This is a genomic window from Perlabentimonas gracilis, from assembly GCF_011174675.1.
Lineage (GTDB): Bacteria > Bacteroidota > Bacteroidia > Bacteroidales > Tenuifilaceae > Perlabentimonas > Perlabentimonas gracilis.
This window is the reverse complement of sequence record NZ_JAANIG010000004.1, coordinates 1-115343: the sequence shown is the minus strand read 5'-3', so window position 1 is coordinate 115343 and position 115343 is coordinate 1. Positions and strand designations below refer to the sequence as shown.

General features: G+C 43.8%; 92 protein-coding genes and 2 tRNA genes (1 of these 94 running past the window's edge). 32 read left to right on the top strand and 62 right to left on the bottom strand.

Annotated features, from left to right (window positions below; translation table 11 throughout):
- Positions 1 to 937, top strand: the 3' portion of a protein-coding gene (purD, locus tag G8O23_RS03190; RefSeq protein WP_166361682.1) for a phosphoribosylamine--glycine ligase. It extends 335 nt beyond the left edge of the window; 937 of the gene's 1272 nt are visible here — the last part of the coding sequence; its start codon lies off the left edge, out of view; the stop codon is at positions 935 to 937.
- 23 nt (positions 938 to 960) lie between these two features.
- On the top strand, positions 961 to 1947 hold the full coding sequence (locus tag G8O23_RS03185) for a hypothetical protein (RefSeq protein ID WP_166361680.1): 987 nt from the start codon (positions 961 to 963) through the stop codon (positions 1945 to 1947).
- 47 nt (positions 1948 to 1994) lie between these two features.
- On the opposite strand, the gene queA is transcribed toward G8O23_RS03185, so the two are convergent.
- From queA to G8O23_RS03120, 13 genes are all read right to left on the bottom strand, one after another.
- Positions 1995 to 3044, bottom strand: a complete 1050-nt coding sequence (gene queA / locus G8O23_RS03180; protein ID WP_166361678.1) for a tRNA preQ1(34) S-adenosylmethionine ribosyltransferase-isomerase QueA — start codon at positions 3042 to 3044, stop codon at positions 1995 to 1997.
- A gap of 168 nt (positions 3045 to 3212) precedes the next feature.
- Complete coding sequence (gene truB, locus G8O23_RS03175; RefSeq protein ID WP_166361676.1) at positions 3213 to 3920, bottom strand: tRNA pseudouridine(55) synthase TruB; 708 nt, start codon at positions 3918 to 3920, stop codon at positions 3213 to 3215.
- 6 nt (positions 3921 to 3926) lie between these two features.
- Positions 3927 to 4718 carry an undecaprenyl-diphosphate phosphatase gene (locus G8O23_RS03170; protein ID WP_166361674.1) on the bottom strand — a complete coding sequence of 264 codons (792 nt, stop codon included), beginning with the start codon at positions 4716 to 4718 and terminating at the stop codon, positions 3927 to 3929.
- A gap of 19 nt (positions 4719 to 4737) precedes the next feature.
- Positions 4738 to 5004, bottom strand: a complete 267-nt coding sequence (locus G8O23_RS03165; protein WP_166361672.1) for a DUF3098 domain-containing protein — start codon at positions 5002 to 5004, stop codon at positions 4738 to 4740.
- A gap of 17 nt (positions 5005 to 5021) precedes the next feature.
- On the bottom strand, positions 5022 to 5897 hold the full coding sequence (locus G8O23_RS03160) for a cell division protein FtsX (protein WP_166361670.1): 876 nt from the start codon (positions 5895 to 5897) through the stop codon (positions 5022 to 5024).
- A gap of 52 nt (positions 5898 to 5949) precedes the next feature.
- On the bottom strand, positions 5950 to 8379 hold the full coding sequence (locus tag G8O23_RS03155; RefSeq protein ID WP_166361668.1) for a YfhO family protein: 2430 nt from the start codon (positions 8377 to 8379) through the stop codon (positions 5950 to 5952).
- A 163-nt stretch (positions 8380 to 8542) separates the two neighbouring features.
- Positions 8543 to 9157, bottom strand: a complete 615-nt coding sequence (locus G8O23_RS03150) for a deoxynucleoside kinase (protein ID WP_166361666.1) — start codon at positions 9155 to 9157, stop codon at positions 8543 to 8545.
- A gap of 77 nt (positions 9158 to 9234) precedes the next feature.
- A complete protein-coding gene (locus tag G8O23_RS03145; protein ID WP_166361664.1) occupies positions 9235 to 10011 on the bottom strand; it encodes a hypothetical protein in 777 nt (258 codons plus the stop codon).
- A 6-nt stretch (positions 10012 to 10017) separates the two neighbouring features.
- Positions 10018 to 11532 carry a GH3 auxin-responsive promoter family protein gene (locus tag G8O23_RS03140; RefSeq protein ID WP_166361662.1) on the bottom strand — a complete coding sequence of 505 codons (1515 nt, stop codon included), beginning with the start codon at positions 11530 to 11532 and terminating at the stop codon, positions 10018 to 10020.
- A 119-nt stretch (positions 11533 to 11651) separates the two neighbouring features.
- Complete coding sequence (locus G8O23_RS03135; RefSeq protein ID WP_166361660.1) at positions 11652 to 12989, bottom strand: deoxyguanosinetriphosphate triphosphohydrolase; 1338 nt, start codon at positions 12987 to 12989, stop codon at positions 11652 to 11654.
- 43 nt (positions 12990 to 13032) lie between these two features.
- Positions 13033 to 15342: a GAF domain-containing protein gene (locus G8O23_RS03130; RefSeq protein WP_166361658.1), complete on the bottom strand. Its 2310-nt coding sequence runs from the start codon at positions 15340 to 15342 to the stop codon at positions 13033 to 13035.
- 83 nt (positions 15343 to 15425) lie between these two features.
- A complete protein-coding gene (locus tag G8O23_RS03125; RefSeq protein ID WP_166361656.1) occupies positions 15426 to 16271 on the bottom strand; it encodes a universal stress protein in 846 nt (281 codons plus the stop codon).
- Positions 16272 to 16369: 98 nt separating this feature from the next.
- A complete protein-coding gene (locus tag G8O23_RS03120) occupies positions 16370 to 20044 on the bottom strand; it encodes an adenylate/guanylate cyclase domain-containing protein (protein WP_166361654.1) in 3675 nt (1224 codons plus the stop codon).
- 142 nt (positions 20045 to 20186) lie between these two features.
- Between G8O23_RS03120 and G8O23_RS03115 the strand changes: the two genes are divergently transcribed.
- The 5 genes from G8O23_RS03115 (at position 20187) to G8O23_RS03095 (ending at position 25978) form a co-directional block, all read left to right on the top strand.
- Positions 20187 to 20984 (top strand): universal stress protein, encoded by a 798-nt coding sequence (locus G8O23_RS03115; RefSeq protein WP_166361652.1) that lies wholly within the window; start codon positions 20187 to 20189, stop codon positions 20982 to 20984.
- Between the two features lie 12 nt (positions 20985 to 20996).
- A complete protein-coding gene (locus tag G8O23_RS03110) occupies positions 20997 to 21575 on the top strand; it encodes a non-canonical purine NTP diphosphatase (protein ID WP_166361650.1) in 579 nt (192 codons plus the stop codon).
- 79 nt (positions 21576 to 21654) lie between these two features.
- Entirely contained in the window at positions 21655 to 23952 is a 2298-nt protein-coding gene (gene porZ, locus G8O23_RS03105; RefSeq protein WP_166361648.1) for a type IX secretion system anionic LPS delivery protein PorZ, read from the top strand.
- Positions 23953 to 23971: 19 nt separating this feature from the next.
- Positions 23972 to 24703, top strand: coding sequence for a DNA repair protein RecO (recO, locus tag G8O23_RS03100; RefSeq protein ID WP_166361646.1), 732 nt, complete (start codon positions 23972 to 23974; stop codon positions 24701 to 24703).
- Positions 24704 to 24838: 135 nt separating this feature from the next.
- On the top strand, positions 24839 to 25978 hold the full coding sequence (locus G8O23_RS03095; RefSeq protein ID WP_166361644.1) for a methionine aminotransferase: 1140 nt from the start codon (positions 24839 to 24841) through the stop codon (positions 25976 to 25978).
- 118 nt (positions 25979 to 26096) lie between these two features.
- Here G8O23_RS03095 and G8O23_RS03090 read toward each other — a convergent pair whose 3' ends face one another.
- The 3 genes from G8O23_RS03090 to G8O23_RS03080 form a co-directional block, all read right to left on the bottom strand.
- Positions 26097 to 27644, bottom strand: a complete 1548-nt coding sequence (locus tag G8O23_RS03090; protein WP_166361642.1) for a RagB/SusD family nutrient uptake outer membrane protein — start codon at positions 27642 to 27644, stop codon at positions 26097 to 26099.
- A gap of 22 nt (positions 27645 to 27666) precedes the next feature.
- Positions 27667 to 30903: a SusC/RagA family TonB-linked outer membrane protein gene (locus G8O23_RS03085; protein ID WP_166361640.1), complete on the bottom strand. Its 3237-nt coding sequence runs from the start codon at positions 30901 to 30903 to the stop codon at positions 27667 to 27669.
- A 305-nt stretch (positions 30904 to 31208) separates the two neighbouring features.
- Complete coding sequence (locus G8O23_RS03080) at positions 31209 to 33047, bottom strand: tetratricopeptide repeat protein (RefSeq protein ID WP_166361638.1); 1839 nt, start codon at positions 33045 to 33047, stop codon at positions 31209 to 31211.
- 306 nt (positions 33048 to 33353) lie between these two features.
- On the opposite strand from G8O23_RS03080, the gene G8O23_RS03075 reads away from it, so the two are divergent.
- The 4 genes from G8O23_RS03075 to G8O23_RS03060 all read left to right on the top strand — a co-directional run bounded on the left by G8O23_RS03075 (position 33354) and on the right by G8O23_RS03060 (position 41201).
- Positions 33354 to 34580 (top strand): CapA family protein, encoded by a 1227-nt coding sequence (locus tag G8O23_RS03075; protein ID WP_166361636.1) that lies wholly within the window; start codon positions 33354 to 33356, stop codon positions 34578 to 34580.
- 73 nt (positions 34581 to 34653) lie between these two features.
- A complete protein-coding gene (locus G8O23_RS03070) occupies positions 34654 to 38736 on the top strand; it encodes a PEP/pyruvate-binding domain-containing protein (RefSeq protein ID WP_166361634.1) in 4083 nt (1360 codons plus the stop codon).
- 89 nt (positions 38737 to 38825) lie between these two features.
- Positions 38826 to 39836 carry a type I glyceraldehyde-3-phosphate dehydrogenase gene (gap, locus tag G8O23_RS03065; protein WP_166361632.1) on the top strand — a complete coding sequence of 337 codons (1011 nt, stop codon included), beginning with the start codon at positions 38826 to 38828 and terminating at the stop codon, positions 39834 to 39836.
- A gap of 111 nt (positions 39837 to 39947) precedes the next feature.
- The gene (locus G8O23_RS03060; RefSeq protein WP_166361630.1) at positions 39948 to 41201 is read left to right on the top strand and encodes a glyceraldehyde 3-phosphate dehydrogenase NAD-binding domain-containing protein; all 1254 of its coding nucleotides are present in this window, start codon (positions 39948 to 39950) and stop codon (positions 41199 to 41201) included.
- Between the two features lie 15 nt (positions 41202 to 41216).
- Here the strand turns inward: G8O23_RS03060 and G8O23_RS17520 are convergent, their stop codons facing one another.
- Positions 41217 to 41339: a hypothetical protein gene (locus tag G8O23_RS17520; RefSeq protein WP_262888051.1), complete on the bottom strand. Its 123-nt coding sequence runs from the start codon at positions 41337 to 41339 to the stop codon at positions 41217 to 41219.
- A gap of 281 nt (positions 41340 to 41620) precedes the next feature.
- On the opposite strand from G8O23_RS17520, the gene G8O23_RS03055 reads away from it, so the two are divergent.
- The 3 genes from G8O23_RS03055 (at position 41621) to wecB (ending at position 45824) form a co-directional block, all read left to right on the top strand.
- Positions 41621 to 43171 carry a glycine--tRNA ligase gene (locus G8O23_RS03055; RefSeq protein WP_166361628.1) on the top strand — a complete coding sequence of 517 codons (1551 nt, stop codon included), beginning with the start codon at positions 41621 to 41623 and terminating at the stop codon, positions 43169 to 43171.
- Between the two features lie 243 nt (positions 43172 to 43414).
- Positions 43415 to 44710: a glycosyltransferase family 4 protein gene (locus tag G8O23_RS03050; RefSeq protein WP_166361626.1), complete on the top strand. Its 1296-nt coding sequence runs from the start codon at positions 43415 to 43417 to the stop codon at positions 44708 to 44710.
- Between the two features lie 43 nt (positions 44711 to 44753).
- A complete protein-coding gene (gene wecB, locus G8O23_RS03045) occupies positions 44754 to 45824 on the top strand; it encodes a non-hydrolyzing UDP-N-acetylglucosamine 2-epimerase (protein ID WP_166361624.1) in 1071 nt (356 codons plus the stop codon).
- An 86-nt stretch (positions 45825 to 45910) separates the two neighbouring features.
- On the opposite strand, the gene kbl is transcribed toward wecB, so the two are convergent.
- Positions 45911 to 47095 carry a glycine C-acetyltransferase gene (gene kbl / locus G8O23_RS03040; RefSeq protein ID WP_166361622.1) on the bottom strand — a complete coding sequence of 395 codons (1185 nt, stop codon included), beginning with the start codon at positions 47093 to 47095 and terminating at the stop codon, positions 45911 to 45913.
- Positions 47096 to 47366: 271 nt separating this feature from the next.
- Here kbl and G8O23_RS03035 point away from each other — a divergent pair, with 271 nt between their 5' ends.
- A complete protein-coding gene (locus tag G8O23_RS03035) occupies positions 47367 to 48101 on the top strand; it encodes a hypothetical protein (RefSeq protein ID WP_166361620.1) in 735 nt (244 codons plus the stop codon).
- On the opposite strand, the gene G8O23_RS03030 is transcribed toward G8O23_RS03035, so the two are convergent.
- The 3 genes from G8O23_RS03030 to G8O23_RS03020 are packed head-to-tail and all read right to left on the bottom strand — an operon-like array spanning position 48052 to position 50487.
- A complete protein-coding gene (locus G8O23_RS03030; RefSeq protein WP_166361618.1) occupies positions 48052 to 49020 on the bottom strand; it encodes a CPBP family intramembrane glutamic endopeptidase in 969 nt (322 codons plus the stop codon). The genes G8O23_RS03035 and G8O23_RS03030 overlap by 50 nt on opposite strands.
- Positions 48992 to 49843 carry a hypothetical protein gene (locus G8O23_RS03025; protein WP_166361616.1) on the bottom strand — a complete coding sequence of 284 codons (852 nt, stop codon included), beginning with the start codon at positions 49841 to 49843 and terminating at the stop codon, positions 48992 to 48994. Before G8O23_RS03025 ends, G8O23_RS03030 begins: the two co-directional genes overlap by 29 nt.
- Positions 49844 to 49848: 5 nt before the next feature.
- Complete coding sequence (locus G8O23_RS03020; protein WP_166361614.1) at positions 49849 to 50487, bottom strand: hypothetical protein; 639 nt, start codon at positions 50485 to 50487, stop codon at positions 49849 to 49851.
- A 134-nt stretch (positions 50488 to 50621) separates the two neighbouring features.
- Here G8O23_RS03020 and dusB point away from each other — a divergent pair, with 134 nt between their 5' ends.
- The 12 genes from dusB to G8O23_RS02960 all read left to right on the top strand — a co-directional run bounded on the left by dusB (position 50622) and on the right by G8O23_RS02960 (position 65091).
- Positions 50622 to 51638, top strand: coding sequence for a tRNA dihydrouridine synthase DusB (dusB, locus tag G8O23_RS03015; protein WP_166361612.1), 1017 nt, complete (start codon positions 50622 to 50624; stop codon positions 51636 to 51638).
- Between the two features lie 103 nt (positions 51639 to 51741).
- Positions 51742 to 52653: a DMT family transporter gene (locus G8O23_RS03010; RefSeq protein ID WP_166361610.1), complete on the top strand. Its 912-nt coding sequence runs from the start codon at positions 51742 to 51744 to the stop codon at positions 52651 to 52653.
- An 832-nt stretch (positions 52654 to 53485) separates the two neighbouring features.
- Positions 53486 to 54487: a hypothetical protein gene (locus G8O23_RS03005; protein WP_166361608.1), complete on the top strand. Its 1002-nt coding sequence runs from the start codon at positions 53486 to 53488 to the stop codon at positions 54485 to 54487.
- 148 nt (positions 54488 to 54635) lie between these two features.
- Complete coding sequence (locus G8O23_RS03000) at positions 54636 to 55247, top strand: hypothetical protein (protein ID WP_166361606.1); 612 nt, start codon at positions 54636 to 54638, stop codon at positions 55245 to 55247.
- A 162-nt stretch (positions 55248 to 55409) separates the two neighbouring features.
- Positions 55410 to 55940, top strand: coding sequence for an outer membrane beta-barrel protein (locus tag G8O23_RS02995; protein ID WP_166361604.1), 531 nt, complete (start codon positions 55410 to 55412; stop codon positions 55938 to 55940).
- A gap of 10 nt (positions 55941 to 55950) precedes the next feature.
- A complete protein-coding gene (locus G8O23_RS02990; protein ID WP_166361602.1) occupies positions 55951 to 56871 on the top strand; it encodes a DUF4249 family protein in 921 nt (306 codons plus the stop codon).
- A 5-nt stretch (positions 56872 to 56876) separates the two neighbouring features.
- Positions 56877 to 59336 carry a TonB-dependent receptor gene (locus G8O23_RS02985; RefSeq protein WP_166361600.1) on the top strand — a complete coding sequence of 820 codons (2460 nt, stop codon included), beginning with the start codon at positions 56877 to 56879 and terminating at the stop codon, positions 59334 to 59336.
- 628 nt (positions 59337 to 59964) lie between these two features.
- Positions 59965 to 60996: a hypothetical protein gene (locus G8O23_RS02980; protein WP_166361598.1), complete on the top strand. Its 1032-nt coding sequence runs from the start codon at positions 59965 to 59967 to the stop codon at positions 60994 to 60996.
- A gap of 315 nt (positions 60997 to 61311) precedes the next feature.
- Entirely contained in the window at positions 61312 to 61779 is a 468-nt protein-coding gene (locus G8O23_RS02975) for a hypothetical protein (RefSeq protein ID WP_166361596.1), read from the top strand.
- 9 nt (positions 61780 to 61788) lie between these two features.
- A complete protein-coding gene (locus G8O23_RS02970) occupies positions 61789 to 62673 on the top strand; it encodes a DUF4249 domain-containing protein (RefSeq protein WP_166361594.1) in 885 nt (294 codons plus the stop codon).
- A 22-nt stretch (positions 62674 to 62695) separates the two neighbouring features.
- The gene (locus G8O23_RS02965; RefSeq protein WP_166361592.1) at positions 62696 to 64693 is read left to right on the top strand and encodes a TonB-dependent receptor; all 1998 of its coding nucleotides are present in this window, start codon (positions 62696 to 62698) and stop codon (positions 64691 to 64693) included.
- A 95-nt stretch (positions 64694 to 64788) separates the two neighbouring features.
- Positions 64789 to 65091, top strand: coding sequence for a hypothetical protein (locus G8O23_RS02960; RefSeq protein ID WP_166361590.1), 303 nt, complete (start codon positions 64789 to 64791; stop codon positions 65089 to 65091).
- 137 nt (positions 65092 to 65228) lie between these two features.
- Here G8O23_RS02960 and G8O23_RS02955 read toward each other — a convergent pair whose 3' ends face one another.
- The 11 genes from G8O23_RS02955 to dxs all read right to left on the bottom strand — a co-directional run bounded on the left by G8O23_RS02955 (position 65229) and on the right by dxs (position 77395).
- Positions 65229 to 66458 carry an L-lactate MFS transporter gene (locus G8O23_RS02955; RefSeq protein ID WP_166361588.1) on the bottom strand — a complete coding sequence of 410 codons (1230 nt, stop codon included), beginning with the start codon at positions 66456 to 66458 and terminating at the stop codon, positions 65229 to 65231.
- Positions 66459 to 66699: 241 nt separating this feature from the next.
- Positions 66700 to 67941, bottom strand: coding sequence for a tetratricopeptide repeat protein (locus tag G8O23_RS02950; protein WP_166361586.1), 1242 nt, complete (start codon positions 67939 to 67941; stop codon positions 66700 to 66702).
- Positions 67942 to 68070: 129 nt separating this feature from the next.
- Complete coding sequence (locus G8O23_RS02945; protein ID WP_166361584.1) at positions 68071 to 68814, bottom strand: succinate dehydrogenase/fumarate reductase iron-sulfur subunit; 744 nt, start codon at positions 68812 to 68814, stop codon at positions 68071 to 68073.
- 29 nt (positions 68815 to 68843) lie between these two features.
- Complete coding sequence (locus G8O23_RS02940; protein ID WP_166361582.1) at positions 68844 to 70763, bottom strand: fumarate reductase/succinate dehydrogenase flavoprotein subunit; 1920 nt, start codon at positions 70761 to 70763, stop codon at positions 68844 to 68846.
- 36 nt (positions 70764 to 70799) lie between these two features.
- Positions 70800 to 71477, bottom strand: a complete 678-nt coding sequence (locus G8O23_RS02935; RefSeq protein WP_166361580.1) for a succinate dehydrogenase cytochrome b subunit — start codon at positions 71475 to 71477, stop codon at positions 70800 to 70802.
- Positions 71478 to 71577: 100 nt separating this feature from the next.
- Positions 71578 to 72285 carry a hypothetical protein gene (locus G8O23_RS02930; protein ID WP_166361578.1) on the bottom strand — a complete coding sequence of 236 codons (708 nt, stop codon included), beginning with the start codon at positions 72283 to 72285 and terminating at the stop codon, positions 71578 to 71580.
- A gap of 154 nt (positions 72286 to 72439) precedes the next feature.
- On the bottom strand, positions 72440 to 74155 hold the full coding sequence (locus G8O23_RS02925) for a S41 family peptidase (RefSeq protein ID WP_166361576.1): 1716 nt from the start codon (positions 74153 to 74155) through the stop codon (positions 72440 to 72442).
- A gap of 58 nt (positions 74156 to 74213) precedes the next feature.
- Positions 74214 to 74663, bottom strand: coding sequence for a deoxycytidylate deaminase (locus tag G8O23_RS02920; protein WP_166361574.1), 450 nt, complete (start codon positions 74661 to 74663; stop codon positions 74214 to 74216).
- A 284-nt stretch (positions 74664 to 74947) separates the two neighbouring features.
- Positions 74948 to 75235, bottom strand: coding sequence for a GIY-YIG nuclease family protein (locus tag G8O23_RS02915; RefSeq protein WP_166361572.1), 288 nt, complete (start codon positions 75233 to 75235; stop codon positions 74948 to 74950).
- Between the two features lie 57 nt (positions 75236 to 75292).
- A tRNA-Leu gene (locus G8O23_RS02910) sits at positions 75293 to 75376 on the bottom strand.
- Positions 75377 to 75475: 99 nt separating this feature from the next.
- Positions 75476 to 77395, bottom strand: a complete 1920-nt coding sequence (dxs, locus tag G8O23_RS02905) for a 1-deoxy-D-xylulose-5-phosphate synthase (protein ID WP_219932381.1) — start codon at positions 77393 to 77395, stop codon at positions 75476 to 75478.
- Positions 77396 to 77615: 220 nt separating this feature from the next.
- On the opposite strand from dxs, the gene G8O23_RS02900 reads away from it, so the two are divergent.
- The 3 genes from G8O23_RS02900 to G8O23_RS02890 are packed head-to-tail and all read left to right on the top strand — an operon-like array spanning position 77616 to position 81042.
- Positions 77616 to 78647 (top strand): OmpA/MotB family protein, encoded by a 1032-nt coding sequence (locus G8O23_RS02900; protein WP_166361568.1) that lies wholly within the window; start codon positions 77616 to 77618, stop codon positions 78645 to 78647.
- Between the two features lie 40 nt (positions 78648 to 78687).
- Complete coding sequence (locus G8O23_RS02895; protein WP_166361566.1) at positions 78688 to 79848, top strand: serine hydrolase domain-containing protein; 1161 nt, start codon at positions 78688 to 78690, stop codon at positions 79846 to 79848.
- A 27-nt stretch (positions 79849 to 79875) separates the two neighbouring features.
- A complete protein-coding gene (locus G8O23_RS02890) occupies positions 79876 to 81042 on the top strand; it encodes a hypothetical protein (protein WP_166361564.1) in 1167 nt (388 codons plus the stop codon).
- 30 nt (positions 81043 to 81072) lie between these two features.
- On the opposite strand, the gene frr is transcribed toward G8O23_RS02890, so the two are convergent.
- From frr to rplM, 7 genes are all read right to left on the bottom strand, one after another.
- Positions 81073 to 81636, bottom strand: coding sequence for a ribosome recycling factor (gene frr, locus G8O23_RS02885; RefSeq protein WP_166361562.1), 564 nt, complete (start codon positions 81634 to 81636; stop codon positions 81073 to 81075).
- Positions 81637 to 81666: 30 nt separating this feature from the next.
- Entirely contained in the window at positions 81667 to 82377 is a 711-nt protein-coding gene (gene pyrH / locus G8O23_RS02880) for a UMP kinase (RefSeq protein ID WP_166361560.1), read from the bottom strand.
- Between the two features lie 51 nt (positions 82378 to 82428).
- Complete coding sequence (locus tag G8O23_RS02875) at positions 82429 to 85269, bottom strand: CHAT domain-containing protein (RefSeq protein WP_166361558.1); 2841 nt, start codon at positions 85267 to 85269, stop codon at positions 82429 to 82431.
- A 102-nt stretch (positions 85270 to 85371) separates the two neighbouring features.
- Positions 85372 to 86202, bottom strand: coding sequence for a translation elongation factor Ts (gene tsf / locus G8O23_RS02870; protein ID WP_166361556.1), 831 nt, complete (start codon positions 86200 to 86202; stop codon positions 85372 to 85374).
- Positions 86203 to 86232: 30 nt separating this feature from the next.
- Positions 86233 to 87081: a 30S ribosomal protein S2 gene (gene rpsB / locus G8O23_RS02865; protein ID WP_166361554.1), complete on the bottom strand. Its 849-nt coding sequence runs from the start codon at positions 87079 to 87081 to the stop codon at positions 86233 to 86235.
- 114 nt (positions 87082 to 87195) lie between these two features.
- On the bottom strand, positions 87196 to 87582 hold the full coding sequence (gene rpsI / locus G8O23_RS02860) for a 30S ribosomal protein S9 (protein WP_166361552.1): 387 nt from the start codon (positions 87580 to 87582) through the stop codon (positions 87196 to 87198).
- Positions 87583 to 87587: 5 nt separating this feature from the next.
- Positions 87588 to 88043, bottom strand: coding sequence for a 50S ribosomal protein L13 (gene rplM / locus G8O23_RS02855; RefSeq protein WP_166361550.1), 456 nt, complete (start codon positions 88041 to 88043; stop codon positions 87588 to 87590).
- Between the two features lie 195 nt (positions 88044 to 88238).
- Between rplM and G8O23_RS02850 the strand changes: the two genes are divergently transcribed.
- Positions 88239 to 88766 carry a DNA-3-methyladenine glycosylase gene (locus G8O23_RS02850; protein WP_317168989.1) on the top strand — a complete coding sequence of 176 codons (528 nt, stop codon included), beginning with the start codon at positions 88239 to 88241 and terminating at the stop codon, positions 88764 to 88766.
- A 3-nt stretch (positions 88767 to 88769) separates the two neighbouring features.
- Here G8O23_RS02850 and G8O23_RS02845 read toward each other — a convergent pair whose 3' ends face one another.
- Complete coding sequence (locus tag G8O23_RS02845; protein WP_166361776.1) at positions 88770 to 89765, bottom strand: adenosine kinase; 996 nt, start codon at positions 89763 to 89765, stop codon at positions 88770 to 88772.
- A gap of 172 nt (positions 89766 to 89937) precedes the next feature.
- Here G8O23_RS02845 and G8O23_RS02840 point away from each other — a divergent pair.
- Positions 89938 to 90011: transfer RNA gene (locus tag G8O23_RS02840), tRNA-Asn, on the top strand.
- Between the two features lie 108 nt (positions 90012 to 90119).
- Here G8O23_RS02840 and G8O23_RS02835 read toward each other — a convergent pair.
- From G8O23_RS02835 to G8O23_RS17670, 22 genes are all read right to left on the bottom strand, one after another.
- Entirely contained in the window at positions 90120 to 90560 is a 441-nt protein-coding gene (locus G8O23_RS02835) for a hypothetical protein (protein ID WP_166361548.1), read from the bottom strand.
- Positions 90561 to 90579: 19 nt separating this feature from the next.
- A complete protein-coding gene (locus G8O23_RS02830) occupies positions 90580 to 91494 on the bottom strand; it encodes a hypothetical protein (RefSeq protein WP_166361546.1) in 915 nt (304 codons plus the stop codon).
- A gap of 61 nt (positions 91495 to 91555) precedes the next feature.
- A complete protein-coding gene (locus tag G8O23_RS02825) occupies positions 91556 to 94648 on the bottom strand; it encodes an ATP-binding cassette domain-containing protein (RefSeq protein WP_166361544.1) in 3093 nt (1030 codons plus the stop codon).
- A 45-nt stretch (positions 94649 to 94693) separates the two neighbouring features.
- Complete coding sequence (locus G8O23_RS02820; RefSeq protein ID WP_166361543.1) at positions 94694 to 95077, bottom strand: DUF1987 domain-containing protein; 384 nt, start codon at positions 95075 to 95077, stop codon at positions 94694 to 94696.
- An 11-nt stretch (positions 95078 to 95088) separates the two neighbouring features.
- A complete protein-coding gene (locus tag G8O23_RS02815; RefSeq protein WP_166361541.1) occupies positions 95089 to 95664 on the bottom strand; it encodes a SiaB family protein kinase in 576 nt (191 codons plus the stop codon).
- Positions 95665 to 95702: 38 nt separating this feature from the next.
- Complete coding sequence (locus tag G8O23_RS02810) at positions 95703 to 98315, bottom strand: PAS domain S-box protein (protein ID WP_166361539.1); 2613 nt, start codon at positions 98313 to 98315, stop codon at positions 95703 to 95705.
- Between the two features lies 1 nt (position 98316).
- Positions 98317 to 99114, bottom strand: coding sequence for a GAF domain-containing protein (locus G8O23_RS02805; RefSeq protein WP_166361537.1), 798 nt, complete (start codon positions 99112 to 99114; stop codon positions 98317 to 98319).
- A 10-nt stretch (positions 99115 to 99124) separates the two neighbouring features.
- Positions 99125 to 99685: a chemotaxis protein CheB gene (locus G8O23_RS02800; protein ID WP_166361535.1), complete on the bottom strand. Its 561-nt coding sequence runs from the start codon at positions 99683 to 99685 to the stop codon at positions 99125 to 99127.
- Between the two features lie 12 nt (positions 99686 to 99697).
- Entirely contained in the window at positions 99698 to 100534 is an 837-nt protein-coding gene (locus G8O23_RS02795; protein ID WP_166361533.1) for a CheR family methyltransferase, read from the bottom strand.
- Positions 100535 to 100555: 21 nt separating this feature from the next.
- A complete protein-coding gene (locus G8O23_RS02790; RefSeq protein ID WP_166361531.1) occupies positions 100556 to 102910 on the bottom strand; it encodes a PAS domain-containing protein in 2355 nt (784 codons plus the stop codon).
- Positions 102911 to 102961: 51 nt separating this feature from the next.
- On the bottom strand, positions 102962 to 103801 hold the full coding sequence (locus G8O23_RS02785; protein ID WP_166361529.1) for a CheR family methyltransferase: 840 nt from the start codon (positions 103799 to 103801) through the stop codon (positions 102962 to 102964).
- A gap of 321 nt (positions 103802 to 104122) precedes the next feature.
- Complete coding sequence (locus G8O23_RS02780; protein WP_219932379.1) at positions 104123 to 106072, bottom strand: polysaccharide biosynthesis protein; 1950 nt, start codon at positions 106070 to 106072, stop codon at positions 104123 to 104125.
- Positions 106073 to 106343: 271 nt separating this feature from the next.
- Complete coding sequence (locus tag G8O23_RS02775) at positions 106344 to 107858, bottom strand: capsule assembly Wzi family protein (RefSeq protein WP_166361527.1); 1515 nt, start codon at positions 107856 to 107858, stop codon at positions 106344 to 106346.
- A 587-nt stretch (positions 107859 to 108445) separates the two neighbouring features.
- On the bottom strand, positions 108446 to 108817 hold the full coding sequence (locus G8O23_RS02770) for a type II toxin-antitoxin system VapC family toxin (RefSeq protein ID WP_219932376.1): 372 nt from the start codon (positions 108815 to 108817) through the stop codon (positions 108446 to 108448).
- A complete protein-coding gene (locus tag G8O23_RS02765; protein ID WP_166361525.1) occupies positions 108804 to 108980 on the bottom strand; it encodes a hypothetical protein in 177 nt (58 codons plus the stop codon). Before G8O23_RS02765 ends, G8O23_RS02770 begins: the two co-directional genes overlap by 14 nt.
- Before the next feature lie 99 nt (positions 108981 to 109079).
- Positions 109080 to 109295 (bottom strand): type II toxin-antitoxin system VapB family antitoxin, encoded by a 216-nt coding sequence (gene vapB / locus G8O23_RS02760; RefSeq protein WP_166361523.1) that lies wholly within the window; start codon positions 109293 to 109295, stop codon positions 109080 to 109082.
- A 964-nt stretch (positions 109296 to 110259) separates the two neighbouring features.
- Positions 110260 to 111492 (bottom strand): ATP-binding protein, encoded by a 1233-nt coding sequence (locus tag G8O23_RS02755; RefSeq protein WP_317168984.1) that lies wholly within the window; start codon positions 111490 to 111492, stop codon positions 110260 to 110262.
- Between the two features lie 225 nt (positions 111493 to 111717).
- On the bottom strand, positions 111718 to 112188 hold the full coding sequence (locus G8O23_RS02750; RefSeq protein ID WP_166361521.1) for a nucleotidyl transferase AbiEii/AbiGii toxin family protein: 471 nt from the start codon (positions 112186 to 112188) through the stop codon (positions 111718 to 111720).
- Between the two features lie 155 nt (positions 112189 to 112343).
- Positions 112344 to 112541: an LbetaH domain-containing protein gene (locus tag G8O23_RS17675; protein ID WP_166361519.1), complete on the bottom strand. Its 198-nt coding sequence runs from the start codon at positions 112539 to 112541 to the stop codon at positions 112344 to 112346.
- A gap of 125 nt (positions 112542 to 112666) precedes the next feature.
- Positions 112667 to 112990 carry a PglD-related sugar-binding protein gene (locus G8O23_RS02740; protein ID WP_166361517.1) on the bottom strand — a complete coding sequence of 108 codons (324 nt, stop codon included), beginning with the start codon at positions 112988 to 112990 and terminating at the stop codon, positions 112667 to 112669.
- 64 nt (positions 112991 to 113054) lie between these two features.
- Positions 113055 to 114047, bottom strand: coding sequence for an MraY family glycosyltransferase (locus G8O23_RS02735; RefSeq protein WP_166361515.1), 993 nt, complete (start codon positions 114045 to 114047; stop codon positions 113055 to 113057).
- Between the two features lie 706 nt (positions 114048 to 114753).
- The gene (locus G8O23_RS17670; RefSeq protein ID WP_394351917.1) at positions 114754 to 115008 is read right to left on the bottom strand and encodes a Fic family protein; all 255 of its coding nucleotides are present in this window, start codon (positions 115006 to 115008) and stop codon (positions 114754 to 114756) included.
- Positions 115009 to 115343: the final 335 nt, after the last annotated feature.

Below are 115343 nucleotides of genomic sequence, written 5' to 3'. Positions count from 1 at the left end.
TTTCATGATGCGACATGGTATACCAACGGCTCAATACAAAAGTTTTTGCAGCAGCCAAAAGGATGATGCAATGTTGTTCCTTAAAACTCTTAAGCCACCCTATGTTCTTAAGGCCGATGGGTTGGCGGCTGGTAAAGGAGTTGTTATTTCCAGCGATTTAATAGAGGCCGAGGATACCCTAAACCAGATGTTTGGAGGCGAGTTTGGCGATGCTGGTAATACCGTTGTAATTGAGGAGTTTTTGCAGGGCATTGAGGTGTCGGTATTTGTACTAACCGATGGCGATGGATATGTAATACTTCCCGAGGCCAAGGACTATAAGCGTATTGGCGAGGGAGATACAGGCCCCAATACCGGTGGGATGGGAGCGGTTTCGCCCGTTCCATTTGCCAATGCAGAGTTTATGGCTAAGGTCGATGAGCGTATCGTTAAGCCTACCATCGAAGGGCTAAAGGTGGAGGGTATTCCCTACAAAGGGTTTATTTTTGTTGGCCTAATGAATGTGAGTGGCGATCCCTTTGTCATAGAGTATAATGCTCGTATGGGCGATCCCGAAACACAGGTGGTTATGCCTAGGCTTAAGACCGATTTGTTGGAGCTGCTTGTGCTTACATCTCAGGGAAAGCTTAGCGAGGCTGAGGTGGAGTTTAATTCACAGTCGGCAACAGCAGTTATACTTGTATCTGGTGGGTATCCGGGCGATTACTCTAAAGGAAAAATTGTATCGGGCGAGTTTGCCATTGATAACGGCCTAGCTTTTCATGCTGGCACCAAGTATGTGGGAGATAAGCTGGTTACTTCGGGTGGCAGGGTTATGGCTTGCGTGGGCATTGCCAATAGCACCTCCAGTGCGCTTGAGGTATCGTATAGCCTAGCCTCTAAGATTGATTTCGAGAATAAGTACTTTCGTCGTGATATAGGAAAGGATTTAGTGTAAACCAATATTTAATTGTAGCTCCTATGTTGCTAAAGTTTTTTAGGAAGCCTCTCCCTGGAGTTCTGGTGTCGATTGTGGTGTTAGGTGTAGCAGCTTGGCTTAAATCTCTTTTCTGGGGAGGCGAAGTTGCCGATTTCTCCTACTATAAAATGCCATTATATGCCCTTTTGCAGTCGATTATACCCGTTGGAAGCATCTGGGGTAGCCTACTTACACTTGGTTTAGTTATCATCAACGGCTCTCTGCTAATCCAGCTTAACACCCGGTACATACTAATTAAGAACCGAACCTATTTACCCTCCCTTTTTTACATCATAATTTGCTCTGGCTTCATTTCGTTGCAAACTCTCAACCCTGCAGTTTTTGCTGCTTTTTTTGCAATACTAACAGTCAATAGTTTGTTTGCATCGCTGGCAGGAAATTCCCTCGACAGGCTGTTTAAGGCTGGTTTTTACACAGCATTGGGTACGCTTTTCTACCTGCCCACCATTATACTATTTTTGCTAATTCTTTTTTCAATAGTTATACTAAATGTAACCTCAGTAAGATCCTGGCTGGCGGCTACGCTAGGTTTTGTAACCCCCTTGTTTTTTGGCTGGTTTTTCTACTACTACTTTAACGACGATATGGCCCTAACCACAATCGTCTTCAATACCATAGCCGATGGGGTGGCCTTTAGTTTTTTTGATACTGGACTAGCTTTCGTTGTTTGGTTATCTTTTGCTCTATTTATGCTTTTAGTAACGGGTGGGTTTGTTGTTTCGGGCTTACCAACACAAAAGATCAATGTGCGAAAGTACCATAGCATATTTCTAATTATGATACTTTTGGTGGGGACTGCTACTATTGTGGTTCCATTCGTATCAGCCGAAACAGTATTCCTGTTCGCAATTCCCTTCTCGTACTTTCTTTCAAGCTACTTTACCTTTGCCCGGGGTCGGATTTTTCCGGAGATACTTTTTGTTACCCTTTTGGTTTTGGTAATTCTAATGCAGTTTATACCAAAATAAAAAAGCCCGCTAAACAGCAGGCTCTATTTTGATAGTTTTTCTTAATTCTATATAATTAGCATTGCATCGCCATAGGTTCCAAATCGGTATTTCTCCGATATGGCCAGCTTGTATGCATCAAAAAGAAAATCGTAGCCTGCAAAAGCCGATACCATCATGAGTAGGGTTGATAGCGGCAGGTGGAAATTAGTAACCATGGCATCGGGAACGCTAAATTCGTATGGAGGGAAAATGAACTTATTTGTCCATCCGGCAAAAGGCTTCAGGTATCCATCGGTTGAAACTGAACTCTCGAGGGTTCGAAGCACTGTGGTTCCCACAGCACAAATTTTACTCTTTTGGTCTTTTGCTGAGTTCACAATTTTTACGGCATCTTCGGGTATGTTTATCTGCTCCGAGTCCATTTTGTGCTTGGTTAGGTCTTCCACATCAACGCTGCGGAAGTTTCCTAGGCCTACATGAAGGGTTATCTCGGCAAAATCTACCCCTTTAATCTCGAGCCGTTTTAGGAGCTCGCGGCTAAAGTGAAGTCCAGCGGTTGGAGCAGCAACTGCGCCCTCGTGCTTGGCGTATATGGTTTGGTAACGCTCCTTATCCTCGGGGGTAACCTCACGGCGAATAAACTTTGGTAGCGGGGTTTCGCCCAAACGGTAAAGAGTGCTCTTAAACTCCTCGTATGTTCCATCAAATAGGAATCGGAGGGTTCGGCCACGGCTGGTGGTGTTATCAATAACCTCTGCTACCAGCACATCGTCGTCGCCAAAGTAAAGCTTGTTCCCTATGCGTATTTTACGGGCAGGGTCAACCAGTACATCCCAGAGGCGTTGCTCCTTGTTTAACTCCCTAAGTAGAAAAACCTCTATCTCGGCGCCAGTCTTCTCCTTGTTACCGTATAGTCGAGCAGGAAAAACCTTGGTGTTGTTAAAAACCATCACATCACCATCGTCAAAATAGTCGATGATATCTTTGAACACCTTGTGCTCAATGGTTTTGGTTTTTCTGTTAAGCACCATTAGGCGCGATTCATCGCGGTTTTCGACAGGGAATTTTGCTATCAGCTCTTGCGGTAGGTTGTACTTATACTGGGATAACTTCATTGAAAAAGAGTTTATTTAAAAGAGTTTGCAAAGGTAACTACTAAATATGCACATTGGTTCAAACCACAGCATATTTTTTTTTGATGTTTTCGTTGATTACTAGGAAAATCCAGTGGTTATGCGCACTTATGGGCACTGTGCACCTTATACGGAGCAATATGAAGTTGGTTACATTGCCTCAATATTTTTTTCAAAATCTATTAGGGTAAAGGCATCTTCTACCCTAAAATCGCCGATGGCGGTTCGCCGCAACTCAACCAGATGGGCACCGGAGTCAAGTTTTTCACCAAAATCGCGGGCTAAGGCCCTTATGTACGTTCCTTTGCTGCACTTAACTTTTAGCGTAATCTTAGGATGTTCGTAGTTAATAACCTCCAAATCGTAGATAACAATGGGCGATGGCTCGAGCTGCATATCTACACCTTTGCGGGCAAGCTTGTAAGCTCTGCCACCGTTAACAAACTTTGCAGAGAATAGAGGCGGTATCTGCATCTGTGGCCCTACAAAGCTTGCCACCACATCGTTAATCTTCTCTCTGGTTATGTGCTCGGTTGGGTACTTATTATCTATTTCCGTCTCCAAGTCGAACGATGGAGTAGTTGCACCTATATAGAATGTAGCGATGTACTCCTTTTCCTTATCCTGTAGTAAGGGTACCTGCTTGGTTGCCCTGCCAACGCACACAATAAGAAGCCCTGTGGCCAGTGGGTCGAGCGTGCCAGCGTGCCCCACCTTAATCTTTTTGTAACCTAGGCGGTGGTACAGCAACGAGCGAACCTTGCTTACAAGGTTAAAGGAGGTCCACTCCAGTGGCTTGTCGAATAGCAATACCACCCCCTCTCTCCAGTCCGTTTCCTTATCGAATGTGAACCTCATATATTTTTAGAGTATGAATGAAGCTATGGCAATGGAGCCAACAACGGCACAGTATATGGCAAACCAGATAAGCCTTTTTTGCTTAATTAGCGAAATCATTAGTTTGCAGGCAAACAGACCCACAACAAATGCCGAGACAAACCCAACAGCCAATGGCATAATACCTACACCTGCCTCGGACGAAAAATCGCCAGAAACAATATCAATAAAATTGGCACCAAGTATGGGCAGCAATACCATAAGGAAGGAGAATCGAGCCACTTCGGGTCTGCGTTTACCCAGCATAAGCCCAGTGGCTATAGTTGCCCCTGAACGCGATATGCCTGGCATTACAGCTAATGCTTGTGCAATACCAATTACTAATGCATCAAAAAAGTTTATATCGCGCTCCTGTTTATGCTTAATTACCATCGATAGGGTGAGTAGGGTGGCAGTAACCAACAACATAAATCCCACTAATAGGAGGTTCCCATCGAAGAACCCCTCCACGCTATCCTTGAAAAATACCCCCACAATTCCAACCGGAATCATTGAGATGAGTATTAGGGCTACAAACTTCGTTTCCTCGTTCCATTTAAACTGAAAAAGCCCCTTAAACAGGGCCACAATATCTTTCCAGAACACAACTATTGTGCTTAGCACAGTGGCGCTGTGTACAGCAACAGAAAAGCTGAGGCTTTCCTCAACATCAACTCCCAGCAACACCTTGCCTATCTCTAGGTGACCGGAACTGCTAACGGGTAAAAACTCGGTTAGTCCTTGAACTATTCCAAGGATTAGGGCCTGTAAAAAATCCATCGGTAAAAAATTTTATGGTTTACTCCTTGGTACTCGGTCTCTTCATGATGGCATATATCTGAAAGATAAAACCAAAGAGAACAATTATTGGCGCTAGGGTTATGCGTCGAAAGCTGAATATTTCTTCGTTGAATACGTTGGGGCCATCGGAGCCACCTCCAATCATAAGCACAAAACCGATGATGATGATTCCCAGGCCAATAATCATGAGCTTGTAATTTTCTTTCCCCAGGGGAAACATATCGGCGGTTGGCTTGTCCTGCTGTTTTTGTTGATTTTTTGACATATGCTGTTGTGTTTTGTTTAGTAGTATAGCTCGTCGGCTTTAAGTCGTAGGTACTTGCCAACGGCTAGCGACGTGGAGATAAGGTTAATAATGATGCCCAATAGGATTATGAGACCCGTAATGGCTAGCATTAGTCCAATTTGGCCAAAGTTTATTACTTCGTAAAACTCATGCTGTACAAGGTATATAACTCCACCAAGCATTGCGAGCGACAGTAACGATGCGTAAAAACCATGGAGCATTCCTCTAACCAGGAAGGGTTTGCGTATAAAACCCCATGTGGCACCTACAAGCTTCATGGTGTTTATTAAAAACCGTTTGGAGTAAACCGATAGCCTTATGGTGTTGTTTATTAGCACAATGGCCACAAATAGCATGAGCCCACTAAAAAGTAGGATTATGGCGCTAATTTTCTGAACGTTTTCGTTTATAAGGTTTACTAGCGATTTTTGGTAGAAAACCTCTTTCACAGGCCTATGAGCCATAAGCTCATCCTCAATTTTCCTTATGCTGTCGGGGTTGGCGTAGTCGGCTTTTAGCCTAACCTCAATGGATGAAGACAAGGGATTATATCCAAGGAAACCAATAAAATCTTCGCCCAGCTCCTGCTGTAGCTCGCGTGCAGCTTCCTCCTTGGTTACATACTCGGTTAGCCGCACGTAGGGCGATGCGTCTAGCGTTTTGCGGAGGAAATTGGCATCCACTTCGCGAACATCATCATGCAGAATCACCGAAAACCCTATGTTCTCCTTAACATAGGTTGATAACCTTTGGGCATTAAAGATAAGCAGCATTAGTACGCCTAGCATAAATAGTACTAGCGCATTGCTAATGATGGATGAGAGGTACGAACTCCTCAGTCGCCATTTGGTGCTTCGTTTTTCTGCCTTCATAGTGGGTGCAAAGTTAGCTTAACTATCGTGAAATGATACCAATAATCGATTTCTAATTTTCGGTGCGCCACATTTTAAACAGGTTAAACCCAATCCAACCAACAACCAGCAGCATGATTAGTAGGGAAGATGCTAAATCTACAGCATATCCTGCCCTAAACATTTTGGGCTTGTACTCAAATACCACCTCGTGGTTTCCACCTGGGAGCATTGCCCCCCTAAGTACGTAGTTTACTCTTATGTGTTCAACTTCTTGGCCGTCAATTGTAGCCTGCCAGCCAACGGGGTAATGAATTTCGGAAAAAACCGCTAGCTTATCGCTATTCGAACTGTACTGGTAGGTAAGCCTATTGGCTCTATAGTCAGTTAGCTGTATAAACTCTCCCTCGGTTGGCTTAGCATTGTAATCGCTAAGATTTGATGCAAATCGTTTATCTACAATGGCTGTTGTTTGCGGGTCGAAATGGTTGAGCGCTTCAATCTCCTGGTCGGCATTCTCAACAACCATAACATTCTCAACAAACCAAGCGTTGCCCAGTGCCGATGGGTTGAGGCGTGCCACCTGACCCTGCTCGGTGGCATCAATCACATACCGAGTGTTGAGCATGTTAATAACCGCCATATTTCCGCGTGATATGTGGTAGTCAATCAGCTCCTGATACCTCCTTAGCTTAGCGCCATGGTACCCTCCAATCGATTTGTGGAAGAACGATGTGCTGGCATCGTTAAAGGTGCTTACCGTTCGGTTGTAAACCCTAAAATGCGGGGTGGTATCGGCAAGTATCTGCTTGTCGGCCCCGCTTGGGGTAAATGGAACCTCAACCCTAGCTTGGGGAACAAAGTTGTCGTTGTTTAGGTATCGACGATTTACCGTCCACATATCGGCTATAATTAGCACGCCTAGTAAGGCTATGGAGTGTGTAAGTTTCACCTTTTTAAGATGATATGCGTAGAGCAAGCCGGCACCCAGCACAATAAATGCAAGGGAGCGAAATGCATCGGCACGCATCATGGCTTGTCGGTCGTGCCTTATGGCATCGAACATCTCGGCAGGATATCCAGAGGCTATGTAGTGCTGGTCAATATCGGCCTCGAAGCTGAAAAGTGAGCTACCCAGCAATAGGAAGAATAGGCATATTCCCCCAGCAATACCAGCGGCCCATTTTAACCCCTTTACAAACTGAGCCTTCGAAACGTTACCCTGAAAAATCTCCTTAAGCCCAAGAATAGCCATTAGCGGAATGGTTAGCTCCGCAATGTATAATATCATCGATACAGTTCGGAACTTGTTGTAGCCCGGGAAGTAGTGGAGGAACAGGTCAGTTAATGGCATAAAGTTTCTTCCCCAAGCAAGCATAATGCTCAGAATTGTTACACCCAGCAACGCCCATTTTAGGTTGCCTCTAAGTATGAATAGCGAAAATATGAAAAGGAATACCACAATGGCCCCAAGGTAAACTGGCCCTGAGGTCATAGGCTGTGGACCCCAGTATGCAGGTAACTGCTTAACAATTGCCCTAGCCTGACCCTGGGGTACACGGTTCTCAATAAGAAATTTGTAGGTGTGAGAGTTGGTTCCAAAGTCGGCTCCCGAGGCGCCACCCATAAGGTTTGGAATTAGCAGGTTTAGCGTTTCGGTTACCCCGTAGCTCCAAGCGGTAGCGTACTCCTTGTCAAGCCCCGATGTTCTATCCTCCTCGCGAGTACTCAGCTCGGTAGCTCCACGAATGGAGTATTTACCCGACTCGTAGGTGAAGTATAGCCTCGAGAAGTTTGCCCCAACAGCAAGTACGGCGGCAAGTGCAAGTACTCCAACGGCCTTGGCGTATGGTTTAAGGTTTTTCGATTTAAGAGCATCTACAAGGTAGGCAATGGCAATGGCAATTCCAATAAATGCGGCGTAGTAAGTAATTTGAACGTGGCCAGCCCTTAGGTTTAATCCAAGGAACAGGGCAAATAGCGCAAACCCGCCCCAGTACTTCCCCTTAAAAGCCATAAATGCTCCGGCAAGCATTGGCGCTACGTAGGCAATGGCGTGCATTTTGGCGTTATGGCCCGCCTCAATAATTATAAAAAAGTATGATGAAAATGCGTAGGCAAATGCTCCCACTATGCTTAGCCACGGGTTAACCCCAAGCACCAGTAGTAGGATGTAAAACCCAACCAGCGTAACAAAAATAAAGCTGCCGGGGTGTTTAGTAAGCTGTAAGGCTTTGTCGACAAAAGAAAGCAGGTTGCCCGAAAACTTAGTGGATATGAGGTATGCTGGCATCCCACCAAACATAGAGTTGGTCCACAGGGGTTCCTCTCCATACTGCTCGCGGTGCTCAATAATTTCTTGTGCCGATCCTCTGAATTGCTGAATGTCATGCTGCACAATACCCTTGCCCTGCATTAGGGGAAAAAAGTAGATGCTGGTGGCTGCGAAAAACAGAAGGATGGCTACTGCGTGGGGAATAGATTTTCTGATAATTGGTTTCATCTGTGCCGAGGTTTACTGTAACTGCCCTTAGAATCTTCAAAAATAGTAGTTTTTGGGTTAACAGCTGTTTTAATTTTTGTGAAATTTGCTTTGTGAGCCTTCGTAAAAAAGGGGGTGCTTATGTCACCCCCATTAAATACTTTGTGCTGATAGCTAAAGCAATTTAGAATAGCCCGTGGATTTGAGCATCAATCTTATTGATGATAGAACGTAGGTCGGCTGGGTTTTCAGAAAAATTCAGGTTGTCAACCTCCACTATCAGAAGATTCCCCAGCTTGTACCCACCAATCCAAGCCTCGTATCGCTCATTTAATCGTTGTAGGTAATCTATTCGGATGCTCTTCTCGTAATCGCGCCCTCGTTTTTGAATCTGGTTTACAAGGGTTGGAACAGTCGCCCTAAGGTATATTAGCAAATCGGGGGGCTGAATTAGTGAGCACATGAGCTGGAACAGGCTGCTGTAGTTGTTAAAGTCGCGGGTAGACATTAAGCCCATGGTGTGCAGGTTGGGAGCAAAGATATATGCATCCTCATAGATGGTTCGATCCTGAATTACCTGTTCGCCCTTGCGGCGGATCTCCACAATTTGGTTAAATCGGCTGTTGAGGAAGTATATCTGGAGGTTGAAGCTCCAGCGCTGCATATCCTCGTAAAAATCGTTTAGGTATGGATTGTCGTCAACATCCTCATATTGCGGTTTCCAATTGTAATGCTTCGAGAGTAATCGAGTAAGGGTAGTTTTCCCTGAGCCAATATTCCCTGCTACTGCTATGTGCATAGTTTCTAGTTGAGTAAAGATTTTATAGACTTATTATGAATGGTTTAAAAATATAAAAACAAAATGGGTTTTGCTACCTAATAATCCAATTTTTCGCAGCGAAGTAACTTTTTGTTCTCGTAGCGCATAGGTTTTCCGTTGATAACTAGAGGGGAAATGCTGTGGGGGCAGTGAAATAATTTTGGTTCCGATTCGAGCCGGGTAAGCTGCCGCTGTTCAATGTGATTCTCGTTGAGTGTCCATAGATATTTGTCATCAACCCAAAACCACTCGTTGTAAATTAACTCAATAGGTTCCAGCGTTGTTCCATAGCTGTCGATTCGTTCGATACGTTGGCTGGCTATTCCGATGTAAATAATCCCATTTCGCTCAATCATTTTGATTGGTTGCTGGTTAGATTGTGTTTGGGCTAGAGCTATCTTTTGGTCAACACGGGTGAGCTGAGGGTTTATTTGCAGCAGCTCATGACCCTCGCGATGGTAAAGCCACATTCCCCCTCTGGCCGAACGGCACGCAAGCGAAATTTCCCCTACACCAAGGTCTATTAGGTTAACAGGTTTTCCAATGGCTATGCCGTTATTGGAAATGATTATTACCTGTTGATGCTGTTGGTAGAACAGCATTATACGAAAGGGGTCGGAGCAATCGAGTGATGTTGGATTGCCAAGGTGCGCATTGTAGTAGGTTGCTAACACCTCTCCATCGTCGCTTATCCTTTGCACGCCATTGCTGGTAACAATCCATATGTTACTATGGTTGTTACTCTGAGATGATGATCGTTCGTTGGCTATGCCCAAATTGATGTGCAGGCCGAGACATGCTATTGCGAAGAGGAGGTGCCTCACTAACCACATAGGCTATTAATTATTCGCCGATTTCAGCAATGCATCAACATACTCGCGGGTATTCGACAGGCGAGGAACTTTATTCTGCCCGCCCAGCTTGCCGCGTTCCCTCATCCATTTAAAAAAGGTTCCCCTGCTCATTACCCTAACCACTGGCTCCGATAGCGTAATGCCCTTGTAACGTTTGGCTTCGTAGTCGGAGTTGATGGAGCACAAGGCGTTGTCTAGTGCGGTTGTGAAGAAGTTTAGGTCGTTGGGTTCTTTTTCAAACTCAATTAGCCATTCATGTGCGCCCTTGGCCTCGTCGCCCATATAAATAGGGGCGGCAGTGTAATCCTGAATAAGCGCACCCGTTTTTTCGCATGCAACTTTAAGGGCTTTCTCGGCATTGTCAATAATTACCTCCTCGCCAAATGCGTTGATGTAGTGCTTTGTGCGGCCTGTTATTTTAATTTTATGTGGAAATGTGGAGGTAAACATTACCGTGTCGCCAATCATATAGCGCCAAAGCCCTGAGTTGGTGGTTATAATCATAGCGTAGTTCTTATTCAGCTCAACCTCGCTAATGGTGCAGGCCTTAGGGTTTGGCGTTCCGAACTCATCGAAAGGAACAAATTCGTAAAACACGCCGTAGTCGAGCATAAGCAGCATGTCGTAGCTGTTGGGGTCGTCTTGTATGGCAAAGAAGCCCTCGCTGGCGTTGTAGGTCTCCATATAGTGCATGTTGGGCGAGGGGATTATCTTTTTAAACTGCTCGCGATAGGGCGTAAAGCTCACGCCTCCGTGGGTGAACAGCTCCAGGTTTGGCCATATCTCCAGCAGGTTATTCTTGCCGGTTACATCGAGTATATGCTTAATCATTACCAGATTCCATGAGGGGACTCCGGCTAAATTCGTAACGTTCTCTTTAAGCGCCTCTTCGGTTAGCTTCTCGAGTTTAACTTCCCACTCGGGTATTAGCGCCACCTTTTGGCTGGGGGTGCGAATAAAATCGGCCCACCAGGGGATATTCTCAATAAGTATGGCCGAAAGATCGCCGTAGTACGACTGGTTATTGAAGTTGTCTACCTGATGGCTGCCTCCAAGGGTAAGCCCTTTTCCAGTAAATATTTCTGTTTCGGGGTACAAGTCTGTGTAAAGCGCAAGCACATCTTTGCCACCCCTAAAGTGGCATTCGTCTAGGGCATCTCTACTAACGGGGATGAATTTGCTCTTGTCGCTAGTGGTTCCCGACGATTTGGCAAACCAGCGAATTTCGCCTGGCCAAAGCACGTTGGCTTCACCTTTCCTAAGCCTATCAACATATTGCTTTACTCCTTCGTAGTCAACTATTGGCACCTGTCGCTGAAACTGCTCTATGGATTTTATCTCGCTAAAGCTATGCTCTATACCAAAGGCTGTACCTTTGGCTCGCTCAATCAAACTTTTAAAAATATCCTCCTGTACTTCGCAAGGAAATCGCCTAAATAGATCTATTTCATGGAGTCGCTTGGTGTTTAACCAGTTTATGATTGATGGTAGTATGGGCATTTTTAATGTTTTGACGGTTAACCACAAAGTTATAAAAAATGAGACGATATCCATGGCCAGATGGGGCTAACCTACTGTTAAATAAAGGTAAAAGAAGTTGCAGCAGGCTCTATGCTTAACTACCTGTTTATTCCAGGAATAGATATTCCTTCGAAGGTACGATACATCTCGAGAGCGTAAACATCTGTCATCCCCGACACAAAATCAACGGCTGCCATTAGGTTTTCGTATTTGCTCGCTTTAGGAGTGACATATTGCTTGGGTATAAGTCGAATAATTTTGTGGTTGTAGCTGTCGGTGGGATCGAGCAGGGCGGGGCAAATTTTGTTAAGTAAGGTGCTAAGGATTTTATAGCCAGCCAGCTCAATTTCAATAACCGTGGGGTGATTGTACACTAGGTTTATGGAGATATCTTGGATTCTTTTAAGTGCTACACTACCAACCTCGTCGAGCTGGTTTATAAGAGCTGGTACTTGATTCCCTACAATAATATCGTTGTAGCTGCGGATAAAAGCTTGGGAGCACTCCTGTGTTAGCTTGCCAATGGCCATGGAGCGAAGGAACGCAATCTGCTCGTTATGGTCGGTAACATCCGCAAGGGTTTGGTTTATGCTCGATATCCACGAGTTATCCTTAGCGCTATCGAAAAAGGCCATGAATAAATCCTTAACCTGCTCGGTTGGTAGTATGCCCAGCTTATGAGCATCATCAATATCCATGAGTTGGTAGCAGATATCATCGGCGGCTTCTACCAGATATACCAGGGGGTAGCGAGCGTAGCTTAAGGGAGTTTGCCCTACTTGTGGTATGCCCATTTCGCTTGCAATATGGCTGTACCACTCCTTCTCGGCTTGGAAAAAGCCGAACTTTTTCTTGCTCTCTAGGGTCGACTCCCACGGGTATTTAACTATGGATGCTAGGGTTGGGTAGCTTAAGCGAAATCCACCCTCACGCTTGCCCTCCATTTTGTGGGTAAGTAGCCTAAGCGCATTGGCGTTTCCCTCGAAACGCACCAGGTCGTTCCATTGCCCCTCGGTTAGGTCGCTTTTTAGAGTGCTCTCGTTGTTTCTGAAAAAGTTACGAATTGCTTCCTCTCCGCTATGGCCAAATGGGGGGTTTCCCAAATCATGCGATAGGCATGCTGTGGAAACGATGGTTGGGATCTGCTCAACCAAATCGGAAAGGTTGGTTTTTACATTCTTCTTGATGAAAGGGACAACATTGTTGCCAAGGCTTCGGCCAACGCTTGCAACCTCCAGGCTATGGGTTAAACGATTGTGTACAAAAACGCTGCCGGGCAAAGGGAATACCTGCGTTTTGTTCTGTAGCCGCCTAAATGGTGAGCTAAAGATTATCCGATCGTAATCGCGCTGAAAATGTGAGCGGGTTTCCTGTTGCTGGGTGCTTCCCTCTTTCCATCCAAAGCGTTTGGGGCAAAGCAATTTTTCCCAATCCATTGTGTGAAGCGTCGACAAGGCTGATTTGTTTTTTGGTTTGGAACTATTCTTTAACCAGGTTGGTAATATTGTTTGATATCTTTAAGATTTTGTACACTTCGCCCTTGTCGTTCTTAATTGGGGTGTAGGTCTCTTGAAAAACATACGTTTTCTCGTGAACCGTAAATCGATTAACCTGTTTTTGAGGAAGCCCATTCCTAAGGTTATTCCAGAATGTATCGTACTCATGCTTTTGCGCCTTGCTAAGTTCCATCCTGTCGGTATGATGGGTGCCAACAACCTCGTCCCGCGTTAATCCAAGCAAGCTTAGGTAAGCTTCGTTAATTGATGTGATGTACCCAAGCGTATCGTACTCAATAACAAAACTCGAGATATTTAGCGCATCGATAAAACATTGCATTTCGTTGGTACGCCGTGCCGACTCCTCCTGGGTGGCCTGTAGTTCCTCCATATTCTGCCGCATCTCCTCTTCCTGCGCAAGCATCTCCTCGGCCTGTTGTTGGGTTTTGGTTAGCAGTTCCGTTGTTTTGATGTTTACCCTTACAGATGTTATGGTTGATGCGATGCTTTGGCCAACCTTCTCGAGGAATTCGACTTGGTATGGTTGGAATTCGTTGAATGATGCGATCTCAATTACTCCAAGCACCTTCTCTTCCATCATCAAGGGAACTATTATCAATGCATTGGGGTTGCTTTTACCAAGTCCCGATGTTATTTCGATGTAGCCATCGGGGATTTCGGTTAGCACAATGGTTTTTTTCTCAATGGCACAGGCTCCAATTAGCCCTTCGCCAAGCAGCACCTTTTTTTGTTTGTACTTAATTCTATTGTAGGCTATGGCTGCGTTAAGCTCAAAATGGGGTTCCTTGGGGTCGTCCTCGTTAAGCAGGAATAGCCCCCCCTGATTGGCTTCGAGGGTTTGAACCAGCTCCCTAACAATCGACCTGGAAAGGGTCTCAATGTTATCATTATCTTGCCTAAGAATTTCGGCAAACTTGGCTAGCCCTTCGTTTGCCCACCTGCGCTGTTGATCCTCCAGCTTGCGCTTGGTGTTTTCCTTTTCGGCTTGCTGCAAGTTGTTGCGCATATCAAGCAGTGCTTTGCCAAGAGCGTCCTCAGTGCTGTTGGTGTTGAATTCGGCATTAAGTTCGCCTTTGCCAATGTGGGTCGCAAAATCGACTTTTTTACCCAGCGCTCCAATGGTGGTGTTTAACGCGGCTATCATTTCGGCAATCTCGTCGTTGGAATTTGCCTCAAGCAACATATCGTTTGATACGTTGCCCTTGGCCAGCCTTTTTAGCATTCCGGTTATGGCAACAATGGGGTTAGTGATTGTTTTGGAGTAATAGATAATGATTGTCGTTAATATCAGCAGACCAAGCAGGCCAACAATAATGGATATAGTAAAATTTTGATTGGCCTGCGCAAGTATTGTAGCTCTGGGTACCACCACCGCCAAAGACCAAGGGCTTCCTGTTTGCCCAACAACAATTGGTGTTAGGGTAAAAATTGAGGTGGTATTGTTTTCGTCCTTAGTTTGGAACATCACCTCCTGTCCGTTGGCAACTCTTTGGGGAACGTCGTAGTTGTTAAATACAACCTCGTAATCCTCCATTGAGTTGGCGCCCAATTTGTCGGCATTTAGGTGAGCAACGTATTTTAGGTCGTTGGACAGAAGAAATGCATAGCTGTTTTTGAAGGGGCGTATTTGGTGAATTAGGTTGTAAAAACTTTCAAGGGCTATATCAACACCTACTACTCCAATAAAATTTCCGCTCTTCAGTAGTGGCACCACAAGGCTAGTCATAAGCCTGTTGTCCTTTTCGTTGCCTGTAAAGTTGGCAAAGTATGGATTTTCAATCCTATCGTAGGGGTTGTTTTTAATCTTTGCATAGGCAGGGCTATCGCCCGTTAGGCTAGCAAGGTAAAAACGACTTTTGATCTGGCTACCTTCGCGCCACAGCTCGGCTTTATAGCGGCCATAATTTTTGTTGTAATTGGGGTCAATATGTTGAAGTTCCCAACTGTCCCATATGGAGAGAAGGTGTGGTGTTGTTTCCATTGCCTCCTTGTACATTGCAGGGAACACCTCTTTCCATTTCTCGTCATCGAGCATCGAGTAGGTCATTGCAGCGTTGGCCAGGGTTTTGGTTGTGGCCAGATCCTTTTCGAGCATCGCCTTCATGTCCGAAGCGTACTTCTGTGCAGTTACCCGGGTAACGGCAATGGCGTCGTCCATCGCTGCTTTTCGAGCACGTGAACTAATGTAGCCAATGGCCACTGCGTAAATTATGGCAGTAACCCCAACAACCGTTAGAATGATCTTTTGCTGAAGATTAAACTTTCGCTTCATAAACATAATGTTTTTAAAAAAGATTGCATACCTCAAAGGATATGGGGTATGCAGATTTTTTATACTAATGCCGAGAAGGGGATTTAGGCAAAACCTTGAAGCTTTCGAGTTCTAGGGGTAATACACATAAACGGAATTCTTTGAGTTGTTTTATCCTTAGAATCTCTGGCGTAGGTATCGAATTTGTCGGCCATTATCAGTATGAGGTCTGCATCAATGTTGTTGGCAAACTTTATAACCTCATCACGAAACGTATTTTGGCGTTTGGCGGTTTTTATACCATACACAATTTTGTTTCCGTCCAACATCTTTTTAGTAAAGTAGATGTTGTTGGCCATATTGCGCTTTTTCCCCTCGTCGGAAATGTAAGGTTTAATAAGGTTGATGTTGCATTTATAGTATTTGGATAGGTAAATTATCCAATGCAGTATTTCTTTGTACTTCTTGTCGTAGTCAAGCGGTACAACAATCTCAATGTAATGCGAGTGAACCGGTGCTGCCTCGGCAATAAGGAAAGGAATGTTAAGGTTTTTAACCGTAAGCTTCCGCAAGAAAAGATTTGTATCGTACTTTTTCTTTTCGAATGTGTATGTTTTGAATGAAACGATAAGATTTAAGTTGGCAGTAGTAATAAGTTCCTTAATTATTTTGGTGGGGTCTCCCTCTAGCACCATGGAGAAGATGTGGCATTTGGTTTGCCTTGCTATCCGATCCGCTTCAGCTTCGAGCCGTCTTTTAAGTTGCTCGGTAGCCTCGGGCTTAGCCGATTTCTTGCCAAGCAGAGAGCTGAGCCAAGTAATGGGCATTATGTGGAGCAGAAGGATGTCGTTGCCAGCAACTTCGGCAAGCTGTATGGCATGCTTTAGAGCAATTTCTGACCCCTCGGTAAAATCCCATGGAACCAGCGCAACTTTTTTGGGCGTATTCATACTACAAGCAAATTTATGAAAACATACTAAATTAAATCCCCGTTAAATGTAGCAATTATTATTATAACCCCTGCAAATCTATGCCCTAAAAATTTAGGCTAATTTTCTTCCATCCATTTTTTGAGCTTATCCAACTGGCTCTTTTTGTTAACGTTTCTTAGCTTTCGGGCAGTTTTAGTGAAGTATGAGTGTTTGGCAATAAATTTTATTTGCAGCTCATTCCACTCTCTTAAAGTGCCAATTTTTCCGTGTTCATGTAGCTCGCGATACAGCATATTGGAAACCGGGATGAAGTCGGTTCGACCCAAATAGTCAAGGTCGGCATCGCAAATAATCTCCTCCAAAAGGTTTTTGGGGTTGGGCGGCAGCTTGGTGCTCATGATAATATCCGAGATTATTTCGATTTGCTGCTCCGAGTAGTAGTACTCTGGGAGTATTTCGTGGGCCAGCTTAACGGCCATCTCCTCGTGGGTGTCGTAATCTATTAAGTGCCCAGCATCGTGGAATAGCGCGGCCGTTCTTAGCAGTAGCAACTCCTCGTTGGTCACGTTCTCCGATCGGCCTATTAGCTCCACCTGGGTGTAAACATCAATAGTATGTTTAAGGTTGTGGTAGTACAGATCTTTGGGTAGCCCTTTCTCGAGCTTCTCGAGCACAAAATCTTCGAGGTCGCCAAGCCTTATCAGCTGAAGCAAGACGTAAAAATCCTTGTTGGGAGCTATCCCGTTCAAATCAATCGATAGCTTGGGCTTAATTCCCTTTACGAAGTACATCTTTATGTCGCCCTTGTTTTTCACAGGCATGCTTCCACGGTAAGTGCAATCGAAGTAGTCGCTAACTAGCATAAATGTATTGCCCGAGATGTTGATTTGCCCAGCCTTTCCCGACGATTCCATTCGGCTTGCGGTATTTACAGTGCTTCCCCAAATGTCGTACGATAGCTTGTTGCGGCCAACCACTCCGGCGATAACCGGCCCCGTGTCGATACCGATTCGAATCTCCCAAATTCTATGCTCGCTGGGCGATTGATACATAATATCCTTCATATGCTGTAGCATCTCGAGTGCGGCTAGCACAACTTCTACGGGGTTCGTTCGGTTTTTCTTGGGAATGCCCCCTGCGCACATGTAGGCATCACCAATGGTTTTGATCTTCTCGATACGGAACTTCTCAACCACGGTATCGAAATGCAGAAAGAACTTGTCAAGCTGATCGATTAAGGCTTCGGGGTTGGTTTCGTCCGTAATTTTGGTGAACCCCTCAATGTCGCAGAAAAGAACGGTAACCACTTGGTACCTTTGGGTGTTAACCCTTCCCTTTTCCTTAAGCTCCGATGCGGTTTCCTTGGGCAGCACCCTTGCCAGCAAGTTATCGGTTTTTTCCTTCTCCTTCACAAGTTCCTCGGTGCGATTGTTTATAAGGGTTTCGAGCTTGTACCTGTCCTTTGCGTGCAAATACCTTCGCCACTTGTAGAAGGCATAAAGAGCTAAAAATCCTAGTAAAATGAAGGCAATGATGAAGGATGGCATTTCGTAGAAGTAGGGCTTTATTGTAAACGATATGGTAGCCTCATCGGATTCCATTCCCCAGTAGTTTCGCGCTTTAACCCTTAAGGTGTATTCGCCAGGCGATAGCCTGTGAATCTCTCGTATGTTCGTTGCGATCCAAGGTGTCCATACTTTATCAAAATTACTAAGATGTGAAGAGAACAGCTTGTGGTTACTTGCTGTTTCCCAATTCCCAGATATATTAGTGCCAAAGGTAACCGAAACATTTCTTAAGTGTGGCGATTGATGTGGTTGCTGATTCGATGTTGCTTCCTCAAAAATGCTTGACCTGATATTGAAGGACTCAATACCACCCAAAAGCCTGAATTTTGAAATGGTTACTGTTGGTGGTTGTGGATTAAGCACATTGGGTATAAAGTAATGGAGCCCTGTGCTTGATATGGCTAGCAGTACTCCATCATCAAGATAGGTAGAACTTTTTATGCTCTCGTTGGTTGGGTAGGTTGCCAAGGGTGATGCCTCACACTGTTTGTTTCCCAGCCCATAACGCCAAATAGTGCTTACCTCCGAAAAAGGAATGGTCGTGTTTAATGCAGTTAGGGTTGAGTCGGTTGAAATAAGGGGAATGATGGAGATTGTTGAGTCAGATATAAGGGGATCTTCTCGGTTTAATTTTTTGAGGTTAAGAGGGTATAGCCTACCTTGCTCCCAGATATATGGTTTTGAGTACTGATCGGTTGTAAACAAGGCTTGGCCATATTCCCCAATTAAGAAATCAATTGCTTGCCATTCTGATTCTGAGGCTTCCGCCGTATACACATACCACGCTCCTGTTTCTGTTTGAGCTATCAGGTTGTTTTCGTACGATACAAGGGTCCTAATCGCTTGCGCATTTGCAGGAATTTTAATAAATGTAGGGGTGGATACTTTTGGTGCAATGCTTTGTGTAAAGATTAAGCTGTCTTTAGTTGAAGCAATTCCTACTCCGCCATTGCTTTCAAAAATTGTTATGTTACTATCGAATGTAAGGGGTAGAATTTCTGAAGCGGTCCCATAACTTAATTTGTATGCTCCCTTTTGGGTTACCGCAAAGCAACCCAGCTGGCTGCTGTATAACTTTACTGGCTGCCCAAGTACCCTTTCAACCTTTTTGAAGTTTAATGCGCTGGCATCGCCATTGTATTTTGCTGCAAAAACACCCTCAGCAGTTCCGTAGTATATAAACCCATTATTTTGTACCACTGCAATGGGCTTGCCCATATTGCTATTTAGGTCTGCATAAACACCTGCAATGCAGGTGGGGGTTATACTGTATAGCTCGGTTTGTGTTATGGCCAAAATTGAGCTTGAGGAGTATGGGTAAAAGTCAATTATATTATCTATCGATGGATGCGAGTTTAAATCAATTGAATGTATTGTAGCTTTGGCTTTGTTCCATATAATTAGCTTATTGCTGCTTGTTAGTATGTATATCCTTTCGGTATTGCTTCTTACGCTTTTAATCTGTACACCGTCCGTCCCAATTAACTTTTGCGTTTGCTCAATTAATTGCGAATTGCCCATTTGAACAGGAGTAATCCAAGGATAGCCTTCGGTTACAATGTATCGTTCTCCGCTAATTGTAAAAACACCGAGGGGGTGGTTGCTAGTTGCTTTCTCAATGATAACTGGAGGTGAGCCTTCCTCGGCTATAAGGTGCAGCTGGTGATTATCCTTAATGTATAGTATCCCATGATCATTACCCACAAGTCTAATCCACTGGTTCGAGGAGTCAATCTTAGTTAGCGAGTCGGATAGATACCACAGGTTGACCCCCGATGTAAAGTAAATGTTGCCATCGTCATCGGCTAGCAGGCTCGATATTTCATTCACATTATCAAATGTATCGGCACTAAAAATCAGACTTCTTTTAATAAGGCCATCATCAGTAAGCGATAGCAATTCGATATTCCCTTTACATGAAATATAAAACTTGTTGTTTTTGCCCCGCGCAAATATTGGTTTTGCCTGTAATGAATGGCTCTCCCAGTTTAGCCCATCGTATAACCAGAGCGTTTTATTGCTCTGTAGTATTATTAAGCTGCTGTTAACGGCTGCAAAATTGTTAAAGCCGTAAAAATGACCCACCGGGAGTGATGCTATTTGGTTAATTATGGGTTTTGGTGCGTGGGTCGATTGACTTTTATTGGGTTGACTACTAGATGCAATCGGCAGTGCAAGAAAAAAAATAATTTGAAGCGATATTAAAAAGTTCAGAAAATTCATACCTTAGACCTTTATTATTGCTGCCGTTTTGCTATATTGTCTGGCGTGATGTGCAAAGAAAATAAAATAGTGCGAATAAATAGCTTAGGTGCTGTGTTTATGTTGCACTTGGTGAACAACTACATATAAAAATATAAAATTTATGAACACGGACAAGAAAAAAATTTTGGTTCCTACCGATTTTCAACAGCCAGCAACCTACGCTTTGCAGCATGCAGTGAGAGTATCGGGAGTGGTTGGGGAGCCAATTGTGTTAATTCATGTAGTTAAATCTGCCGATGAGGTTGAGGGTGCAAAGCAAAAACTTGCCAAAGTAATTGATGAGACCCAAAAAAAGTACAATTTTACACCTGAGGCTGTTGTAAAGATTGGTGAAGTGGCCAACGAGATTGCCCAAGCAGCAATAGAAATTGATGCCAGCATAGTTATTATGGGGTCGGCAAGCGTAAGGGGGAGGCATGATTTAACCAACCTGCCTACGCTTAAGGTGATTACCAAATCTACAGTTCCATTTATAACCATTCAGGAGCCTCCTGTAAATAAGCGCTACGACGATATTGTTTTCCCCATCGACTTTACTGTTGAGAATAAGGAGAAGCACAGCTGGATCTCATACTTTTGTGATTATTATGTTTCCAAATACCATCTTATTAAGCCCAACGTTACTGATCCTGAGCTGGTGGCAAAGGTCGATCTTAATATGGCCTCAGCAGTACGCTTTCTCGACGAAAAAGGTGCGAAGTATCAGGTGTACACAGTACCCGGGGTAAAACCTTACGCTGAGGAGGTTCTAGATTTGGCAGTGAATATTCGTGCCGATTTAATTGTAATAATGACAGCTAAAACATCCGATAATTCCGACTTTATGCTCGAGCCGCACGAACAAAGAATTGTTGGCCAGGCCGGGCACATCCCTGTTATGAGCATAAACCCAAGGTAACACCAAGTTTTTATGCACACCATTGTTTTTGCTACCAATAATAAGCACAAGCTTTTAGAGGTACAGCAAATATTAGGCAATACGTTTCACCTAAAGTCACTCGTCGACATTGGCTTTACTGAAGATATTCCTGAGGATTTTGACACCCTAGAGCAAAATGCGTCGCAAAAGGCTTGGTATCTGTACAATCGATTTGGTGTCGATTGCTTTGCCGATGACACTGGCCTTGAGGTTGATGCGCTGGATGGGAAACCCGGTGTTTATTCGGCAAGGTACGCTGGTGAACAACGAAATTCGCAGGATAACATTGTTAAGCTACTGGCCGATCTTAAGGGCATTAGTAATAGAAAAGCACAGTTTCGAACAGTTATCTCGCTAATAATTAGTGGTGAAGAGCATCAGTTTCAAGGAGTGGTAAGGGGTAGTATTATTGATGAGCTGAAGGGTAGCGATGGATTTGGGTACGACCCCATATTTGTCCCCGAGGGTTACAACCTCACGTTTGCTGAGATGGAGCTTGACCTTAAGAATAGGATTAGCCATCGTGGACTAGCTACCCAAAAGTTGGTGGCCTTCCTGCTCGGCATGTAGCTCTCAGCACCTATTGTGTTTCGGTTGTAAAATATCCCCTGAATTTTCGGGTTATCATTCAGTACCCATACGCATATTTATGAAGCAACGGTTACTTTTATTGGCAATATCTCTGTTTGCTTTCTCTGGCTTTTCGCAGGTGCCCGTTGGTAAGTGGCGCGACCACTTCTCGTACCGCCAGGCAAACTACACCGCAATTTCAAATAATCGAATTTATGCAGCATCGGCCAATGGCGTGTTCTGGTACGATCCTTCCAATGGCCACACTGGTAAACTAACCACTGTCAACGGATTGCATGACATTGGAATTACAGCCATTGAGTATTCCAATAACCATAAGCTGCTTGCAGTGGGGTACGAGAACGGAAATATCGACTTAGTACTTGAGAATAGGGTGGTAAACCTACCCTACATAATGCAGAAGCCGCTTCAGGGAGCCAAACGGATAAACCATTTTTACTTTACTAGTAACGGCCAATTACTTGTGTCGACAGGGTTTGGTATAGTGGTGGTAAATATTGACAAGATGGAGATTAAGGACACTTACTACATTGGGGAGGGTGGTTCCGATTGCTGGGTTAACGAAACAATTGTTTTTGAGGGTAAGATTTATGCTGTCACCGATATGGGCCTACTAAGCGCCGATGTAAATAATCCACTGCTTATTCACTTCGAGAGCTGGAGTGCAGTGCCAGAGCTGCAGGTGGAGCCAAATAGCTATTCATCTTTGGCCGTGTTCAATGGTTTTCTGCTTGTCAATCAGTCAACTGGGGCATTATCCCCCGATGTTATATGGTCCTTCGATGGTTTGCAGTGGAACAGTCAGCCAACAACCTTTACTCAGGTGCGAAATATTGATGCTGGCCAAAGCCATATGGTAGTTGTAAGTCGCGAGGGAATATTACTGTATAGCAACTTCCCCGCTCAGCCAATCCTAATAAACCAGTACGAGAGCCAATCAACTGCCCGACCAAACTTTGCCAAGGTAGGTACAGATGGTAGGCTTGCCGTTGCCGATAATATGCTTGGGCTAATGTATGGAGGTGAAAATGCCTGGACTCGTTTCCGGCCCAATGGCCCCGACGATGACAGGGCCTACTTTGTAATGCCGACCAACAATGATCTTTATGTTTTGGCCGGAGCGCGAAGCGAATCATGGGGTAACCGTTTCTTCCCCTTGTCGTTTCATAAGCTTAGTAATAACCAGTGGGCCACCATAACAAATCACAACTTTTTCGATGCTGTTCGCATTACGTCAAGTCCTAACCACACAGATGAGTACTACATCTCATCATGGGGGCATGGCGTGATAGTTTATCGCGATGGTCAAGTGGCAGAGCATTACGACCCCAATAACAGCTCGTTACAAACAATACTGCCCGGTGCCTACTGTAGGATAGGTGGGGTTGCATTCGACACTAAAGGTAATATGTGGGTAACCAATGCTGGGGTATCATACCCTATTTCGGTTCGACTTGCTGATGGAACGTGGAAAAGTTTCCCTTACGAAAACATAATTTCATCGCAACGCTTATCCGACATTACCCTATCACCCAATGGGTACCTTTGGGTAGTAATACCTTCGGGCGGAGGTCTTTTTGTTATCGATCCCGGTGATAATCCTGAGTCGGCTAGCAGTCATACTGTGCGAAGATTTACACCTGTAGCTCCCGATGGGTCTAGCTTGCCAAGCGATATCAAAAGCTTAGCCTTCGACCGCAATGGGCATCTATGGCTGGGAACTACCGAGGGCGTTTTGGTGAGTTACAATCCGGGGCAGGTGCTTAACCCCTCCGAGTTTGCGCTGCAGTACGTTAGAATTCCCAGTGAGCAGGAGGGTATTGCCGCTGAGCTGCTAAAATCGCAAACCGTAACGGCTATTGCTGTAGATGGCGGGAACCGGAAATGGTTTGGCACGTTACGCTCGGGTGTCTATTGCCAATCGGCCGATGGTGCTCAGCAACTCCATCATTTCACCAAGTCGAATAGTCCGTTGCCCTCCAATACTATAGAGCATATTGGGGTGCATCCAACAACAGGGGAGGTTTTCATTGCAACCGACAGGGGGCTGATATCATTCAGAGGTGATGCCACAGAACCAGCAGCTCGTTTTGGTAAGGTATACGCATTTCCCAACCCAGTGCGCCCCGATTTTGAGGGCCCAATTACCATAACAGGACTAGTTGAGAATACTAGCGTAAAGATTACCGATATTGCCGGAAATCTGGTTTTCGAAACCACTAGCGTTGGTGGCCAAGCATCTTGGGATGGTCGTAATTTAAGGGGCAATAGGGTGTCGACCGGTGTTTACCTGTTTTTTTGTGCCGATAGCACTGGCGAAGAGTCTGCTGTAGGAAAGATACTGTTTATTAAGTAAAAATTTTCAACCCATTAAAATGCTTCACAAGGCCAAAGCCATTGCGTTACACACAGTAAGGTACGGTGAGAATAGTTTGGTTGCTTATCTCTACACCAAAGATTTTGGGCGCGTAACTCTAATGGTTAATAATGCATACGGCAAGGGAAAAAGCAGAACAAAAGCCATTTACTTTCAGCCGTTAAGTATTGTTGATGTAATTTTTTACCCTGGAAAAAACCATGGAATGGGAAGGCTTAAAGAGGTTTCCGTTTCTCAAAGCAATACATCTATTCATTTAAACCCAATAAAAAGTGCCATTGCAGTTTTTTTGGGCGAGATAATATATCGGGCGGTACGGGAGGAGGAGAGCAACATCAACCTTTATCAGTTTATTGAGGCCTCCATTCAGTCGCTTGATGTGCTCGACGGTGGCGTTTCAAACTTTCACCTTTTGTTTTTGGCACAACTATCGCGTTACCTGGGATTTTATCCCAGTGGAACTTACTCTCCGGCAACACCCTACTTTGACTACAAGAATGGCCAGTTCGTATCATTGCAGCCATCACATCCACTGTTCTTTTCAAGGGAGCTAAGTGAAATCCTTTCAACCACGCTGACTACACCTTACGCTAAGTCCAATAATCTGAGGCTAAACGGAAAGCAGAGGAGCAACTTTTTGGCTCAAATGCTAAGCTACTATATGCTGCATATGGAATCGGTACAGCATGTTAAGTCTCTATCTATCCTTAATCAGGTTTTTGAGGATTGATGCCCAATCCCGAATGTTATACTTGCCTCCAGCAAAATGCATGGCATACGTTTTGACAAGCTTTATAGCATAAACTTGCCAATCCATTGGCCAATTTGATATATTTGCACTCCCTTTTACAACTTAAGACAAACTATGACAAAGACATCCGTTATGAGTCCGTATTACGACTTGGTTTCAAAATATGCGAAGATTGCAACAGAAACAGGAGCAGTAAACCTATCCAACGATCATAGCGACTTTCCCTGTGAGCCCGAATTGCTAAACTCGCTGGTTAAGCACCTCTCGGCTGGGCGCAACAAGTACTCGCCCGGTGAGGGTGTGCTTGAGCTTAGAGAAATTATTGCTAAACGTTATAATTCCGATTTTGGCGCGAACTATTCGCCCACCACAGATGTAACCATCACTGCGGGTGCCATACAGGCCATTTACACTGCCATATCATCCATAATTAAAGAGGGCGACGAGGTGATTGTTTTTGAACCAGCCTTTGAAACCTATGTGCCCTCCATTGAGGCTAGAGGAGCCCGCCCCATTTTTTTCCATCTAAACCCAAATGATTACTCCATCGATTGGTCTGCACTCACCAAACTTATTAGCAGCAAAACTAAGCTGATAATCCTTAACTGTCCCCACAACCCAACGGGAGTAGTTATGAGCGACGAGAACCTTGAGCAGCTGCAACGAATCCTAAATGGTACCAAGATTAACATTTTGAGCGATGAAGCTTTTGGTGATTTGGTATATGATGGACAGTCGATGTTTAGCATTGCCCGTTTCCCCAAGCTGGCTGAGAGGAGCATAATTGTTGGATCGCTTGGAAAAACCCTGAGCGTACCGGGTTGGAAAATTGGTTACTGCTTAGCTCCCGAGCAAATCATGTCGCGTTTCCGAGAGGTGCATCGATATCAGATATATTCAGTAAATCTGCCTATTCAGCTTGCATTGGCCGATTTTTTAAAGGGAAAAGAATGTTGGGCTCCATTTCGTAATGAGTTTCAGAAAAGGCGCGATTTGTTTGCCTCGTTGATGAAAGACACCAAGTTTTCGTTATATCCAGTTCAAGGTGGATACTTTCAGGTGATGGGCTACGAGAATATATCGAAGGAAAAGGACGTAGAATTTTGTAACTGGTTAGCCGAAGAGGTTGGTGTAACAGCATTCCCTCTCTCTCTGTTTTACCATGATGCGTTCGATAACCATCGCGTAAGAATCTGTTTTGGCAAGAGCGAGGAGGAACTTAAGGATGCCGCCATGAGGCTGGGGAGGCTATAATCCAAGTTTTGTCTCTAGTAATTTCTTGTTGAGGTGTGATAGATATCTATGCCTTTGAGGGGCACAAAATAAAACAGGGTTGCCATTGGGCAACCCTGTTTTATTAAAGATATTTACTCTACTCAGGAAGTGTAGTCCCGATAAGCTTATTGAAATCTGTCTCTCTTTGAGGAATCATCCAAGTCCATTTGTTCTTGGTTGGATCGTTAGCAGGAATTGTAACAGCCAAGTCGGTAATAAAGTTACCCCCATTGGCAGGACTTTTACGAACAATATCATCACCCCAGCGCTTCATGTCGAACCAGTCGAAGCCTTCGCCCCATAGTTCAAAACTGCGATAAAACTTTATCTCTTCAAGTAAGTCATCACCTGTATTTGATGTTGAATAGTTCGGGTCGCGGCCACTATCTAGGTTTAGCTCAGTTAGGGCCTGACGAGCTCCATCTTCATCACCTAGGAAGTACTTGGCTTCGGCCTCAGTAAGTACCATCTCCGATGAACGAAAATGATTAAGGTGGCCAACACCAGGAATATCCTCGGCAGAAATTTTGAATTGCATATAGGCATAAACTGTAGCAGTTGAGTAAAGTGAAGGGAATCGTTCACGTGCTACAGAGTCTAGGTCACTACCGGCCATACCATTCGCCAGGGTATATTCTAATCCGTTGGGGTCAAGGAACAGCTCCTTACGAATATCAGAATCTGGAACCTTCTCGAGGAGTTCCTTGCTGATGCATTTCGGATAGTTTCTAACAGCCGATGCACTAGAGTTATAGGCTATGTAAGCATGGTAAGAGTAGAAGTAGAGCGTTTCATCTGATGATCCCCAGCTGCTCCAAATCCACTCTGAAGTAGGAGCGTGAAATCCAGCTGCGTACTCAGTGTTGCTCATTAGAGGATAGCCATTACGTGCGTTTGCAGCCATAGTTGCAGCAGTTTCATAGTCTTCTCTTGTTAGAGCGGCACGAGCATAAATGGCGTAGGCCACGTTAATGTCAATATCGTAATTCCTCTCGCGGCTTTTACCCGAAAGTGTAAATAGCTCAATGGCTTCTTCCAAATCGCTATATATCTGCTCGTAGGTTTCTCCAAGCGTAGCAAGGGCTTGATCACCAGTTGAAAGGTCTGTTCTAAGAACTATGCCTTCAGTTGATCCATTGTTCGAGTCCATCCAACGATTGCTATATAGCTGCGAGAGCATAAAGAAGCTGTAGGCTCTATAGGTAATCGCCTGAGCTTTTATGAACTGCTTGTCAGAATCTGGGCCAGTAGCATCATCAATGTTATGAATAACAGAATTTGCGTTACCCACAAGCATGTAGTAGTAGTACCAGGGGTAGTAATTGTAAATTGATGTAACATTTTCCAAGTATCTAAAGTTGATAATTGGAGCCCAGGTTGGAAGGTTCAAAAAGAAGTTGTTGCCGGGGTAGTTACCGTAGTACATTTTAATGGTTCCTTCGCCATTAAAACCCTGAGATGATAAGTATTGGCGAGTCATCAGCTTGTTGATGCCGTTAATGGCTAATTTGGCATTTTCGGTTGTTTCAAAAATGGTTGATGTAGCCGTTGTGTTGGTTGGCTCAGTGTCTAGATAATCTTTCCCGCATGAGGTAAGCATCAGGACACCTGCAAGTATTAGTAATTTAACTCTTAATGTCTTCATAATTAAACTGATTTAGAGGTTGTTAAAATCTCAAGTTAGCTCCTAACGAGAATACGCGTGCAGTTAAGAATGCGTTATTGTTGATACCGTTAAAGCTTTGCTGTGGGTTCATCCCTTGAAGTTTGGTGAACGTTGCAAGGTTCTCTACACCAAAGTTTATGGTAAGGCCGCTTACATCAATTTTGTTCAGCATACTCTTTGGTAGCTCATAGCTAAGGCTAACATTTTTGATTACGAAATATGAGGCATCATGTAGGAAACGGCTTGATGAAGCATTGGTCAGAGAACTCTCATAAAAATCGATACGAGGTGTACCATTAGGATCGATTCTGTTAGGGGAATCTTCGCTCATACCTTCAGGAATACCGTTCCAAGAGTTCAGTAGATTTTTATGTAAGGCTGCTGGAGTTGCAGTTACCGACATAAGGTTTCTGTAGGTGTTGTCGTATATTTTTCCACCAATAGAGTATGTAAATAGGGCAGAAAGCGTGAAACCTTTGTAGTTTAATGCAGATGATATGCTGCCAAATACGTCAGGGATAGCGCTCCCGCTCCAGTCCTTCTTAGCATAAGTTGTATAGGTAGTATAGTACTCGTCACCAATTTGAACAGTGTACTCGCTAGGAATGGGGTTTTTGTCTTCAACAGCCTCTTCGCCAACGTAGAACCTTTCAAAATCGGGAATGTACAGCGACATACCAGTCATTTGATCTACTCCTACAAACTGATCCATCCAAAAATCGTAAATGCCATGTCCTTCCATGTATCGTTTAGTACCACTAATAATACCATTCTCACGATTTTCTTCAGGTAGTCTTAGAATTGTATTCTTGTATGAGGTGGCATTAAGTCCAACTTTCCAGTTCCAATCTTTTGATCTTACTACATCAATATCTAAAGCAAACTCAACCCCACGGTTGGCAATTGATCCAATGTTTTTTGTTAGAGTTGCTTCAGCAGCGGACGTTGATGTTGCTCCGGCTGATAGAGGTAGATTAACGTCAAAAAGTAGGTTCTGTGAGCGCTTGTCAAAATATTCTAGGGTAATGTCAAGCCTGTCGAATAACCTTCCTTCAAGGGCAGTGCCGAATGAGCTAGAGGTCTCCCATATTAGATCTAATGCATCGTTTTGAATCTTGTATGAAGCTCCAAGGTTAGCATTTTGAGCCATAGTGTAAAGCGCCATGTAGGCGTAATATGAGTTCACATTGTCGTTACCAACCTCACCGTAAGAAGCCCTAAGCTTAAGCATGTTAACCTGCCTTCTTAGGTTGGCCATAAAATCTTCGCGGGTTATAATCCATGTTGCACCTGTTGACCAGAAATTACCCCAGCGGTTCTCTTCGTAAAAGCGAGATGAGCCATCGCGACGGAATGAAGCGTCGAAATAGTACTTGCTATCGTAGTTATAACGAACTCTTGAGAGATAACTTTCGGTACGATAGTTATGTTGGTAACCCGTTAAGCTTGTGATGTCAGTGAAGTTGACAAGTTCCGTACCACCTGCAAAAACCTCGGTTGTTTTATATCCGTACGTGTAGGCATAGTTGTAGTTATAGTTTTCGTGTGCTAAAAGTGCGTCTACGCTGTGGCGGTCAAACTTCTTTTTCCAAGTTAATTGCTGCTGGAATGTGTAGTTTTTATACCTATAGAAAACCCTTTTGGCTCTACCAGATCCTGAACCATCACCAATTATTGCATTGTTGTAGCTTTGGTTTTCGCTGTTCCTTAAGTTCATATCACCTTTAACAGAAAATGTGAAATCCTCTAAAAAGTTAATGTCAAGGAAGGCCATACTCTGCATAGTATTGCGGAAAGTTCTGTCCATATCAAGTTCCGATTCCCAAATTACATGCCTACCATTATACTGAGGCCGCCCATCTCCGCTATTGTATATCTTTTCTCCCTGTTCGTCATAAATGTACTCTCCGGTAGTTTGGTCGTGCAGATATACAGGGTAGATTGGAGCAATATTTCGTGCGAAAAAGAAGGGGTTTGCGTATGTCGTATGGCTGTCAGCGCTACCGTTAGTGTTGTTGCTAACTTGATGTGAACCAGAAATATTTAGACCTGCCTTCATCCATTTCTTAGGGGTAACGGTTACGTTTGTTCTAGCTGTTAAGCGCTCGTAATCCGATGATCTAACGTAACCTTGCTCGTCAAGATATCCGAGTGAGAAAAAGTAGTTGCTATTCTCTGTTGCAGCATCGGCACTTACTGAGTACTCTTGCCTGTGACCTAGACGCTCCATATACTTAAACCAATCCAAGTCATCGTATCCAGCTAGTATTTGAGCATCTGAAACGAGCTTTCCGTTCGAGTCGAATAGCTCATTGTTCGGTTTGTCGTAAATATTATACCCAAGATATGTGGACACAAGGTCACTTGATGCTTGAGTATTAGCATCTGCAAGAGAGTATGCCATGTTAGGGTCACTCATAAGCGAATTGCGATATCCTAACCACATGGTTTCCATAAACTCATCGGCGTTAAGCCTTTCGTATTCCCTGATACCCCTATTGTAAACACCTTGGTTTACGGTAGCCCTCAAGGAAAGCTTATCGCTTTTACCTTTTTTGGTAGTAATCATAATTACACCGTTAGAAGCACGATTACCGTATAGCGCTGATGAAGCGGCATCTTTTAGTACCGATAAGCTCTCAATGTCTTGAGGGTTTAGGTCGGAGATGTTGCCGCCAAATGGTACTCCATCAATCACGTAAAGAGGGGCATTTGAGCCATTAATAGTGGTAAATCCTCTAATTCGTATGCTTGGGTCAGAACCAGGCTCGCCGTAGCTGTTGTTCACCTGTACCCCGGCACTGAATCCCTCTAGCACGCTACCTACGCTTGATACCGGCCTTTTTTCGATTGCGCTTGCATTTACAGCAGCAACCGATCCGGTTAGTGATTCTCTTGTTGCGGTACCGTAAGCTACTACCACAATCTCATCAAGCTCTGTTACATCAAACTCCATGGCAACATCAATAACATTGCTTGTGATTTCTATTTCTTGGGTACGCATACCCACAAAAGAGAAAACCAAAGTGTTAGCGTTTTGAGGTACGTTTACAGTGTACCTCCCATCGCCATCGGTTGCAGTTCCAATGGTTGTACCCTTAACAATAACGGAAATTCCAGGCATTGGATCACCGTATTCTGCAGAGATTACCGTTCCGGTTATTTGCCTCGTTTGCGCAAGCGCAAGTTGCAAACCCAAGAACACGAATAATCCAAGAAAGACAATTTTCCTCTTCATAAATCTTAAGTTTAGGTTTAGTAAAAAAATTGAGTTGAAAGAATTTTAGGTTGGTAATTGTGTTTCGGTAACATAGGACTCTTTGTTGTTTTCACTTTTATGAGTCGAAGTTTAGGAGATGTCAGCAAGTGACATCTCCCAGTAGCTCTACTCCAATGACATTTGCCTAAAACTATGCTGTCAGCAGCAAAAATAGAAGAGAAAAAAGAGGGTATGTGAAAAGAGGTATTACAAAGGGATAGCAGCCATAAAATAATAGCTACAAAATGTTAACACAATGCGATAAGCTAAAAGAATATAAAGCTTTATGGTGCTATCAATTCGAAGATGTGATTTGATAGCTCCACTCCCTCTGGTACATTCATTTTCTTTCGTAAACGACTTTTGGCCACCAGAATGCTTCGGTGGTTTTGCTTTAATATCCTGGCAATTTCTTTGGTTGAGAAGTTTAGGTACATAAGGGCAGACAACCTTTTTTCGTTGACCGTTAGCCCAGGGTAAGCTGCAAGCAAAACATCATAGAACCTGCTGTTTACCAAAGAAAAACGAATTTCGAACTCCTCCCATATATCATTATTCTTACTCTGTTCAAGTTGCTGTATTACTTGCTGTATTTTTTGTTTTCCTTGTACTCCAAATTCAGCTTTTAGCTTCTCTAGCTGTTGTATGGCGTAGGATATTTCTGAATTCTCATTGCCTAGCCTGAGGGTTTTGCTAAGCAACTCCTTACCCTGTAATTGAATCTCATCCTTCTGAAGTTCAATTTCGTCCTTGAGCTCAGTGTTTTTCTTTTTATCTAGTTTCGATTTATTAATTTGGATAATAATTACAATTGTTGTAATCAGAACCAGAATTACCAATGCGCTAGAAAGCGAGACGAGTCTGTATAGCGTGCTTTTCTCTTCTGCATTCTTTAGTTCGGCATCCTTCAGCTGCAGGTAGTTAAACTCTTCTTCGGTATACCGATGTGCGTTGTTTGATAAGTACAACTCTTCGGTTAGAACTCTGTGAGTATTGAGTAACTCATAGGCTTTCTCTATGTTACCCCTTTTTAAGCATATTTGGCTGAGTTTTAAAGCAACATTAGCTTGCAGCCCCTTAATATCGAACTCTTGGGAAAGTTTGTATGCTTTTATCAAGTAGTACTCAACAGAGTCAGTCTTGCCCAACATTTCGAATAGTTGCGCAAAACTTTCATAGGAGTTGGCTAACCTAACCAAGGCTCCAGATTTTTGATGACCATCAATGCATTGCTCAAGGTAGTTACGTGCTGATGCGAAGTTTCCTAGGTAGGTATAGGCAAGGCCGATATTGTTGTAGCGTGTTAAGATCTGACTTGTGTTGCCAAGTTCTGTTTCAATTTCAAGGCTGCTTGTGAAGTTTTCGAGAGCATCCTGATAGTTGCCTTGTTGCAGGTATAGCGTACCAATGTTATTCAGAATTGTTGAAACTCCCTTTTTATGATCAATACTTTTGTAGTAGAGATGGCTATGGTTGTAGTAGTATAGGGCTTTTTCGAAGTTATTAAGCGCCTTGTATGTAATGCCTATGGTGTTGTAAAAGTTCGCTATCTGTAGGGTATCAGATGTACTTACAAAATATTGCAACGAATTAAATGCATTGCGTAATACCTCCGCATAGTTTCCGGTACTTCGGTAGTATGTTGACAGTATTTGTCTGGTTGTGTGAATGCCACGCTCGTCGCCATTTTCTTTTCTGATAGCCAGTGATTTATTAATGCTTTCGAACATTAAGCCAGCATCCCCTCTGCTCATATATATCCTCGCCAAGTTGTCGTATATATTAGCAATATTTAAAGGCGACTTGGCATACCTTGATAGAGATAAAGCCTTGAAATAGCTGTTTATTGCATCGTCAAATTTGTTCTCTCTCCTTTGGATATTTCCAAGTGAGAGTAAAGAGTGGAATAGTAGCTCGTTATCGTTCGTGCTGTTTGCAAGGTTAGCAATCTTATCTTTGTAAAAATCTATTTCCGAAGAGTCATTGCCTCCTTTAGAGCTTGTAATCATTTGCTCAAAGTACCTCAATGAGTCAAGCGAATTATCGGGTTGGCCATAAAGTTTTTGTGGGCTTAAAGAGGAATAGATGAAAAGAAAGCAAATAGCACTATATATTAATTTCATTTTTCAGGCAGTTTACTATACAAGAATAAATGGTAAAACTAAGGGTATTAAATGATATTTTTATAGGACTTTTGTTAGTGTCATAACGTTTAATGTGGTAATTTATATCATTGTCAGCTAATATGGTTGTTGATGCTTCTGTGATAGCAACCCTAAGGCATTTTATCCCCAAACGAATTAACCAAATAGTATAGTTCTTTTCAGTGACAATTGCCGTTGGAGTATTCACAACTTTCCCTAAAGTCTCACAGGTTCCTGCGAGGTGCTTTTCACAATTTTTATATCTTTGGGGCAAACCCTATCGCTATGAAGCAAGCCATACTCTTCCATCTTCTGTTTTTTTGTGTAAGTATTTCTCTCAACGCCCAAGTTGTTAAGCCCGATAGCAAGCAGAGCTTAACGCTTTTCTTTATTGGCGATGTTATGGGGCATGGCCCACAGATAGAGAGTGCATTGGACGAGCAAACTGGAGAATACTCCTACTCAGATGTTTTTGCCCCAGTCTCGGAACTCTTTGGGCTGGCCGACATTACCATTGCAAACCTCGAGGTTACTCTAGCTGGTCCCCCATACAAGGGGTATCCGCAGTTTAGCTCCCCCGATGCGCTGGTTGACGGACTGCTTGAGTCGGGTGTTGATGTGCTGGTTACTGCCAATAACCATACTGTGGATAGATACAAAGCTGGAATTCTTCGAACAATAGAGGTGCTAAACGCTAAGGGTGTGCCATTTGCCGGCGCTTATAAAGATCAACAGCATCGCGATACAACCTACCCGCTGGTGATTGAAAAGAATGGAATCCGACTCGCCTTGCTAAACTACACCTATGGCACCAACGGAATTCCTGTGCCCAAGCCCACGGTTGTTAACCTTATAGACACCGCCCTTATACGTGCCGATTACAATAGAGCCATAGAGCTAGGTGTTGATGATATAATTGCTTTTATGCACTGGGGCAACGAGTACGAGCGGAATCCAAATCTAGCGCAGCTAAAGCTTACCCGCTTTATGCACGACCTAGGCATAAGGATTGTGATCGGCTCTCACCCACACGTAATTCAGCGAATGGAGGCATCGTTCGATACCGATTCAACCGAGGGCCGAGTGGCTGTTTTTTCGCTGGGCAACTTTGTGTCGAATCAGCGTCCTCGTTATCGTAATGGGGGAGCAGTGGCCGCAATTCAAATAGAGAAGGTGAACGGGAAAACCCGCATAGCCAACGCGGCACACGCCTTGGTTTGGGTTCATACTCCTGTTGTAAGTGGTAAGAGAAAGTACCGGGTGCTTCCGGTTGCCGAGTTCGAAAACAGGGTGAACTACTTTAGTCAGAACGACCAAGTCCTGTTCAATCAGTTTGTTGCCGATTCCCGGCAGCTGCTCGATGTGCAAAATTACAACTTCCCCGAGATTGGTATGCGCAACAACCGCTGGGTAGTTCCGTGGATAGTTCATGATGAGCTTATCCCCGCACGCATCGTCCCATTGAAGTTTAAGCATAGGGGTGTCGAGGTTCCCCCATTCATACTTAGATAAGTATCTGTAAACATTTCTTAATTCGAAATCAGGTTATTACCTTTAGTGCGAATTGTATGAGCTGCTACAAGTAATGGAAAAACAGTTCGAATCGAAGGCTCTTGAGGCCAACCTTCAGCAAACCAGCGATGTCAACATTGTAATCCCCAGTGAGCACGCGTGGCTTGTCTCCCTTTCCCATGAGCAGTTTGGCCTAAACCAGCGAGTGTCGGAGTTTATACGCGAGCTAAACCACCCATACCACAACCTCGATTATCTTTGCAATAATCTGAAAAAGGTTGCCATCTCCGATTTTTGGTTCTACTCACAGCAGTCAGATCACACTAGGGCATTCAATGTTTTTCTTGCTATTTTCGATGATTTAACTCAGGAAGCAACCAGCAGCAACAATATTGATATTCTCCTGCAGAGCCTAGCCTCGTATCTCGAACTACTGCTAAAGGAGCATCCGGAGCTGATAGATATTCAGGCAAAAGGTATCGCTATTCTTAAGAATGCTTACGCCTTACATAAAGATCACGTAATAGCCAATGCCAATAGCCTGCGCAAACGACTGGCAGCACAAGGGAATCATAGCTCTTTAGGCGACGAGGTTTTTAATCTGTTCCGAACCATTGCCATCGATACCATAAGCCAGTGGCAAAATGCTTCGGATATCGATAAGTGGGCTATGGATGATCTTCGCTTCTTCCCCGACGACAACATATTGGTGGTGAAAAGGGTGGGCGCAAAGTTTTACTCGCAGCTTAAGCGTCAGGTTACCCAAGCTAAAAGTTGGGATGAGCTTGTCGATAAGGTGGCGCTCTTTTCGGATATTGCCGACTACCATCGTCAGCTTATCACTCAATTCGATAGCCCCATAAGCCAGTTCCATTACATAATCTACCTGCTAAGGATGCCCACCATGGAGCATCAAAAGGAGTACCTGATTTGGGATATGAATAGGTTGCTCACGGGCATACTTAACGATGTGCCAAACCATGAAATTGGCGATTTTGTAAATGGAATCTTCAGGGTTTTCGAGTCCCTACTTCAGGATCATCGATCCGTAGTGCTCGACTGTATTGCCACCATGGGCAAAGAGTTTGCGCTGTTCTTTAGTAAGCCGTTATTAACGCAGTTCGAAGGGCACGTAATGCGGATTGGCTATACGCCCCCGGGCAAAACGTATATGAGCTCCGACTGGCAGCTCCGAGTCGATCCCAATCACCTGAAAAGCATAAGGGTTTGGCTAGGTCTTATTGAAGTAGCGCCCCAGCGATTCGAGAAGTTGCTCTCGGCGCTTATTGTTAACCTTAAGTTGGGCGGGGTGCTTATTTTCGACACCGATCTCTTTCAACGTAATGTGTCAAATCTGCTTAATGCAGATATAGAGGCAATTTACAAGCCTGTGAAGGAGCTGTGTAGGCTTTTTCCCGTCTTTTTTAAGGAGATAGGAGCCGAGGGGGAACTACGCGATGTGAGCACTCAGCTCGACACCCTTTCCAATAGGCAGGATAAGCTTATGCATTTTTTGCGCAAGCAAATTCATGTTGATGGTAATAGCACTCACCTAAATTTTCTTGTGAAAACACTGGCTTTTTGGGCAAACAACGACTTTACTCAGGTTGAACCCATTTTGCCCCCCGACCTTAAGGATGTTGTAAAGAAAGCGGCTTCGTGGAATACGCCCATGCATAAACTTGTGCTTAAGGTTTCGAAAGCGATTGGTGCCCCTCCCGAAGCACTTCTAGACCTTTCAATGCAAGAACTAGACTCTACTCTCAATCAGATAGAAGACATTGAAAGCCTGCACAAAACCAAGCTAAAGCATTTTATTAAGGTTGCCTATCTGCTTAAAGAGAAGTATTTTGCAGATGCAATAGATGTGGTTCAGGAGATGAGGCTATGTAGCTGCCTCGATAACGAAAGGATAGACTTGTTTATAGCCGCCGAAAAGCAGGGTGACCGCGTGGCCATGCTAAGCATCATTTTCGAGTGTATGGCCAACCTTAACAAGGTGGTTACAAGTAGAACAAAAACCGAGGGGTGGGAGTCGATATACTACAAAAGGCATGTTGCCTTTGGCATTCCATCGATGTATGGCCAGTACCATGAGCCCAAGTTCGAGGCGTTGGGCCATATTTTTAAGCTCGAGAAGGCCGCATCAAAAATAGTACGGCAAGTTGTTGAACAGGTTAACCTGTCATATATTACGGCTAGCAGCCTAAGGGATATTGTTGAGGTGTTGGAACTTTTTCACCAGGGTCTTATGCTCGATGGCATTTCCAGCCCCAGCTTCGACTCCAACCTTAGCATGCTGCGCTACAGTCTCAGCTCGTATAGTTTTTCGTTAAATCAGTACATTAACATTTTTCAGTTCATCGGCGATAGCGTAAAGGAGATAATTAGGAGCGCTTTTTATGCACGTTTCGATGGAATACTTAAGGAGATAATACCGCAGTACCTGAGCGATGAGGAGAAGGACAACCTGCAGATAAGTATCCATAAGCGCTCCGAATCGTTTTACCGCGATATGCTTTCGGGATCGTTCCTTTTGCAGGATTTAGATTCGTTTGTGGCGGCAGTGCTTACGAGCCTAAATAGTATGGGGCAACTCTATTCCGATCAGAATCTAAAGAATATTATGGATATTGATGTTAAGCTGCTGATAACATCATTCCAGGAGAAGGGCGATAAGGCCGATAACCGGGTGTTCCTCGGATCGAAAGGTTTCTTCCTTAAATCATTATACAATAGTAGTTTCCCTGTGCCACCCGGCTTTATTCTTACCACTGAATTTTTTCGCCGATACGATACCATCAAATCCTATAATCCGATAAAGCAGGATTACCAAAGTACGGTAACCAAATATTTGGCACAGGTAGAGCAGCTAACGCAAAAAAGGTTTGGCGATCCTCAAAATCCATTGCTTTTATCGGTGCGCTCCGGAGCAGCCATATCGATGCCGGGGGCTATGAATACATTCCTGAACGTAGGTATGAACGATGATATTGCAAGAGCCCTTAGCCAAGCCAAGAATATGGCTTGGACCGCGTGGGATTGCTACCGCCGTTTTTTGCAAACCTGGGGACAAGCCTATGGGATTGAGCGAACAGCCTTCGATGAGATAATGCATAGGCATCAAGGCGAAAAGGAAACCACGGTGAAAGAGCAGTTCGATGCTCATCAGATGGAGCAGATAGCCCTAGAGTGTAAGGAACTCCTGGGTATTAGAGGGGTGCCGTTTTTTAACGATCCCAAGGAGCAGCTTTTTGCTGCCATCGAGAGCGTGCTCGATAGCTGGGATGGGCCAAGGGCCCAGCTCTACCGAAAGCATCTGCAAATTGCCGACGAGTGGGGCACTGCTGTTATTATTCAGAGCATGGTATTTGGTAACTTACATCGCACATCGGGTACTGGAGTTGTTTTTACCAACGACCTTTCGGTGGACAATCCCGGGGTTACCCTTAATGGCGAGTACTCCCTGCTTAGTCAAGGCGAGGATGTGGTAGGTGGAGTGACCAATGTGCTGCCCATATCGGAGCATCAGGAGCGGGACAGGAAGTGGGATAAGCATAAGTCGCTACAGGCCAAGTTGCCTCGCACCTACCAGCGCTTGTTCCATTTGGCCGATCAGCTGGTGAATAAGATGCAGCTGGGGCATCAGGAGATAGAGTTCACTTTCGAGTCGGATAACCCTTACGACTTGTACATCTTGCAAACTCGCGATCAGCAAATTTATACCCCAGAGGCAACAATCCATTACCAGTCGCCACCGCCCAAGTCTAAGCTGCTTGGCAAGGGCATTCCCATCGGAGCGTCAATTCTAAACGGGGTGCTTGTGTTCGATATGGATGATTTGAATAGGCAAAAGGAGCTGAACCCCGAAGGGCTTTTTATATATGCAAGCGCCGATACTACCCCCGACGACCTGCCCATTATTTTCCAATGCCACGGGTTGGTTACCTCGCGTGGTGGTGCAACATCGCACGCCGCTGTAACCGCTGGCCGATTAGGTAAAATTTGCGTGGTGAACTGCACCGATCTATTCATGCTGCACGACGAGGGCAGATGCCAGTTTGGCAAGGTCAACCTTGGCTCCGGCGATGCCATATCGTTGGATGCACACACAGGTAGCGTTTACTTAGGCCACTTCCCGCTTCAGCAACCCTAAAAATCCTCAAAATAGATGTTGCTTAATACATACTTTTTTAGGCAAACATACATTCCATATAGCTAATTTTGTGGCTCAAATCAAAAGCAATGAATAGAGTTAGGGTTGGAATAAATGGTTTTGGCCGGATTGGTAAAATGTTTTTCAGGATGCTGGTTCATCACCCTGAAATTGAGCTGGTGGGAATTAACGATTTGATGGACGATGAGATGCTGATATACCTTCTGAAATACGATACTGTTCACGGTAGGTTTAATAGGGAGGTTAGGGTTGAGGACGGTAAGCTGCATATCAATGGGTCGAAAGTTAATATTGGCCATTACGAGAGCCCCTCTAACATCCCTTGGCGTGAATGGGGAGCCGATGTAGTGGTAGATTCGTCGGGAATATTCACAACCCGCGAGAGCTTGCATCAACATATAAATTCCGGAGCTAAGCGTGTAATCCTATCGTGCCCACCTTCGGACGAGCTGGATATAACCGTGGTGATTGGTGTAAACGAACATAAGTTGCTTCCCCAGCACCAAATCGTATCCAACGCCAGCTGCACTGCAAACTGCATAGCTCCAATTCTGAATATATTGAACAAGGAGATAGGCATTGAATCGGCTTTTTTAAATACCGTGCATCCCTATACAAACAATCAGCGCATCATCGACTCTCCCCATCCTGATTTTCGCCGCTCACGAGCCTCGGCCGATAATATAATACCTACATCCACAAGCGCCATTGGGGCATTGCATAGCATTATGCCTGAACTTTCGAGTAGGTTCAATGGCATATCCACCCGGGTTCCCGTTGCTTGCGGGGCCCTGTCGGAGCTGGTTTTAACATTTAGGCAAACGGTTACGGCTAACTCCATTAATGCCTTAGTAAAGGGATATGCTGAAGGCGAACTGAAGGGGATTGTGGAGTACACAACCGACCCCATAGTATCGAGCGATGTTTTGGGGAACACCCATTCATGCGTGTTCGACTCGCTAGCCACAAAGGTGGTTAACGATAATACAGCGCAGATTATATTGTGGTACGATAATGAGATTGGCTACTCCAACAGGCTAGTCGACCTAGTGCTGATTATGGCTAAGCAAATGGCATAGCTCGCGGTTAAGATGTTTCCTAACACCACAGGTTGTTTGCTTCTGTTAAATTATTGGCAGATATTTGATATCAATATAACCTAGTAGATAACTTCAAAAACAGCTAAAATAATGGAGCCAGTTGTAAAAGGGAAAAATTACCTTGGAATCAACAGCTTGGGGCGCATTGGTAAGCTAATGCTTTGGAACCAGCTAGTAAACCGAAACTTCGATGGAGTGGTCGTAAACCTTGGCCGCGAGGTGGGCAAAAGGCCCGAGGATGTTATTGGCGCATTGGAATCGGACTCAACCTACGGAAGGCTCGATCACTTTGTGTATGGCCACTCTGGCAAAAAGGTGGAGTGTAAGGTGGTGGATCCCACTAACTTTGTTTTCGATATCGATGGGATGTACGTAAAGGTGCTAACCAAGGAGCGTAACCCCAAGAACATTCCCTGGGCAAAAGAGGGAGTGCAAATTGTGGTTGATTGTACAGGGCAGTTTCTCGACCCCACCACCGATGTCGAGTCGGCCAAGGGTAGCCTTAGGGGGCACCTGGCGGGGGGAGCCAAAAAAGTGGTAGCCTCGGCTCCATTCAAAATCAAAGATTCTGCTAAAAAGATGCCCAACGATAGCATCATGATGGTGTACGGCATTAACCATATGGATTTTGACCCCCTAAAACATCACGTGGTTTCGGCAGCCAGCTGCACCACCACTGGTTTGGCACATATGATTAAGCCACTGCTCGAGAATCCTGCCACCTCCAATATTCTTACAGCTTCCATGTCAACAGTACATGCTGCCACCAATACCCAGTCAGTGCTCGATACCATCCCAAGTATGGGGGCAAGCGATTTGCGCAAAACCCGCTCGGTTTTCAATAATATTATCCTGTCAACAACGGGGGCAGCCAAAGCACTCGATTCCATTCTGCCTCAAATTCAGGAGATAGGCTTTATGGCCGATTCGGTTCGTATTCCCACTACAACCGTTTCGCTTATCACCCTAAATCTCACTTTTTACAGTGAGGTTGATGATAAGGGAAATGCCACCATAAACAGGGAGGTGATTAACAATATATACAAGGATGCAGCCAGCGGTGCACAGCGCGATATGGTTGTGTTCTCGGAGAAACAGAACGTGTCGTCCGACTTGGTTGGTTACCGAGCTGCCACGGTTATAGAGGGGCACGAGACGCATACCCGCACGGGTTTCATAAGGCTTCCTGTTGAGTCGCTTGCCAAGTATGGCGTGCAGGCCAGCAGCGAGATAAGTATCCCCGTAACACACCTAAAGGTGTTTGGCTGGTACGACAACGAGTATGGTAGCTATGTGAACTTCCTCACCAAGCTGGTTAATCATATCAATCTGTCGCTCAGGTAAAATATCATTCATAAATTATACACAGAAAGCACCTCGTTTGGGGTGCTTTTTTGTTTCGTACTTGTATGTTAGTTCAAGCGTAAGTTTGCTATCAATGCGTATGCTTTGTAAAACACTTTCCCAAACTCTTTTTTGCATAACCACCCAAATGTTTGTCTTAATTTGTTTAATTCCACTATTTTTGCAGATGTTTTTCAAAATCAATGGCTAAAGAAAGTATTATTACGGTAATTTTTGTGGAATATTTGTTTGGCTTGAGATTAATTGATTAGAAGGCTGAGCTAAGTAACATTTGGTCTTCCGGCTACAGACTTCGGACTTCGGACTTCCGTCTTCTAGCCAAATCATTAAATTGTAACAGCATATTTCAACTAATGGTAATTAGAACCAAGAGAATAATCAAAATAAAATCATAACACATGACCCAAGAAGAACTATTTAAGAAGCTAATTGCGCACTGCAAGGAGTACGGATTTGTTTTCCAGAGCAGCGAGATTTACGATGGCCTTAGTGCAGTTTACGACTACGGACAGAACGGTGTTGAGCTTAAGAATAATATCCGCCAGTACTGGTGGGATGCCATGACCCGTTTAAATGAGAATATCGTGGGTCTTGACTCTGCCATCTTTATGCATCCAGACGTTTGGGTTGCATCGGGACATGTGGGCGCATTTAACGATCCGCTTATCGACAATAAGGATAGCAAGAAACGTTACCGTGCCGATGTGCTTATCGAGGATTGGATGGCCAAGCAAGAGGAGAAGATTGCCAAGGAGGTTACCAAGGCGCAAAAGCGTTTCGGCGATAGCTTCGACGAGGCTATGTTTGTAAAAACCAACGGCAGGGTGTTAGAAATTCAGGCCAAGATTGATGCTGTTCGCACCAGAATGGTTAAGGCTTTGGATGATAGTGATTTGCCCGAGGTTAAGAAGATTATTGAGGATTGCGAGATTGTTTGCCCCATTTCGGGCTCGCGTAACTGGACCGATGTGCGCCAGTTTAACCTTATGTTCGACACTAAGATGGGCTCCGTTAGCGACGACGCCAACACCATATACCTTCGTCCCGAAACTGCGCAGGGTATCTTTGTAAACTACCTAAACGTGCAAAAGACAGGACGCATGAAGTTGCCCTTTGGTATTGCCCAAATTGGTAAGGCTTTCCGTAACGAGATTGTGGCCCGCCAGTTCATCTTCCGTATGCGCGAGTTTGAGCAAATGGAGATGCAATTCTTTGTACGCCCCGGTGAGGAGATGAAGTGGTTCGAGTTCTGGAAAGAGAAGCGTATGAGCTGGCACAAGGCCATGGGGTTGGGCGAAGAAAAGTACCGTTTCCACGAGCACGACAAGCTGGCGCACTACGCCAATGCTGCCTTCGATATCGAATTCCAATTCCCCTTCGGGTTTAAGGAGGTTGAGGGAATTCACTCGCGTACCGATTTTGATCTGGGACAGCATCAGCAGCACTCGGGCAAAAAGTTGCAGTACTTCGATCCCGAAACAAACGAGAATTACGTGCCTTACGTAGTGGAAACATCCATTGGCTTGGACCGCACGTTCCTACTACTGCTCTCATCGGCATACAACGAGGAGAAGATAACAAAGGAGGACGGAAGTACCGATGAGCGCGTTGTGCTTCGTATACCCCCAGCCCTGGCTCCCGTTAAGCTGGCCGTGTTCCCGCTTACGAAAAAGGATGGGCTACCCGAAAAAGCTCGCCAAATTATGGACGACCTTAAGATCGACTTTAAATGCCAGTACGAGGAGAAGGATAGCATTGGTAAGCGTTACCGTAGGCACGATGCCATTGGAACGCCCTTCTGCATTACCATCGATCATCAGTCGCTCGAGGATAATACCGTTACCATTCGCCACCGCGATACCATGGAGCAGGAGCGGGTAGACGCATCACGCCTCCGCGAGATCATGGAGGAAAAGGTGAGTATGAAAAACCTGTTAAGAAAAATATAGCGTTTAGCGTTTAGCGTTTAATGTTTAATGTTCAAGGTTCAATGTTCAATGTTCAATGTCTAAAGAAAACCCTAAACTATAAACCCTAAACCCTAAACCTTTACCTACCGAAATGAAATGGTGGTAGGCTAAACTTTAAACCCTAAACTCTAAACTCTAAACTCTAAATCAATAAATCAATCTCTTTAGACGCTGACAGGAGCTTTGCACGCTGTCAGGTCACCCAACCAATCACCCCCCCCTATGCCCAAACGCCTACTAATACTAACCTACTACTGGCCACCCTCAGGGGGGAGTGGGGTGCAGCGTTGGCTTAAGTTTGCAAAGTATTTGCGCGAGTTTGGTTGGGAACCCGTTATCTACACACCTCAAAATCCAGAGGTGGCGATGGTTGACGAAACTTTGAACACCGATATTCCTCAGGGTGTGGAGGTGTTAAAACGAAATATCTTCGAGCCATACATGGTATTCCGGTTGTTTACTCGCCAAAAGGGGAAAATGGGGGTTGGTTTCACATCCTATGAGGGTAGCGCAAAAGGTGTAGTCGGACGACTTGCTCTTTGGGTGCGGGCAAACCTATTTATACCCGATGCACGAATGTTCTGGGTGAAACCATCGGTTAGGTTTTTAACCAAATACCTAATTCAGCATCCGGTAGATGCAGTGGTGTCAACAGGCCCTCCGCACAGTATGCACCTTATTGCGCGAGGGCTAAAGCAAAAGCTTGGCATAAAGTGGATGGCCGATTTTCGGGACCCATGGACTAATATCGATTACTTTATCGATTTACCACTAGCTGCTCGCGCGCTAAAAAAACATCGAAGGCTAGAGCACGATGTGCTGGTAAGCGCCGATGAGGTTGTCGTGGTGGGCTCGCAAATGCAGAATGAGTTTGAGCAGACGAGTAGCCGAAAAGTTCACATTATTACCAATGGTTACGATGAGACCGATTTTCCAACCCAACTCGCATCTCCCGATGCCCAGTTTACCATTACTCACGTGGGAACGATCCCTCCCAACAGGAACAGCGAGTTGTTGTGGCAGGCGCTTAGCCATCTTGTTAATAGTAATAACGATATAGCTAAGCAGCTGAAAATTCAGCTGTTGGGAAATGTGGATAAGCTGGTGATCGATCAGATAAGTCAGTATAACCTAACTCCTTATTGCCAACAATTAGGCTATTTGTCGCACGCCCAAAGCGTACAGTTAATGCAGCGCTCGCAGATATTGCTACTGCTGGTAAATAATTCGCCCAATGCCAAGGGCATACTCACGGGAAAGGTCTTCGAATATCTTGCGGCCAGGCGGCCCATACTCGCCATTGGCCCTTTGGATGGCGATGTGGATAATTTACTAAAGGAAACAAAGGCTGGTGTAACCGCCAATTTTTCTAACTACGATGATATATTGAACAATCTTACCTGGCTTTGGGATGATTATGTGCAGGGGTTTCCCTCTCTTCAGAATATCGATGCCACTGCTTATAGCCGCCGAAATCTAACGGGGCGATTAGTTGAAATCCTCGATAACCTTTCCTAATTTTGGGCATACGCTAATTCGAAAGATCTAAAATCCTCAGATAATGAGCATAATCACAATTGTTGGAGCTCGTCCCCAGTTTGTTAAGGCCGGAACGGTTAGCCGTGCGCTCCGAAGCGCAGGGCTAAAAGAGATTATTGTTCACACCGGGCAGCACTTCGATTACAATATGTCACAGGTGTTTTTTGATGATATGGAGATACCCGAACCAGATTACAACTTGGAGATAAATAGCTTGTCGCATGGTGCAATGACCGGGCGTATGCTTGAGGCCATTGAGAGAATTCTGCTGAAGGAGAAACCCTCACTTGTACTGGTGTATGGCGATACCAATTCGACATTGGCAGGAGCGCTTGCCGCTCAAAAGCTGGCAATTCCCGTGGCACACGTTGAGGCCGGGCTGCGTTCGTTCAATATGGCTATGCCCGAGGAGACCAACCGTATACTCACCGATAGAATTTCGACTCATCTGTTTTGCCCCACCCAAGTTGCTGTTAACAATCTGAAAGCCGAGGGCTTTACTAATTTTGGATGCAATATTCACAACGTAGGCGATGTGATGCTCGATGCCGCGCTATACTACAGCGAGCGATCGGCCCAAAAATCAACAATAGTTAGAGATATTGGTTTGGAACCCAATCCAGTACTTGCAACAATGCATCGGCAGGAGAATACCGATAACCCCCATAACCTTAAGGGAATTATTGATGCTTTAAATTCAATTCACAGCGAAAGACAAGTGGTTGTTCCTCTGCATCCCCGAACCAAAAAAATAATTGAGGGAAGTGGGATTAAGATGAACTTCACCATTATCCCACCTGTTGGTTATTTTGATATGATAGAGCTGCTAAAGCACTGTGCGTTGGTAATAACCGATAGTGGTGGCCTGCAGAAGGAAGCTTTCTTTTTCAGTAAAGGATGCGTTACCCTAAGGGATGAAACCGAGTGGACCGAGCTAGTTGATGGTGGGTACAATGTTTTAGCCGGGTCGAATAGTGAAACCATTGTAGATTGTTACAAGATGATGTTGAGCACTACTCCAGATTTTAGCGCACCTCTTTATGGTTCAGGTGATGCATCAGTGAGAATTGTCGATAGGTTAAAACAGGGATAGACTATGCTAAATGTAACTACCATAAAGTTAAAAAAGCGAAAGTAATAAAGGTACTTTCGCTTTTTCTAATGCAATCTATACAACAATTAAATCACCCCTAGCTTTTTACCAACCTTGGTAAAGGCCTCAATGCACTTGTCCAGATGCTCCTTGCTGTGAGCCGCTGATACTTGCACTCTAATGCGAGCCTGTTCCTTTGGAACAACAGGGAAGTAGAATCCAATAACGTATATACCCTCGTTAAGCAGCTCGGCAGCCATAGTTTGCGATAGCTTGGCATCGTAAAGCATAACGGCAACAATAGCACTCTGGGTGGGCTTTATGTCGAAGCCAGCTTCTTGCATTGCCTTAACAAAGTACTGAGTGTTATCCATCAACTTATCGTGCAGCTCGTTGCTGCTCTCAAGCATTTTAAACGTCTCTATGCCTGCACCCACAATGGCAGCCGGCATTGAGTTGGAGAAAAGGTAGGGGCGAGAGCGTTGGCGTAGTAATTCTATAATCTCCTTGCGTCCAGTGGTAAATCCACCGCAACCACCGCCAAAGGCTTTGCCTAGCGTTCCGGTAATAATATCGATCTTGCCTCTAATGTTGAATTGCTCTGTAACACCACGGCCTGTATTGCCCACTACGCCAGCCGAGTGGCACTCGTCAACCATTACTAGGGCGTCGTACTTTTCTGCTAGTTCGGCAATCTTATCCATAGGGGCTACGTTTCCGTCCATTGAGAATACGCCGTCGGTAACAATTATGCGGAACCGTTGCGCTTGGGCTAGCTTAAGCTGCTCCTCAAGGTCAGCCATGTCGGCATTCTTGTAGCGGTAGCGCTGCGCCTTGCAAAGCCTTACCCCATCGATAATGGATGCGTGGTTTAGTGCGTCGGAGATGATGGCATCATCCTCGGTGAGTATAGGCTCAAAAACACCTCCATTGGCATCGAATGCGGCGATGTAAAGGATGGTGTCCTCGGTACCAAAGTACTCCGAGATGCGCTTTTCGAGCTCCTTGTGAATGTCTTGCGTTCCGCAAATAAACCTAACCGACGAGACCCCGAAGCCGTGAGTGTCCATGGCATCCTTAGCGGCTTGCACTAGGCGAGGATGGTTTGAGAGGCCAAGGTAGTTGTTAGCGCAAAAGTTAAGCACCTGCTGGCCATTGGTTTCAATCTCAATACCCTGCGGGGTTGTTATTACCCGTTCGTTCTTGTACAATCCGTCATCCTTAATTCCCTGTAGCTGTTGCTGAAGGTTCTCTTTAATTTTGCCGTACATATTTTTATAGATTTATGTGATTTTTAAAATACTGATTAACAAAAATACAGAATTATTTTTCAACCCCACTGGATTATTGTCAGGTTGTCAAACTTGCGAATAGCTTGCCCTGTGCCAGTATTTGACTGCTTCGCAATGCAAGCGTTTAGTAATGAGGGTGAAAATATTCAGCAAATAATTTGCGAATAGTATTGTTTTGTGTTTAAAATTACATACATTCGCACTTTATCAACAGGTTCTTAACATCTCACCCAAAAACCCAAAAGTTGCTATGCCTTACCGTCGTTTACCAAACACCGATACAGCTCGCTTACGAGCACTAAAAGCGGCAGTGAATAAAGGGCGCGAATTGCCTCCCTTTAAGCTGGCATTTAGCCAAAGCGCATTCACCAAGGCCGACCTTTTTATTAATAGCTATGAGAAGGCCATTGCTACTTACAAAGCAGCCTACAGCAAGCAAACCGAGCGAAGCAAGGAGTATCAGGCTGTAGCCAAAAAGGCAAGGTTGTACCTCTCACATTTTATTCAGGTGCTCAATATGGCCATATCACGAGGTGAGTTGCCCGAGGAAGTTCGCCAGCTTTATGGAATGGATATAGATGAGCGCAAGTTGCCCAACCTAACGGCCGACAAAGATCTTCTAGAATGGGGTAAAATGATTATACAGGGCGAGACAAGTCGAACTTCGCGTGGACAGCAGCCCGTAACCAATCCAACCATTGCTGTAGTAAAGGTTCGCTACGAGAATTTTGCCGAAGCATATAACCATCAGCGTATCCTACAGCAAAACACAAATCGGAGCCAGGCAGAGCTCGAAGAGCTTCGTAAGAAGGCCGATGCCATTATCCTTGATGTATGGAACGAGGTGGAGGAGACATTCAAGAGTCTGCCCGACCATGAGCGCAGGGAGAGAGCACAGGAGTATGGCTTGGTTTATGTGTACCGTAAGAATGAGATTAAGGGACTTCAGATGTTGGAGCGAAGCCTGATTGATTTGGATGCCTAACCCGCTCGCGCCAAACCACCCATAGCATCAACCCGGTAATAGCAAGGCTAAATACACCAGCTTGCCACATATCCGATATATTGCCAAATGTATCGAGTTGGGGAGGAATAACTCCACGTCCAATTAGGAAATATACCATTACAGCCAACCCGTTGTTCACTAAGTGAGCAACAATAGGTGCCCAAAGAGAACCGCTCCAAAAGTACAGGTAGCCAAATAACATCCCCAGAAGTAGTCGTGGAATAAACCCTTGAAATTGCATATGTATTGCGCTAAATATGGTGGCTGCAACAACAATTCCCCAAAATGCATTGCCTGTCCATTTAATTAAATACTTCTGGATTAACCCTCTAAAGAATAGTTCCTCGGCCAATGCCGGCATAATAGCCACAACAAAAAGGTTAATGCCCATCACCCCCACATTATCGGTAATAAGAATTTGCTTAGTTATACGTGCAGCCGCTTGCTCCATTTCTAGCATCCACTCTGGTAGTGGTATTTGTGCATTAAGCGAAGCAATTAGGTTAACTCCCGGAATGAAAATAATCATTAGCACAATTGAGTAAATCGCAAAGTGTTTGCTTATGCACTTAACACCGAGGTATTGCAATGGTGAGCTGGAGCTGAAGAATGCTACCACTAGGGCGGGAAACATGAATAGTCCAAAGGTTTGGAAAGTTTGAAGCACCCTTAAGGCCATTAAACCCTCGGGGGTTGATGTGTCGGGTCCACTAATTACCCCCGAGGCAATGCCACCAAATACAATGGCATTTATAAGCGTTCCAAGTGCGATGAACACAAAAAAACCAGCCAAAGCCAGTAGCATAGATAGAATGATGCCCTTTACGGGCGAGAGCTCTTTCTGAAAGAAATGGTTCATGAGCGATTCGCTAGAATTTCCAGAAAATTGAAACATCATACCTTAGGTTGGTTACTATACGCGAAGGAATATCAATGCTCTGGCTTTCTGTGTTGCTTGCGGTCCAAACCCTTTCGGTAAGCTCATAGCTAATCGATTTGTTACTTACCATTGCATTGCACGTTATCTCCAGCCCAAAGGTGCTGCTTTCGAGTTCAAAGATATCGATACCTAGAGTAATTTCGGGCATTACGAAAAGGAATAGATTACGGTTTGCATTGTATTCCAACTCGCGGCGGATATTCGAGTTGAGTTTCTTTTGCCCAACCAAAATGGTGAATGGTACATTTTGACTTGCCCCTACGCAAAGCGAGCCCAAAAGGGTAGCTCGCCCCCAACGTAGTTCCAGGTATGAGCCGCCGTATAAGCCCAAGTGGGAATATCTTATAATTGGTTCTGGTATATACTGGTTTGGCGTGAAAAGAATGTAGCCGCTAGGGTAGTTGTTGAAGAAGTCTTTATAGCTGTTGCTTACCAGCTGGTTGGATGTAAACCCCCCTGCCAAAAAGCCAAGATTCGGTTTTAGATGATATAGTAAATTGCCTTTTATGTGGTACGATGTGTTTTCGAATCGATATCCCCTAAAGTCAACAGAGAAATTGTTGCTCAGCCCTAGGGACAGCATAAGACCAAAGTGAGAGTTGTTTGTGGAAATATGATCTAAAAAATCGAAATCGGATGTTTGGGCTTTCCTTTCATGCCAAGCCCTGTTGTGTCCGTACCAATAGGCAACCTTGTTGAATTGGAAAAAACGTTGTGCTTCCAGCACCGTTGGGAGGACAACGAGTAGGCACAGGGTTGCCATGCTTTTTTTTAGTTTCATAGGTGCTAACTAATTACTATGATGTTGGGGGTTGGTACAATGAGGGTCTTTCCGTTATCTAGCAGAAAGTGCAATTCAAAGCTTAACGAGCTGCTGCTTGGCTCCTGTGTAAGGAAGAAGTCGATGGAGATTCTTGGTTGCCAGTAAAAATCAAAGCTATTAAGGGCATCAACTACTTTCTCCAGGGTGTAGTAAAGGGTGTTCGAGGTGTTGTAGTTATCAATTTCAGCAACAAATAGGTCAGTCACCTCGTCGGTTGTTTTAATCTCATCGGTTAGATCTTGTAGGGCGAAAATTCTAATGCTTTCCAAGCGTGTTTGTAGCACGTAGGTTTCGTTGCACGACAAGGCATAAGCAGCTTGAATTGGCGAGAAGGGTTTAGCCTTGCTGTGCGCATAGTAATCGTAATCGTAGTAATCGGTTGTGTCGTATAACGTAACCCTAAACGCAATGGCCTCGCGAGGTTGAAACTCACTGGAACTTTGTGTGGGTTTTTCGCCAGTATTATCAATAAGCGTAACCGATGCAGAATTGATGCTAATGGGCATTTCGAATTCGCACCCTGGGCATCCATAAAAAATGGAAAGGCCTGCAAACACCATCAGGATGGCAAGTGAGCGAATGGCTAATTTTATAATCTTCATATTTTGAAATGGAATTACTCAAAATTATACATTTATTCGAAAACCTAATTATACACCCTCACATTTTTAGTGATTTTTGAGGTGAACTTCGACAAACTCTGCCTATTTTTGTAGCCCAAAATTTTTGATTTACAGTGAGAATACACAACATAGATTTAGGCGATAAACCACTTCTGCTTGCTCCCATGGAGGACGTAACCGACCCCTCGTTTCGCTACCTGTGCAAGCGCTTTGGGGCCGATATGATGTACACCGAGTTTATTAATTCCGATGGCCTAATACGCGATGCCGAGAGTTGCCAAAAGAAGCTTAATATTGTCGATGCCGAGCGACCCATTGGCATTCAGCTGTATGGGCACATTATTGAGAGTATGGTGGAGGCGTGCCGTATGGCAACCGAGGCAAACCCCGAGGTTATTGATATCAACTTTGGTTGTCCTGTAAAAAAGATTGCCAACCGGGGAGCTGGCTCGGGCATAATGAAGGATATCCCAAAGATGGTGGAGATGACCCGACAAATTGTTAACGCAACCCACCTGCCTGTAACCGTAAAAACACGCTTGGGCTGGGACGATAGCACCAAGCAGATTGTAGAGATTGCCGAACGCCTCCAGGATGTGGGCATAAAAGCGCTCACCATTCACGGGCGTACCCGTGCGCAGCTTTACAAAGGCGAAGCCGACTGGACCCTAATTGGCAAGGTAAAGACCAATCCACGGATGCAAATCCCAATTATTGGTAATGGAGATATTGATGGGCCCGAGAAGGCGGTGGAGTACTTCAATCGTTATGGCGTTGACGCCATTATGATTGGCCGTGCAACCTATGGCCGCCCATGGATTTTTAAGGAGATTAAACACTACATACAAACGGGCGAGCTCATGAAGCCCTTTACGGTGGAGGAGAAGGTAACTATTGCAAAGGAGCATTTGGCCAAATCTATGGAGGTTAAGGGCGAACGCCGCGGAATACTTGAGCTGCGCCGTCACCTAACCAGCTACTTCAAGGGCCTGCCAAACTTTAAGGAGTTGCGCCTTAAGCTGGTAACCACCGATTGCCCCAACGAGCTAAGTGAATTGCTATCGCAGGTTGCCGAGCGGTATGCTGGCTTTATTCAGGATCAGAGCATTAATCCATCGCCATGGGCGTAGCGATTGTTTGAGTTCAATAAGCTTTGTGCGTAATTGCGAACCCTACATTATTTGTCGATATTCTAATAGTTTGTTTCAACCTAAATAAAATATAGCCATAGTCTTGAAGATAAAACCATTACTAAACTCAACCATCTTTCTTGCCATTGTGGCCTGCATACTGTGGTCAACCGCCTTTGTGGGCATTAAGATTGGTCTTAAATATACTTCACCCTTTCAGTTTGCGGGAATTCGTTTTTTTATTTCGGGACTGCTAATTCTCCCATTTATCCCCAATTTGCGAGCAAAGCTAGCTGCTGCCAAGCAAAATATCTCCAAAATTCTACTGGTGGGCTTTGTGCAAACCTTTCTGCAGTACGCACTTTTTTACAGAGGGGTTGATATGGTTCCCGGTGCGCTGGGTGCTATGATCATTGGCTCGGGACCACTTTTTATAGCCATAGTTGCTCATTTCTTCATGCCTGGCGATACGCTTAACCGGCGAAAGGTGGTGAGCATCTTGGTGGGGCTTTTGGGTATTGTAGTTATTAGCCTTGGGCGCAAGCAGATGGGTGCTGTTGGTACTATGGCGAGCGTGGGTATTCTAATACTAATTGCCAATAACCTGCTGGCAGGCTTTGGTAATATGCTGGTTGCTACCGATAAGCGTCGTATTCCGCCACTAGTGCTCAGCTCATTCTCTATGCTTTTTGGTGGTGCTTTGCTTTTTGGCTTGGGGTTGGTAACCGAGGGTTACCAGTCGGGGTCATTCCCGCTGGAGTATTGGCTATCGCTAGGTTGGCTTAGCTTCCTTTCCGCTGCAGCCATATCCATTTGGTACACATTGCTTAAACGTCCTGGCGTTAAGCTCTCTACCCTTAATATGTGGAAATTTATTATTCCCGTGCTTGGTGCTGTGCTAAGCTGGCTGCTGCTGCCCAACGAGCATCCTACGCTAATTGCTGTTTTGGGAATGGTGCTGGTGGGGCTATCGCTGGTAATACTAAACTGGAATATTCGTAAGCGCGGGCTATAACCCTTTTGTAAGTCCGAGCGCAACTATGCTTCGGCAGGTGTTACACTGTGCTAGCCGAAGTGCTCAGCAACCGTCGCACTCGGATTATTTCGTTCTGCAGGGATACAGCCCTTAGCCCAACGAGGAATCTGAAATTGTAAATAGGCAGGGGCTGTCAATAACCCTGCCCTTTAGGGCAGGGGAAAAATCTTTAGTAAAATGGGCTTTAGCCCTTAAATTTAACCCCTCGGTAAAGTTTTTACTATTCCTCTTCTGGCTCAGGTTTACCTGCCAAAGGTGGGTTGCACCAGAGTTGGTCTATCATTAGCAAGTGTTGCTGGTTGGAGACTGCGGCATGCCAATCCTGACAGGTTTTTAAAACCTGTCAGGATTTTTCTCTCATCAACCCAGCAGCAAACCATCAACGGTAATCCTTTACCATTACGTGTTGCTTTTCTGCTAAGTAATTATTTGTTCAATGAACTTGTGTGTGTTTTTTAACACATAAATTTAGGGGGGGGTAATACCGGTATAAAGTGCTACTTTTGTTTACATATATACATTACTAATCACATAATAATATATAAAACAATCAAAAGCATTTATTTAAACCATTACCCATATGCCATTGCAAGGCAATAGGCCATATGGCGGGGTTGATACCGCCCCGAAATTATAAGGTAAACTACTTGGTGCAGGGGATAACCATAGCCCTTAAAGCAAATAAGGAGGGAGGCCAGCAGCAGCCCAAAAGCTGGCAAAAAAAATGCCCCACCCCCATAGAACAACTACTAAATCACTCTGGGAGGTGAGGCCAACTCAACTAATTAATGTCGAATTAAAAACTATTACGATGAGTAGAATTAAAAGTTTTGCAAGTGTAGCAATGATTGCGTTAGCAACAACGGTTTTAACAGTATTTAATAGCGGATGTAGCAAGGATAAGGAATTAGTACCCGATGTCGAAACGGCTAAAACAGAGATGTTGGTTTTTAAGGATTATGAGGAGTATGCGCAAGCAGTAAGTAAAACCAATAGCATGACTGAGTGTGAACTGGTAGAGTATGAGCAGTCTATGGGTTACAAGTCATTTGGGAGGGTATGCGATGAGTTTTATTACTCTATTAATATCAACAAAATTAAGAGTATAGAGGACATTCATCAAATGGTTGAGGTAAATTGTAAATATTTAACTTTCCATACCGATTATACAGGTGAAACCTACTGTTTACCTCAAGAGTTTGATAACGAGGCACGATTTGTGATAAATGAGGAAAAAATGTATGTTATTGGTAACTACGCCTATAAAAAACTTGATAGAGTCTTGGTTTCATCGGAAATTCAGAATATCGCACAACTAAAGCAGATAGAAAATGTTGGCGAGGTGCAGAATAACCCTTTGTTTAAAATTCAAGAAATTGATAAAGAAAAACCAAACACTTCTAAAAAAGAGCAGTATGAAGATCATGATGACGAATGGGTGGGAAATAAAAAATATCGAATAAAACTTTTTATCCAAACAGAAATATTTCATTATACACTACCTGGTAAAGTAGAAACACATAGAGAAACTGAGTATAGAATTACTAACTATCTTCGACGATTGGGAGTATGGTTTCAAACAAAATTGTACACAGATTATGAGATTCATCTAATAAGCATTGACGACAGATCAAATGAAGAAAGAGTTGTAACTACTGATGGATTAAACAAGAATGTTTACGGTGCTGTTCATAGGGGTGATGACAAGTACAAGCAGTCGGATGCACTGACATGGGATTACAAACCCTATTTCTCATATTATTATGCCCATGCTAAAAACAGTATGGGTTGTGAGAAAACATTTCAACAATAAAAATATACGAGAATCGTTAAAATGAGCAAGGTCACTCTTTTGTATTCTTGCTCTTTTAACTTTTTCAATTTGTTAATTGGGGGATAAACATATTCCTCGAAATTGATTGATATGGTAAGTAAAGATTACAACTAAACCAATAAACCTTATGAAAAGAGCATTAATGGTGTTTGCTATTGTAGTTTGTAGCTTTTTGTACTCGGCTAATTCTATTGCTAGTAATCCCGAAAGTAATAGGCGGGTTTCGATAACCTTAGGTGTTTATGAGGTTACAGCCGAAAAAAGGGGGAGTCAAACTTTAGCAGATGGAAATGTTGCAGAAACATCCCTACCCGAAGCAGCACCAGTTATTAAGGTAAACTTTGATGTTTTAAGTAATTTGCAGGTTGGTACCTATTTAGCATACTCTACCATGCCTCACAAGGCCATACCCACAGGTGGTGTCTATTTAACCAGCAACACCCTATTTTATGGTTTAGCAATTCGGTACGACCTGCTGCCACTGATTACAGGTAAAGATAATCTCCGTTTTAAATTTTCCACCCATGCTAAAGTAGGAGTGGTATCGGCAAAATGGACCGAAGGGGATGGTGAGAATTGGGAGGAATCGTGGAATGGCCCTTTCTCTGAGTATGGTGTTGGGCTAAGCGCAAGTTATTTCTTTACCCAATGGCTGGGTATAAATATAGGCTGCTCGGCGGGGCATTTTTACAACGATAGCAGTTCGAGATTATCAGCTGGTATTGTGATTAAGATATAGCTATAAACAGGGGAGAACTGGCTAGTAATTAATTTTGTATATTTTATAGAACCCAATAATATATTGATTTTCCATCAAACAGTTTCATCTTTCTGCAAAACTGATTTTGCCACAGTTTTGCTACTGAATACTGTGAGTTGTGAACTTCAAAAAAACAACCAAATGAAAAGACTTTTGCTTTTAGCCTCGTTGCTAATATCAATTAACACCTTTGCTCAGGTTAATACCGTGCCCAAAAGGATTAATGCTAAGTTGGGTTTTGCCCTTAGTAACCAAGAGGGCACAAATAGTAACCTCCCAAACTTTAGGGTTGAGGTTAACTATAAAATGCTTCCTTTTATTGAGGTTGGGGTTTACGCAGGGTTTGGTTTCTATGAAGATATACAAATTGTGGGAAGCCGTGCGACAATATCAGGTTACGCAGCCACTAACTATGGGCTGAATGCTAATTTTCATATCCTACCACTAGTTGTTAAGGAGAAGAAAGTACGGTTTGACCTTTATGTTTCGGGGAAACTTGGGGGTATTAATCCCGAAAGAAAAAACTTTTCACCCCTGCCTCATAAGTACTTCTCCGATTACGGGGTTTACGCAGGTGCGGCATATTACCTTACTCGTCATTTTGGTGTTTATGGTGAGTTTGGTTATGGTAGTTATACAAATCTCAGGTACGGTTTATCATTTAAGTTTTAAAATATAACGTATGCTTATAAGTTTTGATAACAAGGGAATACGAGGTGTTGTAGGGTTTTTCTTGGTTTGGGTGTTTCTTTTCAGTAGCTGCTACAAAAAGCTCGACTGGAACCCACCCGAATTTGAGCAAAAGCCCGTTGTTAATGGCGTTATTAAGAGCGGAAGCCCCGTTACAATTCAGGTTTCAAAGGCAGTGAGTTTTACTGCCAAGCCAACCCCTGATGTAGATAACGCTGAGGTTACTCTATACGTCAACAATGAATTAGCCGAAACGCTTGAGTACATTGGCGATGGGCTTTACCAATCGCAGCTCGTTGCACAGGAGGATAGGGAGTACCGCTGTGAGGTTACTATACCCGGCTACCCAACAGCCATATGCTCTACGGTTATTCCCAAGCATCAGAACATAGTAAAATTTGAGCATATCAATAGGGCTGGCGTCGATGAGGAGGGGTTAACCTATCCTGCCGTTAAGGTAACTTTCGATAATTTACCCGATACAACCTTATACTACGAGGTGGCTATTAGGCTTTTTGAGCACGAGGATTATACAAGTGCAGCTCATCCTTTCAATTTTGTTGACCCTGTTCTGCTCAACGAGGGCTTGCCCATAGCCGTGTTTAGCAATGAGTTAATTGAGGGTAGCACCTACACCATGACCATTAATTACTCAACGGGCAGCGCCTCAAACCATAATAATGCTGGCTGGGTAACCAATCTTTACCCTGTACAGGTTGAGTTGCGTACCATTTGCCACAGCTACTACAAATTTATAAAGCAGCAGTACCTGTACGAGGTGGCAACCAGCGAGCCACTACTATCGGTTGGAGTAACGGGTAGTTATAATCTCTATAGCAACGTGCAGAATGGCTACGGGATACTCACAGGGTATTCATCAGTAACATCGGAAATTATTGACCCTAATAACTAAGCATTGTGAAGATTTTTAAATACCTCGTAGCAGCAGCATTGCTTTGTAGCGTATGCTTTTCTGTGGTTGCACAGCAACGTATTGCCGGATTTGTGCGTGATAGCCTCACCCGCGAGGTGCTGGTGGGGGCGCATATAATTGATAGCACCCGTATGCGGGTAGTCCCTACCGATAACACTGGCTATTTCAGCATCAATGTGCAGGCCAACAGCAAGCTAGCGGTATCGTTTGTGGGCTATAAGCCAGCGACAATAAACCTTAATACGCCAACAGATTCGCTCGTAACCATACTCTTGCACCCACAGAATAGTATCGACGAGGTGGTGGTAACCCATACCAAGCGACATACCCATAGCGTGGCATCGCTTAGCAACCAGGAACTGCAGCAGCTGCCCTCGCTGGGGGCAAAGCCCGATGTGATGAAGGCCATTCAGCTACTCCCCGGCATACAGTCGCAGAACGAGGGCTCAAGCACCATTCTGGTGCGTGGTGGCAATCCGGGCGAGAACCTGTACCTGTTCGATAATATTGCGCTAATTTATGTAAACCATTTGGGCGGATTTACCTCGGTTTTTAATTCCGATATTATTAATAATATTAAGGTGTATAAGGGCGGATTTCCATCCTGTTACGGAGGCAAGCTGTCGTCAATTATGGATATTGCCCAACGCCAGGGTAATGTAAACACGCTAAAGGGTGCATACAGCATTGGCATAACCGATGCCTCTTTTCTGCTTGAAGGGCCCACCCCAATAAAAAATTCAACCTTTATTGTTGCTGGTCGAAAAACGCTGGTTGACCCATTACTTGCATTAGCCAGTAAGATTTCGGGTGGGGGCGATTATATACTGTCGTACGGTTTTCATGATGTGAATGGGAAATTTACTTGGCGACCCGATACCCAAAACACCCTAAGCGTAAACCTTTATCAGGGCGATGACTATATAAACTGGTGGTACTATACCCGCAGTAATTCGGGTAGCGAAAGGGCACGGCTCTCAAACGTGTGGGGAAACTGGTTGCTATCGGCCCGATGGAACCGAGTGCACAGCCCTAGTTTATACTCTACGCAAAGCCTTTCATATGTGCGCTATAGGTTGAAAAATAACCAGAATTATTCTAACACCGACCCCGACTCAAAGTTTGAGTTTAAGCGGAACTTTAAATCCATAGTACAGGATATCTCCTACAAGTGGGATTTAAAAGCTGAACTACACGAAAATTTGGGTGTCGATTTTGGCCTACACACTGCATACCTTAGGTACAACCCCAATAATATATACATATCAAACAATCCGGCGGCAACTAGTCAGCCTACCATAAATACGCTTGAACCATCGGCATATTCCGAGGCCAAGCTAGAATTCCCCAAAATACTTTCATTGCGCATAGGGGCACGTGCTGCGGGTTACCTATCGGAGCAGTATAGCACATTTAAAATTGAGCCCAGAGCAAACCTCAACATCCATGTAGGGGCTAACCATACCCTTAACGCTAGCTACATGAAGGCCAATCAATTCTCGCACCTGCTATTTACCCAGGGCGAGATCATGAGCAACGAGGTGTGGGTGCCGGCAGGCAGTGGCATTAGCCCTGCATCAACCCAGCAGGTTGCAGCAGGCTGGCGTGGCTTTTTTGGTAAGGGAATGTGGGATGTTGAGTTGAGCGCATACCACAAAACTTTGCGTAATATTGCCACCTACCGCGAGGGCTACACATCGCTAATGGGCGATGGCAATTGGCGCAACAAGGTAGAGCCAGAGGGCGAGGGCGAGGCCTATGGCGTGGAGCTGTTTGTGCGTAAAACACGGGGAAACTGGACTGGTTTCATGGGGTATAGCTGGTCGCAGTCAACTCGTAAATATCCCAATATAAATGATGGTAAGCAGTATCTGTTCGATTACGATCGGCCGCATAACCTATCGCTTACCCTTAATCGCAAAATTAGCGATAAGATGTCGCTCAGCGCTTCGTGGGTGCTCCAGTCGGGCTTACCCTTTACGCCCGTTTATGGTAGGGCTTATGTGCCAAGCCTAACACGCCTGGGTGATGATACCTACTACTACGAGGCATTTATTTATGGCGAGAGGAATAGCGAGCGTATGCGATTTTACCATCGCCTCGATTTAGCGCTAAATTACACAACCCAAACCAAGTATGGCAACAAGGCGCAGTGGACATTTGCCGTGTACAATGCCTACAACAGGCAAAATCCTTATAGCTATATGTTTACGCACGATACTGAGCAGTACAATACTCGAGTTCCGCGATTAGATTATAATCATGCAGAACCTTACTCGCTCTACCAGTTGAGCTTTTTCCCAATTCTCCCCACCATTTCGTACAAGGTCTTTTTTGATGATATTAAGGCCTTCCGCCAGCTAAAATCAAAAAGAAAGCAGGAACGAAAAGAGAAAAGGAAGGAGCAGGGGAGAGGGAGAAGCTGGTTGTATTTTGATGAGTAATGCTGAGGTGTACTAATGAATTTTTTTACTCACGGGGCGAATATCTGCTTAGCAAACTGTCACCCCGTGAGGAGCCAAACACGGTAACTCTTTGCCTTAGGGTTAGTTTCAGCTAAGCAGTCACCGCTGCCGCGCGTGTCCCCACGCGTGGTAACGAAGCAAAGAAGATGGTTATATTTTCGATGTTGACATAAGTGCTATTATGGCTAGGTAATGTTTTTGCTGGGGCAAAAGCCACACGAGGGGACTCGTGCGGAAGCGGGGGTGTGTTTTATAACACGTAAATACGGGGGGGGGTTATATCGATATAAAGTGCTAGTTTTGTTTACAGAAATACATTACTAATCACATAATAATATTCATAATAAGCAGAAGTTTTTATTAAATCTAATACCCATATGCCATTTCAAGGCAATAGGCCATATGGCGGGGTTGATACCGCCCCGAAATTATAAGGTAAACTACTTGGTGCAGGGGATTACCTTAGCCCTTAAAACAAGTAAGGAGGGAGGCCAGCAGCAGCCCAAAAGCTGGCAAAAAAATGCCCCACCCCCATAGAACAACTACTAAATCACTCTGGGAGGTGAGGCCAACTCAACTAATTAAAGTCGAATTAAAAACTATTACGATGAGTAGAATTAAAAGTTTTACAAGTGTAGCAATAATTACGCTAGTTACAGCAGTTTTAACAGTATTTAGCGGATGTAGCAAGGATGAGGGATTGGTTCCCGATGCTCAAATGGATGAAAAAGAGATGTTGGTTTTAAAGGATTACGAGGAGTATTCATCTGCGCTTAATAAAGTACTTACCCTTGATGAGGACGAACTGAGATTGTGGGAAGAACAACAAGGGTTTAAGTCGTTTGGGAGAATGTGTGATGAAATGTATGAAAATGTTAAGCAAAAAGACTTTACGACTATAGAGGGACTGATGGAATTTGTAAATAATAACAACAGATTCCTGAAACTTGAGAAAATGGAGTCTGGCGATTATGTTCTTGAGGTAGCCTTAGAAAAACATTCGAATCGATATTTGTTAAACAGAGATATGATGTACGCTATTGGGGGGACTGCTTATAAGGTGTTTGAGGAAGGTGTTGCTTCAATAAGTGTGCAGAACAAAGAAATTCTTAAAAACGCTCAAACATTAAAAGAAGTTGAAGCGTGTATGAGTTCTAAACAAAATGATTCAAAAAATAATTATGATATTTCAGTTAAAAACATTTATGGTCCTGGTACATTTTTCGCTACAAAGTGGGAAGAAATTGGTCGTGACGCTGTAAAGACAACAATTAGCTTAGATTATCAGCATAGAACAGAACTTGCTGACCCTATGGATAGCAACAGTTCAGTACCAGTTACATACCGTTATAATATTGTTAAAGTAAGAGGATACGAAAAAAAACTTTGGTGGAGTTATGCAAAAGTTAGCATTAGCGGAAAATTTAAAGTTAGGGCGTTATACAATGGTGTCCCCGAGTACCATTATTGGGATTTCCCCAAAGACTACTGTCGGATTCACGAGCAAATAATTAAAGGAGGTAGAGTTGGTTATGGTTCATTTATTCCTGATCAGACAGTAGATGCATATTATATGTGGGGGAAGAACCATAAAGGAGTTGAGGCTACGAGATCCCTTAACCCACATCTACTTCTTTAGTTAGAATGTTATATTGACATTAGAAAATAAACAATTATCAATTAAGTTCTTAGTTTATATTTTTATGTTTTGATAGATCTTTAATAAATTTTAATCATTAACTGCCATGGGCAACTGCCCATGGCAGTTAATAGAATTTTTTTCTGCAAGATATGGTCTAAATGTTTAATCCTTTTTACAAATAGCAATATAATTCATATGAGAATAGTATCTCTTTTTAGTTTACTTTTTGTCTTAAGCTTCTCCCAAGCTCAAGAAAGTTACCTTTACAAACGGACAAACATAAAACTAGGTCACAGTACCAAACCTGATTATATGAATTCGCTTAAAAGGCTAACGCTAGGGAATTTTAGGTTAGAGGCTAACCAAGGTGTATCTAGATTTGTAGAACTTGGTGCATATGTTGGGTATAGCCGGTTTGGTAATGTTCAATATCAGGAGGGATTTGACCCCGCTGACAATACCACATGGGATGCTGACTATATATACTCCGATGCATACTCATACGGTATTACTGCTAATTTACACTTATTACCCTTTATAGCCAAAAATGAAGAACCTCGGTTCGATCTCTATTTAACTGCAAAATTTGGTGGGCTAAGTCTGGTGGCGCCAGAGGGTAGTGTTTTCAGAGGGCATGGCATTGATTATGGCCTATACGGATGCGCTAGTTTTTATCTTACCCGATACTGGGGCTTATTTGCAGAGCTTGGGTTTAATAATTGGATTAGAAGCCGTAAGCTAGAGTCTTGCCTCAGGTACGGTATAACTGTTAAGTTTTAATATACTTTTATGAGTACCAAAAAACCTTTACAATATATACTAACCGGTATGTTTGCCAGTTTGTTGCTGATTGTTGCCATGCCCTCATGCGACAAAGAGGTAGATTGGGAATTTCCCAGCCACACTCCCAAACCAACTATCAGTGGAATAGTTGAAGCAGGAAAACCGGTGTGGGTGCATATTTCGTTGTCGGGTAGTATCGACTCAGCGCAGCTAACCGATGTAACCAATGCCCTGGTGCATTTGTATGAAAATGGTCATCTCCTCGAGACCCTAGAGCATACCAGCAACGGTTTATACACCTCATCCTCCGAGGCGCAGCAGGGAAATGAGTATAAATGCGAGGTCAGCGTCCCGGGCTACGAGCTGGTTTCGGCGACAACCATTGTTCCCTTGGCTGCACCCATAGAGAAAGTTAAGTTTATTAAGAACGCTTGGTTTAACTACTGGGGCGATTTGCAAAATGCAGTGGAGGTTACTTTTAGTAAGCACGATGCAAGTTACCTTGAGGTTGTTGTATGGAGCGATAGTGAAAGGCGCGTTACCCCTGCCAATATTGACGATCCCGTACTCCTTAGCGAGGGGCTTGATTTGACCCTCTTTAACACCAAGTTTGTGCCAACCGATACCTACACCATGCGTATTAACCTCCAAATAGAAGACTATACTCCGATTGTTGTTGAGCTACGCTCGGTATGCAAGCATTACTATAGCTATCAAAAGCAGCTCTCGCTTTATGGCGATGCGCTATATCCCGACTTTTTTACGGGTGCTTTACCTTCAATTCCGCTCTACTCAAACGTAAAGGGCGGTTACGGCATTTTTGCCGGATACTCCAAGGCGGTTTCCGATACCATTACTCCACAAATGAATGTAGCCAAAACCCTGTTGTAATTAATTGCTTATTTTATAAAGAATGCGTTACATAAAACTCCTAATTGCTGCGCTACTGATATCTAGCGGTAGTTTGTATTCGCAGGTGCGGATATCTGGATTTGTCCGCGATAGCCTATCGCGCGAGGTGCTAGTTGGTGCACATGTAGTTGAGGATGGTACTAGCCGAGCCGCTATTGCCAATGCCAAAGGCTACTTTAGCATTACCCCAATGGGTAGGGGCACTATTACAATTTCATACGTTGGTTATACGGCCAAAAAGTTTAAAGTAAATTTTACAAACGATACGCTTATTGAGGTTTTGTTATGCCCCGGTAATCAGATTGATGAGGTGGTGATAAGCCATACTCGGCGTCCACCTTTTAATGTGGCTACTCTTAGCCAGCTCGAGCTTCAGTCGGTTCCCTCCTTGGGGGCGAAACCCGATGTGATGAAAGCTATTCAGCTGCTGCCCGGAATACAGACACAAAGCGAGGGGTCGAGTTTGGTGTTGGTTAGGGGCGGAAATCCCGGCGAGAACCTATATCTGCTCGATAACGTTGCCCTAATATACGTGAACCACTTTGGCGGGTTTATGTCGGTTTTTAATCCCGATATGATTAATAGTATTGATGTCTACAAAGGTGGCTTCCCAGCTAAGTACGGTGGCAAACTCTCTGCCATAATGGATATATCGCAGCGAGAAGGAAACCCAACCTATACCAAGGGCACGCTTAGCCTAGGGCTTACCGACATATCGGCAAGCATTGAGGGGCCTACTCCAATTGCCAACTCAACATTTATTGTTACCGGCCGAAAAACCCTTACCGATCCGCTTATGCTTTTGGCAACTAGCCTTATTGATAATGGTAAATATAAGTTTTACTATGGTTTTCATGATATCAACGGCAAGTTTACCTGGCGACCAAATAGCAAGAACTCTTTTAGCCTAAACATTTATCATGGCGACGATTATTTGAATGTTAAGAACACTTACACCAGTTCTCAGTATCAGCAGTTTTCTAATATGAAGAATGTTTGGGGAAACTGGATGGTGTCGGCTCATTGGAACAGGGTGCACTCCCCAAAGCTATACTCTAACCAAAGTCTTTCCTACGTTCGTTATAGGCTAGGTGAGAATAATCAATTCTCAATTTCATCTCTAACCGATACTATTTCTCAGGGAATGGAGTATCGCTCATCGGTACAGGATATGTCGTTCAAATCGGGTTGGCAATACGAGTTGCTACCCAATTGGACTTTGCATGCTGGTGCGCAAGCAACACTGCTCTTGCATAGCCCAAACAATATGGTTAGCTCAGCGCAAACCGAGATGTTTGGCGAGCCTACAATAACCTCAACCGAATCGGCTTTATATCTTGAGAATCAAATTAGGTTTCTAAAAGTTTTCGAGGTACAGGCAGGATTGCGAGGCGTGGTTTTTGCTAACAAAGGTTTCTCGCATATTGGGCTTGAGCCCCGGCTTAACCTCGACGTTAGACTGAACCCAAACAACAAGCTCAATTTTAGCTATATGCAGGCTTCTCAGTATTCGCATCTGCTCTTTACATCGGGCGAAGTGAATAGCAACGAGGTGTGGTTGCCATCGGGTGCCGATATTCCAAATGCTAGTACCTCTCAGCTAGCTGTGGGGTGGAAGGTGAACTTTGCTAACGGAATGTTTGATGCTGAAACTAGCTTTTACCACAAAACCCTTAGCAACCTTGCAAACTATCGCGAGGGATACACCAACCTCATGGGCGATGGGTTTTGGCGTAACAAAGTGGTAACCGGAGGAATAGGAAAAGCCATTGGGGCAGAGGTGCTGGTTAGGAAAAACTACGGCAACTGGTTGGGCTTTATTGGCTACACATGGTCGCGTACAACGCGCCAGTTTAGCGAGATAAATAATGGTGTTGAGTATCTTTTTGAGTACGATAGGCCTCATTCGGCAACAATTAGCATAAGCCGTAAACTCACTAAAAAACGTTACTTACAGCCAGCTGGGTTTACCAAACAGGGTTGCCGTTTACCCCAGTAATAGGTAGGCACAATGCCCCTTACATAAGAAGTTCCTCTCCCAATGACCTCGATGCATATGAAGTTTTACTTTACGGAGAGCGTAACAGTGCACGTATGCGTAATTACCACCGTCTCGATCTTGGTTTGCAGTATAATACTCATACGCGTAATGGCAATAAATCTCAGTGGACTTTCTCAATATACAACGCCTATAACCGCCAAAACCCTTACGTGTATTTTTACCTCGAAAAGTCTGCCATGTCAGATAGCCAAAGCCAAGAGTTAGGGCTTTATCAAAAGAGTTACTTCCCTATTATACCATCCTTTTCCTACAAAATATTTTTCGATAGAAAGGAACGGCTCGATTTAGAGCCAAGGGAAAAGAGTCCATGGTATAGGAGACTATTTTACCACTAAATTGCATTAGTGCTAACTTACAGACGGGCTGACTCCTTGCTAGGCAAGGAGTCAGCCCGTCTGTATTTCTATATAGAGCCTAATATCTCCGCAAATTCAATCTGGTCGAACGGTTGAGTAGCAGTGTTTTGGGGATATTATCTAACTCCGTACTTTTTCTTAAGCATTATTCCTAAAACCAGCCCTATTCCCGCAAGGGTGCCTCCTATAATAAATGCTGGGCTATAGCTACCTGTCGAATCATAGAGCCATGATCCCAGAATTGAAGCAATTGCCCCGGTACCAAAGGCTGTATATACTATTCCGTAGTTCATCCCAAGGTTCTTGGTGCCAAAATTTGTAGCGGTTATACTAGGGAATAACGCCATGGATGCTGCAAAGCCCCATCCTAAAAATCCGGAAAAGACATACAGTACGGCTTGACTGGTTGCAAAGCCAGGAAACAAGAAGAACGTTAGAGTTTGTAGAACATATGTAACAATTAGAACTTGTAGTGCCCCAAATTTATCCCCCAATAACCCTGCTAATGGTCGTCCAAAACCATTAAAAAAAGCAAAGATAGATAGGGCAAAGGCAGCATTCACCGGTTCAAGTTTTACCACCTCCGTGCCGTAGGGAATAATTAAAGTAAGACATACAAAGCCGCCAAAAAGGATTAGCGTAAAAATTGTCCAGATATACCAGAATTTGGGGCTTCTAAGCATTTCTCTTGAAGTGAACTCGCCCACAATATGCGTTGATTTTTTTGTGCAAGTGTCGGAGCTCCAATTATTTGGTTTCCATCCTGTGGGTGGATTTCTTGTTAGCCACGACGCAAACAGTGAGATTGTTGTGGTAATAATTGCAATTATAAGGAAGGTTTGTTCAATTCCATATTCAGGGATAAGAATTTTTGCTTTTAAGGGTGCCCAGATAACCGCAGATAAACCCATGCCTGTAACGGAGATAGCCATTGCAAACCCTGGGAAATCGGGAAACCATTTTCTTGCAGGTGGTATAGCACAGGCATACCCGATTCCTCCTGCAGTTCCTCCAATTAAACCATAGGTTAGAACCAGGTACCATGTGTGTGGAAATTTTCCAACAAAAGATGCAAGGGTATACGATATTAGAAATAGTACAGCAGCCAAAATTCCTGTTTTTCTGGGCCCAATTCTATCCTGCAATCTTCCAGCAGGAATTGTCATAACTGCCGACAAAAAAATAAAAACAAGAAAGGGTATATTAGCCTCTGTTTTTGTCCATCCAAATCGTTCAACCATAGGGTTAATGAACGAACCCCACGCATAGGCTGTCCCAACCATTAGCGTAAACAAAAATCCTGCAACAGGAATGCTCCATCTCGAAACAAAGAAAGGTTTTTTCATGTTTATTAGTTATTGTTTGTGTGTAGTTTAATTCTTAGAAAAAGCCACAAATATAGTTTTTACAATTGTTTTGAATTGAACCTAAACTTCACATTTAAATAATTGTAGATTTTCTTATTCAAGAAAGCAGGATCAATATGCCACTTCATGTTTCCCGTAAGGGCCTAATTTAAAGTAACCTCGCAAGCATAAAAAAAGCGCGATTCAAACCGCACTTTCTTTAGCAATATGTTTGCAGAGATTACTGCTGCGAACGGCAGTACATCTTAAGCATGGGTTCGGCAGGTTGGTAGTTTAGCTCTACGGCGCGCCTAAAGTCGTTGCAGGCACCTTCGGTATCCCTAACATTCATCCGTGATATACCCCTGTTGTAGAATGCCTCGGCATTTCTGCTATCGCGACTAATAATGTAGTCGTAATCGGGAAGCGCTTCTTGGTGCTGCCCAAGAATTGCCTTTGATACGGCTCTGTTGTAGTAGGCCTGGGCAAACTCCTTATCAAGCTCAATAACCTTAGTGAAATCGGTAATGGAGCCCTTGTAATCCTGCTGCATTGCTTTGGCTATGCCTCTTCCGTAGTATGCTCTCTTGTAGGTAGGGTTGAGTTCAACGGCCTTTGTAAAATCGGAAACGGCTTGGCGGAAATTGTTCTTCTTAAGATGTGCACCACCCCTTGCCCCGTAGGCAAGATCGTAGTTGGGGTCGAGCTTAAGTACGCGGTTAAATATATCGATGGACTCATCAACCTTGTTGAGGTTGTGTTTAGCCTGGCCAAGTTGATAAAGCGTCTCCTTATCGGTTGCATCATGCTCGGCGGCTAGGGTGAGGTCACTCTCGGCGCCTTCAAAATCCTGTATTTTAAGTTTGAAAATTCCACGCTGCTTATAGGCATCGGCAGGTGCGTCGGCGCCCTCAATCATCTTGTCGTAGTCGGCTATGGCCCCCATAAAGTCGTCGAGGTTCGCCCTTGTTTCGCCTCGGCTGTAAAAAGCTTCAAGGTTCGATCCGTCCAGCTCTATACTACGGTTGTAGTCCTTGATGGCGGCATCGTAGTTGTTTTGAGCAGCAAAAAGTAGTCCCCGTTGATAGTAGGCGGCAGCGCTACTGTCGTTCATCTCAATGGCTCGGTTTATGTCCTGCATTGCATCATCGAGCGTCCTGAGCTTACGCTTTGATATCCCTCTTTGTAAAAAGTAGTCGAAATGGCCAGGGTTTAGCTCTATGGCCTTATTGAAATCGGTTATGGCAATAGAGTCAAGGTCGAGAGCCAGGTAGGCTTCGCCTCGGGCAAAGTAGTAGTTGGCAATACTGCTCTTGTACCTTATGGCCTTGTTGTACTGCTCAATGGCCTGCTCGAATTGAGCCGAGTCGGCGAGCTCGCGTCCGCTATAGTATGCCTTTTTGGCCAGCTGGGGCCTAAGGGTGACGAAGGTTGCGCCGGCAACAACAAGAAGAATAAAGAATGCAATGGCTGCTTTTTTCATAAATCGATGGGTTTGTTCTAGCACAAAGTTAAATATTTTTGGGTATTACATTATGATGTGAGGTAAAATCAAAAAAAACAAAAGGCTACCCCAGAAGAATAGCCTTACTGTAATGAAGTCCCAATTGCTCTAATCGCTAATTTTGGCTGTAATGAATTCCCTGTTGAGCCTAGCAATATGCGATATTGAGATGCCCTTGGGGCATTCGGCCTCGCAGGCCCGGGTGTTGGTGCAGCTGCCAAATCCCAGCTCATCCATTTTATCCACCATCTTTTTAACCCTCTCCTTGGCCTCAATTTTGCCCTGGGGGAAGAGCGATAGCTGCGATACCTTGGCCGCAATGAACAGCATGGCCGATGAGTTTTTGCAGGCAGCTACACAGGCGCCGCATCCAATGCATGATGCTGCGTCAAAGGCCTCGTCGGCATTTACTTTCGATACGGGAATTGCATTTGCGTCCTGTGCCTGACCTGCATTTACCGATATAAACCCTCCGGCCTGCATGATCTTATCGAATGCATTTCGCTCCACCATCAAATCCTTGATCACTGGGAATGATGCTGCACGCCACGGCTCAATGGTAATGGTTTCGCCATCCCTAAACTCGCGCATGTACAGCTCGCAGGTGGTGGTTTTGCTTAGTAACCCATGGGGACGCCCATTGATATATAGCCCGCAACAACCACAAATACCCTCGCGGCAGTCATGCTCATATGCCACAGGTTCCTTGCCTTCGGTTATTAGCTGGCTGTTGAGGTAGTCGAGCATCTCAAGAAAAGACATCTCAACCGATACATTATCGAGGGAGTAGGTTTCGAATTTTCCTTTTGCCTTGGCATCCTTCTGACGCCATATTTTTAGCTTAACTTTCATGCTTATATCGTGTTAAGTTTCTTAATGGGTTATTTGTAGCTTCGCTCCTGAACCTTAACAAACTCGTAGTTCAGCTCTTCCTTATGCATAACCGGTTCGCTTTTTGGTCCTTTGTACTCCCATGCGGCAACGTATGAGAAGCTGGCGTCGTTACGTTGGGCCTCGCCCGACTCGGTTTGGCTCTCCTCGCGGAAGTGGGCTCCGCAGCTTTCCTTTCGGTTAAGGGCATCGTGGCATAGGAGCTTGGCTAGCTCAAAGTAGTCGGCCACACGGCCTGCTTTTTCTAACTCCTGATTCAACTCCTCCGGTTTCCCTGGGATTTTCACATCGGCCCAGAATTCCCTCTCCAGCTCATCAATAAGCCCAAGAGCCTTTGATAGTCCTTGCTCGTTGCGGTACATCCCGCAGTAATCCCACATTATTTTGCCTAGCCGCTTATGGAATGAGGTTACTGTTTGCTTTCCGTTTACCCCCATTAGTTTAGAGATCCTCTCCTTGGCATTTTTCTCGGCATCCTCAAATTCGGGTAGGTCGGTTTGTATTCGCGGGGTTTTTATCTCATCGGCCAGATAGTCTGTAATGGTGTAGGGGAGGATAAAATATCCATCGCCAGCACACTGCATAAGCGAGCTTGCTCCAAGGCGGTTGGCGCCATGGTCGCTAAAGTTCGACTCGCCGATGGCGAAAAGGCCCGGGATGGTGGTCATTAGGTTGTAATCGACCCAAAGTCCTCCCATGGTGTAGTGCCCAGCAGGATATATGCGCATAGGCCTTTCGTAGGGCGATTCGCCTGTAATCTTCTCGTACATCTCGAAGAGATTGCCGTACTTATCCTCAATGGCTTTTTTCCCCTGCTTCTGAATGGCATCGCGGAAATCGAGGAATACCGATAGGCCAGACTCACCTACTCCATAACCTGCATCGCAACGCTCCTTGGCTGCCCTTGAAGCTACATCGCGGGGAACAAGGTTCCCAAAGGCAGGGTATCGGCGCTCAAGGTAGTAATCGCGCTCCTCTTCTGGTATGTCGTTGCCCTTACGCTTATCGCCTTTAGCTTTTGGCACCCAAACCCTGCCATCATTCCTAAGCGATTCGCTCATAAGTGTTAGCTTACACTGGTAATCGTTTAGCACAGGGATAGAAGTGGGGTGTATTTGTATAAAGCTGGGGTTAGCAAATAGCGCTCCGCGTTTATGTGCTTTCCATGCTGCCGATCCGTTTGAGTTTACCGCTAGCGTGGATAGGTAGTAAATTGTGCCGTAACCACCAGTAGCCAATACCACAGCGTGCGCTGAGTGGCGCTCAATTTCGCCGGTTATTAGGTTGCGCACAACAATCCCCCGAGCCTTACCATCTATAACAACCAGGTCGAGCATCTCGCGGCGGGAGTACATGGTAACCTTGCCCGTCTGCATTTGTCTAACCAAGGCGCTATATCCTCCCAGGATACACTGCTGGCCAGTTTGACCCTTGGCATAAAAGGTGCGGCTAACCTGCACGCCTCCAAACGACCGGTTGTCGAGCAGTCCACCATAGTCGCGGGCAAATGGAACGCCTAGTGCGGTGTAGTGATCAATCACCAGATTGCTCACCTCAGCAGCGCGGTAAACGTTGGCCTCGCGGGCACGGTAGTCGCCTCCCTTTATCATATCGTAAAATAGGCGGTACACGCTGTCACCATCGTTTTTGTAGTTCTTGGCTGCATTAATACCTCCCTGTGCAGCCACGGAGTGGGCACGGCGAGGGGTATCCTGATAGCAGAACACCTTAACGTTGTAACCCAACTCGGCTAGGGTTGATGCAGCACCCGATCCTGCCAGCCCTGTTCCAACCACAATAATGTCGAGTTTCTTTTTGTTGGCTGGGTTTACTAGACGGAGCGAGTTTTTATGCTTGGTCCACTTGTCGGCCAATGGGCCATCGGGAATTTTTGCGTTGAGCATTGTCATATTCTAGTAATTTCAATATTATCAAACTAATTATTCCTAGTGGATAAACCAGAAGTAGATGGGTATAATGGTAAATCCTGTGGCAATTATCACAGCGTAGATATACGAAACAACCTCGATGCGTTTAAGCCATTTGCTATTGTTGAGGCCAACTGTTTGGAACGCACTCCAAAACCCATGGCTAAGGTGTAAGCCCAGAAATATGGCCGATACGATGTAAATTACGTTGTACCACCAGTAGCTAATGAAAAACTCCGACACTAGCTTGTACGAGTCGTGAATATGGGTTATTCCTCCATCGTAGGAAACCTCAGCTACCGTTCCAAAGCGAAGCTTAATGAAAAAGTTAACCATATGGAGAACCAAGAAGGCCAGGATGGTAAACCCAAGAATATACATATTGCGCGACGACCATGTAGTTACATCGTTCGATGCGCTTTTAGCGTAGGGTACGGGTCTGGCTTTTCTGTTTTTTAGCGTTAGAACGGTTCCATATATTATGTGGAAAATAAAGCCAAACGCTAGCAGTAGTTCAACCCCTTTTAGCAGGGGAGTGGTGGCAAGGGTGTGGGCGGCCTTGTTGTAGAGCTCACCTTCGCCTACCAACAGCAAGAGGTTTGTGCCAAGATGAACCAATAAAAAGAGCATTAGGAATAGTCCCGAAATGCTCATAATTAGTTTCTTACCAACAGAGGAGCTGAAGATACCATTCATAGAGTATTGTTTTAAAATTTTGCGAATTAAGGTACGCCGATTTGCTTTTAAAATGGGGCTTTTGAGCGTAAAATTTATATGTTTTTGAGCACTCAGCTGTTTATCCTATAAGTTTTAGGTATCGATCGCGGATAGCCATTAGCCTATCGGGCGAAAGATTCTCTCTATAAATCTTCACCAAATCAATGATGCTACAACGTTCGAAAAGGTATGCCCGTGAGGCATCAAAGTATAGTAGATCGGTGTCGAATTTAACCTCGGTGGTCAGCTTTTTAAAGTCTTCCCATGGGATATTATGCGGAATCTCGAAGTAGCCAATGTTAGTTTTTTCTTCATCTAAATAGATGCCCTCACCCATTGGCTTAAGGTTGAAAAAGCATCTTAGCTTAATAAGTCCCATCTGTTCCGAAAAAGACATCGTTTTCTTTTTGAATGATAGCCCCTCATCTATATAGTATTGCTGAATCATCTGGATGTGGCTGTAGTTATCAAGATTTAGAAAACGAATAACGTAACATGTTTGGTTGTTCATTGTAATGGTTCCTGTAACAGCATCGATGGGGAACTTTACCTTTTGCTGAACTTTAATGGTGGCTCGCGTAAGAACCTCCAGCGAGAAGTAGCCATCGAGGATAAAGTATACCATTTTGGGCTGAGAGTTACTCTTTACCTCATTGTAATATCCAAAGTATGGCGACACGGCTTCGATAACGCAGGTGTTTTTTAGGATTAAATCGTTGCTAATGCATGACAAGGGTTCTTCCTTGATAACACCCCCGTAACGTTCTGTAAGTCTAATAGCTTCCATGGTATTGGGGTTAGGGTTTTTACCAAATATACAAAATACGAGGTTACAATTCAACCATTTGCTATGCATAATTGAATTACCTTATCGCATTAAACCAAAAGGGTTACTCAGCTCATTTGCCGAGTAACCCTTTCGTAATGTCCTAACCGTAGGTTTATGCCCCAAGGGCAATAATATCTTTGGTGACTTGATTTTTAGCCATTGCAAGTTGTATCTCCATCAGCGACTTGGGTCTATCATTAGCTGATGAGAACAGATGCGTTAAGTCTTCCTTTTCAAGTATGTCGATGGTTTTAAGCAGGGTGTTGTCAATTTTTGTGTAGATAGGGAAGAAGCCTTGGTTGTCAATCAGAATTCGGGCAACGTAGGCCTTAATCTGGGTTTCGATAATAAGCTTGGATTTTTCTATATCTGCATAGTTAGGCTCAACGTTTCGTTGTCTTGCGTAGTCAACAAACAGATCAAGAATGTTTTTCCCAGCGAGATAATTCTCAATTTCGATATGCGATTTCATCTCGGCCATATTTTTCCTGTGTCTGTCGGCAAAGCTAAAAGCAAACCTGTAAATTAGGTTTCTGCGTGCAACTTGGTTTAGGTAGGTGGTGGCTCCTGTGGTATCGAGGGGGATGAAAAAGTCGGGCATTATACCTCCTCCTCCATAAACGGTTCGTCCGGCGGGCGTGGTAAATTTAAGTGAGTCTGCTAAGTAAATGCTATCGCGCTCTTGGAATTCACCATGCAGATACCTATTGCTGATATCGTAGAAGTACTCGTCGCTCCCCGGTTCGTAGGGCTTTTGTATGCTTCGCCCTGTTGGAGTGTAATATCTGGCAATGGTTAGCCTAAGTGCCGACCCATCGGAGAATAGCACTTGCTCTTGCACCAGCCCCTTGCCAAACGATCGGCGTCCAGTAACTATGCCCCTGTCGTTATCCTGCAGTGCTCCGGCAAGTATTTCGCTGGCCGAGGCCGAAAACTCGTCAATAATAATGGCCACAGGCGTGTCGATACATCTACCCCGGGCGTTGGAGTATACATTCTGGCGGGGTCTTGCTTTTCCTTGGGTGTAAACAATAAGCTTACCCTCGGGCAAAAACTCGTTGGCAATATTTGTGGCAGCATCAAGGTAACCACCATTATTATTACGCAGGTCAATAATTATTTTTTTCATACCCTGCTCCTGCAGCTTATCTATTGCCTCAATAAACTCGGAATAGGTTGTTCGGGCAAATCGGGATATTTTTATGTATCCAACCTCTTGATTGAGCATAAAGCTAACGTCAACGCTGTAGATTGGTATCTTATCGCGGGTAATCTCAAAATTAACAATTTCGTTTAGGCCCTGGCGTAGGATACCAACAGTTACCTTGGTGCCTGTAGGCCCTTTGAGCATGGTGACAATGTTGTTCTGGTTGAAGCTAACTCCTGCAACAAGTGAATCGTTAATGGTGATAATCCTGTCGCCTGGTTGTAGTCCCACTCTTTCCGATGGACCACCCACGATGGTTGAGATAATTACCACGGTGTCGTTGGGCATATTAAATGTAACTCCTATGCCATCGAAGCCTCCGTCGAGAGGTTCGTTCACCGTTTGTAGATCCGAAGCAGGAATGTAAACTGAGTGAGGATCTAGGTGTTTAAGCATTGTGGGAATGGTCGACTCAACAAGGTTTTCCATCGATACAGTGTCAACGTATTGGTTCTCGATGTAGCTTAGTATGCTCGAAAGCTTGTCGGCCCGGGGGTAAACGGTTAGGCTTGATCGTTCGGGCTTTTGGTTGATAAATAGTCCTAGCCATATTCCTGCGCCCAGCACCACGGCTAGCGCAATTGGGTATATGATATCTTTTTTCCGATTGTTGTATTGCATGCTCTATTGTAATAGTCGTTTGTTATAAATATCCTTTAATGCTGCCAATTAGAAGCTGTTACTCTTTTTCCATCTTTAGTATTTCGATACCTGCACGTTGAAGTAGTTCAAGCCCTTCGGTGGCCCTGTAGTCGTCGCTGTAAACTACTCGTTTTATACCAGCCTGGATTATTAGCTTGGAGCACTCCATGCATGGTGCCGATGTAACGTATAACGTAGCGCCATCGCTGCTATTGTTCGACTTGGCCACCTTTGTTATGGCATTTGCCTCGGCATGCAGAACGTATGGCTTAGTTTTTCCAGCTTCGTCTTCGCAGATGTTCTCAAATCCGCTGGGCGTTCCGTTGTACCCATCTGAAATAATCATCCTGTTCTTTACAATTAGTGCGCCAACCTGCCTGCGTATGCAGTATGAGTTTTTTGCCCAGATGTGAGCCATCTCAAGGTAACGTTTGTCAAAGTCGAGTTGCTTTTCGCCGTAGGGATGAATGTTTGTTGTGCCAGACATGATGAAATTGGTTTTATAGGGCGATAAAGATATTAATAATTTTTTGTGTATGTAGATGAAGAAAAAAGCCTTTAACCAAATTTGGCTAAAGGCTTTGCTTTTGTACCCGGAGCCGGGGTCGAATCTACCTGTCGCCAACTCCGTTAGGCGAGGCAGACAGGTCTACCTGTCGCCAACTCCGTCAGACGATGCAGACAGGTCTACCTGTCGCCTACCCAATAAACTCCGATGAAGCGCAAGGCTTTGCTCTTCGTTTTACTACAGGTCAGACGATGCTGACAGGTCTACCTGTCGCCAACTCCGTTAGGCGAGGCAGACAGGCCGGCACGATATTGCTCAATTTTTTTCTTTAGCGCTAGACGCCCCCATCCTGTTTTGAGGTGTTTTTCGCGTTCTCGTGCTTGAGGTCTTGTAGCAAACTCCTCGATGAGGATTGTGTGAAATGGTCGGTAAGGTTTTGTGGTTCTGTTGTAGCCCTTGTTATGCTGCTCAATCCTCCTATTGGGGTTATCTGTCAGCCCGATGTAGGTGTAACTTCGGTTGATGCTTGAGATTACGTAAACGTAGTACATAATGCTCACGGTTTTAAAAAAGCCTTTAACCAAATTTGGCTAAAGGCTTTGCTTTTGTACCCGGAGCCGGGGTCGAACCGGCACGATATTGCTATCACTGGTGTTTGAGACCAGCGCGTCTACCAATTCCGCCATCCGGGCAGGGTAGAATTATTTTGGAGTGCGAATATAATTGCTTTTTTTGTTTTGGACAAGAATGCAGCTGATATTGATGCGAAAAATGTTGGTGTGAATATCGATTTATACCACTTTGCCAACCACTTTTTTAATTGTTACTCGTTTGGCCGACTCATAAATCCCTTCGGCATCAATGCCACACTCGTGGTACAGTTCCTGTGGTGTGCCATGCTCAACAAACCTGTCGGGAATTCCTAGCCTGATAACCCTTGTGCCAAACCCATTGTCGTTTAGCCACTCGAGCACCGCCGATCCAAATCCACCCATTAGCGCGCCATCCTCTATGGTGATAATAGTTTTAAACTGTTTCCCAATACCAGACAGTAGGTTTGTGTCAAGGGGTTTAACAAATCGCATATCGTAATGCGCAACCGAAATACCCTCGGTGGCAAGCTTGTCAATTGCTTTGGCTGTTTGAATGCCCAGTGGACCAACCGAAAGTATGGCTAGGTCATGGCCTTCTCTAAGTATTTTACCTGTTCCAACCTCAATGGTTTTGAAGGGCTTTTGCCATTCGGGCATTGACCCATTCCCTCTCGGATATCGGATGCTCCAAGGTCCCATATTGGGCTGTTGGGCAGTAAACATCATGTTGCGAAGCTCCTCCTCGTTAAGTGGCGAGCACACCACCATATTGGGAACTGTTCGCATATAGGCCAAATCGTAAACGCCATGGTGCGTAGCACCATCTTCGCCAACCAAACCACCCCGGTCGAGACAAAAAACTACATTTAGGTTTTGCAGGGCAACATCATGTATTACCTGATCGTATGCCCGCTGCATGAACGATGAGTAGATGTTGCAAAACGGTACAAGCCCCTCGGCTGCAAGGCCAGCGGCAAAGGTAACGGCATGCTGCTCGGCAATGCCAACATCAAAGGTACGGTCGGGCATTTTCTCCATCATGATGTTTAGCGAGCAACCGCTGGGCATCGCTGGGGTAATACCCACAATTTTTTCGTTTTGCTCTGCTAGTTCCACCATGGTATGCCCAAATACATCCTGAAAACGGGGTGGGGTGGGCTTGTCGGAGGTTATCACTATCCTTTGCCCGGTGGTCTTGTCGAATACCCCAGGAGCATGCCATGCCGTTTGATTCTGCTCAGCCGGGCTAAAGCCCTTGCCCTTTACAGTAACGCAATGTAAAAGTTTGGGCCCAGGAATGTTTTTTAAGTCCTTGAGTACCTGTGCAAGGTAAACCACATCGTGCCCATCAACAGGGCCAAAGTATCTAAAGCCTAGCGACTCAAAAAGGTTGCTCTGCTTAAGTAGCGCCGACTTGAGTGCATTCTCAAACTTTTGAACAAGCGAGCGGGTGCCAGGGCCAATCTTGTTTAGCTTCCCCAATAGGTTCCATACATCGCTTTTAATCTTATTGTAGGTTTGCGATGTAGTTATGTCAAGCAAATATTCCTTAAGGGCTCCTACATTAGGGTCAATAGCCATGTTGTTATCGTTTAGGATAACAAGTAGGTTGTTCTTTTGCGATCCGCCATGGTTAAGCCCCTCAAATGCTATTCCGCCAGTCATTGAACCGTCGCCAATAATGGCCACTGTATGCCTTTGTTCCGACTTTAGATTTGATCCAATGGCCATACCAAGCGCAGCCGAAATAGAGGTGCCGCTATGTCCGGTACCAAACGAGTCGTAATCGCTTTCGCTTCGCTTGGGGAAACCGCTTATTCCGTTGTACTTGCGGTTGGTGTGAAAAACATCACGTCGGCCTGTAAGTATCTTGTGTCCATACGCCTGATGCCCAACATCCCAAATAATCCTATCGTCGGGAGTATTAAAGATGTAGTGCAGAGCCACCGTTAATTCCACAACTCCAAGGCTTGCACCAAAGTGACCGGGATTGGATGAGACCACATCAATAATAAACTGCCTTAGCTCATGGCTCACCTCCACCAGTTCCTCAGGCTTCAACTTTTTCAAGTCCAAGGGAGAATTTATGTTATGCAGATACTGGTAGAGCAATTCCATCATATTCTATTTTGAGGCAAAGTTATAACAAATTTAAAAATTTATTGTTGAAAAACCCAGTCTCTACCTAATGTGCTTCAACTACCTGTTTATTGGGTGGGCACGTAATGCTTTGTTGATAAATATCGGCATACTAATTCGGCAACAGAACGGATTGAATACCAAGTATTGCTATATTTGTAGTAGTTATACATATCCAAATACCCTAAAAAATATTTCGATGAGATCATTAAGGTTATTTCTAATTACCGCAATGTTTGCTGGTTTGTTTCTCAATTCGTGTGTGCCTGCAAAGGAGTTTCAGGCTCTTCAAGACAAAAATGTGAAATGTGAAGAGGAGCGGGAACGCTTCTCAATAGAAAATGAAGCGCTAGGTATTAGCGTTAAGGAGTACGAAAGCAAGTATAAGGTGTTGAAGGCAGAGTACGACCAGCTAGTGGCCGACAGCCTATCTCGTTCGGTTGAAATGAATAGGTTAAAAGATGATAATGAGAGGTTAAGTAGTAGATATGCAGAGTTGCAAGATCTTCAGAAGAACATTATGACTGGAAGTCAGAAAGAAACCCGCAGGGTATTATCACAGCTGCAGGAGACCCAAGCAGAACTTCAGGTTAAGGAGGATGCGCTTAAGGAGCTGGAGCGGCAGCTAAATGTTAGAAGGAAAAGCCTTGAAGAGATGCAAACTTATCTTAATCAGGTTAAGGGTGACCTTGATGAGCGGAATGCGCGAATTTTGGAGATGGAACAAATCCTTGCCCGAAAGGACTCAGCTGTTATGGCATTACGTAGAACCGTAGCCGATGCGCTTTTCGGCTTCGAAGGCAAAGGCTTGAGCGTGCAGCTTAAAAACGGAAAGGTTTACGTGTCGCTCGATGAGCAGCTGATGTTTAAATCGGGGAGTCATACCGTTGATGCCAACGGAGTACGAGCGCTTAAGCAGCTAGTAACTGTGCTTGAGCAATCGCCCGATATTAATATTATGGTTGAGGGGCATACCGATGAGTTACCTTTCCCTCAAAGAGGCGAACTGCTCGACAACTGGGATCTTAGCGTAAAGCGCGCCACTTCAATCGTACGGATTCTGCTTGACGGTTCAAAGATTGACCCCGCTAGGGTTACAGCCTCGGGTCGTAGCCAGTATCATCCGGTAGATATTCAAAAAACAGCCGAGGCAAGGCAAAAGAATCGCCGCACGGAGATTATCCTTACGCCTAAACTCGATGAGCTGTTCGAAATACTTGAATCCAACTAGGTAATCAACAAATTTTGTTCATACATTTAAACTTAACGCTATGAAAAGGAAGATTACACTTGGCCTAATTGCGCTGGTGGTGGTTGCGTTGGGAATATTTTTATCTGTTCCTCAAAATCATTACATCGTAAAAGCGCTGCGTTACCAAAAGGCCAAAATTCATCATTACAGCATTTTTGCCAACAGAGTGGTGGCTAAGGGTGAATCACAGCCCTGGGGGGTGTCACCAAGCTACAACTCGTATAGTTTATCCGACAAACAGCTAGGTGAACTTACCGATACCAGAACCGTTGCCTTCCTCGTTGCTCAGGATTCCCTGCTTCTTTTTGAGTCGTATTGGGAAGGGTATGGCGATGATTCGTACTCCAATTCTTTCTCCATGGCCAAAAGCTTTATCAGCTTGCTTATTGGTTGTGCCATTGATGATGGATACATCGAGAGCCTTGACCAACCTGTATCTGACTTTTTGCCTGAGTTTAGCGAGGGTGCTAAGGCAAATATCACCATTCGACATTTAATTACCATGAGCTCTGGCCTGAGCTGGGACGAGGCCTACGCAAGCCTTTTCTCAACAACTACTCAGGCCTACTATGGCAAGTTTCTGCGCGATTTGGTCATAAATCAAACGGTTATAAATGAACCGGGACGGCAGTTCGACTACCTAAGTGGCGACACGCAGCTGCTATCGCTAATTGTTGCCCAGGCATCTGGCAAAACCGTTAGTGAGTACATGTCGGAGAAGATATGGAGCAAGATTGGTGCAGAGCATAACGCGCTTTGGAGCCTCGATAAGGAGGATGGGATAGAGAAGGCATACTGCTGCTTTAACTCCAATGCCAGAGATTTTGCTCGCCTTGGCCGACTAATCCTTCATAAGGGTAACTGGGAGGGTGAGCAGCTGATCTCCCAAAAATATATGAACGAAACGCTACAGCCCACGCTATACTTAGCCGATAAGGAGTTGGGAGGCATTCCCACAGAGCGATATGGTCATCAGTGGTGGTTTGCTAAACAACGTGATCGTCATGTTATTTTTGCACGTGGCATTATGGGCCAGTACATATTTGTTGTGCCTGAGCTTAATATGATTGCAGTGCGCCTTGGGCATATTCGCCATGACGAGCGCATTGGGGGGCACCCTATTGATGTGTATCAGTACCTCGATATTGCAATGGATATTGTTGAGACTACAGGAAACTAGCGCGCTAAGCTGTTAAAAGTGTAAAATATGGATAAACTTAGGGCAAAACTACTGGCTTTCCCTGCTGCTGATATCAATACATTCTCAAAGGGTAAAAAGCGACTGCAAAAGGTTTTTCATCGCGATAGGGTTGAGTATGTCGATAAAGATCCTGAGATCTTGGTGTTTCTCACAGGCGGTTCCGAGCGGGTTGCGCTGCAATCGGTGCGCGAAAACGGCTTTTACCTTCTATTGGCCACAGGCACCGATAACTCATGGGCGGCTGCTACAGAGGTGAAGGCCTGGATGAACCAGAATAGAATCTCGAGCCTTTTGGTCGATTTTACCAGTTTTAAAGCAATTGAAATGGTTGAGTATTTACATGCCATTAAAAGTGGGCTTAATCGGTTAAAAGGTCAACGGTTTGGGCTAATTGGTGAGGCTTCGGACTGGTTGGTCAACTCCAATATCGACCCATTTATAATAAAGACAAAGCTGGGTGTTGAGCAGATTGATATCCCCTGGAGTAAAGTTAATGTTGATGAGGTAAAGGAGGTCGCGCCCGAGTACATGGCTTTTTTTAAGCATAGCGATACTAAGTCGCTGCGTGAAACGGGAAGGGTTTACGAGGCCATTTCGAAGGTGGTTCAAGATTTTGCTCTTAATGCTGTTACAGTGGAGTGCTTCTCGCTGGTTACCTCACGCAAAACAACAGCCTGCCTTGGTCTTTCAAAGCTCTCAATGGATGGTATTCCCGCCGGATGCGAGGGCGATACCTGTAGCATGCTGGGGATGATGCTCGTTAAAGAAATGTTTGGTATAGTACCATGGATTGCCAATGTTACTCACGTGAATTCTAATCGTGTATTGTTCTCACACTGTACCATACCCGCTAACTTACTTGTTAATTTTGAGCTAAACACACATTTTGAATCGGGTAAAGGCCTTGCCATTAAGGGCAATCTAAAAGCCGATGAGGTTACTATCCTTAGGCTCGACCATACCCTCAGCAAGCTTTTTGTTGGTACTGGAAAAGTTCTCGATGAACCTTACCAAAAAATGGGCTGCAGAACGCAGCTTGCTGTTGCCGTTCCGCCCAATGTAATTGATTATTTTACCAATGCCCCTCTGGGAAATCATCACCTGATAGTTCCTGGAAACTTATCGTTGGGGCTCGATATTGCTGCCCGAATTCTGCGAATGGAAAGGGTGTAAAAAAAGCCGCTTAAGCGGCTTTTTTGTTCTTTATACAGTGAGTATCTCTTCCTCTTTCTTTTGGAGTAACTCCTCTACCTTCTTGTTAAAAGTGTCTGTCATCTTTTGTACCTCGCCCTCGGCATCTTTAGCCATATCTTCAGGCAGACCATCCTTTTGCATCTTTTTAAACTCGTCGTTAGCATCGCGGCGTGCGTTACGAATACTCACGCGGGCATTCTCGCCCTCGGCTTTCACCTGCTTAACCAGCTGCTTACGTCTTTCCTCAGTTAAAGGCGGTACGGCAATTCGAATTACCTCGCCGTTGTTCTGTGGATTAAAACCCAGATTTGCACCAAGAATTGCTTTTTCTATTGGGGCAATCATTGCTTTTTCCCATGGCTGAACTGTAATAGTTCTAGCATCTAGAGTTCCCACGTTCGATACCTGCTGGAGAGGTGTCATGGTGCCGTAGTAATCAACCATAATCCCCGATAGCATCGATGGGTTGGCCTTACCGGCCCTAATTACACGAAGCTCATTTTCAAGATGCGCTATGGCTTTTTCCATACGCTCTTTGGCTTCCTCTATGCAGAAATTAACTTCTTCAGTCATAATTGTAGAGTGTTTAGACTATAAAAGTATTTATTTTTTTACCAAAGTACCAATATTTTCTCCAAAAACTATCTTCTTTAGGTTACCTGGGGTGTTCATATCGAACACAACTATGGGTAGGTTGTTCTCGCTACACATAGTGAAAGCTGTTAAATCCATAACCTTTAGCCTTTGCTCGTATGCCTGGTCGAAGGTGATGGTGTTGTATTTTGTTGCTTTGGGATCCTTTTCGGGATCGGCTGTGTAAATACCATCAACCCGGGTTCCCTTTAGTAAGGCTTCGGCTTCAATCTCAACCCCACGTAAAGCTGATGCCGTATCGGTAGTGAAGAAAGGATTACCAGTACCCCCGGCTATAATTGCTGCATAGCCCTGGCGAAAAGCCTCCAGCACCTTTGCCTTGGAGTATAGCTCGCCAACAGGTTCCATCTTTGTGGCGGTAAAAACCTTTGCTTTGCCACCAACGCTCTCAATGGTGCTTTGCAGGGCAAGGCTATTGATTACCGTGGCTAGCATACCCATCTGGTCGCCTTTCACTCGGTCAAATCCTTTCGAAACGCCGCTTAGTCCCCTAAAGATATTTCCTCCACCAATCACAATGCCTACCTCAACTCCTTGATCAACCACCTCCTTAACCTGCAGGGCATAAGTGTTTAGTACTTCCGTGTTGATGCCATAGGTGTCGTTACCCATTAGAGCCTCACCGCTTAGCTTGAGTAGAACTCTTTTGTATTTGCTCATCTTTATCGTTTTGTGATGTAAAAATAGTGAAAAATATATATACCGCGTTAATCACCCCTTGATTAGGATAAAACCTGCCCAATCGAGAGGAAGATAACCTTGCGATATACATTCCAACTTGGCAAGCCTAAGGGCGTCGGAGTAGCTGTACCCTTGAAGTATGAAGCGGTAGAATAGGATCATTAGTTCCTTGGTTTTTTGATCGTGTACCTTCCATAGCGAAGCTATAACATTTTGAGCACCTGCATAAATAAACCCTCGGGGTAAAGCCATTACGCCCTCACCCTCCAAAATTTCTCCAATACCCGTTTTGCATGCCGATAGCACAACCAAGTTGGCATTTGTTTCCAGATTAAAAAGTTCGGGCATGCGTAAGAAATGGTTGCTCAACTTATCGCTTCCCGATGAGTAGAAGAATAGCCCACTATTAAACCGATCTCCACTCACACCGTGACTCGCAATATGAATGATGTTGTGGTTTGGAACCTGTTCCATGAACCTCTCCTTGGTGGCTTCCGATCCAACAATCTGCTTAACCGACATTTTGTTTGAATCGAATAATCGGCTAATCTCTTCTACCTCCGATTGCGAATGAGGTAGCGCAACAAGCATTGTTCTGTTGTTGCTTGTTCTAAATATCTCCTTGTCGTAAGTATTTGCCTGGCTAAGCATGGTTTGAGGTATAATTTCAACTTCCTCAAATGATGGGGCAACCGCAAGCAGGTTGAAGCGTTCTAACTTCTCACTGCTTGAAAATCCCTTTGTAGAGTAGAGGTACTCTATGCTGTAATTCTTTATGAGCATTTCCCCTTTCGTATTGGTAAGCATTTCAAAGGGAACTTCCATTAGGCTCTCATCGGGGAATATATGTAGCTTGTTATTACCTAGAACTACAGCTTCTACAGGCTTTATAAGCAGGTTATAAAGCTCTTGCTGATATTGACTACTAGAACCTCCAGTTCTAATATCTCTGGAAAAACCCCGTAATTTTTGAAGGATATTCTCTTCAACCACAAGCTCAAACATCGACATACCTTGGTTCTTGCCAATGATGAATAGCGTGTCGCCCTTTGCTAAATACTGAATGGCTGCTGCTGATTCCTTCAGCAATGGTTTTACCGCTAAAGCATTTGCGGTGTTATCCATAAACACAAGGTTGGTGCTGTACTTATCCGACAGATCTACTTTTGCCCTATATAGCTGTTTCCTTAGCTCAAATAGATGGTCATTTTCATCACCTAACTCTATGTTGGCAATTTGGTTGGTCAGCTCTGTAATCCTTTTAAGCACCTGCTGTGCGCTATCGGATGAGTAGCTCTTGGCAATGTTTCGCTGGAAGTTTAGGTTGAAAGCCCGTGGGTTGTCCGAGAGCACAAATGCTGTATCGATGTATGTTTTGTTGCCTTCTGACAATTTCCAAGCAGCATACATTCCGTAGTAAGATGTTTTTTTTAGGTTGGTGCTGGCCTCCATGGCCAACCTTTCGTCGGCAATACCACTGTAGTGGTACTTTATTATCAGATTTGTATACGAAACCAGCTTCAACATATGCTGAAGTTCATCCTCGTTGGCCTCCTCGCTTAGCTTTAGCCTATAAGTTTCCAGCATGCTAAGAAGTATATCGCGAACGTAAGGAATGTAAAGGTTGTGAAAACTTTCGGGCGGCAATAGCTTAAAGTTGTCGTCAATGCTTTGGTAGTGGTTAAATCCTATGGTCTTTAAAGTATTCTCATAGTATGCAATTGCCTTTGTGTAGCTATTGGTTTTGTGATAAATATCGGCCTTATCCAGATAGTAATTTACAAGGGTAGGCGATAAGGGGCTTTTGTAAATATCGATATATATTTTATAAAACTCATCAAGCTTTTTGCTAGCCATATCGTATTGGCTGCTCATTCGGTACAGCATACTCTCATAAAAAACTGCCAAGCCCTCGCTAACCTTAGGGTTAGCAAAGCCAGGGAGTTCTTCTCGTAGCTCCTTAAGGTATATCTCGGCACTTTCGAAATCCCCCAGCCTAATGTACGATTCGATAATTGTGGTGTATCGGTTGTGGCGATTCAGCATTTTATAATCGCTGAGATCCCTGTTGCTTTTTAACAGTTCGTTGGCCCTAGCGCAAAACTTAATTGCATTGTTGTAATCGGCATTCTGAAGGTAGAACCGGCCAATATTATCGCTAAGGATAATCTCCATACCCACATCGTCTTTTGACTTGTCGAGTAGTTCTATCGATTTGGTTAGATATTCAATGGCCATCTCAATATCGTGGGCAGCAATATTACCCCCAATGGCAGCGTAAAGATCCGAAATGGAAGAAGTGGGCATGTCAAAATCATTGATACAGGCATCCCAGTGTTCCCACGCCTTTTTGTACTGGCCTAAGGAATAGTACCTCGACCCAATATCGCGATTGATAATAAAGCCAAACCGTGGGTAGTCATCTTTTGAGTAGTTATTGAGAAAAGCCTCGTACCAAGGTATTTTATCGGTCACATTGGGCTCAAGTATGGCAAGGTTATAGTAGCCAATTAGCATTTCGATGTGTTTAGCACCCAGATGTTCCTTGGCCATATCTACGGCATTGAGCAAAATCTCCTTTGCCTTATCCCTTTGCCGGTGGGTATATATCCAGTAGGAGTACTGATTGGCCACAAAAAGATAGTCCTTAAAGTTCGATTGCTCATGGTATCTTGTTTGAATAGATTTGAACTTTTCATAAGCCTTTTGGTACTGCTGCTGGTTCACCAAACGGTAGGGAACATACCAAGCCGTATCGGCTGGGGCTTCGCGGTATTCGCCAAATACAACATCGGGTTTGCTTTGTGAGCGTAAACTTGATGCAACTAGAAGGGCCAGTGCAATGGTAAAAGCTATTCTTTTGAGGATCATCTCATTTGTTTTAGGTGAAGAGGCGGCAAAATATAATAAATAGGCTTAATGAGCAAAAAAAAAGCTGCCAATATAGGCAGCTTTTTTTAAAAGTATTATGTACTATGCATTAAGCGAAACACGCTTAAATGCAATAACCTTTAGGTCTGCATTAATGCTCTTTAAGTATGCAGAGATAGTCATCTTGCTGTCCTTAATGAAATCCTGATTCATTAGGGTGCTCTCCTTGTAAAACTTCTGCAGTTTACCTTGGGCAATCTTGTCGAGCATATTCTCTGGCTTACCCTCAAGGCGAGCTTGCTCGCGGCCAATTTCAAACTCTTGTTGACGTACCTTTTCAGGAACATCATCGGTATCAACTGCTACAGGGTTCATAGCAGCAACCTGCATAGCTACATCTTTACCCACCTGCTCGTCAAAGCCGCCTTTGTTGAAGGCAACTATACAAGCAAGCTTGTTGCCTGGGTGGATATATGGTACAACCACTTCGCCTTCGATTAGCTCGTAGAACGATAGTTCGAACTTTTCGCCGGTAATACCTGACTGATCCAATACCAAATCGCCGATTGCACGTCCGTCAATCTTAAGGGCCTTAAGCGCCTCAAGATCGGCTGGCTTGTTCTCAATGGCTACTTTTAGGATGTTGTTAGTTAGACCCACAAAGTCATCGTTCTTGGCCACAAAGTCGGTTTCGCAGTTAAGAGCAACAACGGCACCAATCTTTTTGTCGGCTGAGGTAGCAGCGAGTGCAGCGCCTTCACTGGCTTCACGATCGGCGCGCTTGTTAGCAATTGCCTTACCGCGTTCACGAATAAGTTCAATGGCTTTATCAATATCGCCATTTGATTCTTGAAGGGCTTTTTTGCAATCCATCATACCTGCTCCCGTAAGCTTACGGAGTTTGGCTATATCGGCTGTTTTTACTTCAGACATTGTATTTTGTTTTAAAAAAGATTTAACTAATTACTCTTTCTCTGACTCACCTTCTGCAGCTTTTACCTCAGGTTTTTCTTCCTTATTGGAGCTGGCTTTAGCTGGCTTTGCGCTTTTTCTGGCCCTAGTGCGGGTTGGCTTATCATCAGCACTGTCGCTGTCGGTGTCAGGAGTTTCTTTGTCCTTTTCGTTCTTGCGCTCATCTAATCCCTCTTGGATAGCCTTTACCATAGTGTCTACGATAAGGGAAATAGATTTAGATGCATCGTCGTTGGCTGGTATTACAAAGTCAATTGGAGTAGGATCACAGCAGGTATCAACCATTGCGAATACCGGTATGTTAAGCTTTTTAGCTTCGTTAACGGCGATGTACTCTTTTTGAACGTCAATCACAAAAAGGGCAGCGGGTAGTCTATTTAAATCGGCAATTGAGCCTAAGTTTTTCTCAAGTTTCGCGCGCTGACGAGTAATCTGCAGCTTTTCGCGCTTCGATAGGTTGGTGAATGTTCCCTCAGCAAACATCTTGTCAATGGAGGTCATCTTCTTTACAGCCTTGCGGATGGTTGGGAAGTTGGTTAGCATACCACCGGGCCAACGTTCGGTAACGTAAGGCATATTTACCTCTTTAACCTTGTCGGCAACAATCTCTTTAGCCTGTTTCTTGGTGGCAACAAAAAGTACTTTGCGACCCGACTTTGCGATTTGCTTCATGGCTGTGGCTGCCTCGTCAATCTTAACGGCAGTTTTCTGGAGGTCGATGATGTGAATTCCATTGCGCTCCATGAAGATGTATGGAGCCATTTTGGGGTTCCACTTGCGCTTTAGGTGACCAAAGTGAACACCTGCATCAAGTAGCTCTTTAAAATCTGTTCTTGGCATTTTTGTTTGTTTAAAGTTTGATTTAATTGGCAATCGCTTGGTAGCTTCGAAAGGTTCGAAAGTCCTAGCAATTTACAGCTCGAGGCTGTTGCCAAAACATTTAATAATAAGCGATTAACGCTTGCTGAACTGGAATTTCTTCCTTGCCTTGGGTTGACCTGGCTTTTTACGCTCTACTTCGCGTGGGTCGCGGGTCATAAATCCGTTGGCTTTAAGGGTAGGCTTGTGCTCGGCGTTTAGCTCCACTAGTGCGCGGGCTATACCTAAACGAAGCGCTTCGGCTTGTCCTTTTACACCACCGCCATCAAGGTTTGCTTTTACATCGTAGTTACCAATTAGGTTAAGCACGTCAAGGGGTTGCTTTACCACGTACTGCATAAGTACCGATGGGAAATAGTCCTTAATGTCTTTACCGTTGATGGTGATGTTGCCTTTGCCTTCAAGAAGATAAACACGTGCTACAGCGCTCTTTCTTCTACCCGTTGCATTAATTACCTGCATAGCTGTTACTTAATTGAGTTTAACTTAATTTCCTTAGGTTTCTGAGCCTCATGGCTGTGCTCAGATCCGGCGTATACGTAAAGATTACCATAAATTTTTGAGCCCAAACGATTCTTGGGAAGCATTCCCTTTACGGCGTGCTCAATAATGGCAGTGGGCTTACGTTTCAGCCAATCCTTTGGCGTTGCGCTGCGCTTACCTCCTGGGTAGCCAGTGTAATGGTAGTAAAGCTTATCATCCATCTTGTTGCCAGTTAGGCGCACCTTTTCGGCGTTGATGATGATTACATTGTCCCCACAATCTACGTGAGGGGTGAAGCTGGGCTTGTGCTTGCCGCGTAAAAGTTTCGCAACTTCGCTGGCCAATCGCCCTAACACTTCGTTGGTAGCATCTACCACAAACCACTCTTTTGTAACAGTGGCATCGTTGGCCGATACTGTTTTGTAACTTAGTGTGTTCACGTTTTAAACTCCTCTGTTTTAAGTTAATACCTGTTAATTGTCCGTGATCCAAACGGCTATAATAAGCGGGATGCAAAAATACAGCTAATTATTTAAACTACAAGGCAAACAACTAATTAATTTTTAATCAACAGTTTTATACTTTTGTCCCCGTTACTCATGGCCTGTTTATTACTACTATCTTTAGTGTTGTAGATTTTCTTTTTTTATGCAGCGATTATTAAAAGATTTTTTTGTCGCGATGTGCTAGTGGTGGCTCCTCAAATTTTGGGTCAGCATTTGGTTAGGCGTTATCCTAGCGGACTAATTGAAAAGTATATTGTGACAGAGGTTGAAGCTTACAAGGGTGGCGAAGATTTAGCCTGTCATGCGAGTAAGGGCAGAACAGCGCGAACAGAAATCATGTTTTCTGAAGGCGGATATGCGTACGTTTACTTAGTATATGGTATGCACTGGATGCTCAACGTGGTAACTGGCTCCGAAAATCAGCCGCAGGCAGTTTTGATTAGGGGCGTTAAAGGGTGTAACGGGCCGGGCAGGTTAACGCGTATGCTGGAGGTAGATAGAAGTTTTTATGGTGAGGACTATACCGAGTCGACAAGGATATGGTTTGAGCCAACAGAATTTACCCCCTCCATAAATAAAGGCCCCCGCATAGGTGTAGATTATGCGGGGAATTATTGGGCATCTATTCCTTGGCGATTTTGGATAGACTTAGACTAGACCTTAAAAGCTAAGTTCTCCTGTTTCAACCTTGGCAATGTTCACCTTTAGCATTTTCCATGTCTCTTCGTCCATCTTTGGACCCATTACTTCAATTACTTTTCCCGATAGCACGGCCCCTATTCTTCCGCAGGTGTCAAGGGGCAGGTTTTTCGATAGCCCATACAGAAAACCCGAAGCGTATAAGTCGCCTGCACCGGTGGTGTCAATAGCGTTGGCTTTAACAACCCCTACGCTATATTTATCGTTTCCCTTCTTAATTAATGAACCCTTTGCGCCAATTTTCACTACAGCAATTTCGGCAATTTCAGCAAGCATGTCGAGAGCCTCTTCGGGCAATTTCAGAGTAAACGCTTTGGCCTCCTCTTCGTTGGCAAAAACAATATCTACATACTCTTTAACCATCCTTTGCAGGAAGTCAAGGTTCGACTCCACCACGTTGTAGCTGGCTAAGTCGAGCGATACCTTTAGCCCCGAGGCCTTGGCTACCTTCAGTGCCTTTTCAATAAGGCTATGGTTTTGCACCAGGTAGCCTTCAATATGAAAGTAGTTGTACCCTTCAAAAAGACTGGTGGTAATATCTTCAGCAGTCATTTCAATGGCAGCGCCAAGATTCACGGCAAAGGTTCTTTCGGAGTCGGGCGAAACAAGGGCCAAGGCTGTTCCCGTTGATGCTTTACCCAGGAGTAGTTGTGGGCTAATCCCTGCTTTTTGCATATCGCTTCGAAAGAAGTTTCCTAGCTCATCGTTTCCCACCTTGCCCACAAAGGCCGTTTCCATACCTAGGTTAGCCAATCCGTTTATGGTGTTGGCCGCGCTTCCTCCCGATGCAAGCGACTGCTTTAGGCCTTTGGTTTGCTCTAGCGCCTTGGCTATAGTTTTGTCATTTACAATCTGCATACTGCCTTTGGGCAGGTTAAGTGTCTCAAGTAGACTATCACTCTCAAGGCTAGTCATTATATCCACCAGCGCATTACCTATTCCGAATATTTTCACGATTTAATTTTTTTATTTTGCCCCACAAAGTTAGCTATTAATGCTGATATTCACTCAATTTCTTAGACCTGCAAATAGATGAAGAAAAATTTTGCAATATTCCCCAGAAAAATTTTGCCAGAATAATTAAAGGATTTATATTTGCACTCGCAAAACGGGAAGCCGTTGCCAACATTCCTCATTAGCTCAGTTGGTTAGAGCACCTGACTGTTAATCAGGGGGTCCTAGGTTCAAGTCCTAGATGAGGAGCTCAAGAGACCCAGTAAGCCATTGCTTGCTGGGTCTCTTGTTTTTGTATATCCTGCACAAAAAAAGCAGCCAGAGGCTGCTATATGTATATGGTGTTGGAATAGAGCCTTACATTGTCTCAACCAGCGAAAGTAGCCCAACAGCAAGCCCTGGCTTACCATCTCTAAAGTTAAAGAATAGGTGGTAGGCGCCAGTTCGAGTACAAACATACTCTATCGATGGGTGGTCGGCACCTGTGGCCACAATGTAGGTGGTAGCAAGTAGCCTGTTGTTGTCGAGCAGCTGAAGAACAACTTTTCCTTCATAATCCTTGGAGTTACAAACCGAAAAGCGATATTTAATCCCTTTGCGAAGTATCACAGAGAACCGTTGGATGGGTGGGGGGTCCCCAGCATCTAGGCGGATTCTAAAATCTTTAAGAAAGGTGGCATCTCCAGCAATCATACCACATATCTCAACCAGATCGTCCTCCGACTGAGCTTTCGATACATTGGCAAAACCAAGCATTAAAGCCGTTGTAATAAAAAAAGCAAAGAATATATTTTTCATAGTTCCAAAGATTTCAGAATTATACTTGTAGTAAACCGTTCCTTATGGTCTGCACCTTCTTAATGATTTTATCTAGCGTTTCGTCAGACATATGGATTGTCTGAGTATCATTTTGCTGGAAGGTTAGCACGCCATCCTTTTCAACAGAAACGGGGTCTCCGTATTCGTAGGTTATTCGAACATCGCGGTAGAGTTCCTGTAGTTCTTCCATATCCTTAATAAGTGCTGCAATGCTCGGATCGTACTTGTAGTTGTTAAGCAGCAGCATAAGGGTGTTCATGGTTACCTTTTGCTCGCCAATAATCTCATTAATCCTAGGGTTTTTTGAGTCCTGTGCAACCCTTGTAGATATGTATAGCCCTTCAATCCAAACCCCTGCAACAATTACGATGCTAAGGTGGGGCCTATTGGTTTCGCGAAGGTAATTGTCTATTCTGTTAAAGCTTTGCTGCGAAATGAGCATCAGCGAGTCAAGGTTCTCCTTGTTGGTTGCGATTCGGTTTAGGGTTGAAAAATCGAAGAACTGACCCACCTGTATGCCATCGGCAAGCGATTTGATGGTAGTAATGTAGTTTATTACTAGTGATGTTCGTTCATACATATTGATATACCCAAGGCCTGCTCCGTAAATTCCTAAGCCCATAGCCTTTTGGAAACTTGTGTTTAGGTTCTTGTCGAATTGGGTTTTGGCGATGTAGTCGCGATTGAAAGGGATGTTTAGACCTTTAATAAGCGCTGCAGTTTCTACAGGAGATGAAACATTCTGAATCATCTCGTCAATAACCTCGGAGGAAACTTCTAGGGGCTTGTCTTCAAAAAGTTCATCGGGGATATCAAACTCTTCGCGGCTCATATTTCGATCGGAGTTGAAAAACCGGCACGATGAAGTGGTTACTAGAGCAATTGATATTATGAAGATTAGTTTCTTATGCATAGCTAAAGGTCGTTAATTTTAGTTCCTCGCTTTTAATATGTCAAGTAAAGATACAAAAAAATTATTTTCTGAGTTTGGGTAATTTAATTTTACCAAAAAAATCGATTAGCTTTTTAAGGGCTTCAAAGTATAGGGTGATGTATAGAATTGCTGTCATGAACCATATGAAGCAAATATTGAACCAAAACGTATCGTAGTAGTTTCCAAGGAAATGCTTGCGTGGTGCCAGGAAGTGAGAGCGGAAATCGAGTGAATGGTTGGGTATAGGATCGCGATAAATAGGGTCGTATTGCTGTACTAGCTCCCCTTTGTATTGAAGAATTTTGTTTTTCTCAAACTTCTTTGTCACCAAATCGGCAATGCTTTCGTTATGAAACGCTTGTCGCTTAGCTTGGTATTGCCTTGGGTTTGTTGAGATCAGATACGAAATAATGTCATCTCGACGTTGATTTGCCCTTTGGAAAATCTTACTGTAATGCTTCTTCAGCTCATCCAGGTAATCGAGGGTTGCATAGGCAGCCTCAAAGTCAAACAGGTCAGGGTTGAGCTTGTCGAGGTAGCTATACGGGATGGCTGGAGCAAGGAAGTTGGATTCTTTAAAAAGGGAGTTTCGAAGCACGAGAAGGTTATCCTCAAACTTATTCTTTTTCTTTTGATCTTCTTTATGGCTTTCAATTAAATCGAGACTCTCTGTAACAATTTTTTCGAGCTCGGGTATGTAGTAAACCGTTTTGTAGTCGGCATTTCGTTCAACCTTTTCAATGTCGTAAAAGGTCTTGTGGAAATCGTTATTCTTGAACTGGTGAACCACAAGCGCCTCGTAACCCCACTTGGTAACCATAAACTCGGCAATGAGTGGAACTCGTCCGAAGCTACCCACTGCCCGGTTAAGCTTATCGAAGCTAAACATTGCCCCCGAAAGCACCATCATTGGAATCATTACCAACGGGATAACAATGTATATGGTAACTGCCGAGTTGAATGTGGCCGATATGTTTAGCCCCAGCATGTTGGCAAATATTGCCGTGGAAAACAGTACGAGCCAGTACTCAAAGTTCATCCCCCAAAGTTCCAGTATACCATTGGCTATAAGAACAAAAGTGATACTTTGAATAGCCGAGAGCACAACCAGTATTGAAATCTTACTAAACAGGTACGATGTCCGGCTTAGGTTGAGGAAAGCCTCTCGTTTCAAAAGCTTCCTGTCTCTAAAAATCTCCTCGGCGCTCACGGTTAGCCCAATGAATAGAGCAACAATAAGCGCCATGAATATGTATATGGGTATATTCTCGTTTTCGCTAAATACGTAAACGTTGGAGTTAGGGTCGGCAATATATCTAATTACATAGGCTAGGATAAACCCAAGAATTGGGGTCTCAAGCAGGTTTAGCACAATGTACTGGGTGTTGCTTATCTTCGACAAAAAATCGCGCGTGGTATAGATAAAGAACTGCTTTAGCCTTGAGGGGATATTGAGCGATTTGGGTGGTGGTTCACTCTCGTCATGAATCTCTTTTAGCTTTATATTCTCGCTGAAATAATCGTACCACTTGGGAGGCGATACCTTGCGAATGGGCGTGTACCTTCCAAATTCATCCACTACCTTGGCCTCAATAATATTGAAGATAAGCTCGGGGTTTACGTTACCACATGTGGGGCATTCACCCTGATCGCTATTGATCTGCATGTCGAGCCGCTTGAAGTACATTACGGCTTCTACAGGGTTTCCGTAGTAAATCATGAAACCTCCGGTGTCCAGAATCATCATATTATCAAACATCTTGTAGATGTCTGACGATGGCTGGTGAATCACCACGAATATAAGCTTTCCCTTAAGGGTAAGCTCCCTTAGGAGATCCATCACGTTTTCTGAGTCTCGCGACGAAAGCCCGGAGGTTGGCTCGTCAACAAAAAGAATAGCGGGCTCGCGAATAAGTTCAAGGGCAATGTTTAACCTTTTACGCTGTCCGCCCGAGATCATCTTGTTAAGCGGCGATCCTACCTTAAGATCCTTGCGCTCATATAGGCCTAGATTCTGAAGGGTTTTGTGCACAAGCTCAGTTAACTCCTCGTCCGATTTATCCTTGAAGCATAGCTTGGCGTTGTAGTATAGGTTCTGAAAAACCGTTAGCTCCTCAATCAGTAGGTCATCCTGTGGAATAACACCTATAACTCCTTCAAGCTGATCACTTTCATTGTGGAGATCAACACCGTTTATCTTTACCTTTCCGGTGGTTGGCGCCTCAATGCCTGCCAATACGTTGAGCAGGGTTGTTTTGCCAGCACCGCTGGCGCCCATAATACCTATAAGTTTACCTTGCTCCTCGCTAAAGCTAATGTTACGGAGACCTACGTCTCCCGATTTAAACCTAAAACCTACATCTTCAACATTGTAAGATATTCGGATGCTGGTGGAGTCGGCTAGGTAGTGGGCAACAACATCGGTGTAGTAAATGGGTTTGCCCTTGGGCAGCTTAATGGAGCTGCCGTTGGCAAAAAGATAAATACGCTTGTTGTTTATGGGAAGGCCGTTGAGGAATACATCCTCATGGCCTGTGTAGCGAAGGAAGTAAAGGTCTTCACTTTTGATCTGCAGGATGTATAGAAAGCCATCGAGAGCCTCAGTGGTGATGTGCTTGCAGTTTTCACCTACCTCGGGCTTATCATGGATGGTTAAAATGCTTGAGAAGTCGAGTTCCTTGGGGTCGTTGTTTATTACAAAGTTTTCAATATCGGTAAATTCTTCCTTGGAGAGCTTAAACACGTCGGCCACGGTGTTTATAATGGCCATACGTTGGTCGGTAAATTTACGGTCGGCGTTTACCAGCTCGAACAAGCGAACCAGTACAACCACTTTCTGCTTTTGCGTTAGGGTTTTGTTGATCTTTTTACAGATCCCCAAAATTTTAACCGAGTCCTTTACCGAGGTAAGCTTCACCTTTTTGGGCTGCCCATCCTCCTCTTCTCCGTTTTTTTCGTCGTTTAGTCCTGCGTGCTGATCAAAAAGCTTTATGTACTCTTCAACGGCCTCGTCGTTTACCTGCTGCATCAGGAAATTCACAACGTAATCACGTTCGTTGGATTCAACGCCTTCGTCCTGCTTTGCAATAATTGCAAAGAGCTGCATTAAAGCCTTGAGAATTTCCTCGCTCATGGACTAGTTTTACTGGTTTCCCAATTGTTAGTAGTAAACTTGGTGCTAGCTTAATGTGTAGCTAACCTGTTCAAAAGGTACGTCAACGATATCAGCATACTCTTCGCCTGCTTCCTGCATATCTTCATCGTCTTCGGGGTAGTACCATTTAACCAGCACATCCTTACCGTCTTCGTGCATCTCCTCGAGCTTCATGAGGATGTCGAGCAGCAGTTTTGAGCTTGCTGTGTTGAAATACACCAGCTTAAAGGTAAATACCGTTTTGGCATTGGGGCTTGATGCGTACTCGTCGAGCCAATTTAATATTGGATCGTAAAAGGCTGTTACATCTTCGGGCAGCGAACGGCCAGATATTTCGAAGATGTCGTTATCAGCATCTAAAATTACGGTGGGGGTATCGTCCGTACCCAGAATCTTTATGGTTTCCATAACTCAATTATTTACTCGTTTCGCGAAATGGTTGAGGTTAGAATGAAGAAATGCGTTTCCTCATCGATGGGAAGAAAATGGTAATCGAGCTTACGACCGGTTTTACGTGCAATATCAATAAAACCTAGTCCTGCACCACCTTTCTCCGAGAGCCTCCCCTCACGCATTTGGGTTTTGTACAGCTCTTTAAGGCCATCCTTGTCGAGGGTGTTGATGTGATCGAGGATTTTAGTTAGCTCATCGATTTTTGAGTTCTCAATCACGTTACCCGTGGTAACATGGTACTCAATTTCGCCTTTGCTCACCATGAATATTCCTCGGCCAGCAAACAGAAAGTCGTCGGAGCCAAAGCTGTCGGCGTGCTTACTGATGTTTTGCAGGCACTCAACCATTACGTGGAACACCTTTTTTTGCACCGAGTTCGACTCCTCCTCCTTGGCCATATTCGATTCGGTGAGGGAGGTGAAGGCCTTGGTGATCTGGTGTGTTATTTCGCCCTCGTACACGAGAGTGATTTCATGAGCTTTCATCGACTTGTAGAAGTCGTAGACAAACTCCAGAAAACCTTTAACATTTCTTTTATCCATAGCCCGTAAAATTAAATAATTTACCGATAATAATCAATTTAGAATTGAATTCCTATTAATAGTACGTCATCAATTTGCTTGTTGTTACCCATATAGGCCTCAAAATCCTTTGCAAAAAGGTCGTTAAACTGAGGCATAGTTAGCGTTTGGTTTCCCATTATATGCTCCCTAACCCTAGCAGGGCTGTACTTCCGATTATCGTCACCACCAATCTGATCGGGCATGCCATCGGAGAAGAAGAATATCTTGTCGTTGGGCTTTATTTCAAGGGTATAGTTGGTGAAATCTTTCTCTTCCTTTTTGGGATGAGGGATCCCTCCAATGGCCTTACGATCGCCCTTGAACTCTTGCAGCTCGTTATCTCTGACAAGGTAAAGCGGGCGATGAGCCCCGGAGTACTGTAGCTCTTTTGTTTTAAGGTTTATTTTACATAGCGCAATGTCCATTCCATCGCGAGCATCGGCATCGGGACGATCCTGCTTAAGGGTTTTCCGAACACCATAGTGCAGCAGGTCTAGCACTTTGCTTGCCGAATAGCCTGAGTCGTGGTCCACTACGTTGTTGAGGATGAAGTAGCCTATGAACGAAAGTAGGGCACCAGGAACCCCGTGGCCAGTACAGTCAACAGCAGCAATATAGATATAATCGTCTTTTACGAAGAACCAAGGGAAGTCGCCGCTAACTACATCGCGAGGCCTATAGTATATAAACGATTTGGGAAGGTATTGCCTTATGATTCGGTTATTTGGTAGGATAGAGGTTTGAATACGCTGCGCGTAGTTGATACTCTCAGTAATTTTTCGGTTCTTATCCTGTATTTCCTGCTCAATTCTCTTGGCCTCGGTGATGTCGTGGCTCACGAACAGAATGGTCTCCAGCTCATTCTCGTTAAACTCGGGGATGGCCGAGATGTGCATGATGGTTTCGCCAAGCTTTGAGTTGAAGGTTAAGTCGCTCTCGACTTGGGTTTTGGTGTTTCTTATGTTCTTTATGGTTTCCTTAAAGTAGTTAGAAAGCACTTCGTTCAAATCGACCGAGTTCAGGGTTTGATTGATCAACTCTTTAACGGGAATTCCAAGGTATTCCTCAACCATCGGGTTAGCATAGAAGAATTGGCCGCTGGTGTTCAAACGCATAATCATATCGGGTGAATTCTCCGATAGGGCTTGCATCTTGCTACGCATTCTCTCTTCCTTTTCGGCTCGTTTACGCTCGGTAATGTCTTGTGAGTTGAGAATAATGCCATTTATGGCAGGGTCATCAAGCAGGTTTCTACCAGTAACCTCCAGGAAGAGCTTGGTTCCATCCTTCTTCATAAAGGTGTACTGAATGGTGATGGGCACCATGGGCGCTTCCAGCAATTTTTGAAACATCTCGGTTATGTCCTGTTCGCCCCTGCGGGTAAGACGATCCATATCCTTGCCGCTCATCATCTCCTGAGGAGTATAGCCCAGTATCTTGGTAACCGATGGGCTGATATATGTTAACTTCTGGCTACTGCTATAGATCGATATGATTTCAGATGCGTTCTCAAGTAGCGAGTGTAGCCTCTTCTGTGCATTCTCAACCTCCTGTATTTTCGACTCAAGCTGAAGGTTCGATTTCTCAAGCTCTTCATGGGTAGCTCTCATCTCCTCGGCATTCTGACGAAGCTCTTCCTCATTCTCTTTGAGTTCCTGCGTCATCTGTTGAGCTTCCTGAAGCAGTTTCTCCGTTTTTTGATTTATGCGAAGGTTGAAAATGGTTCTGGCAATAATTTCGCCCATTTCCTTAAGGAAACGAATTGTGAGCTCCGGAATCTGGTCGTCGAGCGAGGCAAACTCAATAACCCCTTGAAGTTTTTCATCGGTAACCAGCGGAACTATTAGGATGCTTTTGGGTTTTTTATCGCCTAAAATACCAGAGGTAATCGATACGTAGTCGTCGGGAATCTCGGTGCGGTAAATAATATCCTGCTCGTAGGCGCATTGTCCAATCAGCCCTTCACCAATTCGAAACTCTTGGCTAAAGAATTTTTTGCGGTTATATGCGTAGGTGGCCAGGTTTACCAGCACATTTTTCTCCTCGTTGTACAAATAAAGTGCCCCCTGAATAATGTTGATATACTTAATAAGCTTAACCAACACTTCGTACGACAACTCCTCGAGGTTGTTGTGCAACCTTAAGATGTACGACACATCATCTTTGCCCTTCGAAATCCAGTTTTGCTCGGCCTCCTTCTTGTTGTTCTCGAGCAGGTTGTCGCGCATAACTAGCAGCGATTTTCCTAAAATATCGTCCTCGTCGCTAATTTGGAATGGTGCTTTGTAATTGCCTTCGCCTATGGTTTTAGCGAATAGAGCATTTTTGTTAATATCCTGATCCTTTTGCCGAAGCTCATTCTCTAGAAAAGACACCTTTTCCTGATGTCGCTTTACATTGATGTAGGTGATGTATACAAGAACAAGGGGTAGCAGATTGATAAGCCACAAAGAGGGGTTTGACCTGTGGATTGTTCCAACTCCCCTAAGGGAGAACGGGATTTCTTGTACGGTAAATTCCAGAATCCAGGCGGCAATGAGGGTTATTAGGCCCACAATTCCCGCAACTACAACCCTTTGGGTTATTGCTCTTCGTGAGTTCTCCGATGAGGTGATGTTATGATCTTTCATATTATTCCTCTATGCTATTGCCAATTCTACTAATATGCTCGTTAAGAAGCAGCCCAAGCTTTTCGAGAGTCTTAACCTTATCTGATGTAAACTCCTTAAACGAGGCAAACTCCAAAACTCCGGTTGATATGTGTTCGCTACTGATAATAGGAACGATTAAAAGATGCTTGGGTGTTCCTTTGCCTAGCCCTGAAAGAACGGTTATATAATCGTTAGGGACTTCCGAAAGGTTAAGCGCTACTTGGTTCTTAGCCACCTGCCCCGGTAGGGTTTCGCCGTCGGCAAATGTGGGGGGGGCGCTTTCGGAGTAGTAGGCGTAAGATGCTATCATCTCGAACATACTTGTTTCTTCATTCTTTTTAAAGGCAATGGATTGTACAATATCGTTAGTCTTTGCAATATTGGAGAGGAGTACCTCTAGAAATTTCTCTTCGCTATCAAATTTCTCTTTAGGAATATATGCTATGGCCTCGGCTTCATGGTCTATAGCTGCCTGCTGTTCCACAAAATCTTCTTGAGCCGCCTCTTCTTGCCTTGTCCTCTCCAGAATGGCCTTCTTGAGTTGTTCCAGTTCTTTAACGTAGTTGTTGTTTACGCTAATACCTGCTATAAGCCTTTGGAAAATGAGTATGGCTAGGGCAATAGAAACAATGGTAAATAGAACCGCCAATAGGGGTGTTTTGGCCTGCGCTTGGATTATCTGGTTGTGTAGGCTAAAGAATATGCCTGATATGCTAATAACCAGCAATACCAGCAGGATGCCGTAGCTAAATCTTGAGTTGGTAGAGAAGATTTTCATAGGGCATCTACTATTGTTTAATGTTTTGTAAAAATCTGATTATTTGGTCAGTTTTCATAACATGGTCTACCTTGGTTATTTTGAGTGCCGACTCGGTCATTGTTTTAACCTGGCATTCCATAGGATCCTGAACAATGGTAACGCCCCCGTAATCGCTAACCTTTTTTAGGCCATAAGCACCGTCCTTGTTTGCTCCGGATAGGATAATGCCAATTAGTTTTTCGCGGTAAACCTGTGCGGCGGTAACGAAAGACAAATCGATAGAGGGTCTAGAGTGGTTTACAGGTGGCTCTGTCGACAGGGCAATTTTGTTGCCAAGTTCGATAAACATATGGTAGTTGGCCGGAGCGAGGTATGCTTTACCGGGTTTTATCTGATCCTTATCGAAAGGCTCAACCACAGGAATTGCCGATTTTATGGAGAGTGCCTCAACAAAACCGCTCCGAACGTGCTTAAGCCTATGCAGGCTAAGTAGCACGGGTAGAGGGAAGTTTGCTGGCAACGAGCTCAAAATACGAGTTATCACCTGAAAACTTCCTGCTGAACCTCCTATGATTAATGCTTTGTACATTCTGTTTATGAGTTAGCCTACTTTTTTCTTATATATTTTTTCGGCATCGTTTACCACTGTAAATTTATTGCTTGAATTTGTATTTTCCAAAGTTTCCTTAGCCCCTAGCGCCAAATATCCACCCGGAACCATACTGCCGTGAACGGCAGTAAGGGTTTTGTCCTGCAGTAGCTGGTTGAAGTATATTAGCTGGTTACGGAATAGGACTAGCCTCATACCCGATGGGGCGTTGGAAAACAGAGTGTCTTGCTTAACAAACTTAACGTTGTCAACCAAGCTTGTGTCAATTATTATAGTGCCGCTACTGTTAGCCGTGGTGTGGTAATCGGTGTAGCGTTTTGTACCGTTCGATCGTTCGTAGTTGGCTTCGTTGACCTCAAGTTGCTTAATGTCTAATCGGCCCGATTTGATTTTTTTTGTCACCTCATCGCTTATGGTTGAGGCAAAAACCTCGAACTTATCCAGCAGATCCATTTCTTTTAGAAGGATACAAAGCGAGTATATCTCCTCACCCGAATCGAAGGCAGCAACCCAAATTTTGAGCTTGGAGCTGGATTTAACAATTGCAGGTATTATCTCCTCGCGCAAGCTACGCCATAGCGAAGGGTCGCGGAACATTTCGGTGGTTTCGGGTGTAATATCCTTAAGAAAATGCTCGAGGAAGTCTTTGTTGTTCAGCAACCTGCCGATTAGCCCTTCAGAATCCCTCAGCCCATTCTTCATAATAACATCCTCGAGCCTACGCTTGAACGAAGTAAGGGCAAAGTCCCTAAAATCGTAGCTGTAGGTATCTAGCAACGTTTTTATGACGTTTCGCGTTTCAACAATGCCTATTTCGTATCTAGTCATTTCTTAGTGTTTTGATTAATGCTACTTGCTTCTAAGCTGTTTCGAGAGTTCCTCTACCTGCTGCTGAAGCAGTAACTCGGCGTTTTTCCCCTTGCTAATATCAATTCCTATGTTAATTATTTTCACCACCTGACCCTCAGTGTTCTGAATTGGTGTGTAGTGTTCCGATATCCATACCTGCTTGCCGCTAGTTTTTAGTGAGAATTCTCTTTGCTGAGGAGTGCCTTCGAGAAGTTTGGCCCAGAATTGGTTGTACCTCTCAGGGCTGTTTTTTGCCTCAAAATCGAGCTCGGAGTGGAGCCTACCAATAATTTTTTCCTTAGCATCACCCAGAACTTCCTCGTTGCGCCTGTTGATAAACGTTATTCTACCGTTGGGCTCAAATTCGGTTACCAAGCAGGTGGTGTCCAAGGCTTTTAGTAGGGCTGCGATTTCTTCCTCGCGTTCTTGAGCAAGCTCTTGTTCTGCTTGGAGTTCAATAAGGTTCCGCTCAATCTCTTCGGCCTGTTCCTGGGCTTTTATCTCAATTTGTTTCGATGAGGTTATGTCTTGTCCTAGGAGGAATATCTTGAAGATTTCTCCACTCTCATCAAAAGCAGGGGTGATACTGCAGAGCACGTAAAGCTCATCGTTGTTTCTGTTCACCCAGCGCAATGTGCCCTTAAACGTTTCGCCAGTAATAATGCCTCTCCATGAGTTGGTAAAACTATTGGCATCGTATGGATGAATTATCGATTGCAAAGGTCTCTCTTCCATTTCGCTGCGCGAGTAATCGAGCAGGTCTAGGATGTTAGTATTGATATTGAGGAACGAGCCGTCGTCTGCAAGTTCGGCGAAAAGTAGCGACTGGTTTATGGCCGAGGTCATACCCTCCATCTCGATTGTTTTGCGCGACATCTCTTCCTGAGTGGCTTGCATCTCCTCCATATTCTGCCGCATCTCCTCTTCCTGAGCAGCCATCTCTTCTCGTTGCTGCTGCGATTGCTCAAGCAGTTGGGTTGTACGAATGCTGTTTTTCACGGCCGATAGGGTAGAGGCAATGCTCTCGCCAATCTTCTCAATAAACTCGATTTCGTACGGGCTAAAATTATTGAACGAGGCTAGTTCTAAAACTCCAAATACTTTGTCCTCCAATTTTAGTGGTACAATTAGAAGTGATCGGGGTGGTGCTTCGCCAAGTCCTGATGTGATATCGAGATAGTTCTCAGGGATTTCCTTTAGGTGAACAGTGTGCTTTTCGAGGGCGCAGTTTCCAACCAATCCTTCACCTATCAATATGGTTTTTTGTCTAAACTTTTTACGATTGTAGGCAAAGGCCGAGAGTAGTTCAAGTTGAGGTTTGTCCTCATCGTCCTCGTTAAGGATAAATAATCCGCCTTGGTTTGCGTTGAGGTAGTCTAGCAGGTTCTGAGTAACATTGTCGGCAAGTGCTTGCAGGTTGTTATTATTTTGGCGAAGTATATCGGCAAACTTTGCCAAGCCCGAATTCACCCAGTTCCGCTGTTCGTCTTCATGTTTACGTTTTTGCTCCTCGTCCAAGGCTTTCTTAAGATTTTTGCGCATATCCAGCAGGGCGTTACCCAACTTATCCTTGGGGCCAAGGGGGGTGAACTCGCTGCTCAAGGTATTTTGCCCAATATCGCTGGCAAAGGCAGCGGTTTTGGTTAATCCTTCAATAAGCCGATTGAGTGATTGTATAATCATACCAACCTCATCATCGGAGTGGTGTGCAATAGTTTCTGGTGTTTCCCCTTTGGCCATTAGGCTAACACTGCGATTAACTTTTGCAATGGAGTCAAGAGTTGGCTTTAGCGTTATGTTTATTATGAGGACAATAGCTATTGAACCTAGTAGCACGAGTAGAATCATTATCGACCGATTCCCCCTTATGTCTTGGGTTGCCTCGTTTATATTAATAGGTAAGCCGATAAACGCATTGTACTGTTCTATCTTTTTGTAGAAGATTAGCACACTTTGCTCTTTATTGTTCACTAGTTCGGTATGACTAATAGAGCCCTCACCTTGAGGGTTTGAAAACATTTGGTTGAGCAGTTCCCTTGGGAATCGATGCCCCTCTTTGTACAGATGAATACTGTATAGCCCCTCGGTATTAACCATGAATGGATAGTCGGTTGAGAAAAAGGCGGGTTTGTTAAAATGGGGCTTAAGGGCAATGTAATCGTTATGGTTAAAGCCTTGCTCGTTATGTTTGTCTACTTCGGCTATTATTGCAGAAAGTTTATCGAGATACACGGTGGATTGGAGATTTATAGACCGTTCAACTCGCTTAAGTGAGAAAGTATAAAGTGTTAGAGCCGATAATGTAAATAGGAAAAGCAAGAACAACCCAACAACCAGTTGGATTTTGCGTTTCATGCTTAGTTTGTTTAACAATTTCATAATTGTTAGGTTATAGAAATTTTTATTCTACTTCTTGATGTATGCTTGACCCATCTTCTCGAACTTATTGGCCCAAGGGCCAAGTATTGTTTCGTGCATGCCAAGCAAAAGGATTCCCTTGTTGTAAAGGTTTGAGTGAAACAGATCGAAAACTTTGTTCTGCAACGTGTAATTAAAATATATTATTACGTTTCGACAAAGGATTAGGTCGAACTTTGCGAAAAAGAGGTTGCCATCCTTAACCAGGTCGTGCTTACGAAATATGGGTTTCTCCGTTAGGTATTTCTTCATGGTGATGGTATCTCGAGACTTGTCGATGTCGAAATACGTTTCGTAGGGTACGTCGTTAAACTCTTCGTAGTTCAGTGGGTTTTGCTTAATAACCTTATCGAAATTATCGAGGTACGCAATGTTAAACCTATACTTGTACTCGCCCTTTTTGGCTGCTTCCAGCACATCGGAATTTAGATCCGATGCAAAGATTTTGGCCTTGTCGAGCATCCCCATCTCGTTTAAAAGTATCATCATAGAGTACACCTCTTGCCCCGTGGAGCATCCGGCGTGCCATATGTTAATGTTCTTGTTGTTTTTGAATCGGGGCAAGATCCTTGAGCGAAGTGTATGCCAAACCTGTGGGTCGCGGAACAGTTCGGTTGTGTTTACCGTTATCTCTTTTACAATCTTCTCTGTAAACTCAGGCTTGTTTTTTATTGCAGATATAAGGCCAGTAATATCGAGGTTGAAATCGGTGAGTACCTTTTGCAGCCTACGTTTTAAGGACTTATCGGAATACTCGCTGAAATCGTATTTTGATGAGTTCTTTAGGGTGGTTACGAAGTATTGAAGGTCTTGATCGGTTATAACCATATAAAAAAACGTTACGATATCAATGTATTCCGACTAATCGGTTCTTATATGAGTACTATTACGCAGAACGGAACTAACTAGTTACTGCTGGTAATAAATAGTTGCTGAAATTAAGGGCTACCCAAATAGATATAGTAATCCCAATAAACTTGCTAAAAATATAAATACTTATCTAAACAACAAAGTTAAGTGGGTTTATTTTTAAGCTATAGTTTGTAATGGAGGGACTTTAAGCTGAGTTTTGAGGCTTTTAGCTATAAAAAAACAACCTCGAGTTGCCTCGAGGTTTAAGTTTGTATATCCAGCTAGTTACTAGGGCTATTACCCGCTTACTTTTTGCTTGTCAAGCACATCGTAAATGGAGTTGTTGCTTACAAATTCAGGTACAATTTCTTTCATTTTGGCAACTAGCTCAAATACATTGGCCTCAATAATTAGGTGGGTAAGATCGTCAAAATTCCTTTGAATAACGCTCTTGTCGTACTCCCTAACCTTGGCGCGTAGTATTTTTGGATGGTAAGTTGGTAAGGTGTTCTCCTCGTTGTTGAGAAGCTCTTCGTAAAGTTTCTCACCAGGGCGAAGTCCAATCTCCTTAATCTGAATATCTTTCCCTATCTCTAATCCCGATAGTTTTATCATCTTGCAAGCCATGTCGTATATCTTAACCGGACGGCCCATATCAAAAACGAATATCTCACCACCTTGTCCCATAGCTCCCGCCTCCAATACCAAGTTACATGCCTCGGGTATTGTCATAAAGTAACGAGTAATCTCCTTATGTGTTACTGTAACAGGGCCACCCTTTTCAATTTGCTTTCGGAAAAGTGGAACTACCGATCCATTTGAATCAAGTACGTTTCCAAAACGAGTGGTTATAAACTGTGTATTACCGTTGCTTAAGGACTGAGTGTAAATTTCGGCAATACGTTTCGATGCCCCCATGACGTTGGTAGGGTTAACCGCCTTGTCGGTGGAAATCATTACGAACTTCTTAACCTTATGTTTCACCGCCATGTCGGCAATGGTTCGTGTACCGAAGACGTTAACCAGTAATGCTTCGTACGGATTGTTCTCCATCAACGGTACGTGCTTGTACGCAGCAGCGTGGAAAATTATATCGGGTTTGTATGTTTCGAAAATTTGCTGCATACGGAATTTATCCTTAATGCTGGCAATTACGTACTCGGCCAAGTGGCTGTATTTGTTAAGTTCGTTAGAGTTGCTTATCTCAGTTTGAATGTCGTATAAAGCGGATTCGGCCTGATCGAGTAGTATAAGTTTAGCCGGACGGTATGCTAAAACCTGGCGGACCAGTCCCGAGCCTATTGACCCTGCAGCTCCGGTAATAAGGACAGATTTACCAAAAATATATTTTGATACGTTGCTGCTGTCCATTTTAATGGGGTCGCGCTGTAAAAGTTCTTCAATATTAACTTTTCTAATTTGCTCTGAGCTGAGCTGACCGTTAATCCACTTGTCGATGGAAGGAACCACCTTTACCTCAAGATCAAGGTCAAGTGCCTCCTCAACAATTGTGCGTTGCTTCTCAGGACAAAGATTTTGAATTGATATAATTAGCTGGTCAATCTCATGCTTATCAATGTACTCCTTGGTAAAGACTTGTTCTGGAGGAAGAATTCTTATACCCTCCAACATTTTGCCAATTTTCCCTTGGTTCTCATCAACAAAGGCATTTACACTATACGAGATGTAGATATCTTGCATCAATGCATTCCTGGTTAGGATACCGGATGCCCCTGCTCCGAATATAAGTACTTTTTTAAACTCCTTTTTTCTAGAGCCGGCAATAAAGTGATAGGTTGTTTTTACAATAATACGAGCGCCCATCATAAAGAAGTAGGCCAAAAGGAAGTGGATAACCAGTGCACCAAAGGATATTTCCTTTGCCAATGAACTATTGGCAAACCTAAGCCCAAAAATAGCAGCTGCAATTACAATGAATGCCGTACCGTTTGCCTGTAGAATTTTCAATGCATCTGTAAAACCAGTATGCCGGATTATGCCTGAGTACGAGCGGAAAATTACAAAGCTAACGGCATAAATGTATGTAATGATAATTGCCTGAATGGCAATGCTTGAAAAATCGAGCTGATGAAGGTAGAAGTTGAGCCTTACAGCGTAGGCAATGAATAGCGATGAAAAAACAACAAGCATATCAAAAGCAAAAATGTACCAGCTGGGTACAAATCGTTGGGAGTACTGCTTAATGATACTCCTAAGCCACATTTCCTTTGCTGTAAAAAGGTTCATAATGTTGTGGTTTGTGTTTGCTATTACAAAGCTAACAGTTTTAAATGAATATGCAACCGTTTGCTTTTCCTTTTTTATGTGATACTGATCACTGCTTTTCAGCGATAACCCAGTTTAAACAAATTTCGTACCAAGTTAAGCCGAAATAGATCCGTGCCCCCTTTTTGTTTGACCATCTTGGCAACGATGTTGCTAAACTGCCTAATTACGTTTATGGAATTAAAAATCCTAGTGTTTAATAGTTTACGTGGTGTTGTGAGTATGAAGCTATTTACAAAATGGTCCAGGTTATTCCTGCCAAAAATCCTAAGCTATTGAAAAGGTCACCTTTATCGGCTGCAAATGTTAAATTTAGGGATAATGGTAGGTTTTGCTTGGGTTGCCAACTCGATTCCAGCATAAAGTACCATTGCCTTTGGTTGGGATTAAAGAAATACTCTTCGCTATCCACACTTGGGTCTATGCTACCCCAAAGTGTTCCCATATTAAGCCCATTGTATGTTCCAAAGTATCGGGCATATGATGTCATAAATCTGTATGATAGCGTTGGCAATACCTCTCCCTTAACCCCAAAGTGGTGAACAATATTCCTGTTGCTTACAAAATGTACTGAGCTGTATGTTTGTATGCTGGGATCAACCTTATCGAGCTGATGCTGTGTCATGAAAAATGGTGAACCCAATGACATTCCAAGGTATGAGTGCCCCGAGCGGTACATACCGTTGTTGTAGTAATTGTCGCGGCCTCCATAAGGATATCCACAGTTGGGCTTATCGCAAAACCATGGCTGATCATTTGGATTCGGGTCTGATAATCCTGGGCCACTTTGGTGTAGAGTATAAATAAATTCGTAAAGGATTTCGGTGATATATTTTTGTTGAAATGGATTCTCGACACGTGCTCCCCATAGGCCATCAAACTTATTCCGGTAGCGCATACCCGACCCATCGGTGAAAATATGCTGGTAGTATAGGTGTGCTTTTGCTTGTCCAAAAGAGGCTTTTATTCCCCAATTCCATACCCCAGAATGGAATCCCAGCGCGTTAACCTCATTGGCGGGTGAGCCATCTGCCCCTTCCTTGGCAACTACCACCCTTAAAAAATCGGATAGTGAACTGGGTAGCTCACCATGTATAGGGGAATTGCCACCCCATATTGCCGTGTGGTTAATACCCCAGTATCCGTTTATCCAAAAATCACCACCCAGCTGCACGTGAAACGACTTGTTATGAAAGTAGGCTTCGGTAACGAAGCGTGAATCATCGAGCCATCCGTGGGTAAAGTGTCCTTTGAATTCAAGTAAGCCAAATGTGTATGGAATTTCAGTAAATTCGGGTACTGAAACAACAATGCTGGGAATTGGAACGGTGTTATTGCTTATGGCTACCGATCCCGATGATAGTTCTCCCAAGTCAATGCCAGGGATGGATTGTTTACGCCCAACCTCAAGGTGCACGAATCCTAACTTCGACTCAATATATCCTTGCTGAATGTACACTTTTGAATTAGCCGAGGTTCTTGCCACGATGTCGAGACCTGCCCCTAGGCTAAAAGTTTTATTGTTATCAATGCTATAATTTGCTGAGCCCAGGAAAAGCCCGTTGGCACTGGCATCATCAAAAATGCCCCAGCGATTGTGGGTTAGCCAAAAGCTTTGATCGTTGGACGTGCCAAAAGTAGATAATAGGGTAATATCACTTTGGAGCCTGCTCGAATCTGCTTGTGCACTAGTAATGTTGATTGATAGCAGAATTAATGCTGTGAAAGTTATGCAGTATCTTATCATAATTTTTTTTAGGATGTGCAAAGTTAGGGAAAAGAATTTAGATATAAGCGTTCTGCCTACCTTCACTATCGTGTGGTAGGTAAACGTTTGGCGTTTAGGGTTTGGCGTTCGCACACCGTCTCACCGTCTCACCATCTCACCATCTCACCATCTCACCATCTCACCGTCTCACCGTCTCACCGCATCACCGCATCACCGCATCACCGCATCACCGTTCTAGGTTTAAGGTTTAAGGTTTAAGGTTTAAGGTTTAAGGTTTAAGGTTTAAGGTTTAAGGTTTAAGGGTTTAAAGTTCAGTGTTCTAAGTTTAACGTTCGCCTCTCCGCCTTATTGTATAATCACATCATCGCCTTATCGCTTCACCGTTCTACGTTTAGCGTTTACGTTTACGTTTAAGGTTTAAGGTTTAGGGTTTAAAGTTCAGTGTTCTAAGTTTAACGTTCGCCTTCTCGCCTGCCGAAAACGTCAGTCAGGCAGGAGCGTTCAGATAAACTACACAAACACCCTATCAAAACCTCCTTAATGCGTTGCATAGTTTGCAGGGTTGTATTTAAACCTGAGGGCAAGGACAGACCTTAGTCAAATGTCTATAGTTCAAAAAGAATTAGGGTTAAATCTTCAAGGGATTTAAAGTCTTTGTCGGCAGTTACAAGGGGGATTTCAAGTGTAGTAGCAGTAGCAGCAATAATTGCATCAGGGAGTTTAATCCTATTTTTGCTTCGAATTGAAATTGTTGCATTTTTGATACTTGGATTAATATCAACAATAATGCAATCGGCAAGTAAGTTCTCTATTGTCTCAATCTGATTCTGTTGCAAACCGTGTGCACTAAGTAGTTCCAGTTCTGTAATAAAGGAAATGTATAATCTACATCCATCTAGCAATTCTGCAACACGATTATTCCCATTTAAAAGCAGAATCAGCATGTTGGTATCAACCAAGAAACTATGCCCACTCATCTCTCAGTTTTTTTTGATAATCAATTGCATCACCAAATACTGACTTAATAGAGCCAAGGTATTTTTTGGCATTAAACTTTTTACGACTTTTAATCTTACGCAATGCCTCATCTAGTTGTTTGCGCGTGCTAGTTCGTTTAATTACAATTAGCGTATTATCCATTGAGAAAAAATATTAATGTTAATGGTCGATTCAACTTTTTTACTTACTCTTAATTCTTTTTAATAGGTTTTAAATAAATAAATTATATTGAAGTCGGGTTTATTGCATATACTCATTGAAACCCTCAGTAGGATCATCGAAGTTGTTTTTAATGCTGATTAATCCTTTTGCTTTACCCGGCTGCCTTCGCCCTGTGTCTTCTTTAGGTGTTGAGGATTTAAACTTCAGATAGTCAATAAAATCCTCAACCTCTAACTTTAAGTTCAACGGCAAACCAGATAGTTTGGTGTATATAATTATATCAGTGTAGTGCATAATTTATATGTTTATGCAAAGATACTGCAATTCCAATTCCTTTAACGAAAAATTAGGCAGAATATTTTAAATCTAGTTTTGCGTTAAGTGCTTAGCCTTTGGCTATTGGCTATTACCGTACTGCGTTCTAAGTTTGGCTTTCGCCTCACCGTTTAGCGTTTACGTTTAAGGTTTAAGGTTTAAGGTTTAAGGTTTAGGGTTTAAAGTTCAGTGTTCTAAGTTTAACGTTCGCCTTCCCGCCACATCACATTATCGCCTAATCGTTCCTCTGGCTTTTAGCATTTATCTGCGTAAATCTGTTAAATCAGCGTCATCCCTGCCTGCCGCAAACGTTAGTTAGGCAGGAGCGTTCTATGTTCTACGTTTTACGTTTTACGTTGAGTGCTCGCCTCATCGCCTCATCTCCTCATCGTTCTTCGTTAATCTGTTACACTGAGTCTCACTGTGTATGACACTGAGTTACACTGTGGTTTTTATCCATTCTACGTTTTATGTCCGCCTCATCGCCTCATCTCCTCATCGTTCTTCGTTAATCTGTTACACTGAGTCTCACTGTGTATGACACTGAGTTACACTGTGGTTTTTATCCATTCTACGTTTTATGTCCGCCTCATCGCCTCATCGCTTCACCGTTCTACGTTTAAGGTTTAGGGTTTAAGGTTTAAAGTTTAGTGTTCTAAGTTTAACGTACGCCTTCCGCCTGCCGAAAACCTCAGTCAGGCAGGAGCGTTCAGACAAACTACAAAAACACTCTATCCAACAACTCTTTAATGCGCAGCATGTCTTTTTCGGTCATGTTGGAGCCGGATGGGAGGCAGAGGCCTTGGTCGAATAGTTGTTTGAGTGTACCTTACTATGAAGTGAAAAATTAGTGTGGCAATTGGAAAGGGTGACTAGGAGGAGCGCAGGATGGTTTTTAGTGGAGAAGAAGGTAGTGTTAATGGACTAACTATAATTAGTGAAATCATAATGTTTCTCTCATCAAAAAATCACTGATATACAAATGCTTTACTCCTTCTATGGAATCCTTCCAAAAATCATCCATAGTAACTACATACTTAGGGTGTTGATCGTCAATATTTAACAAAGGAAAAAATTCCCGGTCCGCGGTTTGTTGGCTTTCTAATTTATAAGCTACTTGTATATAAATTTTTTCTCCCTGTTTTTCAGCTATAAAGTCAATTTCCTTAGTATGAAACTTTCCAACATATACTTGATAACCTCTCCTTTTGAGTTCCAGAAAAACAATATTTTCCAAGATTCCCGAAATCATTCTGTCTCTATAACCCAATGTTGCATAAACAAGTGAAATATCACTCACATAAAACTTTTCCTGGGTTTTGAGCACCTCTCTTCCCTTAATATCGTACCGGGGGACACGGTATAGAATAAAGGCGCCTTCTAGGGCATGTAGATAGTTATAGATGGTATTGATATCGACTTTACGTTGCTGGTTTTTGAAATAGTCTGCTACATTTTTGCCCGAAAAGGTGTTGCCTATATTGTCAAAAGCATATTTGACTACACGTTCCAATAGCTCCACATCACGTATTTTGTATCGTTGTACTGTATCTCTCAGAATAACGGAAGAATAAATATCCCGAACCACTTTATAGGCTGTTTCCTCGTCATAATTTACTGTATGAATAACGGGAAAACCTCCCATTCTTAGGTAATGAACAAAAGGATTACCCTGCATCTTTTCATTTGGAAAATAATGTTGTCTGAAATTCAGGAATTCCCTGTAAGAAATTGTGAAAACAGGAATTTCAACATAACGCCCTGTCAAATAGGTAGCTAACTCGGAAGAAAGCAGGTGAGAATTAGACCCCGTAAGGTAAATATCGACATCAAAATCAACTAAAAAGGAATTTACAGCCTTCTCCCAACCCTGTACCTCCTGAATTTCGTCTAATAAGAGGTAATATCTTTGTGACTGCTGTATCTTTTTCTGTACATATTTATACAAACTGCGAGCGGTTGATAGCTCAGAAAAAGCAAAACTTTCAAAATTTATGGAGATAACCTGCTTTCCTTTAACTCCCATATTCATTAACTCTTCTCTGAGCAAATTTAATACGGTTGACTTTCCCGAACGTCTGATTCCGGTAATGATCTTTACCTGAGGTTTATTGATAAAGTTTTTTAGTTGCTGTATATATACTGGTCTTGAAATCATTTTTATGGGTATATCCACAAATATAATGTTTTATTTTGGGTTTTTAGGGTTATGGGCATAAAAAATATTGGCAGTGTTTGAAATGCCCGTGCCGTTAGACTCGGAATATTCTGTACCTAACGGCACATATTTATTCGTATGTCATTATTTTCTGCCAATATTCTGTCGCTAAGGGACAGGTATGTAAACACGTTTACCCAGTTTAGTTCTGCTGTTATTCTTTGTCAATTTACCCCTTATTGTTTAAAAATCTTTTTCAATTAAAGATTTAACCATCACAGGAAACAGAAGTATCTTTTTTGCATTTCGTTTTTCAAAAAGTAGATGCTCAAAGTCTTTCACTTTATGATTTAAATCGACCTTTGTAAGATATTTTTCAAGAGCATCCTTTAATTCACTCATATTCTTAATGCCCAACTTTTGTTGTAGAAAACCAAAATCGGGGAGTGTTTGCCCAAGAAGAAATATAACATCGTAAAAATCTCTGCCTTTTGAACGGTTGAGCAGAGCAGATATCTTCAAAGCACAAAGAACCTCATCGGGTGGTACCGGGATACCAAAGAAAAATCCACAGGCCTGTATAGTGGCAAGTTTTGAATCGTACTGGTAATTCTGATCCTCCGCTTCAATCTTTATTAGAAAGCGTTCCTCTTTATGTCCAGAAAGATTTAGGTCGAATAGAAACTCGGGTGTTTTAACCCTAAATAACCACATTAGATTCTCTTGGTGATACCCAGTCGGTATCCAATAATTCGTTTACATACTTTTACTCTGTGGAATTTAAGTGTCCTTTTTCTTGCGTTTTAGCGAATAATATTTCTGGTGCAATGGTATCCTAAGGGCTATGAATTTCATTGCTACGTCTAAGATTATACTCCAACTTCAAATGAATAACCAGAACCTTCTAGGCTGTTTGTATTGGGCAATTCAATGTTTGAAGTGATTATGCTGCCGGGAGGGATTATTGCTCCATCGCAAATGAAAACAGGTTTTGCAATTATTGAGCCAGTGCCAATTGTTACGCCATTGCCTATGGTTGCACCGCTGCTGATTCTTACTCCTGGCATTAGTGTGCAAAAATTGCCTAAGGTAGAATCGTGGCTTAAAGTTACTCCGGGTAACAGGTATGTGAATTTACCAATTGAGATATTTGTAGTAAGTATGCAGCTATCGGCTATGTAGCAACCTTTTTCTATGTTAGCAAACTCTTTAGCGTAATACTTGCGTTGGGGTGAATGATGGTTGGGAAGGAGATATTATGCTCACTTAAGCTTGTGTTGATTTGTTCTCTTATCGTGGGGTTTCCAATACCCAAAAATACACTTGCTGAATCAATGGATTTTAGAAATTCAATACCGCCGAGGACTTTTAAATTGTTAATGATCTTGCCTACTGGCTGATTATCATCAAAAAAACCTATTACATCAAAGATTGGTTCCTCTTTAAAACAAGAACGGGTTGCAGCCATTTCGCGACCCAACCCTCTTGCACCGATTATATAGAAATTTTGTGACATAATTTTACGTTTCGCGTTTTACGTTTGGCGTTCTACGTTCGCATCGCATTATTACTTCACCGCCTCATCGTTTTGCGTACAGCTGGGCTATTTGTTTAATTCGTTTTGTTACTATGTATCGAACCAGTAGGTATATTGCAGATAGAAGAATTAGTAATGAAATGAAAATAGGAATGGTCATTATCCCTTTATCAATTAAAATTATGGTAGTTATGTTTATTATAAGCTGAATGATTGCATAAAGAGTTGATACTAGAACGTGGGGTAATCGCAGCTCGTTGCTTAGGTATTGGTATAGGTGGGTGCGGTGTGCTTGAAAAATATTTTCCTTTCGTTTTAGCCTGTAGATAATTGTTATTACGCTATCGATGCCATAAACTATAACGAGTAGAATGTATTCAATCCTACCTGTTTCAAGAATTAGCTTGATGATAAACCAGGCCAACAGAAATGCCATACCCACGCTGCCGATATCCCCGGCAAAGGTTTTGGCTCGCTTACGGGCATTGAAAAACGAAAATATTATCAACGAAATAAATAGCAGAACTACTAAATGGTTGCCATTATCAATCTGCAGAAAATCTGTTGTTTGTGATATCCAAAGTAACGAGCCCAAAGTGGTAAGCCCATAAAAGGGTGTAATTCCGTTTATACCATCCATAAAGTTAAAGGCATTAATCCAGCCAATGGTAAATAGGTACGTAATTATAACAACGTACCAAGGAAGTTCAAATACTTGTATTTGCCAGAAAAGCACCGAAACGGCAAGAATGTGTATGGATATCCTAATCTTGTTCGATAGTACCATCACATCATCCAAAAAACTAATTAGCGCAATGGCAACCAGCGCTCCAATAATATAGGTCTCATTAAATCCATAAAGAAAATACCATAGAATTGCTGCAAGGGTGAAAATCACTCCACCTCCCCTTATGGTGATATATGAGTGGGAGCTACGCTCGTTGGGCTTATCGATAATATTAAACTTATCGGCTAGCTTGAAGTAAACTAGTAGTGATAGTAAAAGAATTATGAATGATATTGTGTGAAGAAGCATGGGTTAGCGTTTTACGTTCTATGTTCTTTTTTTAGCGTTCTAGGATCTGTGTTTGATATTGATATTGAAATTGGATATTAGAAATTGGATATTAGATGTTTGATGTTTTGTACTAATGTACATTGCGTGCAAAAACTATTTATTGACGAGTTGCCAGTGTCCGCCTTTGGCTGGGTCGACTCGGTTTATTAATCCATGTGATTTTAACTTGTTGATATTGTCAAGTACTTTTCACAAGAATAAACGTTAGTTATATGACTGAAATATAGTTATCTGCATCGTTAGGTTTGAGAAGTCGCTCTATCGCTTGTGGAACCCTCATGTTTTGTTCATCCCCTTTTGTGTTAGCTTCCTTGGGTGAGGGTTTCATCTGTTCTTTGTTTTGTTTTTAAAGGTACAGATGCCTGCCTGCTATACGCAGTAAGGCAGGGAACACCCATTTGATGTACATCATTCAGATTACTAATGTTTTATAATGGGTGTTTCGTTTAGAAATACCAATTTTCATTTGCAATCTCAGACATAGAAACTCTATTGTTTACTGAAACTAGTTCAAGTATTCTGTATTGATTCTCAGTGAGGTTATCGGGGACCTTATCGGGGACTTTATCTGTTAATCCTTCAGAAAAAACTGTTACCATAAATCCTTCGGAAATGTTTCTGAACTGAGGTTGTGGAAGGTTAAGGTACATCTGATAAGAAAGAACTAAAATGAGTTACTTGAACTACTAATCGCATTGAGCAACTGCAACCCCTTGGTAGTTATTATGTATCTCTGATTTTGACTTTGCGGCTTATCCTTAATTGTAAGGTCTATCAAACCCGCATCAATGAGAGGAGCAATATAACGATTTGCATTATCGGTATGGTTTTTTAACTCTATTGCTGCAAGCAGAGTGCTTCTTTTTTGCTGTACCTTTGCATTATTAAGCAAGGTTAATACTTTTTGTAACTTCTCTATAAGAAAACCAGCCCACTTGTCTCTAACATCAACAGATAGTTCATTGTCAATAAAAACGAGTAGCGTCTTCTCTTCTATTGTCGTTGACTTAGTCGTTGACTTAGTCGTTGACTTAGTCGCTTCAAACCCTTCGACTAAGTTCTCCTTTTTTGCAAATTCGGGATGAATAAAAAACTGAACTTGAAAATATGTCCTATCCTTGTTTTAACCCTAAATAACCAAGCATTTTTTTTACAATTTTATTATTTATTTTTACCAACGGACAAACGACCGATGGTGACTGTTATACCGAAGGTTCATGGTGCGTGAGCAGATTGCTTGCGCACCCTTTTAAT

Excerpts from the sequence above, each read along its gene's own strand:
- G8O23_RS03185 (WP_166361680.1), top strand. The coding sequence starts at position 961 with ATGTTGCTAAAGTTTTTTAGGAAGCCTCTCCCTGGAGTTCTGGTGTCG.
- queA (WP_166361678.1), bottom strand. The coding sequence starts at position 3,044 with ATGAAGTTATCCCAGTATAAGTACAACCTACCGCAAGAGCTGATAGCA.
- truB (WP_166361676.1), bottom strand. The coding sequence starts at position 3,920 with ATGAGGTTCACATTCGATAAGGAAACGGACTGGAGAGAGGGGGTGGTA.
- G8O23_RS03170 (WP_166361674.1), bottom strand. The coding sequence starts at position 4,718 with ATGGATTTTTTACAGGCCCTAATCCTTGGAATAGTTCAAGGACTAACC.
- G8O23_RS03165 (WP_166361672.1), bottom strand. The coding sequence starts at position 5,004 with ATGTCAAAAAATCAACAAAAACAGCAGGACAAGCCAACCGCCGATATG.
- G8O23_RS03160 (WP_166361670.1), bottom strand. The coding sequence starts at position 5,897 with ATGAAGGCAGAAAAACGAAGCACCAAATGGCGACTGAGGAGTTCGTAC.
- G8O23_RS03155 (WP_166361668.1), bottom strand. The coding sequence starts at position 8,379 with ATGAAACCAATTATCAGAAAATCTATTCCCCACGCAGTAGCCATCCTT.
- G8O23_RS03150 (WP_166361666.1), bottom strand. The coding sequence starts at position 9,157 with ATGCACATAGCAGTAGCAGGGAATATTGGCTCAGGGAAAACTACCCTT.
- G8O23_RS03145 (WP_166361664.1), bottom strand. The coding sequence starts at position 10,011 with ATGTGGTTAGTGAGGCACCTCCTCTTCGCAATAGCATGTCTCGGCCTG.
- G8O23_RS03140 (WP_166361662.1), bottom strand. The coding sequence starts at position 11,532 with ATGCCCATACTACCATCAATCATAAACTGGTTAAACACCAAGCGACTC.
- G8O23_RS03135 (WP_166361660.1), bottom strand. The coding sequence starts at position 12,989 with ATGGATTGGGAAAAATTGCTTTGCCCCAAACGCTTTGGATGGAAAGAG.
- G8O23_RS03130 (WP_166361658.1), bottom strand. The coding sequence starts at position 15,342 with ATGAAGCGAAAGTTTAATCTTCAGCAAAAGATCATTCTAACGGTTGTT.
- G8O23_RS03125 (WP_166361656.1), bottom strand. The coding sequence starts at position 16,271 with ATGAATACGCCCAAAAAAGTTGCGCTGGTTCCATGGGATTTTACCGAG.
- G8O23_RS03120 (WP_166361654.1), bottom strand. The coding sequence starts at position 20,044 with ATGAATTTTCTGAACTTTTTAATATCGCTTCAAATTATTTTTTTTCTT.
- G8O23_RS03115 (WP_166361652.1), top strand. The coding sequence starts at position 20,187 with ATGAACACGGACAAGAAAAAAATTTTGGTTCCTACCGATTTTCAACAG.
- G8O23_RS03110 (WP_166361650.1), top strand. The coding sequence starts at position 20,997 with ATGCACACCATTGTTTTTGCTACCAATAATAAGCACAAGCTTTTAGAG.
- porZ (WP_166361648.1), top strand. The coding sequence starts at position 21,655 with ATGAAGCAACGGTTACTTTTATTGGCAATATCTCTGTTTGCTTTCTCT.
- recO (WP_166361646.1), top strand. The coding sequence starts at position 23,972 with ATGCTTCACAAGGCCAAAGCCATTGCGTTACACACAGTAAGGTACGGT.
- G8O23_RS03095 (WP_166361644.1), top strand. The coding sequence starts at position 24,839 with ATGACAAAGACATCCGTTATGAGTCCGTATTACGACTTGGTTTCAAAA.
- G8O23_RS03090 (WP_166361642.1), bottom strand. The coding sequence starts at position 27,644 with ATGAAGACATTAAGAGTTAAATTACTAATACTTGCAGGTGTCCTGATG.
- G8O23_RS03085 (WP_166361640.1), bottom strand. The coding sequence starts at position 30,903 with ATGAAGAGGAAAATTGTCTTTCTTGGATTATTCGTGTTCTTGGGTTTG.
- G8O23_RS03080 (WP_166361638.1), bottom strand. The coding sequence starts at position 33,047 with ATGAAATTAATATATAGTGCTATTTGCTTTCTTTTCATCTATTCCTCT.
- G8O23_RS03075 (WP_166361636.1), top strand. The coding sequence starts at position 33,354 with ATGAAGCAAGCCATACTCTTCCATCTTCTGTTTTTTTGTGTAAGTATT.
- G8O23_RS03070 (WP_166361634.1), top strand. The coding sequence starts at position 34,654 with ATGGAAAAACAGTTCGAATCGAAGGCTCTTGAGGCCAACCTTCAGCAA.
- gap (WP_166361632.1), top strand. The coding sequence starts at position 38,826 with ATGAATAGAGTTAGGGTTGGAATAAATGGTTTTGGCCGGATTGGTAAA.
- G8O23_RS03060 (WP_166361630.1), top strand. The coding sequence starts at position 39,948 with ATGGAGCCAGTTGTAAAAGGGAAAAATTACCTTGGAATCAACAGCTTG.
- G8O23_RS17520 (WP_262888051.1), bottom strand. The coding sequence starts at position 41,339 with ATGCAAAAAAGAGTTTGGGAAAGTGTTTTACAAAGCATACGCATTGAT.
- G8O23_RS03055 (WP_166361628.1), top strand. The coding sequence starts at position 41,621 with ATGACCCAAGAAGAACTATTTAAGAAGCTAATTGCGCACTGCAAGGAG.
- G8O23_RS03050 (WP_166361626.1), top strand. The coding sequence starts at position 43,415 with ATGCCCAAACGCCTACTAATACTAACCTACTACTGGCCACCCTCAGGG.
- wecB (WP_166361624.1), top strand. The coding sequence starts at position 44,754 with ATGAGCATAATCACAATTGTTGGAGCTCGTCCCCAGTTTGTTAAGGCC.
- kbl (WP_166361622.1), bottom strand. The coding sequence starts at position 47,095 with ATGTACGGCAAAATTAAAGAGAACCTTCAGCAACAGCTACAGGGAATT.
- G8O23_RS03035 (WP_166361620.1), top strand. The coding sequence starts at position 47,367 with ATGCCTTACCGTCGTTTACCAAACACCGATACAGCTCGCTTACGAGCA.
- G8O23_RS03030 (WP_166361618.1), bottom strand. The coding sequence starts at position 49,020 with ATGATGTTTCAATTTTCTGGAAATTCTAGCGAATCGCTCATGAACCAT.
- G8O23_RS03025 (WP_166361616.1), bottom strand. The coding sequence starts at position 49,843 with ATGAAACTAAAAAAAAGCATGGCAACCCTGTGCCTACTCGTTGTCCTC.
- G8O23_RS03020 (WP_166361614.1), bottom strand. The coding sequence starts at position 50,487 with ATGAAGATTATAAAATTAGCCATTCGCTCACTTGCCATCCTGATGGTG.
- G8O23_RS03005 (WP_166361608.1), top strand. The coding sequence starts at position 53,486 with ATGAGTAGAATTAAAAGTTTTGCAAGTGTAGCAATGATTGCGTTAGCA.
- G8O23_RS03000 (WP_166361606.1), top strand. The coding sequence starts at position 54,636 with ATGAAAAGAGCATTAATGGTGTTTGCTATTGTAGTTTGTAGCTTTTTG.
- G8O23_RS02995 (WP_166361604.1), top strand. The coding sequence starts at position 55,410 with ATGAAAAGACTTTTGCTTTTAGCCTCGTTGCTAATATCAATTAACACC.
- G8O23_RS02990 (WP_166361602.1), top strand. The coding sequence starts at position 55,951 with ATGCTTATAAGTTTTGATAACAAGGGAATACGAGGTGTTGTAGGGTTT.
- G8O23_RS02980 (WP_166361598.1), top strand. The coding sequence starts at position 59,965 with ATGAGTAGAATTAAAAGTTTTACAAGTGTAGCAATAATTACGCTAGTT.
- G8O23_RS02975 (WP_166361596.1), top strand. The coding sequence starts at position 61,312 with ATGAATTCGCTTAAAAGGCTAACGCTAGGGAATTTTAGGTTAGAGGCT.
- G8O23_RS02970 (WP_166361594.1), top strand. The coding sequence starts at position 61,789 with ATGAGTACCAAAAAACCTTTACAATATATACTAACCGGTATGTTTGCC.
- G8O23_RS02965 (WP_166361592.1), top strand. The coding sequence starts at position 62,696 with ATGCGTTACATAAAACTCCTAATTGCTGCGCTACTGATATCTAGCGGT.
- G8O23_RS02960 (WP_166361590.1), top strand. The coding sequence starts at position 64,789 with ATGCGTAATTACCACCGTCTCGATCTTGGTTTGCAGTATAATACTCAT.
- G8O23_RS02955 (WP_166361588.1), bottom strand. The coding sequence starts at position 66,458 with ATGAAAAAACCTTTCTTTGTTTCGAGATGGAGCATTCCTGTTGCAGGA.
- G8O23_RS02950 (WP_166361586.1), bottom strand. The coding sequence starts at position 67,941 with ATGAAAAAAGCAGCCATTGCATTCTTTATTCTTCTTGTTGTTGCCGGC.
- G8O23_RS02945 (WP_166361584.1), bottom strand. The coding sequence starts at position 68,814 with ATGAAAGTTAAGCTAAAAATATGGCGTCAGAAGGATGCCAAGGCAAAA.
- G8O23_RS02940 (WP_166361582.1), bottom strand. The coding sequence starts at position 70,763 with ATGACAATGCTCAACGCAAAAATTCCCGATGGCCCATTGGCCGACAAG.
- G8O23_RS02935 (WP_166361580.1), bottom strand. The coding sequence starts at position 71,477 with ATGAATGGTATCTTCAGCTCCTCTGTTGGTAAGAAACTAATTATGAGC.
- G8O23_RS02930 (WP_166361578.1), bottom strand. The coding sequence starts at position 72,285 with ATGGAAGCTATTAGACTTACAGAACGTTACGGGGGTGTTATCAAGGAA.
- G8O23_RS02925 (WP_166361576.1), bottom strand. The coding sequence starts at position 74,155 with ATGCAATACAACAATCGGAAAAAAGATATCATATACCCAATTGCGCTA.
- G8O23_RS02920 (WP_166361574.1), bottom strand. The coding sequence starts at position 74,663 with ATGTCTGGCACAACAAACATTCATCCCTACGGCGAAAAGCAACTCGAC.
- G8O23_RS02915 (WP_166361572.1), bottom strand. The coding sequence starts at position 75,235 with ATGTACTACGTTTACGTAATCTCAAGCATCAACCGAAGTTACACCTAC.
- dxs (WP_219932381.1), bottom strand. The coding sequence starts at position 77,395 with ATGGAATTGCTCTACCAGTATCTGCATAACATAAATTCTCCCTTGGAC.
- G8O23_RS02900 (WP_166361568.1), top strand. The coding sequence starts at position 77,616 with ATGAGATCATTAAGGTTATTTCTAATTACCGCAATGTTTGCTGGTTTG.
- G8O23_RS02895 (WP_166361566.1), top strand. The coding sequence starts at position 78,688 with ATGAAAAGGAAGATTACACTTGGCCTAATTGCGCTGGTGGTGGTTGCG.
- G8O23_RS02890 (WP_166361564.1), top strand. The coding sequence starts at position 79,876 with ATGGATAAACTTAGGGCAAAACTACTGGCTTTCCCTGCTGCTGATATC.
- frr (WP_166361562.1), bottom strand. The coding sequence starts at position 81,636 with ATGACTGAAGAAGTTAATTTCTGCATAGAGGAAGCCAAAGAGCGTATG.
- pyrH (WP_166361560.1), bottom strand. The coding sequence starts at position 82,377 with ATGAGCAAATACAAAAGAGTTCTACTCAAGCTAAGCGGTGAGGCTCTA.
- G8O23_RS02875 (WP_166361558.1), bottom strand. The coding sequence starts at position 85,269 with ATGATCCTCAAAAGAATAGCTTTTACCATTGCACTGGCCCTTCTAGTT.
- tsf (WP_166361556.1), bottom strand. The coding sequence starts at position 86,202 with ATGTCTGAAGTAAAAACAGCCGATATAGCCAAACTCCGTAAGCTTACG.
- rpsB (WP_166361554.1), bottom strand. The coding sequence starts at position 87,081 with ATGCCAAGAACAGATTTTAAAGAGCTACTTGATGCAGGTGTTCACTTT.
- rpsI (WP_166361552.1), bottom strand. The coding sequence starts at position 87,582 with ATGCAGGTAATTAATGCAACGGGTAGAAGAAAGAGCGCTGTAGCACGT.
- G8O23_RS02835 (WP_166361548.1), bottom strand. The coding sequence starts at position 90,560 with ATGAAAAATATATTCTTTGCTTTTTTTATTACAACGGCTTTAATGCTT.
- G8O23_RS02830 (WP_166361546.1), bottom strand. The coding sequence starts at position 91,494 with ATGCATAAGAAACTAATCTTCATAATATCAATTGCTCTAGTAACCACT.
- G8O23_RS02825 (WP_166361544.1), bottom strand. The coding sequence starts at position 94,648 with ATGAGCGAGGAAATTCTCAAGGCTTTAATGCAGCTCTTTGCAATTATT.
- G8O23_RS02820 (WP_166361543.1), bottom strand. The coding sequence starts at position 95,077 with ATGGAAACCATAAAGATTCTGGGTACGGACGATACCCCCACCGTAATT.
- G8O23_RS02815 (WP_166361541.1), bottom strand. The coding sequence starts at position 95,664 with ATGGATAAAAGAAATGTTAAAGGTTTTCTGGAGTTTGTCTACGACTTC.
- G8O23_RS02810 (WP_166361539.1), bottom strand. The coding sequence starts at position 98,315 with ATGAAAGATCATAACATCACCTCATCGGAGAACTCACGAAGAGCAATA.
- G8O23_RS02805 (WP_166361537.1), bottom strand. The coding sequence starts at position 99,114 with ATGAAAATCTTCTCTACCAACTCAAGATTTAGCTACGGCATCCTGCTG.
- G8O23_RS02800 (WP_166361535.1), bottom strand. The coding sequence starts at position 99,685 with ATGTACAAAGCATTAATCATAGGAGGTTCAGCAGGAAGTTTTCAGGTG.
- G8O23_RS02795 (WP_166361533.1), bottom strand. The coding sequence starts at position 100,534 with ATGACTAGATACGAAATAGGCATTGTTGAAACGCGAAACGTCATAAAA.
- G8O23_RS02790 (WP_166361531.1), bottom strand. The coding sequence starts at position 102,910 with ATGAAACGCAAAATCCAACTGGTTGTTGGGTTGTTCTTGCTTTTCCTA.
- G8O23_RS02785 (WP_166361529.1), bottom strand. The coding sequence starts at position 103,801 with ATGGTTATAACCGATCAAGACCTTCAATACTTCGTAACCACCCTAAAG.
- G8O23_RS02780 (WP_219932379.1), bottom strand. The coding sequence starts at position 106,072 with ATGAACCTTTTTACAGCAAAGGAAATGTGGCTTAGGAGTATCATTAAG.
- G8O23_RS02775 (WP_166361527.1), bottom strand. The coding sequence starts at position 107,858 with ATGATAAGATACTGCATAACTTTCACAGCATTAATTCTGCTATCAATC.
- G8O23_RS02770 (WP_219932376.1), bottom strand. The coding sequence starts at position 108,817 with ATGAGTGGGCATAGTTTCTTGGTTGATACCAACATGCTGATTCTGCTT.
- G8O23_RS02765 (WP_166361525.1), bottom strand. The coding sequence starts at position 108,980 with ATGGATAATACGCTAATTGTAATTAAACGAACTAGCACGCGCAAACAA.
- vapB (WP_166361523.1), bottom strand. The coding sequence starts at position 109,295 with ATGCACTACACTGATATAATTATATACACCAAACTATCTGGTTTGCCG.
- G8O23_RS02750 (WP_166361521.1), bottom strand. The coding sequence starts at position 112,188 with ATGTGGTTATTTAGGGTTAAAACACCCGAGTTTCTATTCGACCTAAAT.
- G8O23_RS17675 (WP_166361519.1), bottom strand. The coding sequence starts at position 112,541 with ATGCCAGGAGTAAGAATCAGCAGCGGTGCAACCATAGGCAATGGCGTA.
- G8O23_RS02740 (WP_166361517.1), bottom strand. The coding sequence starts at position 112,990 with ATGTCACAAAATTTCTATATAATCGGTGCAAGAGGGTTGGGTCGCGAA.
- G8O23_RS02735 (WP_166361515.1), bottom strand. The coding sequence starts at position 114,047 with ATGCTTCTTCACACAATATCATTCATAATTCTTTTACTATCACTACTA.